The following is a 115,343-nucleotide window of genomic DNA, read 5'->3' as shown; positions in this document are numbered from 1 at the left end:
GCATTAAAGCTGTAATAACAAGCTCAGGGGAACATATACTAACAGGTAAAGTTGTTTTAACTACGGGAACTTTCCTGCAAGGTGTAATTCATATAGGAGAGCAGGTAACTCCTTCAGGGAGAATGGGAGATAAGCCTGCAGTAGAACTTGCAAATACGTTGAAGAAATATAATTTTAAATTAGGTAGATTGCGCACCGGAACTCCGCCAAGGCTTGATCGTGGCACTATAAACTGGTCAATATTGCAAGAACAAGTGGGTGATAATCCACCTGTGCCGTTTTCTTATCTCACAGAAAAAATTAACCAACCTCAGGTATCATGCTTTATTACCCATACTAATGAAAACACGCATAAAATAATTAGAGAGAATCTGCACAGGTCAGCTTCTTCGTATTTGGATGATATTATAGCACCAAGATACTGCCCATCCATTGAAACTAAGGTTAAAAAATTCGCAGAAAAAAGTAGTCATCAAATATTTTTAGAACCAGAGGGCTTGAATGATGATACTGTATACCCAAACGGAATTTCAAATTCATTGCCTGTTGAAGTGCAGCGTGAAATGATAAAGAGTATTAAAGGACTTGAAAATGCAGAAATATTGAGGTCTGGATATGCAGTTGAGTATGACTATATTGATCCACGAGAACTAAGCCATACTCTTGAAACTAAGAAAATTAAAGGCCTATATTTTGCTGGCCAAATTAATGGCACTACTGGATATGAAGAAGCAGCAGGGCAAGGAATTATTGCCGGAATTAATGCAGCACTCTCTGCATCTGAAAAAAAAGAAAGCTTTGTTCTTCATCGCACAGACTCATATATCGGCGTAATGATAGATGATCTAGTCACCAAAGGGGTGATCGAACCTTATAGATTATTTACCTCGCGTGCAGAATATAGGCTAGCTATCAGGTCAGACAATGCAGATAGGAGATTAACACAAAAAGGTTATGATATTTCCCTTGTGTCGCATGAGAGATACTCTGTTTTACAGAATAAACTTAAATCTATTAAGCAACTTGAAGAAAAACTAGAGAGTTTGACGATTACTCCTGAGCAGCTTAGGTCTTATGGTATCAAAATATCTTATGATGGGATAAGAAAAACGGCACTAGATCTACTTAGCTATCCAAACATCGACTGGAATAAATTACAAGAAATATGGCCGGAGTTAAGCAGCATCACGCGCTGGGATGGCACCGCAATGGGTAGCATAACTAAGAATGAAATATGCGAAGCGGTTGAAATTGAAGCAAAATACAAACCTTATCTAATAAGACAAGAAGCGGATATGAAGTTTTTACGAGAGGAAATTAACACTCAAATTCCAATTGATTTTAACTATTCACAAGTTAAAGGCCTGTCAAGTGAAGTAATAGAAAAGTTGCAGACGATAAAACCAGCGACGATTGGCATTGCAAAGCAAATACAAGGCATCACTCCTGCAGCGATAGTGAGCATATTAGTGTATTTGAGAAACAGGAAAACGAAAGTGGCTGCTAATTTTGTATGAGGTGTTCTATGTCAAAAATCGAAGAATTTCGTTCTTTTATGCACGAGATAAACGTTGATGCATTTATGTTGCATACTAAAGATGAATATTTAAATGAGTATTCAGAGGAGCTAACAAAGCTGTGTGGCTTTACAGGAACAAATGGGCTACTTATCGTTACAAAAGACAACAAGTGCCCATTTTTTACGGATGGACGCTATATTACACAAGCTCGCAATCAGCTTGATCGGGGCAATTTTCAAGTATATAATATACAAGAAGAGGATCCACGCGAATGGATAAAAGCAAACTTAACATCGACTGCCTCACTAGGTTATTATTTGCAATATTTTACCATCGAAGATATAAGAAAGTATGAGAATATCTGTAAATTAATACCCTGTTTAGCTGGAAAAAAAAGTGACTATCGAAAACAAGCAGTGGTTTTACATTCTATTAAATATGCTGGTAAAAGTAGTAAGGACAAATGTGAAAAAATAGCTAGAAGCGTAGATAAAGGAGCTGAAGCAGTGCTTTTAACTGATCCAAATTCAATTTCATGGTTATTAAATTTAAGAAACGAAAATGCTAAATATACTCCATGTATATTGGGTCGTGCTATATTGTATAAAAGCGGTAATGTTGATTTGTTTATTCAAGATAAAGAACATTCAACTATAGAAGCAAATTTAGGCAATCATGTAAATATTTTTGATATTAGTGAGCTAGAAAATTCGCTGCACAAGCTAAATTCAATAGTTATAGATCCAAATACAACTCCAATGAGTATCATGGCTGTAATAAAAGATAAACAGGTAGCTGAGAGAGAAGATCCTTGTCTAATTTATAAAGCAGCAAAAAACCAAACTGAAATAGCTGGGGCTATAAATGCGCATATCAGAGATGGAGTGGCAGTTACAAATTTTCTATATTGGCTTGAAAATAATGTTGGTACAGAACTTGAAGCTGAAGAAAAGATTTTAGAATACAGAAAAGAGCAGAATTTGTTTAAGCAACTAAGTTTTCCAATAATTTCAGCATTTAATGAGAATGGAGCAATAATTCACTATCGTGCAAGCAGTAAGACGAATAAGGTAATTCAGAAAGATGGACTGTATTTGATTGATTCTGGTGGTCAGTACCTTGACGGCACAACTGATGTGACAAGAACTGTAGTAGTTGGTAATCCGACCAATGAGCAAATAACCCACTATACAATAGTACTCAAGGCTCACATTGCTATAGCAAGTGTCGTCTTTCCCCCCGGCACTACTGGTGGAGAATTGGATATATTGGCACGTACGCATTTATGGAAATTTGGAATGGACTATATGCATGGTACAGGGCATGGAGTAGGAAGTTACCTATCAGTACACGAAGGACCACAAGCAATATCAAAAAGTAATAAAGTGAAACTCACGCCAGGGATGATACTTTCCAACGAACCTGGCTATTACATTCCGGGAGAGTATGGAATAAGGATTGAAAATCTGATGTATGTCAACAGACAAGAAAACGGCTTCTTAAACTTTAAACAACTGACCTCTATTCCATATGATAGAAGACTAATAAATGTGCAAATGTTTACTAAGGATGAAATTGAATGGATAAATGGCTACCATCAATTTGTCTATAAAAACTTAGAAAATAGCGTAAAAGATAAGGAATGGTTAAAGAAGGTATGTGACCCTTTATAAGCAAAGGAGCATTTTTTATTATTTAAAAAGTATTAATGCAATTGTGACAGGTATTTTGTATTGTTTTTAATTTTAAAATAATATATAATAAAGAACACGTATTTTTAGGTAGGTTATAATTATGATAGACAAAGGGCAAGAAGATGAATTTATGAAGCAGTATATGGATACTTGCAAAGAGCAAATAGAAAAATTAGCCAAGGATCCTGAATTGCTTAATCAGACTTTAAAACCATTTATGCAAATGTCTCAGCAGCTTATGGCTGGCGGTATGTTAGAAGGGGCTATGCCTGGCATGATACCTGATTTGGGCAGTATGGATGTTAACAAGATGATTGCTCAGATGAAGGAAATGATTGACTGCATAAGAGGTAACTATAAGGAACTAATGAAAGAGCACAGCTCGCAGATTCAAGAGCTTGATGAATCCAGTAAAAAGCTAAGAGGCTTAGTTAAAAAATTGATAGAAAAGATCGAAAGTAAGTAAATAACATCTGGATTTCTGTCATTCTATATACAACTTTCTAGTTGGACGGTAAGTCGAGGTCAATTATTGATGCCATGCAAGTAGTGTAGCTACTTGCATAGCATTTATACCAGTTTTCGTAAATAAATAAGGTACGTTGCTTAAGGCTGCAGTTATAGTGAGGTATTTTTTCTAGTTTGTTTTCTTATTTCTGAGGTTTATAGCTAAGGTTTTCCCTACGTCATACCGCGATTCATTCGCGGTATCTCAGCCGCTAACGAGTAGCGGAATGACGGTTTTTCAAATCGTCGATGAACCTAAGTTACTTTATCTGTAGTATCGGGAACGTAATTGCACATAGGTTTTACAAATTTGAAAATTAGTGTTAAATAAAAATATAAACGCAAAAGGAAAAGAAATGATTGAACTTAAAGGCCCAGAAATTTGTGCAGGCGGAAATAAGAAAAATTTGATTATTTTTTTACATGGTTGGGGCTCAAGTGGCGATAATTTCATTCACCTTGCTAAAGTTATGAGCAAGTTTTTACTGGGTTCATATTTTGCAGTACCCAATGCTCCGTTTGAAAGAGAAATAGGTGATGGTTATCAGTGGTTCAGCTTGGAAGATCGTAGTGAGGAAGCGCTATATAATGGAGTAAAAAATGCTACATCAATTGTAAATCATTTCATTGATACAAAATTAAAGGAGCTTAATTTAAAAGATACGCAACTTTCTTTAGTTGGATTTTCTCAAGGAGCAATGCTTGCAATACATACAGCTCTCACCCGCTCTCAATCCTGTGCATCAGTTGTTGCATACTCTGGTAGATTTCTTTCACCTTCAAAAACTGCACCAGAGATCAAGTCAAAACCTAACATATGTGTTATCCATGGTGATGCTGACGACGTGGTACCTTTTTCGTCCCTCGACTTAGCGGTTAAAGCTCTGAAAGAAAATGGAGTAAATGTTGAAGGACACCCAATTCATGCATTAGGGCATATTATTAATGAAGAGGGAATAAAATTAGGAGTAGAATTTATCAAGAAGAATTTTAAAAATTAATTTTCATGCACTTGTTTTGCTTTGGTTATGGATATGTAGCTAAATTTTTATCGAAAAAATTACTGAACTTAGGTTGGAAAGTCAGTGGCACATCAAGAAGTAAAAATATACAAGATGTAATCCTCTTTAATTATGAGAAAGTTAGTCAAGATCTGCTTAAAAGCGCAACGCACGTTTTAATTTCTATTCCTCCAGATGGCGATGATGTTGTGGAGAGATACGGTGATTGCCTGCAAAATGTAAAATGGCTTGGTTATTTGTCTGCAACTAGCGTCTATGGTGATCACTCTGGTAATTGGGTGGATGAGGAATCTGAAACAAGACCTATAGAAATCAGAGGAGAAAAGCGCCTTAAATCTGAAAAGAAGTGGCTAAATAGCAAACTGCCTGTACATATTTTTCGTTTAGCTGGAATATACGGCCCTAGTAGGAACGTGTTAATTGACTTGCAGCTTGGCAAAGCAAGAAATGTGAAAAAAGAAGGGCATTTTTTTTCTCGTATTCACGTTGAAGATATATCAAATATTTTATTTTCTTCCATGCAAAACATAAAACCTGGTGAAATATACAATTGTGCAGACGATTTACCCACTACACAATCTGAAGTGGTAATATATGCGACCAAACTTCTCAATGTTAGCCCTCCAGAACCAATTGAGTTACCAGATTATGCACAGAGTTTTTATTTAGGATCAAAGAGAGTAAGTAATGTTAAAATTAAAAAAGATCTTAATGTCTCTCTAATTTATCCTAACTACAAGGTGGGATTAGAGAGTTTGCACGTAAACAAAACTGAAATCACATCAGAATGATAGATAGGCTTATTGTCACTGCCATTAAGTTAAGGAAAGAATGGTTAAAAACTGAACTAAAAAGTCAGAAATAATTAAGGATTTATGACAAATGCTGAAACAGAATAGAGTAAACTTTAAAGCAGATAAACTCTGAAGTGTAAATTACTTAAGAAATAGTGACCTTACCCAGAAAAAGTGGAGAGAAAGAAAGGAGTTTTTTTGGGTAAAATAAAATTTTGGAGGATTAGAAATGGTAAGAGAATATACAGCAGAATTCAAATTGGAAGCTGTTAAACTGGCAAATGAACAAAGAAAGGTAGGTCAACCAGTTGCAAAAGTAGCAAGAGATCTAGGAATAAGGGATAGTGTATTAGGAAAATGGATAAAGAAACACAACGAAAAAAAGTCGGCAGCAGATGCATTTCCAGGTAGAGGTAACATGGCTCCTTACGACAAAGAGAGGTTTGATTTACAAAGCAAGAGTAACAAGGGAAAGAGACATTTAAAAAAAAGCCCTGGCCAGTCAAAAAGAGTAAAATATTTTTTTATATAGTAACTGCTATAAAGTACAGGAATTATGTAGGATTTTCTGCTAGTGGCTACTATAAGTGGACCACAAGAAAAATAAGCAGTAGAGAATCAGCAAATAAAGAGCTACTCGCAGCTATTCAAAAAATATATCAAGTTTCTAAATGTAGATATGGAGCTCCTAAAATTCATGCTGAATTGAAGGCTTTGGGTAAAAGTTGCAATTTGAAAACGGTGCAAAGTATTATGCAGAAAAATGACATCAGGGCTATACTGAGAAGAAAGTTTAAAATTAAAAAACAACAAACAGATAATAGAGCTGTAGCTCCCAATATACTAGATCAAAACTTTATTGTTGATCAACCAAATAAAGTATGGGATTACTTACATCAAAACCAAGGAGGGACTCCGCCAACAATATTGCAATAAACCTGAAACTTGAGAAGACTATTTCCCGAAAGCTTCTACAAAAAGAACGGAGAGTTGAATTTATTTATAGAGCTAATGATCAAATAACCATATGTCTCGATGGATAATATATGGTAGAGCTCATGGGCAACAAGAAATTAATAGTTCGTATTAGTTGTAGTTATGAAGTAAATCGATTAGCAGAGTTGTATCTATTAGATGCATATGAAAAATTAGTGTTAAGTAAACCAATAAAAGCGAGCAAAAAGGAAGAAAACTCTGAATATAAGAAAGTAGATTTGAGGACGGTAAAATGGTAACAGTTAGTTTATATGCAAGAGTTTCTTCAGGGAAGCAAGCACAAGAAGATACAATAGCAAGCCAAATTGCTACTATAGAGAATCAAATTAGTATGGATGGACATAAATTATTAAATGAATATAAATTTATTGATAATGGTTATAGTGGTTCTAACATAATCCGTCCTGGTTTGGAAAAATTACGTGATAAAATAGCAGAAGGTAACATTGATAAGGTTTATATTCATTCTCCTGATCGTTTATCTCGTAAGTATGCATATCAGATGATATTACTTGAAGAGTTTAAGAAATTAGGAGTGGAAGTCATTTTTTTAAATCATCAAATTAGCGATAATCCAGAATCTCAATTACTATTACAAATGCAAGGTATGATAGCAGAATACGAACGTGCAAAAATCATGGAACGAAGTCGTCGAGGAAAGATTTATGCAGCAAATAAGGGTTGTATAAGTGTAATGAGTGCTGCTCCTTATGGCTATCGTTATATAAACAAAAATACAGAAACAGGACAGGCCTTATTTGAGATTTATGAAGAAGAAGCTGAAGTTGTTCGTAAAGTATTTTCTTGGGTAGGAAGAGAAAGAGCCAGTATAGGAGAAGTATGTCGTAGGCTAAGTGCTATGTCCATTATGACGAGAACTGGAAAAGAGTATTGGGATAGGGCTGTAGTTTTGAGTATGTTAAAAAACTCTGCTTATAAAGGACAAGCAGCTTTTGGTAAAACAAGGTTTGGTGTCAAACTAAAACATATAAGACCGAAAAAAAACTCCTGCGAGCATCCAAAAGATAATTATTCTACTTATCCTGTTCCAAAAGAGGATTGGATTTATATTAAAGTACCTAGTATAGTAAGCGAAGATTTATTTGAAATCGTTCAAGAACAATTAGCTGAGAATAGAAAAATAGCAAGAACAAGACAAAGAGGAGCAAGACATTTATTGCAAGGTTTAGTAGTATGTAAGCTTTGCAATTATGCATATTATGGTACTAGCACTGCAAGGAATAAGGAGGGGGAAAAAACTAATAATCAGGTATATTATCGTTGTGTTGGCACGGATTCATACCGTTTTGGCGGTAATAAAATGTGTAACAACAAATTAATTCGTACAGATACATTAGACATGGCTGTGTGGGAAGAGGTAAAACATCTATTAAAAAATCCAAATAGAATATTAGAGGAGTATAAACGTAGACTTTCAGAACTTAAAAAATCACCACTAGATCAAAAAAGTGCTTTGCTTGAAATACAAGAAGATAAGTTAAAACGAGGTATTGCAAGGTTAATTGATAGTTATGCTCAAGAATATATTGATCAAGAAGAATTTGAGCCAAGAATTAAAGCAATGAAACAAAACTTAAAAATGGTTGAAGAACAAAAGAAAAAGATATTTGATCAGAAAAAACTCACACAAGAGTTAACTCTAGTAGTAACAAATTTAGAGGGGTTTTCCTCTAGTATTAACTCAAGTCTTAATAATGCAGACTGGCTAACTAAACGTGATATTATTAGAACGTTAGTTAAGCGAATTGAGATTAATTTTGAGGATGTAAACATTGTGTTTAGAGTAAAAGAGCTTCCAGACTCTTTTCATATGGAGAAAAATCAATGCTTGCAATGTTGTTGTAGGGGTAGGGATGGCTATATTTGGCAGCAATAATTCTCACGTATGGTAGTTAATGAGTAGTGCAATAAATAAACAATTGGTTATGAACTCTTTATTAATGGCCATTAATAGGCGTAAACCTGTTAAAAATCTACTGCTGCACAGTGACCAAGGTTCACAATATACTGCGCAAGGGTATCAATATCTCTTAGCTGTAAAGAATATAGATGAGTAATAAAGGCTGTTGTTACGACAATTCTGTTGCAGAAAGCTTCTTTAGCTCATTGAAAAGAGAAATACTTATTGATACTTCACAACACTCTGCTCAACACACTAGAACTGCAATATTTGAATACATAGAAATTTTTTATAACAAACAACGTCACTATTAACTATTGCATTCCAGAACAATTTGATGCATCATTCTTTTTGTAAAAAACATTCCACACTTTCTCTCCACTTTTTCTGGGTAAGGTCAAATTTCTTCTACTAGGTTTTGATATTACATATGTGTACATCCCCATCATGAATGCTATTTTCGGTAAAATCTCTTACAACGCTCAAAAGCAGAAAAACAAAAACTTGATTTTCTCAGCTAAATAGTGGACCATCAAAAGCACGCATAAATATCTACAATGAAAGAAAAAACTTTCACAATCATCGATGGCTATGGTTTTCTTTTCAGAGCTTACTATGTACTACCTCACTTAATTACCACAACAGGAATGCCAATAGGTGGTGTATATGGCTTTCTGAATATGGTTCTTAAGTACATTGCCCATTCGGACTACTTAATTATAGCACTTGATGCAGGGAAAAAGAATTTTAGGCACAATTTATATTCTGAATACAAAGCAAACAGAGTAACGCCTCCTGAGGATCTCACTTCACAGTTTGCAATATTGAGAGAAGCGGTAGAAGCTTTTAACCTCAGCTATGAAGAAATTGAAGGTTATGAAGCAGATGACATAATCGCAACACTAGCTGCAAAATACGCCAACCACCAAGACTTTAAAGTGGTAGTCGTTTCATCAGATAAAGATTTGTTTCAACTCTTGAACCACAATATTTTAATATTCGACCCCATTAAAAATATATACATAGATGAAAAACGAGTAGTAGAAAAATTTGGTGTAAACTCACACAAGCTTCTTGATTTATTTTCTCTAACTGGTGATGCATCTGATAACATTCCAGGCGTTCCAGGAATAGGCCCAAAAACTGCCACTAAATTATTAGATGAATTTGATTCATTGAATAATATTATAGAGAACATTGATAACATCGAGCAAACGAGGATTCGTAATATTCTTACCGAACATAAGGAAAAAGCACTAATTTCAAGAGAACTTTTATCACTATGCGAAAAAGTAGACCTTCAACATGATATTGCAAAATATGAAGTCCATTCTCCAAACATGGAGAAATTGTTATCCTTTTTAAAGAAGTATGAATTCAATTCCTTGATAGGGAAAGTGGAAAAGCTTTTTTCCTATAGTGGGTCTAGCACAGAAGAAAAAATAGAGTATAGTAGTGAAGAGTTAGAGAAATTTTTAGAGCACTGTAGATATGAAGGCAAAATTGCAATTCATTACCACCTTGAAAACAATGTATTAAGTCTATCTTATAGCGAAAGTAATATTTTTTATATAGAGCAAGACAGCATACAAGATGCACTCATTATAATTAACTCAACTTTACTCTCAAATGGGGCGCTTAAAATAATACATAACATTAAAGAAATCAGGAAAATCTTCCCTACAGTAGAGAAGATGCTAGATTCAGTTGATGATTTGATGATAATGTCGTATAGCTTGGATACAGGAAAGCATGATCACAGTATTCCAAACATAGTTGCGCATAATTTGAGTGAAAATGCAGAAATTTTCTCGGCAAAAACTTTAATAGCAATTCATGAAAAGCTAAAGCAAAGGTTATTTCAGGAAAAATTGCTCACAATTTACGAGCGCTTCGATAAGCCACTTATGAAAGTAATATTTGATATGGAGAAAAATGGGATATTACTGAACATACAAAAATTACAGGAGCTGTCCGATAAATTTCAGCAGGTAATTGCCGTGCTTGAAGATGAGATATATAATTTGGCAGGAGAAAGATTTAATATTGCTTCGCCAAAACAATTAAGTGATGTTTTATTCAACAAAATGGGGCTTAATAAAAAGAAAAAGTCAAAAAAATCTGGATCGTATAGCACCAATTATGAAGTTCTAGAGGCACTCGAAGAAGAAGGGGTAGAAATCGCAAGTAAAATTCTAAATTGGCGACATTTAAGTAAATTAAAAGGCACCTACACTGATGCGCTAATAAAGCAAGTTGATTCCATTGATGGTAGAATACACACAAGCTTTTCAACGACTGCAACTGCAACTGGAAGGCTGAGCTCCAGCAATCCTAATTTACAGAATATTCCTATCAGAAGCGAAGAGGGAAATCTCATCAGACAAGCATTTATTGCGCCAAAAGGGCATAAGATAATTTCTGCTGACTATTCACAAATAGAGTTAAGACTCCTGGCACACGTTGCAAACGTTGCAGCATTTAAAGAAGCTTTTGCAAACGGACAAGATATTCATGAGATCACCGCTAGGCAAGTTTTTGGAGTGCAAGAAATAGATGAGCAATTAAGACGCAAAGCAAAATCCATCAATTTTGGAATTATATATGGCATTAGCCCATTTGGTCTTGCAAAGCGGCTTGGAATTACCATTGCGGAAGCTGCTGAATACATTAATTACTATTTTTCCTGTTACCCAGAAATAAAGGCCTATATGGAAAAAGCAGTGTCTATCGCAAGACTGCATGGTTATGTAGAAACTTTGTTTGGCAGGAGATGCTTTGTAAGAGACATAAACAATACAATTCCTTATATAAGACAATTTGCAGAAAGGGCAGCAATAAACGCACCACTGCAAGGCACCGCCGCTGATATAATAAAACGTGCGACGATTCAGCTTTTTGACCAATTAAAAGTAGGTAAAATAATCCTCCAGGTTCACGATGAACTACTGGTTGAAGTAGAAGACGAAAAGGTACAAGAAACAGCAAAACTTATGAAAGATATAATGGAAAATGCAATAGAAATTTCTGTACCACTTGAAGTAGAAATAAAAGTTGGCGACAACTGGGGTCTAAATTCCCTTAATTATGACTTAAACATCGTGAATTCTAGGAGTATAAATCATTTGAACTAATACGAAAAATATGTTAGAATAGAACATAGCAAATGCAAATAGGTCAGCCATGATAGGCACACAAGTAAAAAGTTCAAAACCTCCAAAGTTACCTACTCAGGTAATCTATGATGCCTTTATACAATTGCTAAAAAACAAAGTACAACCTAAAGAATTAAAGGAAGATGACGAGGCAGTACTCGCTTTCATGCTAAGTCAGAATCAAACTATATTCAATAATGTCAAGCTAGAAGATGTAGAACCACTCAGTGAAGAGAATTTTTCTCAGTTTTTACTTTCTGTGTTTAAAGAAATTAGGGAGCAAGGCTTAGCTAGAGAAGAGAAATTAAATGATGATAAAATACGACAAATAATAACCAAGTGTGTAGCTGATATACGGGGTACAGAAGCTAAAGATTCATCCATAAAGTTCGTATTGGAAATGCCGCTGCTGCTAATTGGAGGGATCAAAATAGACCCGAAAAATATTTCTGGCTCCTTTATGGATGGGGTGAAAGAAAAAATACCATTCTTAGGTAAAGACAAAAAAGAGGAAGATGAACCACCACTTAGTGATGAAGAGATGGTAAAAGCGTTCTTACGTAAATCTTTATTTCCTATTACTCTTTTTGCTTTTTCAGCATTAATATTTGGCACTGGCCCAATTGCATTAGCAATTAGTGGTGGTCTCCTTGTATGGACTGAAGTAAGTACAATCAAAAGTCTTTTTTCAAATAACAAAAAAGGTACTTTGTATGACCCTAGCTCACAAGATAAAGATGATACAGAAAAGAGAGCAAAATTGAATAAAAAAATTTGCGATGGTATCAATAAAATTTTAGGAACCCCAGTCGAGAAGGCTAAAGGGAGTGAGCAACCCATTTCTGTTTCTGAACAAATTTCCCAAGGAAAAGAAAAGAGTGAACAACAACCTGTTCCTGAGCAAATTTCCCAGGAAAACAACAGGGAAAACGAAGAAAGCAAACAGCAAGATCAACCTTGGACAAGAAAGGAAAACGAACGAAAGGAAGAAAACACAAGCAACAAACAAGCAGGGATTACCTAGGTTTGCCAAAAGTGAGTTGTGTAAGAGGTCTACTATTATTCTATAGCACATACAACAGGAGTATGGTCAGACGGATTTTCTAGCTTACGCAATCTATCATCTATGTAGCATGTTTCCAATTTATCTACAGCTTGTGGTGATAACAGCATATAATCTATGCGCATTCCTTGATTATTTCTGAGTGAATTGCCTTGATAATGCCACCAAGTGAATTGTTGCAAATTTGGGTGAGATATTCTAAACGCATCTTTAAACCCAAGATTCAAGATTGCTCTTAACTTCTCACGTTCTTTTATATGAAAGCACACTTGGCCATTCAATAAGTTTGAATCAAAGACATCAATTTCATCCGGTGCAACATTATAATCGCCAGCTATAATAGTTAACTCTTCATTCTTTAACAAAGTGCTCATCCTTTCATATAGATTATCAAAAAACTTGAGTTTATATTCAAATGCTTGAGAGTCCGGGCTTTGACCGTTTGGAACGTATACACTTCCCACCCTTACCTTCTGATTATTGTGCTTTATTATGCACTCTATATAACGCGCTTCTTGATAACCTTCTACGATATCAATTTTAAACTTTTCCAGTATTGGATATTTAGATAAAACACAAACGCCATTTCTTGCAACTTGTCCATAGATAGCATATTCATATCCTAACTTTTCTATCTCTGCATAAGGAAATTGCTCTTCTGTACATTTTATCTCTTGCAACAAAACTATATCTATCTGACTATCAACTATAAAACTACAAAGTTGGTTAACTCTTTTACGTATGGAGTTTACATTCCAAGTTGCAATCTTTAGCATCAGCAATCCTTATTAATTATATCAATTAAACTCTCTCCAGTAGGCAACCTCGATGTTATAATTTTTTTCCATTTGATTAACTTTAAACTATCAGCAATGTTCTTACTCATGGTATATGCAACTGCATTATTCATCACATGAGATAGCCCACTTTTTAGAACTAATGAACAAAATATCCTTGCTGTCTGTGAGGAAAAAAAAGCAACACTATCAATTTTACCATCCAACAGTAAATTTTTACACCTATTAGTTAGATTCCTTTTTATAATTGTTTTATAGAGTACAACTTCTCTTACGTTGAAATCTTCTTCAGATAATCTCTTTTTTAGGTCACATGATACTTCTTGTCCCCTTATATATAAGAACTTTATTGCGTTTGAATAATGAGCTTTTATGAATGATATCAGATCATCAACGTTGCTGTCTGCTGAGATTATATCAGAAAATCCCAAATTTTTTGCAGCCTGCATGGTTGAATTACCAACTGTAATAATCGGAAAGTCATCCACTTTGCATATTTGACTAAAAGCCTTTACACTGTTTTTACTTGTGGATATTACAACGTCAAATTCGTGCGCAGATATATCAGGATTTAAGTACTTTATTGTGAATACTGGTTCTATAAAAACTTTGTATCCATACTTTCTCAATATATTTCTTGTATTGAACGAGTCCAATAAAGGCCTCGTTAATAAAATAGACTTCATTCTGATTTATTTCACTACCAGTAAAATAATATCCTTTATACACAAATTACTAAATAAAAACTTTTATTTTGATAGCTTGAGCAATTATTCAAGTAATTGATGTGGAAGTAGGAGTACTAAGCGCTCCTACCCCAATAAGCCCACAATTTCTGCTTACACTTTTTTGACGCTAATTACATCGAACTCTTTTGAATGGCTTCCTTCAGTGGAATTATATAGCTAATATTCCTGTATAAGTTAATACTTAAGCTGCTTTTGCAGTTAGGGAGTGGTCATCAGTAGGTTTTTTTGCCTGTGGTTCGCTAATCCTAGTCCGAACGATATTAGTTGCCATAAAGGCACAGCCTAGAATAAAAAAGGCAGTGGAAACAAAAGGAATGATAGGAGATTCAAAGGGCAATATAGGTGTAATTCCTCCTATTAAAAACAAAACGTTAGATGTAATATCAAGACAGATCTTCGTTAGTTTTTCTTGTCCAGGAGTGTTTTCTACACCAAGCTGCTTATTAAGATCACGCTGCCTAAAATGATCAGCTAATGACCATATGTTTAAGGTAGATGAAAGTACACTTAATATAGTGCAGGCAATACTAAAATACAGACTTAAGACAGGAATATTCAAGACCAATGCCGCTGTGTATCCAATGAAAGAGATAGTAGATAGTGTAGTAACTAAGCGTTTCGAGTAAGTTCGTACCTTCTTTCTGCAGGCTAACTTATTTTTTTCACTATACATAGCATGAATATTACCTAATATATTATATTATAACATTAATTAATTCAATAAGCAATATGGAAGCTAAGAGTGCCCGAGAGAAGACTTGAACTTCCACAACTTAAAAAGTTACTAGCACCTGAAGCTAGCGCGTCTACCAATTCCGCCACCCGGGCTTTTTATAGTTTACTATGTTAAAGTTAAATAATATACTTAAACAATTTTTAGTTCAAAGGTAATGCCAAATCTAGATCAAATATTTTTTGCTCAAAACAATGTTAATATTAATAACGTATATAAAATAGTCAATAACGCTTTGAGCAATAGCGATGGTGGTGAGCTGTTTCTAGAATTTTGCCAGTCGGAGTCCCTGGTTTTTGAGGATAACATATTAAAACACATGGACTTGAATACTAGAAGGGGATTTGGTTTAAGGTCTTTTTGTGAAGATAGTACATCTTTCGTTTGTTCTTCTGAGATCAGCGAAAAAGAAATTAGTAATGCTGCTTCTATGGTAAAAAGCTCAGTGTCTTTAAACAAGACAAATTCAATAAATTTAAACGAAGAGACAAAAAGCCTATATTCGAGGATTAACCCTATAAATGAAATGGATCTGAATTCAAAGATTAAGCTACTCAATGAGGTTAATGAGTATGTAAGGTCCAAAAATAACTGCGTGAAGCAAGTAAAAATAACTCTAAGTGGAGAATGGCAAGTTGTACAAATAATAAAGGGTGATCACAGATTAAGCGATATCAGGCCTCTGGTACGTTTTAATGTGCTAGTCATTGTAGAAAAAGATGGCCGTACCGAAAGAGGTTCTGCAGGGCATGGTGGAAGGGACTCTTATAGTAAGTTTATTTCTGAGAAAAAGTGGAAAGAAGTTGCAAACCAAGCGTTAGAACAAGCACTGGTAAATCTTGAAGCAATTCCAACTCCAGCCGGAGAAATGACAGTCGTTTTAGGTCCAGGCTGGCCAGGAATATTGTTACACGAAGCCGTGGGTCATGGACTTGAGGGCGACTTCAATCGCAAAAAAGTCTCAGCATTTTCAAATTCTGTGGGTAAACAAGTAGCAGCTAGTGACATCACAGTAGTTGATGACGGAACTCTGCCCAATTTGCGCGGCTCTATCAGCGTAGACGATGAAGGCACTCCACCCAGTTATAATATATTGATAGAGGATGGGATCCTAAAAGGATACATGCAGGATCATATGAACGCTAAACTCATGGGTGTAAGCCCAACTGGTAATGGTAGAAGAGAAAGTTATAAAGAAGTTATTATGCCGCGCATGACAAACACCTATATGTTGCCCGGAAAGTATACACCGAAGGAAATAATATCTAGCGTAAAGAAAGGTCTATATGCAGTAAATTTCGGTGGTGGGCAGGTTGATATAACGTCAGGAAAATTTGTTTTTTCATCTTCGGAAGCTTACCTAATAGAAAATGGCAAAATTACACAGCCAGTAAAAGGAGCAACACTAATTGGTGACGGTCCAACAATGTTGAAAAAAGTATCTATGGTTGGTAATGACTTAAAGTTAGATCCTGGTGTTGGCACATGCTCGAAAGATGGACAAAATGTGCCCGTTGGAGTTGGTCAGCCGACACTCAAAGTCGACGCAATAACTGTTGGTGGAACTGAGATATAGATAAGGGCTAAAACGGATTCCAGCGCACGGCGCACAGCTGTACAAACATTATGATTTGGAAGCAATTGCCACCAATAGGGTGTCATCCCAGTGTCTGGGCACTGCCTTTGTGTTTGAGGCAAAACTGGCTATAACATTTAACACACTGCTTTCGCAAATAAATGTTCGTACAGTTATATGTCAGCTACTTGGATGACACTTTTGTACTTGATGCAAGATTATATCTTGAAAAAATTAAGTTTTAATGCTATAAAATAATTGTAAATTTTGTCTCCGTGGTAGCTTTATGAATGTTGAAAGTAAAAAAATACACGATGCTAAAATAAAATTACCAATATTTCTTGATTATCAATCTACTACTAAAGTAGATCCCCGTGTTTTAGAGGTGATGATACCTTACTTTGGTGAGTTCAGCAATGCACACTCTCGCAGCCATTCATTTGGTTGGACTGCTGAAGAAGCAGTGGAAAAAGCAAGGAAACACATCGCTGATCTGGTGAACGCAGATAGCAAAGAAATTATCTTTACCTCAGGTGCAACTGAGTCAAATAATACAGCAATCAAGGGCGTTGCTCACTTTTATAAAAATAAAGGAAATCATATAATCACTGTCTGCACGGAGCATAAGTGTGTTCTGGATTCTTGTCGGCATCTGGAAAATGAAGGCTTTAAAGTTACATATTTGCCTGTTAAGCAAAACGGAATTATAGATTTATCAAAGCTTGAGGAAGCAATTACTGATCAAACAATCCTGGTTTCAGTGATGATGGTAAATAATGAAATCGGAGTAATTCAGCCTGTCAAAGAAATTGGTGTAATATGTAGAAAGCATAATATATTTTTCCACACAGATGCAGCTCAAAGCTTTGGAAAAGTTCCAATTGATGTTAATGAGATGTGCATTGATCTTATGAGTCTCTCTAGCCACAAAATTTATGGACCTATGGGAATAGGCGCATTATATGTACGTAGAAAGAATCCTCGTGTTAGGCTGATACCACTAATTAGTGGTGGTGGACAGGAAAGAGGCATGCGTTCTGGAACAGTTCCAACACCTCTTGCAGTTGGTTTTGGTGAAGCGGCACGTATTCCTAGAGAAGAAATGAAAAAAGAAACAACTAGAGTGGAAGAATTAAGGGATATTTTGTATAACAAGATAAAAGAAGCGTTTCCTGATATCGTTTTAAATGGTGATTATGAAAATAGAATTCCTGGCAACCTAAACTTGAGCTTTCCCTATGTTGAGGGTGAGTCTCTCATCATGGCAATCAAGGATTTAGCAGTAAGTTCTGGTTCTGCGTGCACGTCTGCGTCTCTTGAGCCTTCCTATGTAGTACGGTCGCTAAATAATGGCCATGACCTTGAGCATTCATCAATTAGATTTGGCCTAGGCCGATTTACAACTAGAGAAGAAGTTTTGTATGCAGCAGATCTTGTTGCTAAAAATGTTGGCCGACTGAGAGAAATGAGCCCACTTTGGGAGATGGTACAAGAAGGAGTAGATTTGAACACCGTGAAATGGGACTCTCATTAAATGTATCCGTTCCAACTGCAAATGCACTTTGAAATTACTCTGTACCGTTCACACTTAATTCTTCAATCTCACTAATAGAAAGGCCAGTAAACTTGACAATAGTGTTGACATCAACATTATTAGCCAGCATTGCTTTTGCGACTTCAATTTTCCCTTCAATTTTCCCTTCAATTTTCCCTTCCTCTTTACCGATTTTGATGCCTCTTTCTTCGCCAATTTGGATGCCTTTTTCAGTAGCAAGATCAAGTCTGTATTCAAGAATGGCTTCTTCTTTCCGTAGATCCATTATTCTTTCTTCGTAAGCTACTAAATCTTTTTCATTCCAGCTAAACCTGTCTAATTCATCGTAGGCTAACTTTATTATTGGTGCTTTTTCCGCTATTTTCCTTAAGTCTTCTTCCGTAGTTTCATCTGCATATTTGAAGAAAAATAACCAACGATCCACTATACTTTCTAGCTGTTCTTCCTTATTCTTAGGAAATTTAGGTAGTTCAATAAATACAAATTGAAAATCTTTTAAGTCATGCTCATTGGTTTTCTCATCTCTTATAGTGTGGCTGGATATATAATCAAGCTTATCAGGAAATAAATTACAATTAGAGATAGCAATAAAGAAAACCTTCTTTAAATCAATGTACTTACCAGATTTATCAGCTTGCCTTGAGTAAGCCTTAGCAGCATATAGTTGAGCTCGTTTTTCGAAGCCTTTATCGCGAGTGAGCTGCATTTCAATCACATACCTGGCCCCACTGGAATCCCTGCAAAGAACATCAACTATACTTTGCTTATCAGAGGCAATTTCAGGATCCATTATAGTACTGAGGAATTCCACTTCTTGTATAGTATTTATCTCGGTAAATCCTAAAATATCATTCAAAAAATGTATGAGAATATTCTTATTTTTTTCCGTTCCAAAGATTTTTTTGAAGGTCAAATCCAGCTTAGGGTCGAGAAACTTAGATAAAGCCATAGCCAAAGTGCTTAAAAATATTAATAATTATACACTATTATTAACAATTATTCAACCATATTTTTGAAGATAGCTATGCCGCCGCGAACCGTCATACCGCCGCGGTATCTCTAGATCCCGCTAACAAGCAGCGGGATGACGAATTACTTAACCGTCATACCACCGCGAACCGTCATACCGCGATTCATTCGCGGTATCTCGGCATAGATTCCGCTAACTAGTAGCGGAATGACGATTGTGTATCGTGCTTTGCTAAAAAAAAAATCACAGAATGCAGTCTGGTTACATTACTCTAGCTATACGCAACAACTTTACTTTCAACAATTTTGTGAGCAATAATACGACTTTCACAATCAATATTTATTATATCAGATAGTGAATTAATATCGGTATAACTACCAAAACTTTCCATTGTTGATTCCACTACCTCTACTATTTCCAAAAAGCCGATTCGTGACTTCAAAAATTCATTAACAGCTATTTCATTTGCAGCATTGAGCACAATACTATTTGCTTGTGGAGTAGAAGAGTTTAACACTTCCATGCTAAGCTTTAGCACAGGGAAATGCTTATGGTCTGGCTCTTGAAAGGTCAATTTTCCTTGCTTTGTTAGGTCTAGTTTATAATTCAAAGCTGATCTTTCCGGCCAAGATAGAGCATATGAAATAGGAATTGCCATGTCAGTTTCTGCAAGCACAGCAAAGTTGAACCCATCCTTATAAGTTACAATTCCATGTACTATTGACTCAGGATGCACTACTGCTTCAATTTTATCCGGGCTGATATTAAACAAGTTATGTGCTTCTATTATCTCTAGTGCCTTATTCATCATTGTTGCGCTATCAACCGAGATTTTCTTTCCCATATTCCAAGTGGGGTGACTAAGCGCCTGATCTACCATGATATTTCTTAATTGCTCAAGGCTATAATTTAAGAATGGTCCACCAGAAGCAGTAAGTATGATCTTTTCTACGCATTTGTCGTCATTTTGCAAAATTTGAAAAATTGCATTGTGCTCAGAGTCAATAGGGATTATTTGTACATTTTTTTCTTTAGCTTTTTTGAGTAATAACTTTCCACCGCAAACAATGCTTTCTTTGTTTGCCAATGCAATGACTTTGGTACCGCTTTCTATAACTTCCATAACTGGCCCAAGGCCTGCAATGCCAACTATTGCAACAACTGAGAGATCAACAGGTATAGCAGCAATATTTGTAGCACCAATTGCTATTTTTACATCTGTACCAAGTAAACTTTCTTTCAAATCTTTGTAAAACCTTTCATCGGAGATAGCAACATATTTTGCATTTAGCAGTTTTGCTTGGTGTGCCAGTAGAGCAAAGTTCGAATGGGCACTTAGTGCTTCCACTTGGTATTCTTCTCTTCTCTTTGAGAGCAAATCTACAGTCTTTTGTCCAATGCTTCCTGTTGATCCTAAAACTGAAACCTTTTTCACTAAGACAAACTCATAACAATAGCAACTTTTCTTGCGAACCCAACTATTCAATAGTTTTTAAGCGTTTAACCAAGTTCATGCCCGTGGTCATCGCCAACAGATGGTGAAGGACCAGGTGAAAAAGATTGACCATGGTGATCACCTGCATCATGCATGTCTTGCAAACCATCAGCATTATGAGCTATTTCGTTATTGGCATGAGGGTAATCATCTGAGTGATGTCCATCATCACCATGAGCCATATCCATTCCTTCTGATGGCATATCTTCCCCACCTCCACCTGAAAAATATTCTGCAAGGCCTTCAAGAAGTTTTATGCCAAACATATTACCTGACTTTCCAAACAATGTTACTAGACTACTGCCACTCACCAAGCCTTCAAATACGTTACTATAAGCAGCAATTGCTCCTTCATGAAAGTTGAACAACCATTTCATTCCATCCACGACTGTTGAAACAGAGTCACTATGACCAAGACCAAAACCACTTTTCTCACCAGCGGCTTCTTGGTGTTGTTGCTGCGCTTGCCATTCTGCAATGTTTGGACCTTGAGCTTCACTCATAAATTTTTACTCTCAACCTTAAGCTATTATTTTATCACAAATATTGCAAAATATCAATAGAGCTTTTGAATATAGCTAATACAAGTAATTTCTGCCATCCTATATATAGCTAAATTGACTTACGACAATTTGAAAAACGACAAATTCGTCATTCCGCTACTAGTTAGCGGAATCTATGCCGAGATACCGCGAATGAATCGCGGTATGACGTGTTAGCTATAGGATCCAGTTTGAAAAAAATCTGAATTCCAATGTCCACTACCTTTTACAAAGTTAAAACTTAAAAATATGACTGTTAGCAATAGTGTATATATCTTTAGCTATATATAACGAATGAATTTTTTTATATATTCGTTATTAGTATTTTGTATTTCCTGAACAGTTCCATGGGAAATGATCTCCCCTTCATATAATACTGCTATTTTATCAGCTATTTTAAATGCGCTATGAATATCATGTGTAATCGTGATAATTGTAGGGTTAAGATCTCTAGATAATTTTATTATTATCTCGTTTACTATATCTGACATAATTGGGTCCAATCCTGAAGTTGGTTCATCCAAAATAATGATTTCTGGATTGTGTGCAATCGCCCTTGCAAGTGCCACTCTTTTTTTCATTCCACCTGATAGCTCTATTGGAAACATATCTGCTATGCTTTCCTCTAGTCCAACATCATTTAACTTCTCGATTGCTAGCTGTTTTGCCTCTTTTTTGCTGATATTAAAGCGCTTTTTATAATTAAAAGATATATTTTCCCACACTGTAACGTAGTCAAATAAAGCGGAATTTTGAAATAAAACCCCAAATTTATTTTTGCTTTTACTATTTATTTTAACAGACCCTGAGTCTGGAGCAAGCAAGCCGATAATTGTTTTTGTTAATACAGATTTGCCGCTTCCTGAGCCACCAAGTATGACTAATGATTCCCCTTTTAATATATCAAAATTTAGATCTTTTAGTACTGTCCTGTCATCAAAAGATAAGCTTAAGTTCGATATTGATATTATGGGGTTACGCATGTATCAAAGTAATCATGTAGTTTGCTAAAATGATCAGTATGGACGATAAAACAACAGTTGATGTTGTAGCAACACCTACTCCTCGTGCACCTTCTTTGCAATGGTAACCGTAATAGCAGCTTGAGACAGAAATTATGGCGCCAAATACAGTTGCTTTTATTAGCCCAGTTATAAAATCATACGTATTAAAGAACTGAGCTGTGTGTTTAATGTATATATTTAAATTGTGGTTAAATTCGAAGACTGCAGTGATACATCCTCCAAATATTCCTATTAAATCTGCACATACTGTAAGTATGGGAAATACTATGATTGACGCTAAAATCCTTGGTGCAATTAAATATTTAAAAGGGTTGATGTTCAAGGTTGTAAGTGCATCTATTTGCTCGGTGATGCGCATTGTACCAATTTCTGCTGCAACTGATGATCCAACCTTTCCTACCATTATTAAGCTGATCAAAACTGGTCCTAACTCTTTAATGATAGTGATCGTAACAAGTTTGGGTATTATCTGTTCTTGGTTAATTAATGGGTCACTCAAGCTACTTTGTAAAACTATTGCCGCTCCTATAAAAACTCCAGTGAGCCCAACAATTGGCAGAGAGAAAAAGCCTATCTCTATAATTTGTCTTGCTATGTTGCTAAAATAATATGGTGGCACAAGGCAGTGGTATAGAGATTGAATAAAAAATATGAATGCACTACCAAGCCTTAACAAAAAATTGATAAAGTACCTACCAATTATTCTAACACTATTTATATCAAAAAAGCTCACTTTGTATTCATTTTAGCTAGAGTTACTGATTTTATTAAAATTTTTATTAACTTTATCACAAAGTATAGCTGAGATATGTTTTAAGTTCAATATACTTGATGTTTTAATTTAAAGCTTAACCCAAGAAAGGTTTCCCTACGTCATACCGCAATTCATTCGCGGTATAGATTCCGCTAACGAGTAGCGGAATGACGGTTTTTCAAATTGTAGAGCCACTTTAGCTATAGAACTCAATTACATAAGCAAACCTTACTTATTTTACTATCCCTGTTTACTTCCTGTAAAAAACATGTTACTAATGTATTGTATTTTGTAGTAGAATGGAGGAAATTTTGGCAGTTCCAAAAAGAAAAAAGTCAAAGTCAAGGCGTAATATGCATCGTTCTCATCATGCTATTGAGCCTAAGAATATTGTGGTGTGTTCAACAACTGGGGAATTCATGTTGCCTCATAACGTAGCAGTTGATGGCAGTTACAAAGGAAAACGGGTTTTCATCAAGCAACAGGCGGAGTGACTATTATGATATGTTACCTACGGTCAATAATAATATAGTTATTGCACTTGACGCTATGGGGGGCGATTTTGCGCCTCTTTCCGTAATTCAGGGTGCTGGTTTTTTTTTAGACAACCTTGTTGACCCAGGCATTAAAGTTTTTTTTCATATTTATGGAGATAAGGAAGAAGTATCTCCTTTGCTTTTGAAATATAAAAAAGTAAGTAACAATTCTGAGTTTACTCATTGTTCTGACAATGTTCTTGCAAATGATAAGCCATCTTTTGCGCTGAGACATCGTAAAGACTCAAGTATGAAAGCTGCAATTGTTGCAGTGAAAGAAGGTAAAGCTTTCGGAGTGGTATCTTCAGGCAACACCGGAGCATTGATGGCAATTTCCAGATTTATTTTAGGAACATTACCAAACATTTATCGTCCTGCTATTGCCTCTATCTGTCCAACTAAGACAAAAAGCTTCGCTTTGCTTGACCTTGGTGCAAATGTTGATTGTAATGCCGACTCATTATTTCAATTTGCGTTAATGGGTAGTATATTTGCAAAAATAGCATTAAAAATTGACAATCCTGAAGTTGCTTTGCTAAATATCGGCACAGAAGAAGTTAAAGGTAATGACTCAGTGCGCGGCGCTTTTGAGTTGCTTAAAAACGCTCCAAGCATTAATTTCAAAGGGTATATAGAGGCAAGTGAATTTTTAGAGGGTAATATAGATGTGATTGTTGCTGATGGTTTTGTTGGCAATGTAATGCTCAAAACGGCTGAGGCAACCGCTAGTACCTTTATCAATCTAATAAAGCAGGAAGTATTCAATTCGTGGATAGCGAAAATGCTTGTTGGTATATTGTTAAAATCCAAACTAAATAAAGCTTTAACGCGTTTTAATCCCAAAATTAGAAGTGGAGCTATGTTTTTAGGGCTGAATGGTATCATCATTAAAAGTCATGGAAATTCTGATGCTATTTCTTTTGCCCATGCCATAAAATTTGCAGTAAATGCAATTAGTGAAAATTTAAATCAAAAGATAATTAACGGGGTAAGTCATATTGAATAAAAGTTTCATATTAAGCACTGGATCTTACCTACCAAGAAAAATGTTGAGTAACAACGAAATTGCATCGATAGTTGAGACGAGCGATGAATGGATAAGGCAGAGAACAGGAATAGTTCAAAGGCATATAGCAGATGAAGGAGAACTAACGTCAGATCTAGCTGTAAATGCAGCAAAAAGTGCTATAGAAAAAGCTAAAATTTCAGTAGATGAAATTGACTTGATTATAGTTGCTACAACAACTCCTGATAAAACTTTTCCTAGCTGTGCAACGATTGTACAAAGTAAGTTAAAATGTAAAAACGCATTTGCTTTTGATGTACAAGCAGCATGCTCTGGTTTTATATATGCAGTTACAGTTGCTGATTCGCTCATAAAATCTAACAATAGAATTAAATATGCATTGGTTATAGGTGCTGAAATAATGTCTAGGATTGTTGATTGGGAAGATAGGTCAACTTGTGTACTCTTTGGTGATGGTGCTGGTGCAGTGGTGATGAAATCAGAAATGGGTAGAAGCGGCATCATATCAACAAACTTATACTCTGACGGCAATGTGGACATACTATGTACGAACGGAGGGGTATCCTCTACTGGTGATTCTGGAAAAATATGCATGAATGGAAGAGAAGTGTTTAAACATGCAGTGGATAAGTTAACAGCCTCAGTAGAGGAAACTCTGAAATGCAATAATTTGAAAATCACTGATATTGACTGGTTAATTCCCCATCAAGCAAACATTCGTATTATTGAAGCAGTAGTAAAGAAATTAGATTTTCCTATAGAGAAAGTGATTAATACCGTTGATAAGCATGCAAACACCTCAGCGGCATCAATTCCACTGGCCTTAGACTATGCAATACAAGAATCAAAAATAAAATCAGGAAATCTGGTACTGCTGATTTCAATAGGTGCAGGCCTGACCTGGGGTTCCGTGTTGCTGCACTATTAGACTTCCTGCATTACCTCCTGTCACCCAAGTACCCTCTCTTGTCATTCCAGTACCTCTTTCTCCTGTCATCCCAGTAGCCCCTTCGGTGTCATTCCAGTCTGGAATCCAGTTCTTATTGTACATTCACCTGGTGTAAAGTTAAGTTTCCTGGATCCCAGTGTCAGCTACTCGGATGACAAAAAAAGGAGCACTGGAATGACAGCAGTCCTACGTCATACCGCGATTCATTCGCGGTATCTCTAGATCCCGCTAACAAGCAGCGGGATGACGGTTGTCGTTTAGCCACAAATATTTAAGAAATTTACCAAATGAAAAAAAAGGCAAAAGAAGCCCTGGGGTTATTATCCGCTTTAAAATATTGGCGTTTTTTATGTTTTAAACGCTTGACAAGCGAGATTAAGCTGCTTTTAATTGCAACTAACTTACGCTGCAAACGTTTAAGAAATTTACTAAGCAGAAAAAAAGACAAAGAATCCCCGAGTTAGCTAGTCTTTTACTATCTCTGTCGAGTATTGGCATTTTTTGATGTCTTGTAACGCTTTGTAAGCGCGTTCAGCTTATTTAGATAAAAATCTAGATGTAGATGAAGTTTTGTAAAGACATACAGTATCTATATACTGCAAAAAATTGAACATAAGACGCCGATACATTAAGTAATCCTTACCTTTTAATCTGCAGATTGGCGAAAGCAAATACAATAGCTTCAGTTTCATGATAAGGGAGCTGGCGAGGTTTGTCAAGGAAGTTTTTCTTTCCCGTGAATTCCCTTTGAAGTTGAATATTGAAAATTGACTGGAGAGTTGTGGATTACTTTGTATATGTCATAACAAGCCATGGCGCTCTCGGCAAAACCACTTAATATTAACTTTAGTTTGCCTGAATAAGTAGCTATATCTCCGATTGCATATATTCTATCCCTACTGGTTTTAAGTGTAGCTGGGTCGACAACTATGCGGCTATGTTCTAACTGTATACCCCAATTGTTTATTGGACCAAGATTCATTGACAATCCAAAAAATGGCAGCAAAAAATCAGCGGATATTTCTTTTTCTTCCTTAGAGGCAATGTTTTTTACTATCACTGCGCTCAACTGCCCATTACTTCCTGCTAGTTCGTGTAATTGATATGGCACTACCAGTTCTATTTTTCCATCATTTTCAAGTGATTCTAATTTATTTCTAGTTTCAGGAGTGCAGCGAAATTCCTTTCTTCTATGTATCACATAAATTTTCTTTGCAACTTTAGAAAGTTCTACGGTCCAATCAGCCGCAGAATCACCCCCCCCTGCAATGACTATAGTTTTGTCCTGAAAATCAGAAATTTTATTTACACTGTAAAATACAGATTGATTTTCATATTCTAATATAGCACTTAAGGGTGGACGGTTAGGTTCAAACATTCCGTTACCTGCAGCAATGATAACGGCTTTGCATTTTACCTCTGTACCTATGTTCGTTATGATAGTAAAGTTTTCACCTTCGTTATTTGAAATCTTTTCTACTTTTTGATTTAAATGGTAAATAGGCTTAAATGGCGAAGCTTGCTCCATTAGCTGCTCAATTAATTTTTGGGCAGTAATTACAGGATAACCAGGTATATCATATATTGGCTTTTCTGGGTAAAGAGCTGTGCATTGTCCTCCTGCTTGATCCAAAACATCTATTACATGACATCTCATATCAAGCATTCCCGCTTGAAAAGCAGTGAATATTCCAACAGGTCCTGCACCTATTATTACTATATCGGTTTTCATATTCAGATGGTGATCTATTTATAGATATTAGCTTTCTTTGCTAACAAGGTCAATTTACAAAGGGATGTATTTTTAAAAGATGTGGCTAGATTAGACAAGATTTCCAGCGTTATGAACCACATAGTCCAAATAAGCTCTAAAAATCAGCTAGCATAGCGAGATGCTGTGCGGACGGAATGGGATTCGAACCCATGGTACGCTCATCACGTACGTCAGTTTTCAAGACTGGTGCCTTAAACCGCTCGGCCATCCGTCCATTTCTTTTCTATCACAACATTTGATTTTAAGCAATCTATAAAAGCTTTACTTGCCCACGCAAAAGTTGCTAAACACACTACTCAATATTTCCTCAACATTAATAATTCCAATCACCGCACCAAGTTCAAATGCAGCAAGCCTCAAATCTTCAGATATCAACTCAATTGGATTATCGATATTAAAACGTTGTAAATGTTCCAGTGCTTTCTTCATGTGATTCCTATGTCTTTGCCGAGTGATTACAGGAGTGTCTCTATCATGCCCAAATTTTTCCTCTGCCTTCTCTTTTATGAGAGAGATCAATTTGTTTGTACCTATTCCCTTTAAAATAGAAATAGGTAGAAAATCTATGCCATTAATTTTTATATTGTGATTATTGATAACATCGTCAGCTTTGCTCAATACATAAATAGTATCGCTATTTACAACGTTGCAATTGATATTATGACGCTGTTCAAAAGGAAATAGTTCTATTCTTAAATCAGCTTCAAAAGACCTCTTTTTCGCTCGACTTATACCTTCTGATTCTATTGGATCTGAACTCTCACGAATTCCAGCAGTATCAGAGAGAATGATTGGGTATCCGCCAATGTCAATATGAGCTTCAAGTATATCTCTTGTTGTGCCTGCATATTCAGAAACAATAGCAATATCACGCTTGGCTAAGAAATTAAACAGAGTTGATTTACCGACATTTGGTTCACCAGTTATTACAATATGTAAACCCTCACGCAACCTTTCGCCCCGTCTATTATCATTTAAATGCTCTTGTATCAATCGCACGAGAGATTGCACTTCATTATTAATTTTTTCCAACTCACTTTTTTCTGCCCAAATGTCCTCTGGAAAGTCTATATATGCTTCGATTTTGGATTGTATCGTTATCAATCTTTGCCTCCAATTGCTGTATAGTCTCTCCAATTCTCCTGATATCTGCTTAATCGCTTGTTTAGCTTGCATTTTCGTCTCAGCGTCAATTAAGTCTGCAATTCCTTCTATTTGAGTTAAGTCAAATTTACCATTTAGAAAAGCCCTAAGTGAGAATTCTCCAGGCCTGGCCATAACGAAAATTTTTGATAATTCCTCCAAGATGATTTTTATGACTGCCTTACTTCCATGCACTTGTAACTCTATAACATTCTCGCCAGTGAAACTGTTTGGAGCAGGGAAATAGATGATTATTCCATTATCTATCAATTGATTGAAATCATCATATAGATCAACTAAAGTAGCAAATCTTGGTTTAATTTCTTTCTTAATATGAAAATGATTTAAAGCTTTAAGCGCATAGTTGCCTGAAATTCTAATTACTGCAACTCCTGACTTACCAAATACGGTCGATAAAGCGAAAATAGTTTCATTTGTGTTTGTCATTATTTATATAAACTACTTAGCAATATTACACTTAAGAAACCAAAATACCTAAAAAGTCACCCAGGTGAAAATATTTATTTTGAAAACTGATAATATGATTTATAATGACTGACACAAGTTTTAAATATTTTATGCTCAAGAAATTAGCTTGGTACTGGTCTTTTGTAGAGTTAATTAAAGGGTTTGTTATTACATTAAAATATATGTTTAAGCCAAAGGTTACTTTGAGGTATCCTATGGAGAAGGGCCCTTTAAGTCCAAGGTTTCGTGGTGAGCATGCGTTGCGTAGGTATCCAAACGGTGAAGAACGATGCATAGCTTGTAAATTATGCGAAGTTATCTGCCCTGCTCAAGCAATAGTTATTGAAGCAGAGGAAAGAGAAGACGGTAGTCGCCGCACTACGCGCTATGATATTGATATGACAAAATGCATATACTGTGGACTTTGCCAAGAGGCATGTCCAGTTGATGCAATTGTGGAGGGTCCTAACTTTGAATTTGCTACTGAAACGAGAGAGGAGCTAATGTACAATAAAGAAAAGTTATTGCGTAATGGTGAAATTTGGGAAGACGCAATTGCACTCAGGTTAAAAAAGAATAGACCTTATTATTAATGTTCAGAGCTTATAACCCTGTTATCCATTATGATTTAGGGGCAGTGCCCACTAGGGGTGGTGTCATCCAAGTAGCTGATACACAACTGTACGAACATTTGTTTGCGAGGGCAGTATGTTAAATGTTATGGCCTGCTTTGCCTCAAACACAAAGGTGTCATCCCAGTGCTTGACACTGGGGTCCAGGTATAAAAATATTTGCAAATTGTGCAATGGACAACAGATTTTAGGAGCATACGTTAAACTAATTTCCATTATAAAAATAAGATGGATCCCAGTGTCACGCACTGGGATGACAAAGAGAGGGTTAGACAAAAGGGTCGATAAATGATTAGGATTACTTTTTCAGCCGAACAAAAAGTAAAAGAATACAGTGGTAAAGTTACTGGCTTTGATATATTACAACCGGATGTTTTGAAAGAAGCAATTGCCTTTAAGGTAAATGGTGAGTTGCATGATCTCTCACGTGAAATTGAAGCTGATGCAGAGATAGAGGTGATACAACTGAGTGACGAAGTGGGTTTAGATATAATAAGGCATGATGCTGCTCATATAATGGCGCAGGCAGTGAAAGAGCTATTTCCTAATACTCAGATTACTATCGGCCCAACAATTCAGGACGGTTTTTACTATGATTTTGCTACAGATCGTACCTTCACTACGGACGATCTTACCGCAATAGAAAAGAAAATGAAAGAGATTGTAAAAAGTAACCACAGATTTGTTCGAGAAGTTTGGACTCGCAAGCAGTCAGTTGATTTCTTTAGTGGTATAGGCGAAAAATATAAGGTTGATATTATCTCATCGATACCAGAGGGTGAAAACCTAACTGTTTATAGGCAAGGTGATTTTGTTGACCTATGCCGTGGTCCACACTCACCATCAACCGGTAGAGTTAAAGCGTTTAAACTTATGAAAGTAGCGGGTGCATACTGGCGAGGTGATGCAAAGGGCCCAATGTTGCAGCGAATATATGGCACAGCATGGAGAAATAAGGATGAATTAAACGCTTATCTTGAGTGTCTCAAAGAAGCAGAGAAACGTGATCACCGCAAAATTGCCAAGGATATGGATTTATTTCACATCCAAGAGGAAGCTGTCGGGCAGGTTTTTTGGCATGAACAAGGATATATTTTATATAATGTTCTTGAGTCTTACATCAGAAAGAAGCTAATAAATAATGGCTATTTTGAGGTAAAAACTCCTATTTTAGTAAGCAAAGAGCTGTGGGAAAAATCTGGACATTGGGATAAGTTTCGTGAAAATATGTTTATTGTTGATGAATCTGAAAGCAAAAAGCTAGCAATAAAACCCATGAATTGCCCCTGTCATGTGCAGATTTTTAATTCTCACACCAGAAGCTATCGTGATTTACCGATACGTATGGCAGAATTTGGTACGTGTCATAGGAATGAAAGCTCAGGCTCATTGCACGGACTGATGCGAGTGCGTGGTTTTACGCAAGACGATGCACACATTTTTTGTATGGAAGAACAAGTGAATTCTGAAACTATAAAGTTTTGTGACCTTTTAAAAGAAGTATATTCAGAGCTTGGATTTAATGAAATTTCTGTGAAATTTTCAGACCGTCCAGATATTAGAGCAGGTAATGATGAAGTGTGGGATAGAGCTGAAAAAGCGCTGCTTGAAGCCGTTAAAGAAGCGGGCTTGAGTTATGAACTGAGCCCTGGTGAAGGTGCATTTTATGGTCCAAAGCTAGAGTTTGTTTTGAAAGATGCAATAGGCAGAAGCTGGCAATGTGGAACATTGCAAGTTGATTTCATTTTACCAGAACGTCTGGGAGCTTTTTATATAGGGGCAGATGGGCACAAGCATCACCCTGTCATGTTACATAGGGCAATTCTTGGGACTTTTGAGCGTTTTATCGGAATTTTGATAGAAAATTATGCAGGAAAATTTCCAGTTTGGCTTGCTCCAACGCAACTTGCTATTCTGACCATTACAAATGAAGCTGACGGTTACGCCACAGAAATTAGCAATATTTTAAAAGAACAAGGTGTGAGAGTCAAGACTGATTTGACCAATGAAAAAATTAGTTATAAGATACGTTTGCATAGTTCAAACAAGGTTCCTATATTGTGGATTGTAGGCAAAAATGAAGTTACAAGTAAAACTGTGTCAGTGAGAAATTTAGGATCGGAAAGACAGGAGTCTTTTTCTTTGGAGAAGGCTATTGAATTGTTGTTAAAAAGTATTAATTTGAATTAAGGGAGTTAAAGTTTGCAAGTTAAAAAGAACAATAAAAACAGAATTAATGGATTCATCACAGCTAAGGAGGTACGCTTAGTTGATCACAGTGGTGAAATGATCGGAATCGTGCTAATAGAACGAGCTTTGGAGCTTGCACAGGGTGTTGGTTTAGACTTGGTAGAAATTGCACCTGATTCAACCCCTCCAGTATGTAAAATTCTGGATTATAGCAAGCAAAAGTATGATATAAAAAAGAAAGCAAGTGAAGCAAAAAAGAAACAAAAAACATTAACTATAAAAGAAATTAAACTGGGTCCCAATATTGGTGATCACGATTACGGAACAAAATTGCGTCAAGCAAGAGACTTACTTGCCCACGGACATAAAATTAAAGTCACAATGAGATTTAGAGGGAGAGAGCTTATAAACACTGAAGTTGGACTGGAAAAATTAGAACGGCTAATTCGAGACACTGAAGATATCGCAAAGGTAGAATTGGCACCTAAAAGAGAAGGGAATCAATATTTTTTAGCTCTGGTTGCTAAGTAGCAAAACGGCTTAAGAAGTATAAGTAAAGTTAAATTATCGCTCTCTCTTTGATAACATGGCGAAAATGTCTTATTAATCCTTGAATCGGCCAAGCTGCAGCATCGCCAAGTGCGCAAATTGTATGTCCTTCTATTTGAGTTGTAAGGTCAAGCAGCTTATCTATTTCATCAGGCTTAATATCTCCTGCCACCATCCTCTTCATAATCCTCCACATCCATCCAGTACCTTCACGGCATGGTGTGCATTGTCCACAGGACTCATGCATATAAAAGTGTGATAACCTCTCTATTGCAGCTATTATATCAGTTGATTTATTCATCACTATTACAGCAGCAGTACCAAGCCCTGATTGTGCAGTTCTTAATGAATCAAAATCCATTTCAATAGTATCACATATAGATTTTGGAATTAATGGCACTGAAGACCCACCAGGTATTACAGCAAGTAAATTATCCCAACCTCCTCGCACTCCACCTGCGTATTTTTCAATTAATTCACGTAATGGAATTCCGAGCTCTTCTTCAACATTACACGGGTTGTTTACGTGCCCTGAAATACAAAAGACCTTGGTACCAGTATTATTTGGTTTACCAAGAGATGCAAACCATTCTCCTCCGCGATTCAGAATATCTGGAACCATGGCTATAGTTTCAACGTTGTTTATTGTGGTTGGGCAGCCAAAAAGTCCAACACCTGCGGGAAATGGAGGCTTCATGCGAGGAAAGCCCTTTTTTCCTTCAATTGATTCGAGTTGAGCTGTTTCTTCCCCACATATGTAAGCTCCTGCGCCCCTATGGATAAACACATCAAGATCATAACCTGATTTGCAGGCATTTTTTCCAATTAAACCTTCTTTATAGGCTTCCTCAAGTGCTTTTTTTAGAACTAAATATTCATTATAAAATTCACCCCTGATATAAATATATGCAACTGATGCGCTGATCGCTTTGCCGGCCAGGAGAATTCCCTCAAGTAACTTATGTGGCTCATATCGCAATATATCTCTATCTTTACATGTACCAGGTTCTGACTCATCTGCATTGACTACTAAATATGCTTTTGGGAGATTTTTGGGCATAAAGCTCCACTTAAGGCCGGTGGAAAATCCTGCACCCCCTCGACCTCTCAAACCAGATTTCTTTACTTCATCAATGATCTTTTCTGATCCTAAATCCAGTAATTCCTTTGTTTTTTGCCAGCTACCACGTTTTTTTGCACCCTCAAGTAGTGGAGTTCCTTTACCATTTAGGTTGGTGAATATTTTGTCTTGTTCTTTTAGCATGTTTTTCAAAATTTGTGAGTGATCCCGACGCGATTCGAACGCGTGACCCACTGATTAAAAGTCAGTTGCTCTACCGGCTGAGCTACGGGATCATTTCATTTTTCAGCTATACTAAACATCAATACAGTTTTTATCCGTTTTAATCAAACTAAAATTTTCATGTGTGGTTAAATAAATTATATAATATACTGTGTTAGTGATAATTTAGTTAAAAAATTTTTAAAGGAAAACTTCTTGTTAATTTTCAGTTCACAGATTTATTTGGATGGTGTGACGTATAACGCTAAGGAGACAAAAAAATAGAGAAGTGTGTACACCCTGCAGAATTTGTACACTATTTAGCAATAGCCTAATAGATAAATATTTCTTGCATTTCAGCCTGAGTGATTTATGCTTTAAGCAAGAATTACCTGGGGGTATAGCTCAGCTGGTAGAGCATCTGTTTTGCACGCAGAAGGTCAGCGGTTCGATCCCGCTTGCCTCCACCAGTCTATACAGCTCTAGCCGCCACAAAACCTGTCAAAGCAGCTTATTTTAATCTATGAGGATTTTATACTATTTCCCTGAAAATCTCTATTTCTTTTCGTAACTTTTCTCTACACAAGTAATGTTGGTTATTACAATTGTAATATATACTAACTTAACAATAAATTAATCAATAAATGTTAGAATACTAACAATTAATTTATTGGTAACGCCTATGAGTGGAAAAAAGCATGTTTTTAAGATGATACCTGGAAAAGAGGTGTTTAGAAAAACCCCGACTACAAGGATAAAGTGGCCTGAAGGTAATGATCCTACAATGCCTATTAAAAAAGTTGAGCTTGTATCGCTGGATGATAAAAACGATGTAGTACTAGGCTTATTGCCTATAAAACTTTGCAGCAGTTCTTGCCTAGACAGTTACATATGTCTGGAGGAAGAAAATGAAGGAAATCTGGTAGCCAAAGATTATAAAAGTGATTCTAACTTAGATTATGTAAAAAGTAACCATACATTTGTATATTACGGTAATGAGTTGGCTAAGTTATCATATACAAGAGAGCTTGTGCAGCCTTTCAAAACTATGTGTAGCAGTTCTATTAAATCAAAAAAATTGGAATACAAATATGTAACATGGGAAGATTCAGATACTGGCAACAATAAATATTATTTTTCAGACGAGGCAGGAAATATAATCGATTCACCTGACAATGAGGTATTACAAGACATTATGTTATACTACGGTGAGAGACATATAAGAGATGTGCTACTGTTGCTATCAAGCACGTTTACCAAAGTTTTTATTCAGGGCCTAACAGACGACCAACTAAAAACTCTTACCAATACTCTTAGTAACGAGCAACTGCAAAAAATAATTCCTGAACTGAGCTCAAGCCAACTACAGACCTTAGCAAAGAACTTAACAGATAACCAACTCCAAGCTTTAGTAGATCATCTAACCAACCACCAATTACAAACTCTTGCTCAGGAACTAAATCCAGAAAAATTACAAATAATTGTTCCTATTTTAAATGATGCTCAGCTTGAAGCTCTAGTTAGAGACTTAAATCCAGAGCAAGTAAAAGAAATTTTACCTCACTTAAAAGTGGATCAGTTCAAAGCACTTATTAAAACTTTAAATGACGAGCAATTTACAGTGCTTGCAAAAGACTTGGCTGAGCACCACTTGACAATACTTTCTAAAGAATTAGAAGGTGACCAGTTGAAAGCTTTAGTAAATAGTCTGCAAGAAGAACAACTGAAAGACTTAGTTAATAAGCTTGATCCTGAGAAACTCGAAGCAATTGCTCAGGATTTAACTGATTCTAATAAGATTCAGATTATCATTAAGTCTTTAGTTGACAACCCAGACAAACTTCAAGCTTTTGCTCGCAATATGTCTAATGAGCAGTTTAAAGAACTTTTGGATAACGTAGGTGCAGAAGAGCTTAAAGACATCATTCACAAACTGCCTTATGAGAAAGTGACAGCTGTGATTGGTGATCTCGGCAGTAAGGATCAGTCTAAAGCTATTATTGATGCATTAAAAGGGGAACTTGAAAAGCAGAGTAAACAGAACGAGAAAATGATTGAGATACTCGACAAGCTTAAAGGAACAGGTGATGAGGACATAAATATAGATGAAGAGGGATGGCAAGCCCCATATTTTCAAGGTATTGATACTGAATTGACGATGATGGGAGAGTATATTCAGAGTGAGTATGGAATTTAGGAAATTTTGGAAGATTACCTATATGTAGTTTAGCTAACTTTGAAATTTTAATTTTTTATAGGAGTTAATATGAGTGATTACAGTGAACAGAAGAATGTAAGCAATTTCAAAATAATGGACAAAATAGAAGTTAAACATAGACCTTCATCTTTTGAGAAACAGAAAGAAAATAATGCACAAGTTAGTTATGTTCACAAGATTTTCGATAAATTAGTCAAAGACCTAAATGATGGGTTTGTTCCTAATTTGGACGATGTGCTGCACTCTAATAAAGAGTCTCTTGGCGCATTAAACGTTAATCTAGAAACAGAGAAAGGTAAACTTGGCAACCTAATTGAAGAGGTTGGTAACAATAATAAAGATTTAATAAAAAAGCTTAATGATTTGCAAGAAGAGATAAAACAACTAAAATCAGAAAAATCTGGTGGTGAGGACATAGACATAGATCAAGATGAATGGACAGCACCAACCCATCCTGATATATTGTAGTAGTTAAGAGAGTAACAGCTTGCTAGCAGGCTGTTACTCTCTCTACATATCGTTTCAATATAGCTGAGTTGATTTTAAAAGTATAATTTTTTATAGGAGTTAGCATGAATAATAGTAAACAAGAAAGCAAAAACGAACTTAAAGTAATAAGCAAAATAGAAGTTAACACCAAACCTAAAGGTTATGATGAAACAGTTGCGCGAAATCCAGCGCAGCTTGGTTATGTCCACAAAGCTTTAGATAAATTAATCGCAGAGCTGAACACGAAATTCGTTCCTGAATTGGATGATGTATTGCATAACAATAGCAACTCTATCAGTCAATTAAATGACATGCTAACAGAAGAAAGGAGTAAGCTTGACGAGCAGAGTAAACAGAACAAGGAAATGATTGAGATGCTCAAGCAAATCAAGGACGATATGCCAGGCATTGCAGAAGCTCCAGATTTTACAATAGTAGATATTAATAATGACTCACTGTTATTTGTATAGTAATGATTTATAAAGATAAGTAGTTTTTTTATAGGAGGTAACTATTATGAATAAAAATATAAAATTATATTCTAGTGAAGAAGTTGAATCAAATAATGCATTGCAACTTCAGAAACCGGCGTTTGATAAACCAAGCTTCGAAAAGCCAGTAATAAAGAAGATTGTCAGTGGTAAAACAAAGGAAGAATTTGATATAACTAAAGATATGACACAAGAAGAGATTGATAAGATGCCACAAATTACATTGACCATAAAGCACCTTAAAAATTTTTATGATGGCTTGATAAACAGCATTAATAAGTATGACGAAAATATGGATAGTGCAATTCAAAGTGGTATAATAACACAATTATCATCAACCATAGATAGTATAGACAGCAAGACAAGTAGTATAGATAGTGAACTTGCAGATCTTAGGAATTCGATTCCAGATATTGGAGAAGCTCCTCCATTACTCCATATTACTGGTGAAGAGAACGGATTGCTTTAATAAAAAAGGTAATAGCCTGATATCAGGCTATTACCTTCTCCATATGCTATTTTAATATAGCTGAGTTAGGAAATCTATTTTAAAACTTTCGGCATATAGTTCTCATCATGTTTTGCAAACACTGTATCTGCAAGAAAAGTACTATTATCAAACATTTTACCTTGTACAACAACACCACTTTTTTCTGAAAACATTGGAGGAAGTATTCCCTGGTATTTCACTACAACGCTTTTGTTAAAATCTGTCATTTGAAAAACTACTTCGCTTTCGCTTCGTATCACGCTATTTTCAACAACCATTCCACCAACACGGATTGGCTTTTGATTATTTGGTAAAACTATTGCCTCACTTACTGTATAGAAAAATGAGATATTTTCTTTGAGCGTTGTTAAAATAAAAAAAACTGCACAACTTAAAAAGCAGAAAATTCCTGAAGTTATAAGTAATCGCTTATGTTTCTTCTTCATTATTATCTTTCAGGCTTTCTAGAATTTTTTTACTTTTAATATAGCAAGAAATGGTAAGGATCAGTTCTCCGGTAATCAATGTAAGACTAATAAGGTAAGCAAAAATCACATACGTGTTCATAATATATCGTTAATAAATAACTCACCTGCATCAAAATAAATTAAGCTTCCATCCTTTTGCTGCAACACCAATTTACCACTTTTATCTATATCAGCAAAAATTCCTTCATACAATTTGTCAGCTAACTTTACACTGATTTGCTCATTCATTTTGAATGCTTTTTTTAACCACATTTCTCTTATAGCATAAAACCCATCAAATAGCCATTGCTTTCTTAGTTTATTAAAATTTATTATTAATTCCTTTAACAAATCCATGTTAGACACAGACTCACCATAATTGCTAATGCACGTTGTTCCTGGAAGTGGTGCATGATTGACATTAATTCCAATTCCTACAATAAGCCAATTCGAATTGGATCTTTTTTCAAGCAATATTCCACTGATTTTTTTACTATCAACTAGGACATCATTTGGCCATTTATATTGAATGTTACTATCATCCATAAATGACAGTAAAGTATTCCCTACAACAAGAGCAGTCACAAAAGTCAATTCTGTTAATTTGCTGATGTCTTTAACTTGACTCGTTAAGCCTACTGTTATCCCAGTACCATCCGATGTCATCCCAGTGCTTGACACTGGGATCCATGCTTCTTGATTCCTAGATTCCAGCGTCACGCACTGGAATGACACCGAAAGCTGGCTTTCATTCAGATAATCGTTAAAGAGGTTTATCACCAAACTCGCATAGAAATTACCTTCTGGAGAAACCCAACTTTTTCCGGTGCGCCCCCTGCCTTCTGTTTGTTTATCGGCAATAATAACAGTTTCATTTGATATTCCTCTGTTAATTAAGTCCAGTGCTTTTCCATTAGTGCTTAAAACTTCTTTGTAATGATGAATATGAAAACCCTCAGGGATCACCTTGTCAGCCCTTTAGTTCAATGAGTGAGTAAAACGTACAAGAAAAGAACGAGGTTAATCAGTGAAGCCACCGAAGTGATAATGAATAGACCCTTAGAATAAGTAACCTTATTACCACTAGCTTTATCGAAATACATAGCTTTTATAATATTTAGATAATAGTAACACGATATAACACTTGCCATTACAAGGATCAAAGACAGGGTGATAAAGCCAGAATTTATTAAACTTTTGAATATAAAAAATTTAGCGATAAAACCCGCAAGTGGAGGTATTCCCGACATCGAGAGTAACAGCACAGAAAGATGAAATGCTACAATTGGGCGTTTCTTCCCTATACCAGACAAGTTTGCAATATCACAATCGTCATCGTCAATTTGTACGAGATATGAGAATAGCCCTATGCTTGTGATGATATATATCACCAGATACATTAAGGCACTATCTGTTCCTGCTTGTGTAAAAATAGAAAGTGAAGCAAATATAAAACCAATGTGACCAATTGAACTGTAAGCAAGCAGCCTTTTTAAGTTTTGCTGACGCAAAGCCCCAAAAGCTGAGATAAGCACAGACAATGCTGAAACGTATAAGAAAATAGGCTGAACATAACTTTTTACATTTACTAACTCTTCATTCATCAATCGAATTAAAAATGTTACAAGTGCAGCTTTTGGGGCCGTAGAAAAAAACGCAGTTACTATGGTAGGTGCACCTTGATAGACATCTGGAGCCCACATATGAAAAGGAGCAATAGCAAGCTTGAAACACAAACCAATAAGGATAAAAACTAACCCAAAAACTATTCCATAAGTTATCTGATGGCTTTGCAAGAATGAACCGAGCTCAGAGAAATTGACTTGTCCTGTATATCCATAAAGCAGCGACATTCCATATAGCATAATGCAGGAAGATAGTGCACTAAGTGTAAAATATTTCACTCCTGCTTCACATGAATAAGCTGAATCTTTATTAAAGCTCGCAAGAACATACAAAGATATACTCATCAACTCAAAAGCTAAATAAAAAGAAATCAGACTATTTGCTGAAACCAAAGTTATCATGCCAAATAGCGCAAAAAGAATCAGTATTGAAAATTCATATTTATAGTCATATTTTGATAAATTCAGCATCAAAAGTATTAAAATTCCTGTGCTGAGAATTAACCCTTGGGCTGACCTGATGTATAAATTGAGTTTTAACAACGAATTAAAGAGAAAAATTTCATTGTTTTCTGCCGAAATAATTAAAATAATCAAAGTTACCACTGTGCAGCCAAGTGCTAATAAGTTGATAGTTCGGCGGTTAAATATAATTCCAAGCAGTAGCAACACTAACGAGGAGATAATAGAGAACGTTTCCGGCAATATCTGTATATAATTCATAGCGCATTATATTTGACTAACAAATTTGCCATACATGGCTTCAAATAATTCAGTGCAAGGGTTGGGTAGAATCCAAGCAAAATAACAAACACTGCAAGCAGAATTAAGACAGAAAATTCTATGCTATCCAAGCGGTTATTTAATAATTTAGAATAGCTAACCCCCCATATTATTTGCTTACATAAATTCAGCATATAAACTGCGCTTAAAATAGTGCCAAGTGCGATAAATCCTGTAAAAAACCCTATGCTCTTAAACATTCCAACCATAGCCAAAAACTCACCTATGAATCCAGATGTTCCAGGTAGCCCTATTGAAGCCATTGAAAATAAAATGAACATAAAACCAAATTTTGGCATTGTGTTTACTATGCCAAAATATTTTGCAATCTCCAAAGTTCCAGTTCGAGTATATAGCATTCCAACACACAAAAATAAAGCAGCAGAAATAAGGCCATGACTAATCATTTGAAATATGCTACCCAGTACTCCTTCCTCACAAAATGAAAAGAGGCCAGCAGTAACGATCCCCATATGTGCTATTGAAGAATAAGCTATTAACTTCTTTATATCATCTTGAGCAAACGCAACTAGCGAAGCATATATCACCGCAATAATGCTCAGCACAACAACGAAATTTGAAAAATATAAACTTGCCTGAGGAAGCATTGGAATAGAAAACCTTAAAAATCCATATCCTCCCATTTTAATAAGCAAGCCAGCTAAAATCACAGATCCAGAAGTTGGTGATTGTACATGCGCATCAGGAAGCCAAGTGTGAAATGGAAACATCGGTACTTTTATTGCAAAAGAAATAAAAAATGCAATCCACAGCAATGACTGCACTTCAAGATCAAGGCTTGGCACTAATGTAGCTAATTTTTGTATATTAAATGTTCCAAAAATGTTATAGATGTAAACCAATCCAAGTAGAAATAATAATGAGCCAGTTAATGTATAAAGAAACAACTTAAACGTTGCATATACCCTGTGTTTTCCTCCCCAGATGCCAATAATAAAGAACATTGGTATTAAAACAGCTTCAAAAAACACATAAAAGCTTATAGCATTCAGTGAAACGAAAAAACCGACTACAAAACTCTCAAGCAGTAGAAACAATGCCATATAGGCTTTTAGGGTCGTATAACTCATTTTGCAGTTGTAGAGTATACAAATTACAAACAAGAAAGTTGTAAGCAGAAGGAAAAGCAACGATATACCATCTATCCCTATTCCAACATTTCTAATTGGGTAGCTGACAAACTGAAAGTCCGCATTGTTATAATCAAATTCTATACAAGATACAATGCTAAGCAAAAATGGAAGTACAGCAAAAAATAGAGCAAGGAATCTTAAGTGTATAGATTGATGATTAATCCTGATTAAGGATAAAATCAACGCTCCTATCAGTGGAAGCAAGAATATACTAAGTAACAACACCTTCTATTTAATTCCAATAATATATAAAGCACCGATTATTAGAGTAACAAACATAATAAATGCATAATCAAATATATAACCAGTTTGTAACTTTATAGAACTTTTTGAACATTCATTAACCAACCTTACAACACCATTTGGTCCAAATGAATCAATAGCCTTAACATCAAACTTCCATAGAAGCCTAGATATAAACCTTATCGGTGCAATTATAACAAACTCATACACCTCATCAAAGTACCATTTATTCTGCAAAAACTTAAGTAAAAATTTACTCTTAATTTGCCTAATTACTTGATATTGGTAAATTAGGTACGCAAGTGCTATTCCACTTAGGCTTGCTAAGGTTGGCAGTAGTTTTATAAAGAAATTATGAACTCCATGCTCATCAATCATCACTAAACTTGATTTCCAAAACGCATTACTAGTTATGTTCAAAATATTTGCTCCCCATATTCCAGAAAATACTGATCCAAAAGCGAGTGTCAGTAATGGTATAAGCATAATCTTTGGTGCCTCATGTATATTAATTTTACTTTGTTTTTGGCTGTGGAACACAAGAAGCAATAACCTCCAAGAGTAAAACGCTGTGAAGAATGCAACAACTAAGCTTATTACAAAAGCAAAGCTATCCGTGCTATAAGCATGTTCAATTATCAAATCCTTTGAATAAAAACCTGCAAATGGGAATATCCCAGAAAGCGCAAGAGATCCAATCCACATGAGAGCGTAAGTGCAAGGGATTTTCTTCCAGCAATTTCCCATTTTCTGAATGTTTTGCTCATGATGCATTGCATGAATCACATTGCCAGCACCAAGAAATAGTAGAGCTTTAAAAAAAGCGTGTGTCATTAAATGAAAAATAGCAACATTGTAAGCAGAAAGCCCACATGCCATGAACATATAACCAAGTTGACTGCAGGTTGAATAAGCAATTATTTTCTTTATATCGTTCTGAGTAATTGCAACGGTGGCTGCAAAAAAAGCAGTGAGTGCTCCAACGATAACTATTAATTCTCGTGCCACATTTGATAACTCAAACAATGGAGAACACTTTGCTACTAAAAATATACCTGCTGTTACCATCGTTGCTGCGTGAATAAGTGCAGAAACAGGAGTTGGCCCTTCCATTGCATCTGGCAACCAAACATGTAAACCAAGCTGTGCAGATTTACCCATACAGCCAATAAAAAGTAATATGCATATTATATGAGTTACTTTGAATTCACAGCAGAATGCCCTAATGTTCTGCGTGCCAAGAAGATCAGTTGTGTCAAAAACTTCAGTAAAATTCAAAGAGTGAAATGTATAATAAATAAGAAAGATTCCAATCAATAGTGCAAAGTCTCCTACCCTATTCACAACAAATGCTTTAATTGCTGCATTATTTGCAGAATATTTTTGGAACCAAAATCCTATGAGTAAATAAGAACATAGGCCAACCCCTTCCCAGCCAAAAAAAAGCTGCACGAAATTATCGCTTACAACCAGCACAATCATGCAAAACGTAAATAGCGATAGGTAAGAAAAAAACCTCGACTTCCCCTTATCATGCTCCATATAACCGATAGAGTAGAGATGTACTACCAGTGAAACGGTGGTAATAACAATAAGCATTAAGGATGAGAGAGCATCCACACTAATTGCCCAATTTACTTTTAAGATGCTCAATGAAAACAAAGGAAATAAACTCAAGTGATAATTTTCAGAGAAGGTGAGAAAAACATACCAAGATAAAACTGCAGATATTCCAATCCCTGCCGTTGTAACTAACTGACTTTTTCTAAAGAGTGCTGCAAATAGCGAACCAAAAAGTGGCAAAAATACTATTAATTTCAGTATATCCATCATACTTTCATTCTTTCATTAAATTTGCTTGTTCAACATCTATATTGCCACGGCTTCTATAATATACAACCAATATTGCAAGCCCAACTCCTGACTCTGCTGCCGCAACAGTCAACACAAACATCACAAAAATTTGCCCAACTATATCATTCATAAAGGCAGAAAAAGCAACTAAGTTGATATTAATTGCCAGCAATAATATTTCTATTGATAACAATATATTGATTATGCTCTTACGGTTGATGAAAATACCGCACACTCCAATAGTGAACAAAACAGCAGCAACTATCAAAAAGTGATTTAATCCTATTTCCATTCTACTCCTTTTCCAAATTTAGCCTTAATCAATTTTACAGATGAAGATTGTGTCAATTGCTTTAATACATTCTGTTTTTTAACTCCTTTTTTCTTGTCCTGCAAAGTAAGAGCAATTGCACCGACAATTGCAACAAGCAGCAGAATACCAGAAAGATGAAAAGCGTACATGTAGTCGGTATACAGCAAATTACCAATAGCTTTCACATTATTGGTATTATAGTTTATAACATTGCTTATATTCGGTGCTGAGCTGCGGATTACAAAGCTGATGACTAGAAAAAACACAACACACAACATAGCACCAAGAGTGCAATGCTTTGCAAAACCCTGGCGCAACCTTATGTAGTCAATATCGAGCATCATAACTACAAAGAGGAACAACACCGCAACCGCACCGATGTATACTATCAGCACCATCATAGCAATGAATTCAGCTCCAAGGAGAATAAAAAGCACTGCAGAGTTAACGAAGGTGAAAATTAAAAATAATACTGCATGCACAGGATTTCTTACACTAATTACGCATACAGCAGATAAAATGCTAAGAATTGCAAAAAAATAAAAGAAAAAAGGCATTGATACTTTAACTGCAACAATAGTTACTAATTTAAAGTGACTATCGTTGTAAAGTCAATATTATATTAAACGTTTGAAAACATTGTACTACAAAGCTCCAGCTCCATTTTAAATTATTATACAGAGCGCTTTCTAAGTGCTTAATCAATACACTAAATCCTTAATTTATCAATATATAATATGTGTATGTTAGTAATTAATGGCGGCTCAAAATGTACAACATATTTGGTTATTTTAAAAGCAACAATAGTTCTAACGCACAAAGTAGCAGACTAGATGGAGAAAGTTATCAATACACCACAAGAGACTATATGACAATTTACTTTAATAACACACTAGCAAGTTTCAGTAGATCATTGAGAGAATTTAAAGAAAAAGCGTATGGATTTATGTATGATATCGGAACTTGGTTGAAAGAAACATATGAAAATCTCACTGAACGACCTGCAACGCATAATCGCTATACCCCAAAAGAAAAACCCCTTGTTGAAGTTGAAGAAATAGAAATGAAGGAACTAAACCGTACATATAAGCCATTCCAAACTCCACTTATCCACCCAACAAGCAGAAGTTCTGGTGCCAATACCTCAAATCAAGTTGTTGTTACTCGACATACACCTGAAACTACTAAAACAAAATAGATGTAAAACCTACGTTTAAATATGTAGTACTTGAGTGAAGCATTCTTTAACTGTTCTATTCAATAAAACCTTTACAATATTTCAATCATAGGTTTAACTTTACGAAGTTATAATCTATAGGGCTACGATGAACGATTATCTCTCACTGCTAAATCCAGAACAACAATCAGCTGTAACTAACATAGATGGACCAGTTTTGATACTGGCAGGAGCCGGGACGGGAAAAACAAGAACGATTACTTCAAGAATAGCACACATAATTAGAAACGGTCACGCTTATTCTGATGAGATATTAGCAGTTACATTTACAAATAAAGCAGCAAATGAGATGGTATCAAGGGTACTTGAGCTAACGGGCACAAACATACCATGGCTTGGCACTTTCCATGCAATTGCAGCAAAAATCTTGCGCCTGCACGCAGAAATTGTGGGCTTAAACCCCAATTTTACAATCATTGGTGTGGATGAACAATTACAGGTAATAAAAAATATTATCAATGAAATAAATCCTGATTACCTATCAGAAAAATGTAAGACCATTATGAATATTATTCAGCAATGGAAAGAGAAGTGCTTATTGCCATCTGAAGTGGAAGATATTCAATCATTTAGGCCAGTATATGTAACTGCACTCAAAGTCTATCACCAGTATCAGGAAAGGTTGAAATTCCTTAATTCTGTCGATTTTGGTGACTTATTGCTATATAACATACAGCTCTTTAATCAAAAGACCGAAGTTCTGTCCTACTACCAAAACAAGTTTAAATATGTTATGGTAGATGAATATCAAGATACAAATGCGATACAATATCTTTGGCTAAAATACCTTGCAAAAGAGCACTCAAATATTTGCTGTGTAGGAGATGATGACCAGTCGATATATAGTTGGCGTGGTGCAGAAGTTGAAAATATTTTGAAGTTTTCTGATGATTTTAAAAATGCAAAAACCGTTAAACTAGAGTGTAACTACAGGTCAACATCCCACATACTTGCAACTGCGTCATATGTTATCAATCACAATAAGACTCGCTTAGAAAAAAAATTGTGGACAACAAACATTGAAGGGGAAAAGGTAAATCTAATAAAATTATGGGATGGGAAAGCTGAAGCAAGGTTCATAAGCGAACAGATATTAAAGCTCAATAAATACAGATTTAGTGACATTGCAGTGCTGGTAAGGGCCACTTTTCAAACTAGAGTTCTGGAAGAGTATTTTATAAAATATTCAATTCCCTACAAGATTATAAGTGGCGTAAAATTCTACGAACGTCAGGAAGTCAGGGATATAATTGCATATTTAAGACTTGTTACAAACAATAACGATGACTTAGCTTTCGAAAGGATAGTAAATCGGCCAAAAAGAAGCATAGGAGCTACAACTCTAAAGAAAATATACACGACTGCTCAGGATAACAAAATTTCTTTTTTTGAGGCAGCAAAAATATTAGTTAATAGTAATCAGGTAACCGAAAGAATTAAACTCTCACTCAACGATTTTTTAAATAAAATTAAAGCTTGGGAAGAAATAGTAAGCGTAAAACCACTGCATGAATTCGTTAAAATCGTAGCAAACCAATCAGGATATATTGAAATGCTTGAAAATGAGGAGGTAACAGGCTTAGCACGAATAGAAAATGTTAAAGAGCTCATCTCATCTTTAAAAAATTTCGATAATGCCACAACTTTCTTGGAGCATATAAGTCTGGTGATGGAAGTGGATAATATGAATAACGATGACACCGTATATGTTATGACTCTTCATGCAGCCAAAGGACTTGAATTCCCGTGCGTGTTTCTACCTGGTTGGGAAGAGGGATTATTTCCTCATCAAAGATCTTTTGATGACAAAAGTGGTAAAGCTTTAGAAGAAGAAAGGAGACTCGCATATGTTGGCATAACCAGAGCCAAAGAAAGGTTAATCATTTCATGTGCAGATAGGAGGGAAATTAACAACCAGTGGCAACCGATGCGCACTTCTCGGTTCATTAAAGAATTGCCAAGAGAAAATGTTGAGGTAATTAAAAGCAACATTGCCTACTGTTGAAGCTATAATTGCAGATAAACATATCTTACAAATCTGAATTACTTTAACTATATGTTTCTCCTGGCAAAAATTCTGTAACCGTTCACACTTAATTCTTCAATCTCATACCAATTTCTATTACATAACAAACAAATAGACAATAGAAGTGAGAAGGTTATACTAAGGCAGTATAATGATGGAGTTTTGGAATGGCATTGGTATCAGGTTGCAATTTTAGCTTACATTGTGCCAATCTTTCTTCAATTGCTGCTCGCATAAATTCTGCCTGTCTTTTAGTTCTGCAGTGCACTATCGCATCATCCACATATCTTTCAAATGGTACTGTTGGGTGATTTTGTTTCATCCATATATCAAATGCATGGTGCATAAATATGTTTGAAATGATTGGGCTTATTGAACCTCCTTGCGGAACTCCTTTTTTCCCTAACTACCTTACTGCCATCTGCTTGCTGAATAGGGGATTTCATCCACCTTTCAACATACAGTATGACCCATTTGCAGTCTGTGTGCTTCTTGATAGCCTGCAGTGCTAAATTGTGGTCCAGATTGTCGAAAAATCCTGTAACATCAACAGCTTTCTTGGTAATCGTATCCTGTCTCCAATAAACAGCGGTTTTGCTATGTATCCTTGATCAGCAAAAAACTTACGTAAAGTTGGAGCCTTGTATTTAGCTTGAGTGAAAAGATTTAGAGCACCATCACGATCTTGAACACTTGCACTATGAACATCAGCCGCAATAATTAAGCCCACTGTATCTACAACAATATGACGTTTTCTACCCTTTATTTTTTTTCAGCATCATATCCTCTGGATCCCCTTTTTGAGTGGTTTTTACTGATTGACTGTCAATTATTCCTACTGAAGGTGTTTCATTTTTACCAAACATTTTTCTTACCTCTTTTACTAGCATATTATGTATTTTTTCCAATTTGCCATTACTACGTCACCTGAGAAAATAGTCATACACCGTCTTCCATGGAGGAAAATCTTTCGGCAGCATTCTCCATTGACAACCACCTCTCATTATATACCTTATTGCATTAATAATTGTTCTGATATTGTGCTTTCTTGGCCTCCCTATCTTTCCTTGTGCAACATGTGGCTCCAAAATTTCCCATTCCTTATCACTTATATCACTTGGATACAATTTTCCCTCCTATTTTTTACTTACACTATCATATTTTTTTCCTCATTCCTTTTCAAGACATACTCTTAGACAACTGGACGTCAAGCCTATCCTAGTGCTGCATATCAAGCTCATACTCAGTATGTAAATCTTTGACTAAAGCTACAGCGCATTCTTTTTGAACAATTATACTGATTTTGATTTCAGATGTTGTGATAGCAAGTATTTCTATCTTTTTTTCGCTTAAAACCTTGAGTGTGCGGTGCATCACTTCAGTGTTAGACATAACACCAATACCAATTATTGAAATTTTAGCTACATTATCGTTTATAGCATAATTTTCATTCTTATTCAGTAACTTTTCCATTAAATCAATATCAAATTTAGAGATAACAAAACTTGACCCATGTATCATATCAATTTTAACGTTTGCTCCTGCTATGTCTCTTAAAGTGCGCAAGTTATTTGCAAGGTTAGTGAAAGTTACAAGAGCTTCATTAGTGCTATAAGCTATTCCAGTAATTAAGTATCTCTCTAGTACCTCCCTTTTGTGTAGCACTGTGGTGCCTTCTACTTCCTTAAAAGTGGATAGCACTTGCACTTTAATGTCATGTTTCATTGCAAGTTGTACTGAACGATTATGCAATATTTTAGCACCAGATGACGACATTTCCAACATTTCATCGTAAGAGATAAATTTGAGCTTGCGTGCCTTTGGAACAATTCTCGGGTCTGCTGTATATATTCCATCAATATCAGTAAAAATTTTGCAAGTTCTAACACCAAAGGCTACCGCGAAGGCAACTGCTGATATATCAGAGCCTCCTCTTCCAAAAGTAGTGATTCTATCATCATTTATACCCTGAAAACCAGCGATGATCGCAGCAGTATAACCCTCAGCAAAAGATCTTTTCACACGGTCAATCTTTATTGTTTTTATTTTAGACTCAGAATAAAAATCATCAGTTACAATTGGTAACTGCCAAGCAAGCCACGATTTAGCATTAACTCCAATCGATTGGAGAGTGATAGCTAAGAGACCGCAAGAGATTTGTTCTCCTGCTGAAAGCATAACGTCATACTCTGATAACTCTTGTCTGTAACTTAAATTTGAGATTTGCCTAGCCTGAAAAACCATTTGGTCAGTAAATCCTGCAACAGCAGATACAACAACGATTACATTACAACCTTTCTCAATATCGTTTTTTATCAAATTTGCAACTCGGTTTAAATCAGTTAGCGAAGTCCCACCAAATTTTTTTATGATTATTTTGTCCATAGTTACAATATAACTCTCTTCTGAAGAAAAATATAGTTTTTGTAGAGATAGCAGCTTGCAAGCCATTCAGAAAAGGGAGGACAAAACTATAAAAAACCATAGGCGCCAGATGGTTTTTAGCTAAAGTCAAGTGTCTGGAATTTTAGGCATAGAATCCCCCATATGAACAAGATTCAGAAAAAATGCAACGCACATTGGGCAGAGATTAAGTATGCGTGTGCACCCACATACACTGAAGAAGATACGCCACATTTTTAACTGAAATTTAAATGAAAAGTCTGCAGACGGAGACAAATTTTGAGCTCGAGAAACATCTCTAATTGTCATTATAATGAGGTTTCAAGTATGCGGAAGTAATTTTTTTAGCTAAAGTCAAAATTTTCTACCATGACATGAGCCCACCACTAAGCAGCAGGAGACCTTGCATGACCTCCAAAAAATGCTTTTACTCTTTCAAGATAAGTAGGTGGTTCTGCAGGGATTTCTATATTATACATTGAATAATACACTGCTTCCTTTATACTATCATCTGTAACTAATTCCCTTAATTTTTGCTTTATGGCACCTCTTTGAATACTTTTTCCATACTCTTCGTAAAATTTTATGTAAAGCTCTTTAAAGACAAATTCTCTTATTTCTATTATTGATTGGTTAATGTTGCTCTTCACCTCATCGCTTATATTATTTTTATCCGCATAATCTTCGGAGTAAAAATCTTCAAACTTGTCTACCAAAATTTTTAATTTTTTATAATTGCAATATTCTTTTAAAAATCTTTCAGTAAATTTAGGTGTTAATACGTTCACTGCTCCATTTATTTGAACCAAGAAATTATTTTTCGCTTCAAGACAACTAAGCGAATAAATAATACGATCGAACATTCCCAGAGTACATAAACCAAGTCCATCCTTTAAATTCATTAGTAATAGTGAATTCACATCTGATTTTTGATTCTTAGCAGCAGTTGAAACTAAGTTTGCAGCTTGTGTGAGAGTTAGTCCAGTTTTTGATTCTTGCCAAGCTGCTTCATTGGAACCATTAAAGTTAAGATAAAGTTTTAATTGCTCTTTTTGCTCAGTTGTAAGCTCATCTGAATTATTTATGTAGTCTTCAAACTCTTTATTGAGTACATTTGGTTGAGTTCCAAATTTCTGTTTTAGTTCTTCAGCGCAGTTTATGACACTTTCCTCAAAACTTCTAGTATGAACACTTTGACTACCAGTGCCCACATCACTTACATTAAACAAAAAGCTTAGCTGCTTTACATTCAAACCCAAAGGTGAAAAGAGTTTTACTGATGGATGTTTTATTAACTCAAGAAGTGCTACTGGAATTAGCAGTGCATAATTTAACAATAATAAACCAAAATTAAATATAAGAAACCCACGTAGAGCTGATACCTTTGATGCAATATACAAAAATGGAAGCTGTAGGTAATATATCAAGTGTATACTGAAGAATAAGATTTTGTCCTTTAATTTTATTGTTGGATCTTTATAAACCTCAAACAACATGCTATTGCTATCAATATTGTTGTTTTTAAAGGAGGTATAGTTGTTTATGATCTTCTCTTGCAAGGGAAGAAGCATTTTATTCAGGCAAATAAACGCAGCAATAACAATAAAACCTGTAGCCAAAAATGCTAGTGCAGGGCTAGAAGTGCTTGTAGATAAATAGGCATAAAGACCATCAACAATTAAGTTTTTGTATAATCTTTCAAAGGGACGAACTAGAATCGGGTCAAGGATATAGTTAACAAGAAGATTTAAATAATACACGAGAAACAAAAGTGCAATCAAAAATGCAATAATACTACAAACAACCAAAAATGCTTTTAATCTCGGATTCATAACCCCCTCTTAATAATCTGTTAATATAATCTATTTTAGGAATAAATTGAAAAAAAAGCAAGTTTTTATGTTAAAAGATCAATTGAAATTTCTGAGTTTAGGGTATATTGTTAATCTATTTAGATAAGAATTATTGTGTCAAATAAAATAGGTTTTTGGGCTATTTTTGCCTTAGTGATTAGCAGCCAAATTGGCTCTGGAATTTTTATGCTTCCAATCAGCCTTGCTCCATATGGCATGTATAGCCTTATAAGCTGGATAATATCAGGGCTTGGTGCTATATCTCTTGCTTTAGTTTTTGCCTCACTCTGCGCAAAATTTCCGGAAACGGGTGGCCCTCACGTCTATGTAAAGCATGCTTTTGGCCCTGCTGCAGCTTTTTTTGTTGGTTGGACGTATTGGGTGATCTCATGGGTTAGCACAACAGCCGTAATAGTTGTGGGTGTTGGTTATCTTACACCATTTTTCCATGAAGATATTCAAAACGTACATCTGTTTTTAGAGATGTTATTACTTACAATTATTACACTAATAAATTTTAGAGGAGTAGCTACTGCTGGACGTGTTGAGTTTTTATTGACGGTGATAAAAATTTCTGTATTGCTTGTAATACCTATAGCAGCATTGTTTTTTTTTGATAGAAATAACTTCATCATAAGTGAAGAAATATCAAATCTTACAACATCGCAGATTCTTGCCCGTTCTACACTTATTACTCTATGGGGTTTTATTGGAGTTGAATTGGCAACAGCACCTGCAGGGTCAGTTGATAATCCAGCTAGAACAATACCAAGAGCTGTGGTACTTGGAACAATCTCTGTTGCTGTTGTGTATTTTATCAACAATCTTGCAATTATGGGATTAATAAATGGCAATGATTTAGCAAGTTCAAGAGCACCATATGTTGACGCAATAAAAATTATGGCCTCTGGCAATTGGCACTTGATTATTTCTATAACTGCGTTCATTTTTTGTGTTGGTACTTTAAACGCTTGGGTACTAGCTAGTGGACAAGTGGCCCTTGGCCTTGCAAAAGATAAACTGATGCCACAGTTTTTTGCTCAAAGAAACAAGCACGGTTCTCCTTTCTGGGGCATAACAACTAGCTCAGTTGGAACTGCAACTTTACTAATCCTCACTTCAAGCAACAATTTTGCTAAGCAGATCACATCAATTATCGACTTTTCTGTAGTTTCATTTTTATTTGTTTACCTTGCATGCAGTCTTGCTTTTCTCAAAGTTATTGTGCAAGAAAAGAGTTGTTACAAATTTTTAATTGGCAGTATAGCAACAACCTTTTCCTGCTGGGTAATATTTGAAACTTCTGTGAATACCTTGCTGATCGCAAGCTTATTCACTGCAAGTGGCGTACCTCTTTATTTATTTTGGTATCGCAGAGTTTCTGTATAGCAAATGTTATGTATCTGTTCAGCAGAGTGGCAAAATAAGGTAGACGAGAAAAGACAACTATAGGAAGAAATGGGTGTCATGCCAGTGCGTGACACTGGCATGGCTTTGTTGCATCGCTACTTATGAAAGGCTAACTATAATTAGGATTATAAGCAACTTATTGAAAATCTTGTTTTTTTTGCAATCAATCTGATCAAATTTAAGAATAGTAACTTGTTATTTATATTAATAAATTTAATTCTATTGAAAATAGCTAAAGCATTGAAATTCTTGAATTTTAGCCGGATTAGTGAGTGGTAGTGAAATTTCTTTTACTCAAATTTAGGTATTCACTGACCGTTCTTGTTATACATACCAGAATAATAAGCTACTGATATTCTCCACCTTTTTTATCTTTAATCCATCATAGCTAGCGATGCAACAAAGCCCACTGGCATCCAGTTCTTTCGCGCAGTTCCATCAAAAACGTTGTAAAGGATTAATCGCTTTCGTGTTTACCAACTTAGTGCCCAATCTGGATCCCAGATACTGTCTCTGCTGTCAAACAAATTATCCAACAAAATTACAATTAAATGGTTGATTATTTTTAAGAATACCAAAAAAGACATGCATTAATTTTCGCATTAACGCAAGAACTATGACTTTTGGACATTTGCCTTTACTTGCTAGACGCTGACAAAACTTTTGAAAATGATTATTATGGTTTTTGACTACTATAGCTGGCATATAAAGAGCTTTTCGAATACGCTCAGATCCTATTTTGCATATGCAACTTCTCTTACTTACTGACGATCCCGATTGATAATGTCCTGGATTTAGACCAGCAAAAGCTGTAAATTGTTTAGCATTGTCAAAGTTATCAACTGATGGCATTTCTGTGACAACAGCAACAGCAGTAAGATATCCTATACCTTTTATAGTCTTAAGGTTTTCCACCATATTTTTTAGATGTGGATAGTTATTTATATGCTCATTAATTTCTTTTTCGAGAACAATAATTTGCTCCTCTATTGCCAAAATTACTTTAGATATAGCTTCTTTGCAACTGGAATGCATATTTTTGTTTTCCAAGCGATTTGTCTGTTGCACCTTATCATCTTTTAGCGATTGCATGCAACGGTAAAGCTCCCTCAAATGCCTCATTTCAGGTGCAATGGGCTTCCAAAGAGCAGGTTTGTTGGCGATACAAAATCTAGCTATCATAGCTGCATCTGATTTATCTGTCTTATTTCTGAGCAGCTCACTTTTGCCAAAAGCTTTGATTTGGGCTGGGTTTACTATACTGACATTATGTCCTAAATCGTGCATAAAAGTAGCCAAATCTTCTCCATACCAACTAGTTGCTTCAAGACATAAATGAGTAAGATTTGCTCCATGGCCATTGCACCAAACTACAAGTTTTGCAAAACCATCTTGATTATTTTGAAAGACTTTGTGTCGTTTTTTACTGTCCACTAACAAACAAACATCAAATTTCTTTTTTGAAATATCCACACCCAAAATAGCATTTACTTGCATAAAATTGCCTCCAAGACTATAAATAAACTGAGAGTTTAGACTAACCTTGTAATACGGGATATAATTCCAAAAGATACTGTTCAGTCTTTAACTCTATGGGAGGGAAAAAATCTGGCTTAATGGCATTAGTGTCGCATCAGCTTTACCCTCCCTGTGAGGTATTTTAGCTCTAATGCCTCACATCATAAAGATACAAGTGTCACGCACTGGGATGACGAGAAAGGAGCACTGGAATTTTTGTTTCAATATTTGTACATGAGCCATGCATCTGAACAGATACAATGTTATAACTAGAGATAATTTTTAAATGATTGATATTTATGAACTACGACTTTTCTTGTTGTCCACTTGTTCAACATTACCCTTCTCAAGTTTACTATCTACTTCTTTTGTGTGTTCATCATCTATACTAGTTTCATCTTTTATCTTACTAGGGTAATCTTCCTGCGATTTTTTATATGCTTCCATGTTGTCATATATAGGGTTACTGATGATTTCTATTTTTTCAGGTGTGAAAATCCTTGCTAAAAATCTCCTTATTATTGGTATTGACCTTAAGAGATCTCTTAGCTTTGAAGATTCTTGTCTTTTGTTTAGAGACTGTTGGTCTATTTTAGAGGTTTTTACACCATACTTTTTATCATCAAAATTTATTGTAGGCTTTCTTTTATTCGAAAGAACACTTTGGGCCTTTGATCCATTGGTTCCTTCAGGCCCTTGAGGTGTAGACATTGCAGGTTTAACCTTAGTTTCATCGTATTCCTTACTCATCTTTCATTTCATTATGTAATATTACTAATATTGCATAATAATAGCTAAATTACAATTAATTGCAAGGTAAAAATATTAAAACAATTGTAAATTTTGTCAGTAAAAATATAATAGAACTTTAAAATTAGAGGTTCATCTATATGAGATACAAAATTGCTGTTATTGGAGCAACCGGAAGAGTAGGGCGTGAGGTATTAAGCACGCTTGCTGAATTTCAAGATGAGGCGATAGATTGCGTTATTGCACTTGCGTCGAAAAAATCAGAAGGGAAGAAGGTGAGCTTTGGTGACAAAGAGTTAACAGTTTTATGCCTTGAGGATTATGACTTCGTTGGAACTAATGTAGCCATTTTCTGTGCTGGATCTCATGTTTCTGAAGAGTATGTACCAATTGCAACACAGGCTGGATGCATCGTGATAGATAACAGTTCCCATTTTAGAATGAAAGAGGGTGTGCCACTCATTATTCCAGAGATTAATAAAGAAAAAATTATGGAATATAAAAACCACAACATAATATCCAATCCAAACTGTACTACAATACAGATGCTGCTAGTACTACATCTATTACACCAAAAAGCAAAAATAAAGAGAATCGTTGCTTCAACTTATCAATCAACTTCTGGTGCAGGCAAAGCAGCAATGGATGAGCTCTATGACCAGACAAAAAAAATCTTTATGAACGAAGCTAAAAAACCCAAGATATTCTCTAAGCAAATAGCATTCAATTGCATTCCCCATGTAGGAGAATTCATGGAAAATGGTTCTACAGAAGAGGAATGGAAAATGCAAGAGGAGACAAAAAAAATTTTAGAGGAAGATATAAAAGTTACTGCAACTTGTGTAAGGGTACCCGTCTTTATCGGTCACGCTATGGCAGTAAATGTGGAATTTGATCAACATATCACTGAAGAACAAGCTCGTGAAGTGCTAAGTGAAGCCGAAGATAGTGGAGTTTTAGTGTACAACAGGCGTGAAGATAGTGAATACATAACTCAAATTGATGTTGTACAGGAGAATGCTGTATATGTATCGCGTATTAGAAGAGACAATACTGTTGAGCACGGATTAAATATGTGGATAGTGGCTGACAACCTGCGCAAAGGCGCAGCATTAAATATAGTGCAGATTCTTGAGATTTTGATAAGAGAGCATTTGTCAATCAAGTGCATATAGAGCGCACGTACGTTGTAATTCGAAGGAAATTTGTATATCACATGGCAGCGCGTGACGCTGGAATGGCTTTGTTGCATCGCTACTTATGAAAGGCTAACTATAATTAGGATTATAAGCAACTTATTGAAAATCTTGTTTTTTTTGCAATCAATCTGATCAAATTTAAGAATAGTATAGCCTTTCTTATAATAGTCCGAATGCGATAAGATATGTGTTTATGGCTATAGCAGGCCAGTAGCATATTACGGTCTGTTCGGATTATTGTAAAAAGAGCTATAACTTGTTATTTATATTAATAAATTTAATTCTATTGAAAATAGCTAAAGCATTGAAATTCTTGAATTTTAGCCGGATTAGTGAGTGGTAGTGAAATTTCTTTTACTCAAATTTAGGTATTCACTGACCGTTCTTGTTATAAATACCAGAATAATAAGCTACTGATATTCTCCACCTTTTTTATCTTTAATCCATCATAGCTAGCGATGCAACAAAGCCGGCTGGATTCCAGTGTCAAGCACTGGAATGACACCATTTGCTGTGCAGTTTACCTTCAAAAATGAATGTTCGTACAGCTATGGAATAAATCGCGGTATGACGGTTCGCAGCGGTATAGTAACTCGTCACCCCGCTACTTGTTAGCGGCTGAGATACCGCGGCGGTATGACGTAGAAGCTATACTTTTATACTCACCAACTCAGTATCCAATCTGGATCCAAGTAGTCAAGCTATTCGGATGACACCCTCATAAAGTGAAATGAGATCCCGCTAACACGTAGCGGGATGACGGGAAAAGAGGTACTGGGAGACATCCTTCCTGGTAGACCCAAATCACAATGTTCGTACAGTTGCGCGTCACGCGCTGCCGAACACTGTATGGTTATACAAGAAAAATTAAGGCTTAAAAGGAAACTTAAGCAGCTAATAGGACCTAAGCCTTCTTAATAAAACATAAAAAGCTCCTTTACCACCATGTTTTTTCGTAGCTTGCTGGTAGTATAGAACCATATACTGGATTTTAGTATCATTTAACCACTTATTTAAGTTATTCTTTATAGTGTCTGTTTTATTTGTTGCACTGCCGTATCCCGTAATTACCAATAAACATCTATTTCCTGCTCGATAATTTTTGATAATAAAATCTATCAATTTACAGTAAGCATCCTCTATATTATAGCCATGCAAATCGAGCTTATCGCTTATAAAATATTTACCCCTATCAATCTTTGATTTTGTGTTGTAGTCAAGACAAAATGATGAGTTACCATTATTGGTATTAAGAAAATTCCCTTGTAAGTCGGAGGTACCTTTATCAACCATAGACTTTATATTTACTTTATGATCAACTTTCAAAGTAACTTTTCTACATTCTATTGGCTTAACATTTTTTTGCCAATCCAACTCATCGTCCGACATAAACGCATTAATCGAATTGTATAATTTTACAACAATATCTAAACATAGTAAAATGTTGCTTATTCTATAAAAACCCGATTTTCAATAATACGATGAAATCGTCAAAAACTAATGAGAATTTTTGGCTGTATGGAAAGCACACCTGCATGTCAGCACTGAAGAATAAAAATAGGCGGTGTATAGAACTGTTAGCAACAGAAAATTTCTATAGAGAGTACAAAAAAGAAATTAGGCAATGTGTAGACAGTAAGGGCATTAAAGTTCGATTAGTAGAAAGCAAAATACTTAATGACGTTTTACCCAAAGGTGCTAACCATCAGGGAATTGCTTTAAATGTTGCCCCTATTCTTTATAACTTAAGCATTGAAGAAATAGCTGAAAGCTCGAACGATAGCTCTACTATAGTCATTTTAGATCAAGTCACTGACACGCACAATATTGGGTCAATTTTAAGAACTTCAGCTTGTTTTAATGTCAATGCATTGGTTTTACCACATAACCATTCACCGAGCGAAAATGCATCTATTGCAAAAGCAGCAAGCGGAGCATTAGATATTGTCCCGCTAATATACGTTACAAATATAGTAAAAACTATGCAGTATTTAAAAAAGGTCGGTTACTGGTGTTATGGGTTTGATTGCAATACTAAAGAAAATATAGATGAAATAAAGAGTTTTGAGAAAAAAAGAGTAATTATTTTTGGTTCTGAAGAGAAAGGGGTACGAAGACTAGTTAAAGAAAACTGTGATTATCTTTTAAAAATACCAATGTCAAATGCAATTAACAGTTTAAATGTTTCAAATGCAGCGGCAATAGGCCTATATTCTATTTATATTAAAACAAATGCCAGCGCATAGCTGTTTATAATAAAAACACTTGATAAAAATGTGGTTTTATATTATAATGTGTTAAGTAATGGATAAAAGGAGTTATATTATGTCTTATATGAGAAATGAACAGGATATTCGCTCTCAAGGCGCTTACTACAGTGCTGGGCTTAGAAGTTACCTAACTAAAGTATATAACTACATGGCTTTAGCTTTGGGTGTTACAGGGCTTGTCGCGTTCCTAACGGTGTTTTCAGGTCTTTTTCAGGTAATTCATTCTAATCCTGTTCTGTCGCTTGTGATAATATTCTCTCCAGCTGCATTGGTGATCTATATGCGGTATAGAATTCAACACCTAAGTGCTCAGTCTGCCGTTGCTATATTTTTCTCGTTCTCAGTGTTAATGGGGCTTTCCTTATCTTATATTTTTATAGTTTATACTGCAGAAAATATAGCAAGAGCGTTTTTCATTACATCAATTATGTTTGGCTCTATGGCTTTATATGGTAATACCACAAAAAGAGATCTTACAAGTATGGGCTCTTTCTTGATTATGGGAGTCTTGGGGATAATTATAGCATCCATAGTAAATTTATTCCTTGGAAGTAGTCCTCTCTACTTTGCAATATCGTTCATATCAGTAATAGTCTTTACCTTAATGACTGCGTATGATGCTCAAAGAATCAAGGACGTTTATTATAAATATAACGACGGATCAGAAGTCGCTACTACTAAATTGGCAATACTGGGTGCAACTGATCTTTATTTTAACTTTATTAACATATTTCTCAATCTACTCAGGTTACTTAACTTGTTCAATAATAGGGACTAGATGTTTTCCTTTTTAAGGAAAGGTAGTAAGAATTCTATAGTTTTCTTTTTAATATCTTTAGTTGTATCGATGATATGTCTTACATATGCATCGGTGCCTCTATATAGCATTTTTTGTAAAGCTACTGGGTATGGTGGCACAATAAGAAAAGTAACTAACACAACAACAAATATAACTAACCAAAAGATCAGGGTCCATTTCAATGCTGATATAATGTCCGATCTACCTTGGGAGTTTAAATCAGAAACTAACTACGTTGACGTAAACATAGGAGAACAAAGTTTAGCGTTTTATTACGCAAAAAATCTATCTGATCAGCCTTCATTTGGAATGGCGGTGTATAATGTTACGCCTTTTAAAGCAGGTAAGTATTTCAATAAAGTTGCATGCTTTTGTTTTGAAGAACAAATGTTGCTACCAAAACAAAAAGCAGCTATGCCCGTATCTTTCTATATAGATCCTGAGATAATGCTTGATAGTAATACAAAAGATTTGGGCGAAATAACACTATCATACACGTTCTTTAAGCTTAAGTAACAGAATGTTTGCAAACCGTGTCATTTCAGTAATCAATAGGGTGTCATCCAAGTAGCTGACACTGGAATGACAGGAGGTAACGCAAGAAGTCTATTGATTGTGAAAACAATAACTTTGCAAAATATTAATTGTTAGATAACATAATCAAAGTTTTTATCTTAATATTCATCATGGTTAGAGCTATACAAATTAAAAAAACTGGGGGACCAGAAGTATTAGAATTTGTAGATAAGAGCATAGGTGAGCCAAAAGGCGAGGAAGTTTTAGTACGTCACACAACTATCGGCTTAAATCGTTATGATTTAGAGCACAGAAAAGGTATGCGCAAAATTAAAGATCTACCATCAGTGCTTGGGGTAGAAGCAGTGGGAGTTATTGAAAAGCTTGGTAAAAAAATCAGTGATGGGTTGAAGGTCGGAGATAGAGTTGGATATTGCACAGCTCCTCCAGGGGCATATTGTGAAAAGCGCATTATACACCAGAAATATCTGATAAAAATTCCAGATAACATATCTGATGAAGTTGCTGCTGCAGTGCTGTTTAAAGGTATGACAGCTCACTATTTAGTTAATCAATCTTATAAAGTTAGGCCTGGTGCTTTTGTGCTAGTTCATGGGGCTAATGGTGGCTTAGGACAAATAATATGCCAATGGGCAAAGGATAAAAAAGGTGTAGTGATAGGTTCTGTAAGCTCTGATGAAAAAATGAAGATAGCTTTACAAAGTGGCTGCACATACGCAATAAACTACAATGATAAAGACTTCGTTTCTAAAATTATGGAGATTACGCAAAACAGAGGAGTAGGTGCAGTGTATGACCCCATAGGTTACGCTACAAGTAAGCTCTCTTTTGAATCTTTAGGCAGGTTCGGCATATACGTTTCCTATGGGCAGATATCAGGTAACGCTCCTATTAGTTTTTCTTTACTTAGTTCACGTTCGTTATTTGCAACTGGAACCTTAATATATCATTATAAGCATGATAGATTCACATTAGTGCTTACCACAATGGAAATCTTCGAGATGATAAGAAAAAAACTTTTAACTGTACGGATCAATAAAAAATATAAATTTGATGAAATAATTCAAGCACATCGTGATATGGAAAATAGAAAAGCGAGTGGGTTAAATATTATCAAAATCTCTTAAATAAATTAGTAATTTAAACTAACCATTCATTAAGTCATATCAACTAGAACTTCACATATTTATAGCTCTTTTTACAATAATCCGAACAGACCGTAATATGCTACTGGCCTGCTATAGCCATAAACACATATCTTATCGCATTCGGACTATTATAAGAAAGGCTATAATTCTTCTTTTGGGGGAATTAAAAGCATATAGCTAAACTGACTTAGATTTACCGACAACCGTCATCCCGCTACGTGTTAGCGGAATCTATACCGCGAATAGACTTCTTGCATAACCCAAATTAAGTAGAAAAAGGTATCATCCGAGTAACTGACACTGGTTCCTTTATGACGGTAGTAGCCCTCCTTCTCCTGTCATTCCAGTGCTCTCTTCTTGTCATCCCAGTGCCCAGACACTGGGATGGCTTTGTTGCATCACACTTTATGAGATGGTGATTTATGGTAAATTCATGTAACTATCTCAAATTTAGCCATACCAATATCAGTGAATTTATTAAGCAAATAGCATTTGATTAGCAGTTCTTTTTCTCGATTTATCTCAGATTTATTCCTAAAACTAAATCCGAATATTTGCTTTAATCTTGAGAAAAACCCTTCAATATAAGATCTTTTCCCATAATTTACTTCTTTTTTCCATTCTTTCATGCCATCTTCACCGTATAATTTTATTAACCTAATAGCAGTATTCCTGTTAGACATATAATCTATTTCTGGATGTTCTGCCGCATTGTTTATTGGTGGAATTTTTGTCTTTATATCATATTCGTTACACAACTTATAAAACTTGTGCCTATCACATGCTCTATCTGCATATAGTGCTTTTATGGCATGCTGAAAATCAACTTCTTTTAGCAAATCACAAGCTCCATATAGTAATTGCTAATACAAGACTTAAAACCCCAGTTATGGATTAACCAACACAGTAAGGCTTAGAAATAGAAGGCTTTTTTGACTGCATGGAATATGAAATTAATGTAGAAAAAATATGTACCAGAAAATTTATTGGCGATCTGTGCCGTGTATGTTCAAGCTCAAATTTATTTTTTAAACAACCAAAGACTGTCTCAATAATCGACCTTTTTCTCAATAAAGCCTTCTCTTTTAGTGAGATTAGTGCGTTTTTCATGCCTTTTTTCACTTTAGTGACAAGCTTTAAACCTCTATCGAAGAGTTCCTCAAAGAGCTCCTTCTTGATATAGCCTTTATCTCCGAACAAAAGTCCTGTCAGTCTTTTAGTTATAGTTGGCACAGGTATCAACGTTACCTTTGGTTAGAGTAAGTGATTGAATTTCTCCAATTTCGTTAATCACCAAGTGCAATTTAAAGCCAAAAAACCAACCATACGTGCTCTTACCAATTTCTGCTAAACCATCAAAAACTTTGTTCCTAGAGATCCTTTTCTTGTGGCAAATGGCAATCGTAGAAGTGTCAATGTAGGAAGTACCTGTCATTTTCGCTTGTTCGCAGAACCATTGAAGAAGTAATGCTAAATACCGTAAAACTCTCGGCTTTAAGGCAATAAATCTGTGATATGAAGGCATCTTTGAAAATTCTGATCTATAGAGTAACTTAAGGTAACAAAGATAAAAAGCCTTGAAGTTTTTACATGGCGATTGGTGGTATAACAGGATTATGGTTAGCATTTCTGAGTGCGCTATTTCTGGTACTCTGGTTGGTTTTTTGCCATTTGATAAGAACTTATTTGCAAAATTTTCATCTACTACACGACAAAAATCCTCGACGCAGCAGTAAAGTTCTGTAATATCTTTCTTCATGGGTAACCTCTTAAATTATTGTTAAAATACTTGAGTTTACCCTATTTCCCTCTTTATTAATTCTACTTTTATCTGTTTTCTAATCCATAACTGGGGTTTAAAGAAGCAATTAATTTGCATACTTAAAAATCTTCACAACGGTAACTGAAATTGGCTAATGAATATGTGCGTCCACACAGACTTAAAGCACATATTCATTAGCTTAAGCAGAAATTGCTGTGGTAGCTGTTTGATATAAAATTCTATTTCTATGACAAACGGGTTTTTATTGCCCATATAATTTGCAAAATTACACAAATAAAAAAATTTTTAAAAAACATAGTTGATACCAACTAATTTTTTCAACAGCTTCATCGAAAGTATTAACTGAAAGATTCGTTAATAGCATCCATTCTAGCGGTTTTTTTTAAGGGAAGGGGAGTTTTCTCAACAACATAAACTGCATAAAGTGGTAATTTAGGTAGTTCTTCCGTCTTATGCCTAATATTATTCTTAGATGGATTCATCATAAACTTTCCAAATCTAACTTCCAAACGTGCTGTTCTTTTTGGCTTATTATCTTTTACAGGAACTTCAACTTCTACCGTACCTGCACAATGAGAGGATTTAATAAATGCCCATAACTTCTGCTCACCTTTTTCAGGATATCGAGATTTTCTATTTACTGCTCTATCTCTGCATGCTCTAACTAGCACTGCCGAATTAAGATTATGTGCAAGCTCAAAAAAGTCATATATATCTGCTTCTCTATCGCATACAGTTATAGTCTCAGTTTGAGTTGGATCAATAATATTATTTGTTTTTCTTAAAGTTTCCAACCACTTTACGCTTTCTTTATCTTCAATGCGATCGCTCTTTTTTTTAAGGTTCTCAGTTTCTTCAGGTCTTGAATAAACTTTTTGATCTAGTATCCCTAGTACCAAACCTTCTATACTAACGGCAAGAGCTGTATGCATGATAATACCTTTTGCAGTATCATAACTGGACAAATTTGCTAATCCGCTTGTTTTTTTATGGTTATTATATACAATGTAACTGGTATCTTGAATGACAAGAACCCTCTTGTGAGCTTTTGTTCTCTCAACCGTCTTATTAATATGTGTAGCTAAAATATCACTTTCTTTTACATTCTCATTTTGAAAAAAACGGTATGCTGCTTTTGCTTCTGACCAACTTTCACATGCTTGATTAATCTAACTTTCAGGTAATTTTGTCAAACATATCAGCAATCTTTACTAATCGCTCAGTTAACCTTTTATCTCCAAATTCATTTTTAGCCCATTCACTACTTTTACTTGCCATTTTACACCCTCAATATTTGCAAACTTTAATATTGTAATACTTTATTTATAAGTACATTTATATTTGTGGGTAATAGTAAGATAAATAATAGTGCAAATTTTTCTATGATATGCGGTAGTGGTGTATATGTAAGATCAATTGCTCGTGATCTTGGAATTGCATTAAATTGTTTTGGACACATTACAAAATTAAGAAGAACTATGGTAGGTGACTTTAGAGAAAATGAATCAGTGACAATTGAGCAACTTACTAAAAAAAACACAACAACTTACTCTCCGATGTCATCCCAGTGCTTGACACTGGGATGGCTTTGTTGCATCGCTACTTATGAAAGGCTAACTATAGTTAGGATTATAAGCAACCTATTGAAAATCTTGTTTTTTTGCAATCAATCTGATCAAATTTAAGAATAGTAATTTGTTATTTATATTAATAAATTTAATTCTATTGAAAATAGCTAAAGCATTGAAATTCTTGAATTTTAGCCGGATTGGTAAATGGTAGTGAAATTTCTTTTACTCAAATTTAGGTATTCATTGACCGTTCTTGTTATAAATACCAGAATAATAAGCTACTGATATTCCCTATCTTTTTTATCTTTAATCCATCATAGCTAGCGATGCAACAAAGCCCACTGGGATCCAGATATACAAATACTTACAAATCATGTAATGGACAAAAGATTCTAGGAGCATATGTCAAAAACAATGTTCGTGATGAAATAGGCTGGATCCCAGTGGGCTTTGTTGCATAGCAACTGAAAAAATCTGGTGGCTACTGACAAAATTCATTATAAAATAGCCATTTAACCTTGAAAGAAAAAATATGCCACAAAAAATGAGGGTCAGTAACCATAGCGAATATAACAAATTTCTAGAAAAAAGAGGAAATATTTTTCATTATATCAACGAAGCCATAGAAAAGTGGTACGAGAATGGTCCAAAAATACCAGGTGGCAACAATATTTATAGCGATAAAGTTGTAATTTTGGTGCACATAATAACTTGTTTATTTAGAATAGGCCTGAGGCAAACAGTTGGGTTTATAGCAGGATACCTTGAGCAAATTGGGAAAAATTTGCAAGTTATCAGCTATTCACAATCATCAAGAAGGTTTAAGAAACTCAATATTAAGATCAATGATTGCAGAAAATAATATGGAAGATATCGAAATTGCTATAGACAGTACAGGAATTAGTATATACAACAACACTCCTGGTCATAGCAAAGAAAATAGCGAAGATAGAAAGTATCGCAGCTATGAACAGACAAGAAAATTGCATGTAATGTTGAATACAAACAGCAAAAAAGCCATAGCTGTAAAATACAGTAACGGCTGATCACTATGGAGCTTGTGATTTGCTAAAAGAAGTCGATTTTCAGTATGTCATAAAAGTACTATATGCAGATAGGGCATATGACAGAGAAAAGCTCTATAAGCTGTGTAATCAATATGGTATAAAAACGAAAATTCCTCCGAAAAACAACGCAGCAGAGCATCCAAAGTTAGACTATATGGCTGAGAGAAATTCTGCAGTCAAGCTCATAAAGTCATATGATGAAGATGGTATAAAGAAGTGGAAAAAAGAGATGAGTTATGGAAAAAGATCTTATATAGAAAGTTTTTTCTCGCGACTGAAACAAACATTCGGGTTTAGTTTTAGGAATAAATCTGAGACAAATAGAGAGAAGGAACTACTTGTTATAGCTCTTTTTACAATAATCCGAACAGACCGTAATATGCTACTGGCCTGCTATAGCCATAAACACATATCTTATCGCATTCGGACTATTATAAGAAAGGCTATAAATGCTATTTGCTCAATAAGTTCACTGATATTGGTATGGCTAAATTTGAGATAGCTTCATAAATTTATTGTGCGTTATAGCTCTTTTTACAATAATCCGAACAGACCGTAATATGCTACTGGCCTGCTATAGCCATAAACACATATCTTATCGCATTCGGACTATTATAAGAAAGGCTATACCTACTATCCGAAGAGCGATGCAACAAAGCCATCCCAGTGTCAAGCACTGGGATGACACCCTCCTTGGCAAACAATGTTCGTACAGCTATGTGCGTGACGCTGGCGCTGGAATCTAGAAAAAAATAGATCCAAGTAGTCAAGCTACTTGGATGATACTGACTGCTAATTTTTTATGCAAGAGGTCCAATCATTCACCGTTCTTGCAAGTGATAGCACTCTCACTTCTTTTGCACCGGAGTTTAAAATTTCCTGAGAGCAAGATCTTACAGTTGCTCCGGTTGTTACCACATCATCAACTAATATCACGATTTTATTTTCGATAATTTTCTTGTTGCTTGTTTTAAAAGCCTTCTTTAAATTTTTTTCACGCTGTTTAAGTGAAAGACCAGCTTGAGGCGCAGTATGGCGAAGGCGTTTTATTGCAAATGGCGTATAGGATAAATTGGACAACTTACTCAATTCTTTTGCAAGCAGTGCTGCTTGATTATATTTACGTTTAAACAAGCGCATTTTATGTAACGGTATAGGAATTATGATCTCTGCGTTCTGAAATGTATCCTGATTAGCTTGGTGTATCCACTTTGCATAGATTTTTACGTAATTCAAATTATCAAAAAATTTGAAATTTATAATCATGTTTCTACTATGTTGATCATAAGCAAAAACTGATCTTAATACTTTAAACGGTGGAGGATTGATGATGCACTTACCACACGTATAAATATTGTCTGAGATTACTACGCCACAAACATTGCAGTAATGCTTAGTTAGAAAATTGATTTTTTTGTTGCATTCACTACACAGATTAAGATTTTTATCAATGATACATTCGCAACTTACGCATACGCTTGGAAATATGAGATTTGTAGCTTTTTTTAGTAAGAGAAGGTTCACAACTCATTAAATATATTATAAAATAATTTATATAGTATAGCTAAAGTAACTTAAGCTTACACTCTTTCACTTTTTATTCCATTTCAATATAGTTCATGCTGCTGAAAAGCAGAACTTATAACTCAGTTTGTGGTATACCATTGACTGAAGTAGTCTTTGAATTATCCTTAGATAAAAATTGATGTTTTTCTGGCTTCTGTACTTTACTCAACTTACTTTGCACTTTGTCACAAGCCCACACAAGTGGCGTTATGATTGACGCGGCAGCCCAAATGATAGCAGCGCAAGCATAACTTACAATCTTGTTAAATACTCTAGCTACTGCATTAGCACAATCTTGCCCCATTTCTAAAAATATGTTTGAATAATTAACGAATGATTTTGTATCCGTTTTAAAACAATAGTCCCCTGTTATTTTTGACAATCACTTGACTGGAAAGTATGACAAACATGCCACTATCAAAAATAAAGGTTGCAATATTATGTTGGCTGCTAAAACAGCACCCAGTGTACACAATGAATACACTCCCTCTGCTCTGTGGCCCACGTATTCACATTTATCATTATCTTGATAATACTTGTTATAATTGTCTTTACTCTCAACTCCACAAATTACATCTTTCACAGGTCCTAGCACATTATCAACGTAACGTACAGATTTATAGAAACTATTTTCTGGAACTAGTGTGTTATCTTCTGCTTTCTTAGCAGGTACAACTCCATATTCAACGTACCTTCTAAAGTATCGATATACTGACATTCTTATCTCCAAATCATAAATATGCAACCTAGCCTAATATAATTAAGAAATAGTTTATAATAAATACGTTTTAAGATACCTGCCTGTAACACTTTCTGGAATTTTTACCACTTCTTCTGGAGTTCCAGTAGCAATCACTTCTCCGCCTTTTATTCCGCCCTCTGGTCCGATGTCTATTATATAATCTGCAGTTTTTATAACGTGCAAATTGTGCTCGATAACTATAACAGTGTTTCCCAGATCGACTAATCTATGGAGTATTTTTAGTAAGTTATTTATATCTTCAAAGTGTAATCCAGTTGTTGGCTCATCAAGAATATACAATGTTCTTCCGGTAAATCGTTTTGATAGCTCCTTGGACAGCTTTATTCGTTGTGCTTCACCCCCAGACAACGTTGTTGACGACTGTCCGAGTTTTATATAGCCAAGCCCCACTTCCTGCAAAGAAATCAACTTTTCTTTTACCATTGGAAGGTTTTCAAAAAAATCACAAGCTTGATCTATCGTCATATCAAGGACATCAGAGATTGATTTTTCTTTATAAGTAACTTCCAATGTTTCCCGATTATACCTTCGCCCTTTACATTGCTCACACTTCACATAAACGTCCGGTAGAAAATGCATCTCTATCTTTAAGTGCCCATCACCTTTACAAGCCTCACACCTTCCCCCTCTGGTATTAAATGAAAACCGGCCTATATTATATCCCCTTGCTTTTGACTCCGAAAGACCTGCAAACCAATTTCTTATATGAGTGAACATACCAACATATGTTGCTGGATTTGACGCAGGAGTTCTACCAATTGGCGACTGATCAACTTCTATAACTTTATCTATATATTCAAGGCCTTCTATTCTATCACACTGACCATACCTTGCAGACGAATGATGTATCTTATGTGCTGAATATTTATATAACGTTTCTATGACTAAACTTGATTTTCCCCCTCCTGATATTCCAGTAACACAAATAAGATTCCCTATAGGAAATTTAACGTTCACATTTTTTAAGTTATTTTCACATGCATTTATTACTTTTATGAACTGAGTTGCTTGCTTTCTTCTCCTTGGAATTAAAATTTTTTTCTCTCCACTCAAATATTGCCCTGTTATGCTCCCCGAATTTCTTTGCACCTGGTCTGGTGTTCCTTCTGCAACAACTTTTCCACCATTTACGCCAGCTCCAGGACCAATATCAATCGCATAATCAGCAGCCATTATTGTATCTTCATCATGCTCAACAACAATTACAGTGTTACCCATGTCTCTTAAGTTTTTTAGTGTGGCAATTAACCGATCATTATCACATTGATGAAGGCCAATCGAGGGTTCATCAAGAACATATAAAACCCCCGTTAATCCTGAGCCAATTTGCGAAGCAAGTCTGATCCTCTGACTCTCGCCGCCAGAGAGAGTGCTAGATTCTCGATCAAGCGTTAGGTAATTCAACCCTACATTCTTTAAAAATGTTAGCCTCTTGATTATTTCACTTAGTATTTTATTTGAGATTTGCTTCTGTTGTTCTGTGAGCTTGTCTGGCAAATTTTCAAACCACTTAAGGGATTCATCGATACTAAGCCCTGATATTTCACCTATATGTTTGCTATCAATTTTTACTGTAAGCGCTTCTTTTCTCAATCTATAGCCAGTGCATTCTCTGCAGTGAGTAACAGAGCAATATCGCTCAACAAGCGTTTCATCATAATCCATCTGGTTTTCTAAGATACTGACCAAACCTTGAAATTTACCGAAGCCAAAGAGTATCATATCTTTTACTTCTTGATCTATGTTCTTCCACGGAACATCAAGGCTAAATTTACAATTTTCAGCCAGTGATAGAATTGCACTTTTTAAAAATCCATAACCTGTGTGCACTTGACGGAACATTGATCCCACTGGCTTTAAAGCGCCTTCAGATATTGAAAGAGTTTCATCTGGCACTATCAGCTTCACATCAATAGCCAGCTTTTTACCAAGCCCATTACACGAACCACATGCACCGTAAGGGCTGTTAAAAGAAAATAATCTTGGTTCTATTTCCTCAAGAGTGAAACCAGACTCGGGGCATGCAAAATTCTCTGAAAAAGTCAGAATTTGACCATTTTTATACTCGGAATTATGGTTGTCAGGTAGGTTTACTATTTCTACATACATTAGACCATTACCAAGTTTTAGTGCGGATTCTATACTACTTGGCAGTCGATTTCCTATATCGCCCAATATTGATATTCTATCTGCAACCACAAAAATGTCGTGTTTCTTGTTCTTATCGAGTTTAGGCAAGTCATCTACATTGTACACTTCACCATCTATTTTGAACCTTACGTAACCTTGTCTTTTAATTTCCAATATCTCTTTAAGATGTTCTCCCTTTCTACCACGCACAACAGGGGCAAGTATATATATCTTAGTTTCTAAAGGTAACGCAATTATAGTATCTACAATTTGAGACACCGTTTGTTTTGTTATTGGTAATCCAGTTGCAGGTGAATAAGGAACTCCTATTCGTGCATATACTAAGCGCAAGTAATCGTAAATTTCGGTAACAGTTCCAACTGTTGACCTTGGATTTTTTGAGATCGATTTCTGGTTGATAGATATTGCAGGAGAGAGACCTGTAATCGACTCAACATCTGGTTTATCCTGAATGTTGAGAAATTGACGCGCGTAAGCTGACAGGCTTTCAACGTACCGGCGTTGGCCTTCTGCATAAATCGTATCAAATGCAAGGCTAGACTTGCCAGAACCACTTAGCCCAGTTATAACAACTAGCTTATTTTTCGGTATATTGACGTCTACACCTTGCAGATTATGTTCCCTTGCGCCCTTAACTCTGATAAAATCGTCCATATTATACCATATAGCGTATTAACCATTATAGCCTCAAAATACGTGAATTTATAGTGATATATTGATTTTCTATTGATTTTTTCAACTGTTACGGAAAATTAAGCAGCGTTTGATAAATCGTCATTCCGCTACTTGTTAGCGGCTGAGATACCGCGACGGTATGACGGTTAAGTAGGCCAGTGCCCCTATGATGTCATCCCAGTGTCAAGCACATAGCTGTACGAACGTTGTAGTTTAGGAGCAATTCCCACCAGTGGGCCAGTGCCCAGACACTGGTTCTATGCAACTTAATTAAAAACGTTTGTTTTAGCGTAAGACAACTACCTTTAGCTCATCAGCTCAGTTATAAGCAAAATTTCTGGATTCCAGACTGGAATGACACCATTTGCTGTGCAATTTACCTTCAAAAATGAATGTTCGTACAGCTATGTGTCAAGCACTGGGATGACACCATTCTTTTTTCTGGATTCCAGTGTCTGGGCACTGGAATGACACCCCCCTGATAGGCTCAAATCATAGTGTTTGTACAGTTGTGGGTTTAGGCTACCTATAAATTCTAAACTGTTGTTACGTATTAGGACCACCAAATACACCCCCAGGACCCAAAGTCAGTTTAGCTATATCAGAAAACAGGTTATGTGGAAATCTTAAAATACTTCTTGTTCGCCAAGCAAAATAAATACATTCCTACAAACAAGCAGATGCTCAATACTGACACATAATAAAACTTAAAAATTAAATCTCTAATGTATATTGATAAGCATTTACCTGCAGAAAATTTGTATAGTAATCCAACACATACAACGGCACTATCAACCACTGATGCTATAATTAAAGTAATGAAATTTGCCATATGAAAATTCAACTTGGACTTCAATTTTTCAAAAATAATTATGCTTGAGAGAAGAGATACTAAAATTGCAGTATATGAAATCAATATCATCAAATTAAAACTTTGCCATTTAAAAACACAACATAGCGCTGTACACACTATTAAGTTGTACGTAGCTTTGCTTCTGCCATAAAATTCAACCATTGAATTTACAACTAAAGCAGCTCCCACAAATAAGGCAGCACATATCATCAATTTATTTGAAGTGTTGAGTAAAGAAAGACTGATAAACAGGAGTATCGATAAAATAGACATAATTACCTACCCAAATTAATAACATACATTCATTCTAAATAAACATTACATATAGTAAAAGAGTTATTTAGCATAATAAGAAAAATATTTTATATTAGCATGCCACATCTTTCAGATCTACTTTTAAAACATCCTTTATGTTTAGCACCTTTTTCTCTGTTACTTTGCCAATACATGAATAAACTGCACCTTCAAACAATTCTTCAAACCTCTTCTGATTTTGTGGTGCAATAGTAACCAAAATTCTACTTTGCGATTCAGAAAACATTATTATCTTGTTTATTATGTCTGTATTTTGTATTTTTCCTATTGGCACTAGTGAAAGATCGATTTCAGCACCAAGGTCTCCTGCAATTAGCGATTTTGCCAGAGCAATAACTAATCCGCCTAAGTTTGGTGCAATTGCAGAGGCAATTATGCCATCTTTTATTGCCTGGTTGTAACGCTCATACAACTTCCTAGCGCTCTTTGCATCAACTTTTGGTACGTTGTTATTACCTATTCCACTATATAACTGATATTCAGATCTACCAAGTTCATCAAGTGTTTCTCCAAGCACATATATCAAGTCCCCTGGCATTTTTACATCAAGCGATACCGCATTTTCAATATTTTCTATAATTCCAATTGCTGAGATGAGTAATGAAGGTGGTGCAGAGATTATCACTTTCTCGCCATTTTCATCATATCCCTTGAAGTCATTGAACATACTGTCTTTTCCGGATATGAATGGTGTTTTAAATGCAGTTGCGAAGTCGTAACAAGCCTCTGCAGCTTTCTTTAGTTGCCACAACCTTTCTGGATTATAAGCATCACACCAGCAAAAATTGTCGAGCAACGCTAGATGATTTATATTTCCTCCTGCGGCTACATAGTTGCGTATCGCGGTGTCAATTGCACATGCTGCCATGTGGTAGGTGTCAATTTCTCCATAACTTGAGCCAAATCCTTGCGATTTTACAACACCTTTATTTGAAGAAAGAACAGGCCTTGAGACAATAGCTTCGCTGCACATTCTTCCCTTGCCTTGCAGTGGTTTTAACACTGACGATCCTTGAACCTCATGATCATATTGCACCACTATGAACTCTTTACTGCAAATGTTTGGTCTGCTTAACATTTCTTTTAATTCAATTTCTAAAGAAGGCGAACTTGTTGTCATTCCAGCGCGTGGCGCTGGAAGCCCCTTAGACCACGGCTTTGTCTGTAAATGCATTTTAGGATTACCATCATGCAGAAATTCAGTTCCGATATCCATTATTACTGTCCCTTTAGGACATTTAACAACGGCTTTACCACTCTCATTAAACTCTCCAATCACACAAACCTCCACATCATGTTTTTTCATGATTTGCTTAAACATAGGGAGATTTTCTTCTGGCACTGCTAAGGTCATTCTCTCTTGTGATTCTGATATCCATATTTCCCACGGAGCCATACCATCGTTTTTAAGGAGAACCTTGCTCAAATCAACTTCAAATCCGTCTTTTCCCATTTCACCAATAGACGACGACAGCCCACCTGCTCCATTGTCCGTTATTGCATTATAAAGACCAAGATCTCTTGCTTTTATGACGGCATTGGATAGTTTTTTTTGTGTTATAGGGTCACCAATTTGCACAATCGTTGAAGGGCTGTTTCCCGACAAAGCCTCTGAAGAAAACGTTGCACCGTGAATTCCGTCTCTTCCAACTCTTCCGCCAATAATTACGATTTTATCGCTGTTTTTAGGCCCTTTGATGTGTGAAGGTGCGTTATTTATGTTGCGCGGAATAATTCCGACACTGCCAACAAAAACTAACGGCTTGCCACAAAATCTATCGTCAAAATATACCGATCCAAGTTGCGTTGGAATACCAGAGCAATTACCAGCAACATTAACACCGTGGATCACTTCTTTCATTATATATTTTGGCGGTAAGATCTCATCAGTGCGCTCTTTGTCCCTATAAAACTTGCCTTTTGCTTCTTTGGCAAAGCAAAAGTAATAGGTATTCATTATAGGCTCCGCGCCTTTCCCGAAACCAACTATATCACGATTTACTCCAAGTACTCCGGTCATTGCTCCACCAAATGGATCAAGAGCTGAAGGGCTATTGTGGGTTTCAACTTTATCTACGATTAAGTAATCGTCATTAAAAATTATTCCTCCGGCATTGTCGGAGAAAACTGACACGCATATGTCAGAATTTATCTCACGCGTTGCACGCTTAATATAATGTGCGTATAGGCCATCTTTTATTTCATCAATGGGAGAGCAAAAGATATTGTGCTTACAATGTTCAGACCAAGTTTGTGCTAGGGACTCAAGTTCAATATCATATGGATTTCTATTAAGTTTTTTAAAGTAATCCTTTATAGCTTTCATTGCTGCCAGAGAGATCCCTAAAGTGCCATTACCATCGATTCCATCTCTGCTGATTTTCTCAAGTTCTTGGTTACTTACGTTTAAGTTAACAGATTTGGCTTTGCCATTAATGGTGTCATTTGAGTAGCTGATACTGGAATCTACATCTTTTTTCTGGATCCCAGTGTCTGGACACTGGGATGACAAGTAAGAGAGCGCTGAAGAGTTTGCTTTGTATTTACCATAATATTTCCAGCTATAGTTCTTACAGATAAGTGTGCAATACTCAGTGATAGGATTAAATTCTTGTTTTATATCATCTTCAGTTGCTTGACTTAGAATCAATTTTGAACTTCTTGCTTTGATATAAACATTTTCATCAATGTAGTTCTTGTTTATTAAATATTCTCTAACAATTTGTTTCACTGTGTTGCCTACATTGTCGGTCATGCCAGGTAAAAAGCTTATCTCCAAGCCCCACTTTGCTTGTGGTTCTATGAAGTTATATTGAACTTCTTCAAGGTTTTCATTGTAGGAATAATAACGGCAGTCTTGTATGACTTTATTATAAAATAGCCCACAAATTTCTTCATATAATTTTGGTGGTAATTCTTTGTGTATATAAATCGAGTAAACGTTGACTAACCATCTGCAGCCAACTTGCTCACATTTATTTAAAACTTCTATTCTGATGTTTGTCATGTAATGTTATAAAAGATTTTAATATATAATAGCATACAAGCACGTTTATATTTTGAATAATTTCTATACAATAAAAGTATTGTATTAATTGTTACTGTTAGTGGGAAGAGTTTTTACCGTTAATGTGGATGAATCCCTTTTCGATGTGCTGGTCCAGCATATATTTTCTGAATATGAAAGAGAAAAAATCCCTGAAGTAAAGATCATACTTCCTTGCAAGAGGGATGTGATAGCGCTGCTGAGTGCATTCAAGAATTATAACGCTAAAAAATGCATAATTTTGCCAAAGATAGTTTCGCTAGAGAACATCGATGAGGAGGATTTAATATTAAATCTTGATAGAGTCAAAGTTATCAAGCCAACAAAAAGGACGCTGCTACTCATTCAATTCATATTGGAGTGGAATAGAAAAAATAATGATAATTTTCCAATTGATTTAGCTTATAGCCTGCCATCATTGCTTGATAAAATTCAGTATACCCAAATGGCAGAGTTCGATGAACATTCAAAAAAAATAGAAAGTTTCATAAATTTACTTATTGAAACATGGAATAAAATTTTAAAAGATTTAGGAGTAGTAGATATATTAGAACATAAGAGTGATTACATAAACAGTATGATAACCTCTTTACAAAAAGACCAATATATAATCTTTGTTGGAATTGGAAAGGATAAGTCGTTAATTAAGGCTATATATGATCTGCCATTTGGAAAAATAATTCTGCCTAACCTGAATTTGAAAATTAAAGAGAAAGACTGGAAATTGCTTGATAAAAAACACTATCAATATTGTCTGAAAGATCTGCTAGGTTATTTAAGTATAGGCAGAGAGGATGTAAGTTTTCTGCCAGAAGCTTGTTCTCCAGTGCCCAGACACTGGGATCCAGAAAACTTAACTTTAAATGAGCGCACCAGGTGGCTGTATAATGAAAACTGGATCCCAGTGTCAAGCACTGGGATGACAGAAGAAAGGGCTGGGATAACAGGAAGTCCTGAGGAATATCTAGATTACGTCTTTGATACAACTGCCGATCTAAGCAAAGTTAGTAGTGGACATGTTGGCAATATTGAAGTCATCACTTGTGATTCCAGAGAGGAAGAAGCACAAGTGACATCATTAATTATAGAAAATGAAGGTTATGAAAACATTTCTTTGGTCGTCTTTGATAAATTACTTGCAGCTCGTATAGCATGTTTATCAAGGCAACACAGTGCCATACCGGAAAATTACCCTTATATAACGCTTCTGCTTTATAGTATCGAAGTTTTGACCTCAAATTGGAGCAGTGTGTCATTACTTTCGCTCCTTAAACATAGGCTAGTGACTTTTGGTTACACTCAAGAAGAGTACACTCGGATTTTATCTGAATTTGAAATAGAGATATTACGCAACTTTAGTACAAATGGCCTGAGCGATATTATAAATGCTATCAATGCCCATAAAAAGCTAAAATACAAAGAAGATATATTACTTATTATCAGTAAGTTAGAGGTTATATTTAATCCTTTACTTCGTTCTATAAATTGCTCTATTTTTGATGTGGTAGCAACTCATTTGCAGTGTATTAATATATTATCTGGTATAAATTTTTCAGAGCTAAATAGTGAAATAGGTAATTTTACCTGTAATTTCTCAAATGCATGTGAGGGTGTAGGAATTAAATGCTCCTTAGAGTTATATAGCCAAATTCTGACCTTATTTTTAGAGAAAGAGTTTTTCTCTGTAGCAAGTGACTTGAATAAATTCAGCTTATATCACAACAAAGTTGTAATACTTGCTGGATTTAATGAAGCGCCAAGCTTTCAAAATCCGCTTTTGAATGCATTTACGAGAGAAAAATTTAATCTTCCTTCCGTGCAAGAAGAGCAGGGGTATTTTTTTTATACTTTACACAATTTGTTTTGTGCAAGTAAGGTTTATATTACAAGATCGCTAAGCCATAGAAAACCAATTCTATTGCAGCGTTTGGAAATTCTACTCAAGGAGGGGAAGCAGCCGTATCGTGATTGGCTAAGGATATTAAATACGCCTGAATGTACTGTTCCATGTACTCAGCCTATGCCAAAACCTCAAACCGAAGTTAGAAAAGAAAAAATGCAGGTGATGTCTTGCAGTGCAATAGAAAAGCTAATTCGTAATCCTTATTCATTTTACGTTGAATATATACTGGGCCTTAAACAATTAAGAGACTTGAATTTTAAGCCATCGATATTGGAATTTGGCACTATGGTACACAACATTCTTGCAAGATATTTACGCAACAAAAAATCTCCAATGAGCATTGCACGAGAAGCATTCTCGACTAGTCAGTTTAATTTTTCAAATATGTGGTGGGTAAGACTACAAAAGATAATTCAATCTTTTGTCGAATTTGATGAAACTCGAAGCAATTATGTTGAGTTGGAAAAGAACTTTTCCTGTCCGATATTTCATATTCCAGCGCGTGACACTGGTTCTTGTGATCAGTATGAAACTGCTTGGATGACAAATAAGCCACAAGAAATTTCACTGATAGCAAGATGTGATAGAGTTGAGTATCTACCAAGTGGGCAAGTGGCAATTATAGACTATAAGCTTGGTACACCACCTTCCAATGAAGAAGTAATGTCGGGATTTTTTCCGCAATTAATTTTACAAGCCTTAGCGGTAGAACATATAACAAAAAGAGAAGTCTCAGAACTTGCTTATTGGAAACTTGATTATGATAAAATAAAAGTTATTTCTATACAAAATTATAGATACAAAATGCAAGAATTAAAAAATGATCTGCCTGGTTTTTTATCTAACTATTTAAGTAATTCCACACCCTTTATTGCCTCTCCATATTTTGATAAATTCCTGAGATTTAACAGCTATAAACAGCTAGAAAGGGTAGGAGAGTGGTTGTAAATGGTGTCATCCGAGTACCTGACACTGGTTTCCATCCAAAAGGGTGTCATCCCAGTGCCCAGACACTGGGATGGCTTTGTTGCATCACACTTTATGACCCCAGTTATGGATTAACCAACACAGTAAGGCTTAGAAATAGAAGGCTTTTTTGACTGCATGGAATATGAAATTAATGTAGAAAAAATATGTACCAGAAAATTTATTGGCGATCTGTGCCGTGTATGTTCAAGCTCAAATTTATTTTTTAAACAACCAAAGACTGTCTCAATAATCGACCTTTTTCTCAATAAAGCCTTCTCTTTTAGTGAGATTAGTGCGTTTTTCATGCCTTTTTTCACTTTAGTGACAAGCTTTAAACCTCTATCGAAGAGTTCCTCAAAGAGCTCCTTCTTGATATAGCCTTTATCTCCGAACAAAAGTCCTGTCAGTCTTTTAGTTATAGTTGGCACAGGTATCAACGTTACCTTTGGTTAGAGTAAGTGATTGAATTTCTCCAATTTCGTTAATCACCAAGTGCAATTTAAAGCCAAAAAACCAACCATACGTGCTCTTACCAATTTCTGCTAAACCATCAAAAACTTTGTTCCTAGAGATCCTTTTCTTGTGGCAAATGGCAATCGTAGAAGTGTCAATGTAGGAAGTACCTGTCATTTTCGCTTGTTCGCAGAACCATTGAAGAAGTAATGCTAAATACCGTAAAACTCTCGGCTTTAAGGCAATAAATCTGTGATATGAAGGCATCTTTGAAAATTCTGATCTATAGAGTAACTTAAGGTAACAAAGATAAAAAGCCTTGAAGTTTTTACATGGCGATTGGTGGTATAACAGGATTATGGTTAGCATTTCTGAGTGCGCTATTTCTGGTACTCTGGTTGGTTTTTTGCCATTTGATAAGAACTTATTTGCAAAATTTTCATCTACTACACGACAAAAATCCTCGACGCAGCAGTAAAGTTCTGTAATATCTTTCTTCATGGGTAACCTCTTAAATTATTGTTAAAATACTTGAGTTTACCCTATTTCCCTCTTTATTAATTCTACTTTTATCTGTTTTCTAATCCATAACTGGGGTTTTATGAGATGGTGATTTATGGTAAATTCATGTAACTATCTCAAATTTAGCCATACCAATATCAGTGAATTTATTAAGCAAATAGCATTTGATTAGCAGTTCTTTTTCTCGATTTATCTCAGATTTATTCCTAAAACTAAATCCGAATATTTGCTTTAATCTTGAGAAAAACCCTTCAATATAAGATCTTTTCCCATAATTTACTTCTTTTTTCCATTCTTTCATGCCATCTTCACCGTATAATTTTATTAACCTAATAGCAGTATTCCTGTTAGACATATAATCTATTTCTGGATGTTCTGCCGCATTGTTTATTGGTGGAATTTTTGTCTTTATATCATATTCGTTACACAACTTATAAAACTTGTGCCTATCACATGCTCTATCTGCATATAGTGCTTTTATGGCATGCTGAAAATCAACTTCTTTTAGCAAATCACAAGCTCCATAGTGATCAGAGTAGACACCGTTACTGTATTTTACAGCTATGGCTTTTTTGTTGTTTATATTCAACATTACGTGCAATTTTCTCGTTTGCTCATAGCCACGATATTTTCTGTCAGTGCTATTTTCCTTACTGTGTGTTGTTGTATATACTAATTCCTGTACTGTCTATAGCAATTTCGATATCTTCCATATTATAGCTCTTTCCATAAAAGTCCGGATGTGATAGGATAAGGGTAGATGATGATAAGGAGGTTGAATGCCAGCAGCATATAGTTATGATTTAAGAAAAAAAGCAATGGAAGCGCTAGACGAAGGAGAAAGCAGAGAAACAGTGGCAGCAAGATTTAAGATTGGACGAACTACTTTATGGGAGTGGCAGCAAAGAAGAAAAGAAACAGGAGACTTTCAATCAAAAAAACTTGGAAATGGGGGTTACAATCACAAAATCACCGACTGGGATACCTTTGCCAAATTTGCCAGAGAACACGGAGGAAAGACTCTATCGGAAATGGCTAAACTTTGGAACAACGTTAGTATCCAAACGATCTATCGAGCCCTTAAAAAAATTGGATTTACGCGCAAAAAAAGACATATGGATACAAGGAAAGAAACGAAGAAAAACGTGCTGAATTTTTGAAAATTATAGCGACAAAAGAACCTAAAAACTTAGTGTATATAGATGAGTCTGGCATTGATAACACCGAAGACTACCCCCTACGGATATTGCCAGAAAGGACAGCGGTTTTATGCCTTAAAATCTGGAAAGAAAACTCAACGAATCAGTATGGTTGCAGCCTTAAGTGGAAGAAAGATAGTTGTTCCGTTAACCTTTGAAGGCCACTGTAATATGGATGTTTTTAATGGATGGTTTGAGCAATTTTTGACACCGATCTTGGAACCTGGACAGACTGACCTTACCCAGAAAAAGTGGAGAGAAAGAAAGGAGTTTTTTCGGGTAAAATAAAATTTTGGAGGATTAGAAATGGTAAGAGAATATACGGCAGAATTCAAATTGGAAGCTGTTAAGCTGGCAAATGAACAAAGAAAGGTAGGTCAACCAGTTGCAAAAGTAGCAAGAGATCTAGGAATAAGGGATAGTGTATTAGGAAAATGGATGAAGAAATATAACGAAAAAAAGTCAGCGGCAAATGCATTTCCAGATGTAGCACCTTATGACAAAGAGAGATTTGATTTACAGAAAGAGTTAGCAAAAGTAACAAGAGAAAGAGACATTTTAAAAAAAGCCCTGGCCAGTCAAAAAGAGTAAAATATTTTTTTATAAAAGAGCATAGTAACTGCTATAAAGTACAGGAATTATGTAGGATTTTCTGCTAGTGGCTACTATAAACCCCAGTTATGGATTAGAAAACAGATAAAAGTAGAATTAATAAAGAGGGAAATAGGGTAAACTCAAGTATTTTAACAATAATTTAAGAGGTTACCCATGAAGAAAGATATTACAGAACTTTACTGCTGCGTCGAGGATTTTTGTCGTGTAGTAGATGAAAATTTTGCAAATAAGTTCTTATCAAATGGCAAAAAACCAACCAGAGTACCAGAAATAGCGCACTCAGAAATGCTAACCATAATCCTGTTATACCACCAATCGCCATGTAAAAACTTCAAGGCTTTTTATCTTTGTTACCTTAAGTTACTCTATAGATCAGAATTTTCAAAGATGCCTTCATATCACAGATTTATTGCCTTAAAGCCGAGAGTTTTACGGTATTTAGCATTACTTCTTCAATGGTTCTGCGAACAAGCGAAAATGACAGGTACTTCCTACATTGACACTTCTACGATTGCCATTTGCCACAAGAAAAGGATCTCTAGGAACAAAGTTTTTGATGGTTTAGCAGAAATTGGTAAGAGCACGTATGGTTGGTTTTTTGGCTTTAAATTGCACTTGGTGATTAACGAAATTGGAGAAATTCAATCACTTACTCTAACCAAAGGTAACGTTGATACCTGTGCCAACTATAACTAAAAGACTGACAGGACTTTTGTTCGGAGATAAAGGCTATATCAAGAAGGAGCTCTTTGAGGAACTCTTCGATAGAGGTTTAAAGCTTGTCACTAAAGTGAAAAAAGGCATGAAAAACGCACTAATCTCACTAAAAGAGAAGGCTTTATTGAGAAAAAGGTCGATTATTGAGACAGTCTTTGGTTGTTTAAAAAATAAATTTGAGCTTGAACATACACGGCACAGATCGCCAATAAATTTTCTGGTACATATTTTTTCTACATTAATTTCATATTCCATGCAGTCAAAAAAGCCTTCTATTTCTAAGCCTTACTGTGTTGGTTAATCCATAACTGGGGTTTTAAGTGGACTACAAGGAAAATAAGCAGTAGAGAATCAGCAAATAAAGAGTTATTAGCAGATATTCAAAAAATATATCAAGCTTCTAAATGTAGATATGGAGCTCCTAAAATTCATGCTGAATTAAAGGCTTTGGGTAAAAGTTGCAACTTAAAAACAGTGCAAAGTATTATGCAGAAAAATGGTATTCAGGCTATATTGAGAAGAAAATTTAAAATTAAGAAACAACAAACGGACAGTAGCTCCTAATATATTAGACCAAAACTTTATTGTCGATCAACCAAATAAAGTATGGGATTACTTATATAAAAACCAAAGAAGGATGGCTATATTTGGCAACAATAATCGATCTATATTCACGCATGGTAGTTAATGAGCAGTTCAATAAATAAACAATTGGTTATGGACTCTTTATTAATGGCCGTTAACAAGCGTAAACCTGCCAAAAATCTACTATTACATAGTGATCAAGGTTCACAATATACTTCGCAAGGTTATCAATATCTCTTATCCATAAAAAACATAGATGAGTCATAAAGGTTGTTGTTACGACAATTCTGTTGTGGAAAGCTTCTTTAGCTCATTGAAAAGAGAAATACTTATTGATACTTCACAACACTCTGCTCAACAAACTAGAACTGCAATATTTGAATACATAGAAATTTTTTATAACAAACAACGTCACTATTAACTATTGCATTCCTGAGCATTTTGATTCATCATTCTCTTTGTGAAAAACATTCCAAACTTTCTCTCCACTTTTTCTGGGTAAGGTCAGTCAGCTACTTGGATGACAGGGGAGGGAGGTGCTACCCTGACAATCGTCATCCCGCTACGTGTTAGCGGGATCTAGAGATACCGCGAATGAATCGCGGTATGAAGTAGGGCTGCACTAGCTATATCATGCATTTTATTAACCGACACTATAAACAATATCCTTACAATTATGAGATTGAACCACAACTTGCTCAAGCGTTAAGCTGCTGCGTTTAGCGTCTTTGCTGTGATTTTCCCCAAGAACATTTGTTCTTTCTCGTTTTATTTCCTCAATGAATTTCCCATTAACATCTTTAGGATCAATCTCTTCTTCAGAATATATAAGGTTAGTGCAATTTGTTTTTCTATAATAATGCACGCCAAGACATATAATTGATAATGCAAGTATACCAGAACCTATAAGTAATGATAATCCTATGTTATTAGTCAAAGGGTTTTGGTAAAATTTTTGTACACCATTAACACCATGTGTTGCAAGTAGCCCTAGAGGAAACGCTATATTTGCAGCAACTACACCAGTAAATAATGCAGTAAATATTGGTCTGTCGTTAATTACTGATTTTATTTTATTAGTTCTAGTAATTACTTTTTCGTCAATGTTAGTGAAGCCTTGTTTAGCTTCCCAAGCATTAAGTACAAAATTTGAATGAGTGCCATTGCTATATTCCAGTCTTACAGATTTTATAGCTTTATCTTTTGGCTGGTGCTCCAACACCTCAGCTAAAATTTTATCCGCATCTTTTTTTTGAATGGAATGTTCTTCAGTATCTATAAATTGCCTTGTTGCAAAAAATATTGGACCAATTGCAAGCAATGCAGCAAGTGCGATAACTGGTATAGTGATATATTTTGGGCTGTTTGTAAAAAATGCAATAAATTTTGCTTTATCTTGTAAATATAATAAAGCTGCAGATATACTGAGTATAATAGCACTTGCAGTAAAAATTATAAAGCCCTTCTGCTGCATGGAATACTTTGCTCTTGGCAAGAATCTGTTTGTTTTTTTATTTGTTGTGCTACCTATATCAGAATTTAGTGACAAAGACTCTTCAGAGTCATCTTTGCTTTTATACGATGGTAAAGTATTTGAAGACGCACCTAAATCATCTTTTGAGTTTTGACCACCTATTTCACTGTCTAAACTCTTTTTCGAAGATTTTGTATTTGGGTTTATAACTGCATAAATATGTTCTTCTGATCCATTACCAGATAATCCTTCTAAACCTAAACTTGCTGTTTGTGATACCCAATCATGAGTCTCACCTTTTGTTTCTTCTAGGGAAGGAGTTAGTACTTCAGTACTAAGACCAAACAAATTTTTGTCTTCTTTGTCTTGTAAACCTGGAGCTTTTGGCAAAATCGGTGGTGCTCCATCACCATCTTTTTGTCGATTTACAGATGCATAAGTAGGATCCACTTCCTCATCATCTGATTCTTCATGTGACATTCCCTGCACACGTGGTACTACATTCAGTACACTTGAGATAGCATTTCCTGCTTCTTTAGGCGATGGTGGATCTTTTAGTGTTATCTTGCTATTGTCACCTGTTTGTTCGTAAGAAGTTAATTTTACTGTTGATTTTTCGACTGACCCATGCATATTCACTCCAAAGTTAATTACTATGCTGCATTGATTACGCTATAGTTATTAAGATATAGTAAATACCAATTTACGGATAATTATTAGTATAGAAATTGTCTATCAAAGATTCTTTCATTCAGAGGGTAATCTTTGTCAAAAAGCAAAGTTATTGTGTTTTCGTGGTCTTTTTGTATTTTTATCTGTGATATATTATGAAACTCCTTGTAATCTGATACTACAAGTGCTGGACGGTTTTTTGTGTCGTTAATGTCAATTTGTACGATCGTATCATTTGAAATTAGCGCTCCATTCCAATGCCTTGGGTAATAGCTATTGATAGAGGTTAATGCAAGTAAATTTGAATTTAGCGGCAAGATTGGGCCACCGGCAGAGAAGTTGTATGCAGTGCTGCCTGTGGGAGTAGATAATATTACTCCATCCCCTCTAAATTTTTCTACTTTTAGCTTATCATTAATAGTAATATTCATTTCTACTATTTGGTTTGCTTTTCTAAAAACATATACTTCGTTTACTGCTATGTAATGATATCTCTTGCCACTTGTGTCTGTTGCTTCTATTTTTAGCAAAGTTAACTGAGTTGAAGTTGCATGCTCTATATGATCAATTAAATCTTCACTGCAGCTAAAGCATTTATTCATCAAAAACCCAACATTGCCAGTGTTTATCCCATACACATGCATGTTTTTATTTTCTATGACGTAATTGTGCAAAGTGCGTAGCATAAAGCCATCACCGCCAACAACTATCAATAGATCGATTTCGGACTTATTTTCTTCTGTTATATTGATAAAATTAAGTTTCTTTAATAGTTTAGATACTTCCTGCGATTTTGGTGATGGAGAAGCAACATAGCCTATATTTTTGTATTTATGCATGCTTCAGTAAACTCTCTAAAACTTAAAGAGGAGGAGAATTAGAAAATGCTTCCATATTTATCGTTAAACTTAGCTAATTTGCTAGTTTTACTTGCTAACCCGCTTGTCAAACTTCCAGTCCATGCAGGGTGAGTAAGAGGATCTCTATCAAGTTTTACCCTATCTCCCTCCTTTCCATAAGTGGAACGAGTTTCAAACTCTTGACCGTCTGTCATAACTATAATAATTTTATGATAATTCATTGTTGTTTATAAACTTTTAGTCAGTTAACATTCTAGTGAACTTAATTCACTAAGTCAATCATTATTCTAAAATATTGACAAAAAATAAATAAAATCTTATACTTAATAAGGAATAAGTAATAATTATCATGATTTTCGCTTTCCCTGGTCAGGGCTCTCAGTTTGTAGGAATGGGAAAGAGCTTATATAGTGAGTTTTCCGTTGCAAGACAAGTATTTAATGAAGTAGATAGCATATTGGATAGAAAGCTGTCTCATTTAATCTTCAACGGTCCTATTGAAGAATTAACCATTACAGAAAACGCTCAGCCAGCTATAATGGCAGTATCAATTGCAATGCTACGTTTTATGGAGCATGTGTTTGGCAAATCTCTTTTCACTGATCACAATGTTAAATATGTTTGTGGGCATTCAGTTGGCGAATATACAGCGCTGTGTGCTGCAGGAGCGTTAACGCTTGAGTCTGCAATCAAGCTGCTGAAAGTTCGCAGCGAAGCAATGCATGAAGCTTCACTGAAATGTAAAGGCGGAATGGTTGCGTTGCTTGGAGCAGAGATAAATGAAGTGGAAGATATATTGAAATCAGTTCAAATTGACGGAATTTGTGAAATTGCAAACGATAACGGTGGCGGACAAGTGGTTATAAGTGGCACTAGAGAAGCTCTTGAAATGTTACCCGATTTATTCAAAAACTCGAGTGTGAGGAAACTAATTAAATTACAGGTTAGTGGGCCTTTTCATTCATCTCTTATGAAACCTGCTGATGAAAAAGTTTTGGAGTTTTTGAAGGGTATTAAAATAACCCGTCCTATAGTTCCTTTGATATCAAATGTTACAGCTAAAGAGGAGAGTGATCCCAAAGTTATAAAAACTTTACTCGCCAAGCAAGTTGTAAGCAGAGTGAAATGGAGAGAAATGGTTTTGTATATGTCAAGCCGTGGCATTAACAAATTTGTTGAAATTGGCCCTAATAAAGTTTTATCTAATTTGGTCAAAAGAATTGACCAATCTATCAGTACAAAAAATATAGATAGTATTGGTGATATTGACAGTTTCTTTAATGAATCATTAGTACTAACAGCGAAAAATTTAAAAGTTGGATTAAGTTAAAACACATCTATTTGATGTCATTCCGGTGCATAACGCTGCCTAGCTGGAATGACAGAGGGTAATGCAAGAAATCAACGAACTGCCTGTCATTTCGTTTGGTTTTTTAATTCCAAGTAGCTGTAAAATAGTAGGGGCAATGTCAGATAACCTTCCGTCTCTTAGTTTTAGATTATTGCAAGACACAATAAATGGCACTTTATTTAGAGTGTGTGCTGTATGAGGTGTATTATTTTCTTCATCGAACATACATTCCACATTACCATGGTCTGCAGTGACAATTAACGCGGTGTTGCTTGACTTTTTAACAGCACTCAGCACTTTTGCAAGACAATCATCTACAGCTAGCACAGCTTTCTCGGCTGCTTTTATATTACCTGTATGTCCTACCATATCAGGATTAGCGTAATTTACAACTATCAGTGCGAATTCTTGGGAGTGAATTTTTTCTACAAGCTTTTCTGTGAGCTCGAAGGCTGACATTTCGGGCTGCAAATCGTAAGTTTGAACTTTTGGTGAGGGAATGAGTATTCTTTCTTCACCAGAGAAAGGTTCTTCTTTTCCACAATTGAAAAAGAAAGTCACATGAGCGTATTTCTCGGTTTCGGCGATACGTAATTGTCGTAATTTATTGTCTTCTATTGTTTGTCCTAGAGTATCAGCGAAAGAAGTAGGAGGAAAAATATAAGGAATTTTGAGATCTTCTTTATACTTCATCATACTTAAAATTGAAGAGAATTTTGCTACCTTAGCGTAATCTGTTTTGCCAAGCAAAATACTTGCTAATTGTATCATTCGATCAGCACGAAAGTTAGCCAACAGCACTCCATCTTCTGGTTTTATACCTTGATAATCACCTATTACTGCGGGCCTGATAAACTCATCAGTTATGTTATTTTGATAGTTATTCTCAATCAACGATACTGCATTATCATGACAAGGTGCCTTTGCAAATGCGATAGCCTCATAAGCTTCGATTGTTCTCTTCCACCTGTTGTCACGGTCCATAGCATAGTAACGCCCAGAAACAGTAGCAATTCTTGTGTCATTTCCCTTTATACTCTTTGTAAATTCTTGAATGCATTTTTTTCCTGAATTTGGCAATGTGTCTCTGCCATCTAAAAATGCATGTATCACCACTTTTATTCCATGCTGTGATATTTTATTTGCTAAAGTTGAAATATGCTTTTGATGCGAATGAACACCGCCATCTGACACTAATCCCATTATATGGCATACTCCGTTCTTACTTTTTAGATTACTAATAAAACTTTGTAGATTTGCATTGTTTTCTATTGTTCCAATTTCTTGATTAATGCGCTGAAGGCTTTGCATTACTACTCTACCACTGCCAATATTCATGTGGCCAACTTCTGAATTACCTATTTGACCACCAGGTAACCCCACATCAGCTCCACAGGCGGATAAACTGCATTTTGGATAATTAGAGCTAATATATTGCCAACAGGGTGGATTTGCGTTGCTAATAGCATTGTATTTACTGCTTTCTACTCCATTTCCCCAGCCATCTAGTATACATAAAACGACTGATTTAATGTTCATACAAAATCAATACTAGAATTTCACAGAGAAGAGCTCCCCGAGCCGGATTCGAACCAGCGACCAATTGGTTAACAGCCAACTGCTCTACCACTGAGCTACCGAGGAATAAACTGGTTTCAATTTATCATATTGAGCGCTGATTGTAAATGGTTTTTGTATACAATTATGATCAAAACAATGTTAAATGCGCGAAAAAGTGTACATTGACATGAGATACAAGCCTAATGAAAAAAGCTACGAATGCCGGTGAAAAACATAGCAATTTTATTTTCATTTGCAGCTTTTATCACATCTTGATCTTTCAGCGAGCCGCCGGGCTGAATTATAGCTGTAATTCCATGTTTTGCACTTTCTACTATGCTATCTGGGAATGGAAAAAATGCATCTGAAGCAAGCACTGCACCTTTACATTTTTCACCTGCTTTTTTCACTGCAATGTTCACACTATCTATTCTGCTTGTTTGCCCTGCGCCGATGCCAATAGCACAACCATCTTTTGCTATAACTATTGCGTTGGATTTCACATGCTTACATATTTTCCAGGCAAAAATAAGATCTTTTTTTTCTTTGTCTGTTGCAGTGCATTCTGTTACTTGTTCTGCTTTTATTGTGTGGTCATTATTTTCTTGCACCAAAAACCCACCAATAACATTTTTAGTTTGGTATTTCACATTTTGTTGAAAAGATTTATGAATAATCACTCTTAATTTTTTCTTTCTTTGCAAAATTTTTAGTGCCTCATTGTTTACTGATGGTGCTATCACAACTTCCAAAAATATCTCGTTTAATTTTTCTGCTAGCTTTAAATCTATCTCCCGATTTAAGGCAACTATGCCACCAAAACTGCTTACTTCATCACATGATAGAGCCTTTTCATATGCCTCCAAAGCATTATTACTAACAGCAGCGCCACATGGGTTATTGTGCTTTATTATCACTGCTGCAGGCTCTTCGAATTCAGAAGTTATGTTAAGTGCGGACTCTATATCTACTATATTATTATAACTCAACTCTTTTCCATGTATTTTTTCCAGCGGATATTTGGTGAATTGATTGCTATAAAATGCAGCTTTTTGATGAGGGTTTTCACCATACCTTAATTCTTGTGCTTTATGCCCATATAGTGCGAAAAACTCTGGCAACTCATTATTTTTACTCTGGGATAAAAACCAACTGTGAATATTAGAATCGTAGTGTGCAGTGAGAGCAAATGCTTTGGTTGCTAAATATTTTCTATATTCCAATGTTGTTTCATTGTTATTTTTTATCATCTCAGCTTTTAGTGCTTCGTAGTCTTGAATGCTAGAAATAACTGAAGTAAAACGAAAGTTTTTTGCTGCAGCTCTAATTAACGCCACTCCGCCGATATCAATTTGTTCTATAATTTGCTCTTCATTTGAGCCGCTACTTACTGTCTCCCAAAATGGGTATAGGTTAGTTATAAGCAGGTCTATTGGCTCAATACCTAGATCTTGCACTTCCTTTTTATGCTTTTCTCGATCATAAAGTATTCCTCCATGAATTTTAGGGTGTAAAGTTTTCACTCTACCACCCAGTATCTCTGGAAATTGTGTGTAATCTGAGACCTCTTGTGTTTTTATTCCTGCACTAGATAGCACTTTATAAGTATTGCCCGTTGAAAGAATTTCTATTTGTTGCTGCGTTAAAAACGATGCAAGATCAATTATATTCGTTTTATCGTATACTGATATTAAAGCTCTTTTTATTTTCATTTTTATATGGAAAGTTTTTTAAGATTATATCTAAGAAAAGGAAATTTAGCTATTACATTTCTACACTAATTTAAAGCAGTCTATTCTATAAATTTTTTTACCATGCTTGATTTCAAGCCACGAATAAAATCTTCAATACTGCAAGGATTTCTCCCTTCCATTTGTACAACTTTAGGAATTAAAGTGCCACCTTTTAAACTTATGTGCATATTATCGTTAACAATCTTACCTTGTTCTGAAGCGAGAGCTTCAAAGTCAGCATCAAGTATCCTGATACGTTTATTTTCTATCTTAATGAATGCTTTTGGGTAAAACGCTTTAACCTTTCTATAAGCAACTTCACAGGCATCACTTGCATAAATTTTATAGTCTTCCACTTTGTCAGCGTAACATGCATTGTTATCGTTCTGTTTTAAGGGAAGCTGTTTTTCAATTTCGTTTAGCACTTTCAGCAGTAAATCACTGCCTAGCTTAGATAATTTATCATGCAATGTCTTGTAATTATCGTTCTTTTCGATAAGAAATTTTTCCTGTTTTAAAATAGGGCCGGAATCTAATCCTTCATCCAATTGCATAATGCTAACCCCGGTTTCTTGATCTCCTGCTAAAATTGTGTGCTGTATCGGGGCTGCACCACGCCACCTTGGTAGTAATGAAGGATGAATATTAATACAACCATATTTTGGAATATTCAAAATTTCTCTTGGAAGTATCAACCCATACGCGGCTACAACTGCAACGTCTGGTTTGAAATTTCTAAATTTTTCTTGCTCTGCCGAAAACTTTAGAGAGATAGGAGTACATACCTCTATGTTACTTTCTTCAGCGATAACATGTACTGGAGATTTCGTTGGCTTCTGTCCACGCCCCGAAGGTTTTGGAGCCTTGGTGTATACTGCCACCACTTCGCTCTTTGATTTCAGTAACAAGCTCAGAGAATTAACAGCAAATCCTGGTGATCCCATGAAAATAATTCTCATGGTGTCTTTGCTTTAAGAATTCTCTGCTAATTTACCACTTACAGCTTCTACTAATTTGGCAAAATCATCCTTATAATTAACGGCCATCTCAGCAAGAATCTTTCTATTTAAATCAATGCCGGCAAGTGTAAGACCATGCATAAACCTACCATAAGTAAGCCCATGCTCTCTTACTGCTGCATTAATACGTATTATCCATAAACCACGAAAATCACGTTTACGATTTCTTCTGTCTCTATAAGCATATTGCAGTGCTTTTTCAACTCTTTGTAATGCAATTCTATAACAACTTTTTGCGCGCCCTCTATAACCCTTTGCCAGTTTCAATATTTTTTTATGACGAGCGTGAGTAGTGACTCCACGTTTTACCCGAGCCATTTTATTTTACCTCCATTTTGTTAAATACCGTAAGGCATATGAAGCTTAACTATACGCGAGTCAGATTTACCAAGAATCGTTGTACCGCGCTGATTACGAATATTAGATTTACTTCTCTTTACCATGCCATGCCTTTTGCCTGACTGAGTAGAAATAACTTTACCCTTAGCTGTAAGGTGAAAGCGCTTTTTCACAGAAGATTTGGTTTTTAATTTTATTTTCTTCATATTCCAAATAAATTTACAAGCACTACTATTGAGTTCTTTAATAGTAATTAAGCATTAGTATAAATAATTTTATTAAAGAATCAAATTAAAATTGTATATTAAAGGAGTTTAAAAGTAATTACGCCCAATATGTGTGTTATACCTTCTTTATTCCCAAGTGGCAACAATACTTGCCTCATTTTAACACTTTCACTTTCTTCCTCTTCATTGATCGGGCATTTACTCTCTATTACAGTATCAAGTTTATCAATAACTGCATCTATTTTATATAGTCGCAAAAATGGTGCATCAATTGCATACTTATTATCAATGCGCGTCTTTTTCTCAAAACCATAGAATTCAACAGCCTTTTCTCCTGCATTTTCACAAATATAACCTTGATCCTTGACTTCAATGACAAAACAATGCTGCCATGATTCCATTATTTCTGCAGTGTCTATTTCATGCCTTTCTGGCCAATCTCTGTCTGATCCTTTTATGTCATTCCAGTGTTGAGTCACCACATTTGCTATTCTTTTTTCTTTGCCTACATAAATTTCCATTCCAATTTCCACATATAAAACACAGATATGAGGTAAATTTATCGTGAATATATTGATTTTTTCTTACCACAAGGTGCATGTCACTAGAAGTTCTGAGATCTAGAGAGTGGTATTGATTTTATTTCCATTACAACTTATTATTTATAGATAACCTCAATAAAAACGATGAAGCTAAACGAAATCAGAGAAAGATTTATAAAATTTTTTGTAAATAATGACCACGAGCAGGTTTCTTCTTCTCCTTTGATTCCAGAACATGACCCAACGCTCATGTTCACAAATGCTGGTATGGTGCAGTTTAAAAATATTTTTACTGGTGCTCAAAAAACTGAAATGAAACGTGCTGTCTCAAGTCAAAAGTGCCTAAGAGCAGGCGGTAAACACAATGATCTGGAAAATGTTGGCTATACAACTCGGCATCACACATTTTTTGAAATGCTCGGAAATTTTAGCTTCGGTGATTACTTTAAGGAAACTGCGATAGAATTTGCGTGGGAATTTATCACTAAAGAGTTATCTCTTGATAAAAACAGACTATCCATAACCGTCTACCATACTGATGATGAGGCGTACGAGATTTGGCGTAAGATAAGTGGCTTTTCAAGTGATAAAATCATAAGAATTACAACGGATGATAACTTTTGGAGTATGGGAAGCACTGGTCCGTGCGGTCCATGTTCTGAAATTTTTTATGACCATGGGAGTCCTAATTTACAAGAGGGCGATAGAATTGTTGAAATCTGGAATCTGGTGTTCATGGAATTTAACAAAGATGAAGAAGGTAATTTACACAAATTGCCAAAAAAATGCATCGATACTGGAATGGGTCTTGAAAGAATAGCGGCTGTTATGCAAAACGTCCATGATAACTATGATATTGATTTATTTTCTGCTTTGATAAATAAATCTCAAGAGTATTGTGGAAGAACAGAAAATAAAGTAGCGCATAAGATCGTAGCAGATCATCTTCGCGCGGCTGCATTTCTCATCGCAGAAGGAGTGCTCCCTGGAAATGAGGGCAGGAATTACGTATTACGCAGATTAATTAGGAGAGCCGCGCGTTATATCCACCTGCTTGGATATAATGATTCCCTACTCCATCGCGTTTTTCCGGCGCTGATAGATAGCACGAGTTCGGCTTATATGGGAGCTGAATTGATCAGAGCTAAAAGCTTAATAGAAACGACGTTAAAATCAGAGGAAGAGAACTTCAAAGACACTTTGATGAAGGGTATCAATCTCCTGGAGAAATTCACTGCAGATTTAAAACCAGGCGATACTTTGCCTGGAGAATCAGCGTTTAAGCTATATGACACCTACGGATTTCCTTTGGATATTACACTTGATATTTTAAAAGAGAAAAAAATAAATTTTGACCAGAAGGGTTTTGATGATGCAATGGGAGAGCAAAAAGAGAGAGCACGCGCTAAATGGTCTGGATCTGGTGAAAAATCTGTTGAGCAAGTATGGTTTGATTTGATCAATAAATTTGGCAAAACAAAATTTGTTGGTTATGAGTTCAATGAAGTAAGTGATGCGAAAATACTAGCTATAGTTTCCTCTAAAAATGAAGTAATTGATTCTGCAAAGGAGGGAGAAAAGATAACCATTATACTTGATAAAACACCTTTTTATGGCGAGTCAGGTGGACAAGTGGGAGATACTGGCAGTCTGATCAAATCTGATAGAAGTATTATTATAGTCGAGAATACCAATAAGGTTAATGACCTATATTTGCACAGATGCATAGTTAAGTTCGGTTCAATTTGTAAAGGTAACACAGTTGCAGCAAGCATTGACAAGGAAAGAAGGCAAACCTTAAGAAGAAATCATTCAGCTACACATCTTCTGCACTTTACACTCAGAAAAATTCTAGGTGATCATGTCACTCAAAAAGGTTCCCTAGTTGCACCGGATAAGTTACGATTTGACTTTAGTCATAACACTCAAGTTACTCAGGATCAGCTATTCTTAGTAGAAGATATGGTAAACTCTCTAATCAGAGAAAACCTTTCCGCATCTACAAAAATTCAGAGCATGAATCAGGCAATAGACGAAGGAGCTATGGCGTTATTCGGCGAAAAATATAGCGATCAAGTAAGAGTAGTGAAGATTGGAGATTCAAGGGAACTGTGTGGTGGCACGCACGTTGAACATACTGGAGAAATCGGTTTATTTAAGATAGTAACAGAGAGTTCTGTTGCTTTTGGAGTGAGGAGAATTGAAGCTTTAACTGGTCAGGAAGCAATCAATTATGTACGTGATAATGAAATTAACTTAAAAAAAGTTGCAGAATTCGTAAAAGCGCCAGTGAGTGAAATAACAAGCAGATTAAGTATTTTAAGTCAAGAACACAAAAAATCCGAAACCAAAATAAAAAACCTATATAAAAAGCTTGTGAGTGCAGAGAATATAAAAAGCACCGAAATAAATGGAATAAATTTTATAAGCCACACTTTCACTGATATTCCAGCAAATGTAATAAGAGAGTTTGTTTTGCAGCAACAAAAACCAAAAACGGTAATAGCTTTTACGGCAACAGAAAAAGATAAAACAGTCTTGATTATTAAAGTAAGTAAAGACTTAAAGATTAGCGCAAAAGAACTAATATCCATAGCAGTTAAAAAGAACTGTGGTGGGAATGCTGAACTTGCACAAACAGGCTGTGATAGCAATAAAATAGATGATGCCATTACAGCCATTTATAGCAAAATAACAGCTTCTAAGCACTCTACGTTATACCACCACGAACCGTCATACCGCCGCGGCGCTAACAAGCAGCGGGATGACGAATTATAGCTCTTTTTACAATAATCCGAACAGACCGTAATATGCTACTGGCCTGCTATAGCCATAAACACATATCTTATCGCATTCGGACTATTATAAGAAAGGCTATACTATGCCGCCGCGAACCGTCATACCGTTGCAAACCGTCATACCGCGATTCATTCGCGGTATCTCTTAGCATAGATCCCGCTAACAGGTAGCGGGATGACGGTTGTCAGGCTAGCTGTCATCCAAGTAGTCGAGCTACTTGGATCCAGGAAAAAGAATGGTGTCATGAAAGTAGCTGACACTGATTCCTTTATGATGGTGTCATCCCAGTGCCCAGACACTGGGATCCAGGAAACTTAATTGCAAGTAATGCATTGGATTTGGTGAGTATGGGTTTTGCGTTATAGAATGAAGCACTTTTGATGAATTTATAAAGAAAGCTGGATCCCAGTGTCAAGCACTGGGATGACAAGGTATAAACCTTATCGTCATGCCGCCGCGAACCGTCATACCGCGATTCATTCGCGGTATCTCAGCCGCTAACAAGAGATCCCGCTAACAAGTAGCGGGATGACAGTTGTCGTTCAGCCACAAACATTAAGAAATTTACCAAATGAAAAAAAAGGCAAAAGAAGCCCCGTGGTTATTATCCGCTTTAAAATATTGGCGTTTTTTATGTTTTAAACGCTTGACAAGCAAGATTAAGCTGCTTTTAATTGCGACTAACTTACGCTGCAAATGTTTAAGAAGTTTACTAAGCAGAAAAAAAGACAAAGAATCCCCGAGTTAGCTAGTCTTTTACTATCTCTGTCGAGTATTGGCATTTTTTGATGTCTTGTAACGCTTTATAAGCGCGTTCAGCTTATTTAGATAAAAATCTAGATGTAGATGAAGTTTTGTAAAGACATACAGTATCTATATACTGCAAAAAATTGAACATAAGACGCCGATACATTAAGTAATCCTTACCTTTTAATCTGCAGATTGGCGAAAGCAAATACAATAGCTTCAGTTTCATGATAAGGGGGCTAGCGGAGTTTGTCAAGGAATTCTTATTAAAACTAAAGAGCTCAAATGAAAGGAGGTAAACTCTAAAGTATACATTTACTAGCGCTTTCTATGAGAGAAATCGTATTACCTATTCCGTAAAGCTTTATGAAAGATCCCATTCTTGGACCGGTTTTTTGGCCAAGTAACGTTTCATATAATAGCTGAAACCAGTCACGTAAGTTGGTGTAATCATATTTTTTTCCAATAGAAAATACCTGAGATTGAATTTCTTCAGCAGTAGCAGTTGTAGATAGAGAATGTAAAGTGTCCTTCAAATCTAGTAACGCTGCTTTTTCTTTTTCATTTGGAGTGTTATATGATTTTGTTGGCTTGATAAAATCGTGATAATACTTTACTGCAAAGTCTGAAAGTCTATCAAGCATTTTATTATTTTCTGGTGTAACGTTTGGTGCATAAGAGGATATAAAACCCCATAGGATCTCTTTGTTTTCAGCATTACAAGCTGCTGCTAGGTTTAAAAGTAGTGAGAAATTTATGCCTGAAGTTTCTATACTGGGAACATTGCCCTGGTGAATGTGCCAAGCAGGATTATTTATATCCTTTTCTTTGTTCTCATGATAACGCTTTACAAATTCTAAATATTCATCAGTTGATTTTGGTATCACATCAAAATATAAACGTTTAGCTTTTTTAGGACTCTGAAAAATGTACAATGCTAAGCTCTCTGTTAGTGCGTAAGTTAGCCACTCTTCAATTGAAATGCCATTTCCTTTTGATTTTGATATTTTCTTTCCTTCTTTATCAAGGAAAAGCTCGTAGCAAAACAGAAGTGGTGGCTTTTCTCCAAGTATTTCACATATTTGACTTGAAAGCACAGCAGATGGAGTTAAATCTTTTCCGTGAGCTTCGTAATTTACTCCAAATGCGGCCCACCTCATTCCCCAATCAGGTTTCCATTGCAGTTTACATTTTCCTTTTGTCACTGGAACTTCTATTTTTTCCCCGTTTGGGTCTTCATATGTGATTGTTCCTTTCTCTGTATTTGTTTCAATTACTGGAACTTGTAAAACTTGAGAAGTTTTTGGGCATATTGGCAAGAATGGACTATAAGTCTGCTGTCTTTCTTCCCGAAATGATGGAAGCATTACGTCCATCACTTTATCATAATTTTTCAGTAAGAGTAAAAGTTTTTCATCGTAAACGCCAGATTTATAACACTCTGTTGCACTCCTGAACTCGTATTCAAATTCAAACATATCAAGAAATTTACACAACAATGAATTCATATGATGACCATAACTCTGATGAGTGCCAAATGGATCAGGTATCATAGTCAATGGTTTATTTAAGTGCTCTCTTAGCATCTCTTGATTTGGCACATTATCTGGTATTTTTCGCAAACCATCCATATCATCTGAAACTGCAATGATTTTGGTTTTTATACCAGGAGCTATTTTTTTTAATGCATTTACAATAACTGTAGTGCGGAAAACCTCTCCAAAGGTTCCTATGTGGGGTAAACCAGAGGGTCCATAACCAGTTTCAAATATTATTTCTTTTTTATTAGGAAACTCTTGCAATATTTTTTCTGCTTCTTGAAATGGCCAACTTGTCATTATCGGGATTAAATAATGTATCTTAACTTAAAGTGCTACTAGTTTCAATGGATTTTTAATATAATGATATAGTATTAGTTATTATTAGAAGGTTAAAGATATGTCCACAGGTAGTATACAAACAGATCAATTATTTAAAGGTCTTACAAGACCTGCAATGCTCTTTGGTGTGAGTTATATGTTTGCAATATTAAACGTCCTGATTTGCATGCTAATTTTCATTAATTCAAATGATTTAAGAGTGATTCTCTTAATGTTACCAGGTATACATGGACTTGGTTATATAGCTTCTGCAAAAGAACCGTTGTTTATTGAATTATTTATGGTAAAATTAGGGAAGTGCTCGAAATGTTTAAATCGTTTTTATCATGGAGCCAATTCTTATGATATTGCTTAACGTTGTGTGATGCTGAGGTTTAGGGCTGTTCAATCAAAGAATAAATCTACTCTGAACAGGGAAGTTCACGCTGCTGAATTTATTCCTTATTCTTGCTATTGGAATAGCACAACCTTGATGACAAAAGAAAATTGGTTGGTTAAGGTTATAAAATTAAGTGGTTTTGCATTTGAAACTGCCGATGACGAGGATTTAGTCATACAGAACAACATCAGGAATCAGATGCTAAGAAGCATTTCATCTCCGGCATTTAGTTTGTATTTTCATACTATCAGACGTAAGAAAAATATTTTTTCTGATGAATTTGCAAGTCAAGGTTTGCCGAATTTTTTCGCTAATCACGTAAATCTAAAATGGAGAGAAAAACACGCAACAAGGCAATCATTTATTAATGACCTATACATTACGATTATCCGTAGAGCGGACACAAAAGGAGTAGAATTTTTGTCACATCTACTAAAAAAATTCGGACATGTAACTTCAAAACATGCTTGGGAAAGTGATATACGTGCCACGTATGAAGATTTAGAGGAAACGACAAATCGTGTAGTGACAAGCCTTAGAAATTATTCGCCTAAAATTCTTGGAGTAAAAGAAACTCCAGATGGTTTGTTCTGCGAAATAATGGAGTTTCTATCTAGAATCGTAAATTGTGGCTTCGTTACAAATACGCTTTTTCCGCTAAGAACTGAAATATCAAGATACTTACCAGTACATAGGTTATTCTTTGGCCGTAAGATGATACAGGTTGTGACTCATAATGAGAGTAAATATGCTGGAATAATTAGTATCAAAGAATATGGAAATCATACTTCTGCAGGAATGCTTGATTCGTTTTTACAACTTCCTTACGAGTTTATAATTACGCAATCTTTTCAATTTATAAACAGGCAAATGGCGATTGGAAAAATGCAGATACAGCAAAATCGAATGATACAGTCTGCAGATAAAGCTATTTCTCAAATAGCAGAAATTTCTCAAGCGCTTGATGACGCAATGAGTGGTAAGATTGCGTTTGGTCAACATCACCTGACTATTTTATGTATAGAAAAAAGTCCTAAATCATTGGATAACGCTCTGTCGTTGGTAGAATCAGAGCTTTCTAATTGCGGTGTTTACCCTATACGTGAGAGAGTTAACCTTGAACCAGCATTTTGGGCGCAAATTCCTGGTAATTTCGATTATATAGTGAGAAAAGCTACAATAAGTAGTCTTAATTTGGCTGGATTTGCATCTCAACATAATTATCCTACTGGTAATAAATTCAATAACCACTGGGGAGATGCCGTTACAGTTTTTGACACGACATCTGGTACTCCATTTTTTTTCAACTTTCATATAAGGGATGTTGGACACACTATGATAATTGGCCCAACTGGTGCTGGTAAAACTGTTTTAATGAATTTCCTGTGTGCCCAAGCGATGAAGTTTTCTCCAAGGATATTCTTTTTTGATAAAGATCGCGGTGCAGAGATTTTCTTAAGAGCACTTAGTGGTATCTATACTGTAATAGAACCAAGAACTAAAACAAATTTTAATCCTTTACAACTTGATGATACCTCTGATAATAGAACATTTTTAATGGAGTGGATAAAGTCTTTAATTTCGGTATATAATGATAAATTTACTTCAGAAGATATTGCACGAATTAATGATGCAATTGAAGGAAATTTTAAATTAAGAAAAGAAGACAGATTCTTGAGAAACCTCGTACCGTTTTTAGGGCTTGCAGGTCCTGATACTCTAGCTGGGGCAATATCTATGTGGCATGATAATGGTTCTCATGCTGCAATATTTGACAATAAAGAAGATTTGCTAGATTTTTCACGAGCAAGAGTATTTGGTTTTGAGATGGCTAGCTTGCTCAAAGATCCTGTTGCTCTTGGACCGGTCTTGATTTATTTATTTCATAGGATTAGTATATCTCTTGATGGCACTCCATCTATTATCGTTCTTGATGAGGCATGGGCGTTAATAGATAATCCAGTTTTTGCACCCAAGATAAAAGACTGGTTGAAGGTACTGAGAAAACTAAATGCTTTTGTGATTTTTGCTACTCAGAGTGTTGAGGATGCAAGTAAAAGTACTATTAGCGATACGCTTGTACAACAAACAGCGACACAGATTTTTTTACCAAATCTGAAAGCTACTAGTGTCTATCGGGATGTTTTTATGTTAACTGAACGTGAATATATATTAATTAAGCACACAGATCCGAGTACTAGATTCTTTTTGGTGAAACAAGGAGTCAATGCTGTAGTAGCTAGAATAGACTTAAAAGGCCTGGATGATATAATCAACGTATTATCCGGACGTGCAGAAAGTGTTCTATTGTTACACGATATATTAAATGAAGTTGGGGACAACCCAAAAGTATGGTTGCCTATATTTTATCAGAAGGTAAAAAATGTTTAAGACTAAGCTGTCATTGCTATTAATTGCGATATTTTTACTAAATATAGACTTTTTACTCTCATATCCAGTGCTTGCAGATGGAGTAAGTGGTACTGACAAGACAGAATTTGTTAGCAGATTTAATTCCACTGGCAGTTTTAGTCGTGCCTCTAATCCTGATTGTGGAGCGTTTAAAACAGCTGCAGCACTTGCTGGAATAGCGATTGCTGTTGGCGCAATATTTACTGGCATTGTTTTGATCGTTTCTTCTGCTGGTTTGTTTACCGCTCTTGTTATTGTTGGAATGATAGCTGCAATTGTTGGAGTCTGGAAAGCGATAGGAGGGCTTGTTGTTTGTGAACATAGTTTTGTTAAACACCCAGTTGCACGTGATCATGATGGAAAATACAAAAATTTTAAATTAGAAGACACAGGTTATAGTGGCTGCACCAATGAAAATTACCAAACAGAAGAGGAATATTTTTCTTGTTTGCAAAATAAAGCTCGGGAAGACGTGAACAAAAAAGATTATGACGGGAAAAGAGCAGAAAAAGAAGCCTTAAATTCTAACGTTCAGGAGAGTACAGAGAGTTATTACTGGCCAAAAAATGGTGTGCAATACAGTGAATATATAGAAGTATGTCATCGAAACCCTTTAACTTTTGGTAATCTTTTTAATAAGGTAGACTTTAATTCCAGAGGAAAACCTGGATACATAGACTTTGATGTCAGGGAGAAAGACACTGGATACGTAGATGGGTCATGGTCCTCGAAGGTTGATGGTGGTCTGGAATGTAGAGTTCTCAAAGCAGGACAGAGCGAACCCATACATGGAGCTACATTCAAAGCAGTGAGAAAAACGGGCAGATTATGTGTGGAGTTAGCCAGTGTTAGCATGCTTGGTATCGAAATGACTCCTTGGCCGCAAGGGGTTGATATGGGGTGCACGGAATTGCCACCTGACCCACTTGCTCCTATGTGTGAAAAATCTGTGATGATATTCAAAAATAAAGATGGCACAGGGAAAGAAGAAGTTTCTATTGGTAGTGATAATGACTATAAAACTAATATAAGAAATAGGGAAAAAGAAGGAAAAATTTTTGTAGGTTACGACAATAAAGGCTGTTTTAGCTCGTATGTCTCTGAAGCTTGTTACAATCAGGCAGGGAGTAAATCATTAGCTCCTATTCCCGTAACTTCTATGATAGTGCAATGCATTAAGGAATCGTTAGATAATTTAGTTGCAGGTAAAGGTGCACCAAATGGTGAGAGTTTTATATCTGTAGCACAGAAAAGGCTGAAAAACACTGTAACTGCTGTTTTAGTTTTAGCTTTAATACTGTTCTCTATAAAAGCCATGTCTGGTGGAGTTCAGAGGCCTCAAGAAATGTATATGTTGATCATAAAATTCGCTTTAGTGATTTACTTCACAACAGGCAGTACCATGTCTCATTATTATGGAGAATTAACTCGTCTCTCAAATGGTTTGTCAGAGATAGTGCTAAAAGCATCATCTGAAAGTAAAGGCATATGTAATTATAAAGCAGGTACAGATTATGAATATACTCGTGCAGGAAAGAGGGTATCTTACAGTTATCTTGCACCTTGGGATAGGCTTGATTGTAGAATTTTATTTTATTTAGGTGCCCCTTTAGATGGAATTGGTGGCAAAATTGGTACTGGAGGTGTTGCAACGTTAGCAGTCTTGCTTGGTGCTGCTCCTGTCTTATTAGTTGCAGGTTCGGTAATCGGTATTATTTTTGCTGGTGGACAAATTTTAGTAGCTCTTGTCTGTATATTTATGGCCGTTCTGATGATGATGGTTATTTTGTGGCTGTGCTATGTATTTATTTTATCTCTAGTTGCTTTAAGTGTAATCATCATTTTATCACCTTTGTTCATTCCTATGGTTTTATTCCAACACACCAAAGGATATTTTGAAGGCTGGGTGAAAGAGTTGATTACCTATAGCTTATACCCGGTTATCCTTTTTGCGTTTTTGTCCTTTATGTTCATAGCATGTGATAAAATCTATTTTAAAAATTTAAATTTTGAACTGGACGAGTCATATAAAAATGAACAACCGGACAAGTCATATGAAAAGAAACAAGCAGAAATCTCATATAGTAAGAAAAAACAGTGGTTTAAATTGAAAGATGGGGAATGTGATAAAAATGAAACTACTCTTGCATGTATGATGCAAAATTATAGCTTTAAAAAGAGCAGCATACTTGGTCTATTCGACTTTACATACATGGAGTTTGGCAGCTCTCTCATCGGAGAATTATTAAAATTGTGTTTAGTATTATTCCTCTTTTACCACTTTTTAAACATTCTTCCTGGCATGGCTGCTGAACTTGCTGGTAACCATAGAGCAGCACTTGGCTCAGGTCAGACACCTGGACAAATGGTGGGCAAAGCTTTATCTGCTGCCAAAGCTGCTGCTGGGGGTGTTGCTGGAGTTGCTGGTGCTGCTGCTAAGAAGTTGAGTGGTGGAGACAAGAGTAAATCTCGAGGTTCTGGTTCTAGTAGCTCCGAGAGTGTTAACAAAAGCACTGAATGAGTTGGATTTATGCTAAAATTTTTGCTGATAATACCGTTTTTTTTTCTGTCAGGCTGCGGGGAACATCACTGTATTAAGCCAGAAAATTTATCAGGTTTGCGTGAAAAACTAGATATAGTGTCAACAGAGCAGAAATGGGTTGATTCTGGTGTTAATATCTCAGATAGAATGAGAGTAACAGAGATTGATATAGTGCCTAGTAAGGTTAATTTTTGTCCTAAGCAGTATGCAGATTTTGCAATTGGGCCTGGGAGAAATGACGTTGCATTACCATTTGCACTTAAAAAAGGCGATACGATAAGCTTTAGTGTGATTGGAAGTAAAGTGTGTAAAGATAAAGAGAGTGAGACAAAAATCAGGTATTTGAAAATCGACGAAAAGTGTAGCGAGCAAGAAACGGAACATTTTGCACATGTTTTAAATCAAGAGAAATGCCAAGGTGGCAAGGATGGGATATGTCCTAATAAATATATAATAGGCGATGCGCAATGGTTGAGTGGAAGAGAGTACTGGTTTTCCAAGTTAGATCAAGATGAAAGAAAAAAGGAAATTGAAAATATTATTAACTCTATAAAACAAGGAGAGAATATAGATTGCAGCAAGCTTTCAGAGAGCAGTGCAAGTAAGATAGATACGCACATTTTAAATTCACTCTGTAGACGTATATGTAAATTTTCTTCTGGTCGTAGAGGCGAGGATTGCGTGTATATTGAATATAATAATATAGAAATTGAGCTATTCAATGCTTTAAATTCTAGTGGTGAATCTGTTGTTGCTGAAATTATTAGTAACGTATTAAAGGGAAAACAGGTAAAAACTGACATTACATTTCTAAAAGTTGGTATGGATAATGAAACTCTTGAACACATTCCAGGTGGTGGTTTATGTACTAGTTGTGATCATAAGATGGAGAATGACCATCAAATACCAAGTTTAACTTTTAGTCTATGTAGCAGAAATGACAAGAGCTGCTACAATACAAATGACAAAGGCGGGTTCAACATAAGAGTAACGAAGAACCATAGTCTGGAAAATAGCTTGTATATAAGTGTTTCCGATAAATTCCCTGAGCATAAGCCTGGTGAAAATCAAGCGGATATATCTGTATATATCAGCAAAGTTCATGACATGGAAAACTTGAAAGGAAAATTAAAAGACAAAACAGGCACCATATATTATGGAATAAGAGACCATGGCTGCGATTACAAAAATGAAGGTCAGTTTAGTATTAACCTAACAACTAAAGAGCCACCTACAAAAACTTTTAGTGCAATATATAATTTCTTTGATGAAAAAGTGAAAACTGCATTTTTCGGCTCTAATTATAAAGACCCTAACGCAATTCACTCTGATACTAGTCCTGTAAAGTCTCTTTACGAAAGTTTTATAAAATCAAGCAGAACAAATACCATTAGATCTACTATAATATCACTATTAGTACTATATATAATCTTATATACTCTTTATTACTTTTTTGGATTAACTCATATTTCTATATATGAGTTTTTAATTATATGCGTAAAGATAGGAATCATCGCTCAGCTATTGCAGGATAATAGCTGGGACTTTTTTTATAACAACGCATTCTCTATATTTATTAACACTCCAAAACAACTAATAGAAATAGCAAATTTTAGAGGCACTACTTCAAATGTTTTTGAGTTTCTTGATTTGCCGCTCAATAGGTTCTTGTCATCGCATTCAGTATTGTTAATAGTATCTCTTATATTTTCTGGCCCTTTGGGCATTGTATCTTTTTGCTTGGTGATTTGGGGTTTAATCACAGTGAGCTTATCTATTTTTAATGCCTTATTTTCTTTTATTACATCTATAGCAATAGTTGCGTTATTACTTTCTTTAGCACCTATTTTTATTATTTGTCTTTTATTTGCGTATACTAGGCAGATGTTTCAAAACTGGGTTAAAAATTTAGCAAGATTTGCAATTCATCCAGTGGTCCTTTTAATTTTTATATCACTGATAAGTCAGGTTATGGATTATATTGTGTATTCAGTATTTGATTTTGAGGTCTGCTCTACATGTATACTTAATATTAACCTAAAGATTTTTAACCCTTGTATTTTTTATGGTTATGCTTCCAAATATACACCTAATATTACCGCTATGATGGCTTTTGTTATTTTGGGACACGCTATGAAAGCTTTAGTTGAAGCTTCTTCGGCAATATCTGACTCGTTGTTTGGTGCTTATGTAGCAAGCGAACCTGGAAGACAGTATCAACAAAGCTTAATGGGAACAGTAGGGTTAGATGAACAAAGTGTTCAAAGAAGAGAAAGAGGAGATGCCTCTCAACAGTCAGGTACGTCAAGACCTCAAATACCACAAGGGACTCAAAGGTCAACGCCTCAGATACCACAACCAGGAAGACAGCAATGATAAGTAAAAGATCACTATTATTGATACTGTGTCTTGCAATCACTGGTTGTAATATGGATTGTGTCGAGCCTGGGTTGCAGAGCAAAAACACCAGCGTTAATGTGGATGTTCCAGTTCGTAAAGCCGATAAAATTCATTGGGTTGATTCTGGTCAGGTAATTAGTCAGGGTGAGAAAATCAAATTCACCCTCGATGGATCAGTAAATTTTTGCCCTTTTAAAGAAGACAAAAATCCAAGGAAAGTACTTGTGCCAGCTAGCTTTTGTGCTGATGGCTCAGAACCAAATTATAGTAAGGCTGCGGATATTAATAGTGTACCTAACAATTATGGTGTTAATGAAAGTAAAAACGAACTATGTGGTGGCAAAGGATTTGGCAGCAATAGACGTTATGTGGACACTGGAATTAAAGTAAATCCTGGTGACAAGTTAAGCTTCAGCTTAGTTCCCAGAAAAATAACAATTGATTACGACAATCCAGAAGGGAAAGGCATCAATTTTGATGACAATTGTTATAAAGCTGTAGAAAATGATCGTAAGGAAACTGTATATAAGAAAGCTACAGTGAGTGAAGTACATCAGGGGGGAGAGTTTTTTTGTGATGGTAAAGATGGTACAAAAAATAAAATACAATTTTTACCTCTTGATAAAACAAAAGCAAAGGAAAGCAAAGTGCTAGTTGGCAATGGGTATACCCCATATGATAATAAGGTGCATTTTAATAAAGGTTATATTCAAGACAACGAACCATGGGTATATGGTTCACTACTTGATTTACGCCGCGCTAAAATAGGATTGAACGAGTTATGTGATGGAAAAAACTGTAGTCTTGATGAGAGAAAAAAGTACTCCTCCTATGAGCTTAACTGCTACCATCAAAATATATGCTATACTGAGAAGGGTATATGGAACTATGGTTTAGGTCAAGCAGGAGAACGGAACTGTGTCTCCTCTATAAGGTATAAGAAGTACGATAAAGGAAATAAATGTGATATGTATTCTTATCTAGAAAAAATGGAAGGGAATGTTAAAGCAGGTAGTTTTACTGAAGATGATAAATCTTGGGCTGAGGCTCTTGTTGCAAAAATTGGTGATCCTGATGATAAAAATACCGCTAAAGGTATTCAATGTCTTCCAAATAAAGAGGGTGCAAAAGGGGATAATATGTGTTCGCAAATTGGCGATAACAATAAATTCGAGGATTTTTCTCTGGAATTGAACAATGATTATCCAGTAAATGACGAGGTAACGCCCGGTAGCAGTGTGATGCTTGCCATTGCAGATTATGGTCACTATGGAGCTAATAGAGGTGGGTACCATGTTAAAGTGACTAGATCGTGTGAATATATCAATGGCAAAAAACTGTATGTGTATTTGGGTGATAACCCGCCAGGGGATCCATCTGCTCCAAAGACTAATGATTTCAAAAAAGTAGAGAACTTAGATAAAACAAAGGATAAGGTATATTATATAATAGATGGAGGTCTTTTAACAGATGAATGCAAAGACAAAAAACCTATAACAGATGAATGCAAACCTAAGAAGATATATTTCGGCATCAATGTAAGCAACGTAGAGAAAGATGACATTACGGACAAAAATGGCAAATATTACGAAAACAATAAGTATAGTGTAACTTTATTTGTCAAAAGAAAAATTAATGATTTTATTTCATCGAATATAAACAAGATATTTGATTTTATGAAAAAAGAAGTAATTGGTGACAGCGTTAAAGATTCATACAAAGGATATATAAAAGGTCTTCTTCAGGGAGTAAGAGCTTTGCTTACTCTATACGTTATATTTACTGTCATTGGCTATATGCTTGGAACAATACAGCTAAGTAAATTTGATTTCATTGTAAGGATGTTCAAGATAGCATTTATAGCTTTTGCCTTTAGCGATAGAAGATGGGAACTCTTTGGTACAACTTTATCCAGACTTTTTGTAGATGGTAGCATTTATTTAGTTGATAGTTTTTCTGGCTATGTAGGAGAAGGGGAGAGAAAATTTGCATTCTTAGACTTGACAGCAGGAGTATTATTCACAGCAGAAACTTGGTTAAAGTTTTTATCATTGATGCTCTCTGGTCCTTTTGGCTTTATTGCATTTTGGGTAATATTCTGCGCTACTTATGCGTTTTTAAAATGCATTATTAGCGCTACGTTTAAATATGTAATATCTACTGTTCTAGTGGCGTTTTTACTGTCATTAACACCTTTATTTATCGTATTTATTCTATTTCAAAAGACTAAACCCTTGTTTGATAATTGGATAAAAACGTTGGCTCATGTTTCATTAGAACCAGTCATTTTATTTTCATTTTTATCTCTTTTAAATCAGTTGATGTATTCAGTTTTATATAACCTCACAAATTTTTCTGCATGCTATCAATGTTTAATTAGCGTAAATTTCTTATCGTATGATCTGTGCTTGATGAAATCAATACTGCCTCTTGGATACAGTCCTGGCACTAGCGTTGATGTTGCACTCAGTACCGGAGAAAGGGCTGGTGGACACTTTGCAGCATTACCTATAGACCTAATCCAGGCGTTTATATACCTCATTATTGCCGGTGCAATGGAAGCTTTTGTTTCTATATCGGAAACTATGGTACAAACACTATTTAGCTCTGGTTATGGAGTTACTGGAGGTGTTGGTACAGTTGCTAAGAGCGCATCGCAAGCTATGCTGTCAACCGTTGGCCTTGATGATAAGACCCAAAGTATGATACAGAGTATCAAGCAGAAAATGAGTAAAGATCGGGGAAAAATTGAGGCTAAATTACCTAACACACCAAAGCAACCAGACAAAAAAGAAGATTCTAAAGGAAGTTCTGATAAAACAACGAGTGATAGACCTAAAACATTAAAACAATCAGATCAGCAAAAAAATTCTGATGAAACAATAAGAAGTGATCCTAGTGCTAAAGCTAAAAACAAGGAAGAAAATGGAGAGGAGTAAGATATGAATGATGTTATGGAGTAACTAATTAAAAAGATATTTTAAGTAAAGTTTTAGAAATTTATTCTGTATTTGGAAAAAGTTTAGATATGCAATCACGTTTAGGCAAATGTTGGTTTAGGGTATTACTTCTTGCAGCTTATGTGCTGATCACAGGTTGTAGTAAGAACGATATGCCTTTTCCAAGGTGCATATCTGCTGACTATTTTGGTCCTGAACCTATTGCAGTAAGCGCTCATTTTTCAAGCGATCATGATGCTTTTATTCCAGAAGGTGAAGATGAAAGCGTTATTGATCCTGACACTGGTGAAATTAATTCTGGTTTTCACCATAACCAAGTGGTGAAGTGGAAAGATACTGGATTAGAAACCAATGGAGATAGCTTAATAGTGCGAGTAAATGGTGCATGGACATCTTGGAGTAATAATAACAAGAAGGAATCTAAAAAAGGCAGTTATACCTTACAAAGCTTGGAGCAGTTAAAATATGCAACTAAATTTGAAGGTAAACAAAGTGATAATAGTTTACCTAATTTTCACTTAGTTTGTAATGATTATAAACCTAGCATACAAAAATTTTCAAGTAAGTCTGATACAAGTTGCACTGTAAATTGCAAGTGCATTAATGAAGATGATAGCGCAAATACAGTATCACGTGGTGCTCCATGTTGGTTTACCAATGGTCATGGTGCTTATCTTTTGTTTCAAACGGGGAAAGATGATCCTAACGAAAATCTAAAGTTAATGCGCGATCCTCAATATCCTACTGTACATCTAGGTTACAACTCCGTGGCAGAAAATGGGAGCGGTCTTTTTACTTTAGACAGAGATAGCACTAAATTAAAAGACAGAAATTGTAACCCGGTGAAATTAAAAAAGGGATGGAAAATATATGTAAAAATATTAGATAGATATTACTTAGATAATGTAGGTGGCTACTCTTTTGAGTTCTTAAGTGGAGTGCAGCAGCCAAGTAGTTTTGGGTTTTTTGATTACATTTATCACTATCTAAAATGTGTATTATTGATTAACAAAAATTGTGAAAAGCATTTTAACAGTAACGATCCTGCAGCTGCACAAGCTATGTTCGAAAATATAGCTGAAAAAAGTACGAGCTTTCACAATTTTGTTCTTTCCTTGCTTGTTCTATTTGTAATGATTTCATCGCTTCTTTATCTTTTTGGCATGATACAAGAAACTAAGCACGATATGCTCATCAGAATGATGAAAATCACTCTAGTAATAGTGCTTATATCTCCTGGAAGTTTTAGATTTTTCTATGATCATTTTCTTGTTTTATTCGTTAAAGGTCTTGAACAATTGATAAGTATAATTACTAACTTTGCTCCCAACATGAACACCGGAAGTATTGCTCAAGGAGATGAAGCTAAGTTGTTTAGCTTCATGGAGGACATGTTCAATAAGTTTTTTGCTTATTCTGTTTGGAAAAAGTTTGCAGCGTTTTTGCATTACCAAATGTGGGCAAGCCTTCTTATGATACCGGCAATTTTCATAGGGATTGTGCTATACTTCTTGCTGTGCTTATATGCTTACATAATATTTCTCTCTGGTTTTATGGGTATAGCTTTTCTTATAGCCATTATGCCACTGTTTCTAATTTCTATTTTATTTTCACCGCTGAAAAGTCTATTTGAAGGTTGGATAAAATTCTGCATCAGCTTTTGTTTACAGTCGATTATGATATTTGCTCTCTTGTCATTACTGGCTTCCATTATAATGAATACCTTTTATAGGCAGTTAGGTTTTACTGTATGCTACAATAAATGGTTTGAGGTAAGGTTATGTGCTCCAAAATGGGTGTTTGGTGGTTTTTGTATCGTTGATAAGCAGTACTTTGGTTGGACCCCAGGGCAAATTTTCGTACCTTACACTCTTGGAGAAGCTTCTCCGCTGAACGTAGATAAGAACATAGAAGGTATAGAAAAGATAAGCAGAGAAGGTGGTACAATAAAATTTACTGGCGGTGCTGGGTATATCCCTCTTCCACCGGATTACATTGAAAAAGGGTTTCGTTATATAGATTATCCTTTCTTTAACCCAATTCCTGGTACTAAAGAGAATCCAGCAGACCATTATATTGCAGAAAGTGATATGGTAGTAGATAATAGCTGTAGTGTAAAAGATTTAGTGCGTTTAACAAATAGTTTATCCCATGCATCAGAAAAAGCTGATATCTTATTATTGATTAATAATATAAGTAAAAAGACAGAAATCTATTGTAAGCAGCCAGGAAATGAAAGCAGGTGTACTAATTACAAGGAAATCATAGAAAAAGTAATTCTACAGCCAAGTTTAAAAAGTGAAATAAAGTCTTTAGTGCAAGATATAATTAGACAAGATGGGAGCTGCCAATCACCTTATTTTTATAAGGTAAATAGAAACTATCAAGAAAATAGTGATTACCAAAGGGTGCAAGACATACAGAGAGGTTATTTAATCAATGCAGGGGAAATCTTTGTGTTATTCTTGCTTTCATTTTTAATGTTCTCCTTACGCACGTTCGTACAACAAATGGGCTCAAGTATCGCTGGTGGTGGATTCAGCGTTTACAATATATCTAGTATGTATTCTAAGCATTCTCCAAGCGCTACTGCACATGGCGACCCAGATGCGTCTTTTGTAAGTCAAATCTTATATTTTGGCAAATCAGCAGTGCAAGATAAAATTGGTGGAGGGTTAGAGTCTTTAGGCAGTTGGGCTACTCATTTACCGGATAGATTAGCTGGAGGTGCAGCTAATCTGCTGGGGAGAGTACCAAGAGTTGGAGGAGTGCTGAAATACGCTATTGATGTGCCACGTAAATTTGTAGGTGCTACTATTGAAGCAACGAAGTTTGCAACATCACCTAAAAATGACGTCGATAAGCTTGAGGAAAAAATTTACAAGGCATTTGGAGTTGATAAAGAAGATATTGCACATAGAAGGATTGGTAAATATTTAGATTATTATAAAGGATATGTAGGATCACATTTGGGCTACACAATAGAAGATGCTATGAAATTTACTTGGAAGCATGGCCTTGATTCTATAGGAAAGCATAGCTATGATCATAACCTACTCTATAGAGCAAAAGAATATAGGAGAGAGTTTTTAGAGAAGCTTCATGATTACACTATCGGCCGTAAGAGAGAACCAGAAAAAGACAATCCTGATCAATCAAATAAGGTAGAACGAGAGTTAGGCACGGAACTAGTAAGAGATAACCATGATCAGCCACTAGAAGAAGGCGACCCTCTTCGACTACGAGGGGGAGGTCAGCCAGATAAGGTAGTACGAGAACTAAGCACAGAACAAGAAGACAAGCCTAATCAACTACAGCATGATCAGCCAACAGAAGAAGATAAGCCTGATCAATCAAATGAAGTGACACGAAATTTAGGCACGGAACCAAAAGGCCCAGATGAAATTGATGATTTTGGATCTGCTTTTGAAGGTATGGAAAAACGTGCTGAAAGAGAAGGCAGAAGAAGTCAAAATAAAGTTTACAACCTCTCACCACTTTTTGAAATGAACACTCCAGAAGCTGTAGAAAAACGTGCTGAAAGAGCTAGAAGAAAAGAAGAAAGAGATCGAAAAGACGAAGTTTATAATCTTAAGCCTTTATTTAAAGAACCAAAAAATCCAGAAGAGTACGTTAAGGCACTTTTTGAAATGAATACCCAGGAAGCTATAAAAAAACGTGCTGAAAGAGAGGAAAAAAGAAATCGAGAAGACAGTAAAAGGAAATTACCGGAACCAATGAGGAAACCAGATGCAAAAGGAGATGAGAAGAGGATTGAAGATGAAGACTAATAAAAATTTCAAAGGCCTTGATTATTATAAATTGCAGCAAGACAAAGATGGCAACATAAAGTTAAATGACTACGACGACATTTTAAATGCGCGTAGGGCAAGGGTAGACTTGTTGCGGGATAACACATCACTTGACAAGGATGTCGATTTTGCTAAATTGAATAAAGCTTTGAGTGAGAAATTTGTAGATAATCATGGTTTATTGTCTGAATTTGATAAGGAAGACAAAGAGATTGCACAAGAAAGGCTTAAGATGTCTAATATTTTAGACAATCTTGATAATCTTGCAAACATTAAAAGTGAAGAGCTATTAGAGGTTAGTTTATTGCTATCAGACCTTAGCTTCATAGAGAGAAATGTTGTACTAAATACCGATCAGAATTCTGATCTTACAGAGTTTAAAAGTCTATTTATCGAAAAAAAGGCATCTGGTAAAGAGTATAGTGAAGAAGAATGTAGAGGCTTTCTTGATAATATAGATAAAATCAATACTATAATTAAGTTAGAATTAGAAAGTAGAATTGAAGGGATCAATCACGATGAAGGAAATAGTTATGGTGATTTACAAGATGAGATTGGTCAAGCAATAAATGCAACAGGCAAATCAGAAAAAGATAACTGATGAGTCTTGTGTTTGTGTTTTTCTTACAAGCGACTCGATAGCTTCTCTCTATTAAACTGCTAAAGCCATATTGACATTAATCATATAGTATAAATAATTAATTATTTTGGAGCTTATTTAGTATGCTACGCATCATTGCAGGCAAATATCGCGGAAGAAAAATAACTACAGGTAAGCATTTAGCTGCACGACCAACTATGAGTATTGTTCGAGAAGCAATATTTAGTATACTTTCCTCAAGAAAACCTATTTATAACTTGAATGTACTTGATTTGTTCTGCGGAAGTGGCTCTTTTTCATTTGAAGCGCTTTCTCGCGGCGCTAAACATGCATTCATGGTGGATTCAGATTATTACAATTTGCAACTGCCTAAAAAAACAGCAGAAGATTTTGGAATTACGGACAATGTTACGCTAATTTGCTGCAGTGCTAACTGCTTACCAAAACCTATTTCAAAATGCGACATAGTTTTTATAGACCCACCTTACAATAGCAATCTAGTTGAATCAACGTTGAATGGACTAGCTAACTCAGGCTGGTTAAGTGATGATGCATTGATAATTCTAGAGATTAGGAAAAACGAAGGTTTTGAGTGCAATAAAGACTTTAGTATAATCTTGGAACGTATTTACGGTATAGCAAGAATAATTTTTCTTTCTCTATCAACTTAAACTTGCATATACTTTTCATTGATGAGTTCCAGTTCTATTTTCGTCAAGTTTCCGGAGAAATTACTTATTCTGTACTGCCCTAGATCAAAATTTTTATTAAATTCAGAGTCTATTAAATATTCATGTGCTTCTTCAATAAATTTATTTTCTTTTTCTTCGTAACTGGTGTATTTTGTTGTACCATTATTATCCTCACGATAAACTAAATGTTCTTTATGATCAGCATGAATATTTTTATTTTCACAAACCTTTTCAGGATCGTGCTCAAGTACTTTTCTACCAACAATCAATAGCTTATAAGAAATTTCCTATGATTCCTTTTAAGCGAGTTTTGAATTTTTGAAATGTCATGACATTGTTGATACGGTTATCAAGAAACGATAAAGTATCCGCAAAATCTTCTGAATAATCATTGATAAAAAAAAGTATCGTACTTAAGTACACTCCAGCTAATATTGCTCTTTTTGTATAGTAGTTAAAATCTGTTGATTGGTCATGAATGCCATACCAAATCGCACTAATAGTTCTGTATAAAAGTTTACTAGAAAAATATGTATTTTTTGGTGATACAGAAAATAATAAAACATTTTTTAAAAGTTCTCTATAATTCGGTAGCTTAGCGTAGTTTGAAAGGCGTATTTGAATGGCTAACTTTACTCGCTCTCGCACTTTCATATCTTCTAAATTAGAATTTCTTAATTCAGCTTCCATTGAGCTATTTAAGTCCTCTGCTATGTGCTCCAAAGCGCTATATATTCCATTCTGAAATTTGCAAAAGCTATTAGCTAGATTAAGGTCAGTGCACACCTTTAATAGGGTTTCATCGCTTATCCCTTCAAATGGAATAACCCTAATTAGCTTATCTATTATTAACTTTTGTTCCACGCAACATCATACTAAACAGCATGTGTGATTGTACCTGAGATTTTCAAACATTCTACAAAATGCTTCACCACGTTCCTCGAAATTTTTCCATTGATCAAAAGAAGCACACGCGGGAGAAAGTAATATTGTTACTTCTTCTGCGCTATTTAAGGCCTCTTCAAAAGCCAATCTGAATGCATCTTCTAGATTGCAACATTTAACATAATCTACTTTATTCTCCATAACATTTGCAAAAGCTTCGGTTGATTCTCCAATAAGAAAAGCTTTTCTAACCCTTGTAAAATGCTTGCTTAATGATTCTATTCCACCTTTTTTGCTTCTTCCACCAGCGATCCAATTTATGTTTTCATAAGATAAGATCGCCTTTTCGCTCGATTTTGCATTAGTTGCTTTGCTATCGTTCACGAAAAACACATTTCTTATTTTGCCAAGCAGTTCATTCCTATGCCTCAGTCCTGAAAAGGACTTGATTCCATTGATAATAGTGTTGCTATCTACTCCAAGTACCTTACATACGGCATATGTGGCTGCTATGTTTTCTGCGTTGGATATTAGGTTTATTTTCACGTTGCTTACTGATAAGCTATGATTCTCTAGTTTTAACGAGATCTTCTGGATCCCAGTGCCCCTTTTGTCATCCAAGTAGCTGACACTGGGATCCAGATAATTTCGATCTATACCAGTAATCTGTTCACTATAATCAAGCAAATTGTTACCTGCCAATGATATTAGATCTCTTGCACCACCCTCTGTCATCTGAGTAGTTGGCAATGGTTTTTCTTTTCTGGATTCCAGCTTCACGCGCTGGAATGACATCGGGGAATATGTTACTGAGATTGGAATTTTGTCTCCAGTGAATTTGTTGAATATATCAGCAGTAATCTCATTGTCACATCCTATTACGGCAACCTCACTACCGTTTATCAGTTTTAATTTAGTTGCTATGTAGTTCTCCATACTTCCATGCCTATCTATGTGATCTGGTGTAATATTGAGCAGTGCTGAAATGTCCACGTTAATTTCATTCATCAACTCCAATTGAAAAGAGGAGAGTTCGATTACATAAATTTCTGCATCTCTTTCTAGATCCAAAACAGGAACGCCTAAATTTCCACCAATAGCTACTTTTTTCCCTGCAGATTTTAATATGTGCCCTATTAGTGATGTAGTGGTTGATTTACCATTTGTTCCTGTGACGCCTATTACCTTCTGGTTCGTAGTTTTAGCTTCAAGAAATAGCTCAATGTCTGATTTTATTTTGCAATCAAATCTCCTTGCAAGTTTTACTATCCAATGTGGCTCTGTTGGCACTCCAGGGCTTAAAACCAATGCACTGATCTCATGCCAATTGTATTCCTTGGGATGAATAAAATTACATTTTTTATACATCATTTTTGCATTTGCTATTTGCTCTTCATGATCATCCCATGCATATATTCTTGCACCACTCTTTGTTAGAGCGTTAATGGCGGATAAACCAGTTTTACCAAGACCAAAAACCGCGACGTTTTGATTTTTGTATTTGTTTAGTTGCACTGCTAGATAACTTATGCGAACCATTTTATAAAGATATCGTACAAATTACAACAGACTTCTTTCGTAGGTTACAACTGTCATTCAATAGAAACAAAAAACTTCCTTGACAAACTCCGCCAGCCCCCTTATCATGAAACTGAAGCTATTTATTTATCTTCGCAATCTGTGCAGGTTAATGACAAAAAACTTAGGGTATTTGGCGTCTCATGTTTAATTTTTCGCACTACGTGCATCGCATGTCTTTAAAAATTTCTGGGTTTTTACCTATATAAGCCGAAACGCGCTTACAAAGCGTTTAAGACAGCAAAAAACGTCAAATTAACAAGGGAGAATTTGAATGCTAGCTACTACGGGGTTTCTTTGCCTTTTTTCCTGCTTAGTAAATTTCTTAAACACTTGCGGTGTAGGTTAGTTGCAAGTTAAAAGCAGCTAAATCGCTCTTAATCAAGCGTTTTAGAATAAAAAAACGCCGATATTTTAGTACATGGTAAATA

At 35.4% G+C, this 115,343-nt stretch carries 106 protein-coding genes, 5 tRNA genes and 7 pseudogenes (1 of these 118 running past the window's edge); 62 read left to right on the top strand and 56 right to left on the bottom strand.

Translation table 11 applies throughout. The features are described 5' to 3' along the window. The 14 genes and pseudogenes from mnmG to AAGD79_RS06775 form a co-directional block, all read left to right on the top strand. Window positions 1-1,517: the 3' portion of a tRNA uridine-5-carboxymethylaminomethyl(34) synthesis enzyme MnmG gene (gene mnmG, locus AAGD79_RS06835; protein ID WP_265043355.1), read on the top strand. 406 nt of this gene lie to the left of the window's left edge; the window shows 1,517 of its 1,923 coding nt (coding positions 407-1,923); its start codon lies off the left edge, out of view; its stop codon occupies window positions 1,515-1,517. An 8-nt stretch (window positions 1,518-1,525) separates the two neighbouring features. Then, window positions 1,526-3,193: an aminopeptidase P family protein gene (locus AAGD79_RS06830; protein WP_341811364.1), complete on the top strand. Its 1,668-nt coding sequence runs from the start codon at window positions 1,526-1,528 to the stop codon at window positions 3,191-3,193. Window positions 3,194-3,314: 121 nt separating this feature from the next. After that, on the top strand, window positions 3,315-3,680 hold the full coding sequence (locus AAGD79_RS06825) for a hypothetical protein (RefSeq protein ID WP_341811363.1): 366 nt from the start codon (window positions 3,315-3,317) through the stop codon (window positions 3,678-3,680). A gap of 397 nt (window positions 3,681-4,077) precedes the next feature. Beyond that, window positions 4,078-4,722: an alpha/beta hydrolase gene (locus AAGD79_RS06820; protein WP_015589325.1), complete on the top strand. Its 645-nt coding sequence runs from the start codon at window positions 4,078-4,080 to the stop codon at window positions 4,720-4,722. 5 nt (window positions 4,723-4,727) lie between these two features. Beyond that, window positions 4,728-5,534 carry an SDR family oxidoreductase gene (locus AAGD79_RS06815; RefSeq protein ID WP_213863192.1) on the top strand — a complete coding sequence of 269 codons (807 nt, stop codon included), beginning with the start codon at window positions 4,728-4,730 and terminating at the stop codon, window positions 5,532-5,534. A gap of 232 nt (window positions 5,535-5,766) precedes the next feature. Next, window positions 5,767-6,069: a transposase gene (locus AAGD79_RS06810; RefSeq protein WP_213863658.1), complete on the top strand. Its 303-nt coding sequence runs from the start codon at window positions 5,767-5,769 to the stop codon at window positions 6,067-6,069. Beyond that, window positions 6,054-6,272 (top strand): annotated as a pseudogene (locus AAGD79_RS06805) (IS3 family transposase); the annotation flags it as partial. The gene AAGD79_RS06810 and the pseudogene AAGD79_RS06805, both read left to right, overlap by 16 nt. Window positions 6,273-6,290: 18 nt before the next feature. Further along, window positions 6,291-6,473 carry a hypothetical protein gene (locus AAGD79_RS06800; RefSeq protein ID WP_341811145.1) on the top strand — a complete coding sequence of 61 codons (183 nt, stop codon included), beginning with the start codon at window positions 6,291-6,293 and terminating at the stop codon, window positions 6,471-6,473. Between the two features lie 122 nt (window positions 6,474-6,595). Continuing rightward, on the top strand, window positions 6,596-6,772 hold the full coding sequence (locus AAGD79_RS06795) for a hypothetical protein (RefSeq protein WP_182319925.1): 177 nt from the start codon (window positions 6,596-6,598) through the stop codon (window positions 6,770-6,772). Beyond that, window positions 6,766-8,430 (top strand): recombinase family protein, encoded by a 1,665-nt coding sequence (locus AAGD79_RS06790; protein WP_341811362.1) that lies wholly within the window; start codon window positions 6,766-6,768, stop codon window positions 8,428-8,430. Before AAGD79_RS06795 ends, AAGD79_RS06790 begins: the two co-directional genes overlap by 7 nt. Window positions 8,431-8,449: 19 nt before the next feature. Continuing rightward, on the top strand, window positions 8,450-8,611 hold the full coding sequence (locus AAGD79_RS07050) for a DDE-type integrase/transposase/recombinase (protein ID WP_010082071.1): 162 nt from the start codon (window positions 8,450-8,452) through the stop codon (window positions 8,609-8,611). After that, on the top strand, window positions 8,604-8,768 hold the full coding sequence (locus AAGD79_RS06785; RefSeq protein WP_084741697.1) for an IS3 family transposase: 165 nt from the start codon (window positions 8,604-8,606) through the stop codon (window positions 8,766-8,768). The genes AAGD79_RS07050 and AAGD79_RS06785 overlap by 8 nt, the downstream gene beginning before the upstream one ends. Before the next feature lie 243 nt (window positions 8,769-9,011). Further along, a complete protein-coding gene (gene polA / locus AAGD79_RS06780; RefSeq protein WP_341811361.1) occupies window positions 9,012-11,588 on the top strand; it encodes a DNA polymerase I in 2,577 nt (858 codons plus the stop codon). A 49-nt stretch (window positions 11,589-11,637) separates the two neighbouring features. After that, window positions 11,638-12,633 (top strand): hypothetical protein, encoded by a 996-nt coding sequence (locus AAGD79_RS06775; protein ID WP_341811360.1) that lies wholly within the window; start codon window positions 11,638-11,640, stop codon window positions 12,631-12,633. A 35-nt stretch (window positions 12,634-12,668) separates the two neighbouring features. Here AAGD79_RS06775 and AAGD79_RS06770 read toward each other — a convergent pair whose 3' ends face one another. The 4 genes from AAGD79_RS06770 to AAGD79_RS06755 form a co-directional block, all read right to left on the bottom strand. Further along, a complete protein-coding gene (locus AAGD79_RS06770; protein ID WP_174516011.1) occupies window positions 12,669-13,448 on the bottom strand; it encodes an exodeoxyribonuclease III in 780 nt (259 codons plus the stop codon). Beyond that, window positions 13,448-14,155 carry a uroporphyrinogen-III synthase gene (locus AAGD79_RS06765; protein WP_341811359.1) on the bottom strand — a complete coding sequence of 236 codons (708 nt, stop codon included), beginning with the start codon at window positions 14,153-14,155 and terminating at the stop codon, window positions 13,448-13,450. The genes AAGD79_RS06770 and AAGD79_RS06765 overlap by 1 nt, the downstream gene beginning before the upstream one ends. Window positions 14,156-14,399: 244 nt before the next feature. Further along, the gene (locus AAGD79_RS06760; RefSeq protein ID WP_155969024.1) at window positions 14,400-14,891 is read right to left on the bottom strand and encodes a hypothetical protein; all 492 of its coding nucleotides are present in this window, start codon (window positions 14,889-14,891) and stop codon (window positions 14,400-14,402) included. Between the two features lie 70 nt (window positions 14,892-14,961). Continuing rightward, a tRNA-Leu gene (locus AAGD79_RS06755) sits at window positions 14,962-15,046 on the bottom strand. 62 nt (window positions 15,047-15,108) lie between these two features. Between AAGD79_RS06755 and tldD the strand changes: the two genes are divergently transcribed. The 3 genes from tldD (at window position 15,109) to AAGD79_RS06740 (ending at window position 18,061) form a co-directional block, all read left to right on the top strand. Further along, the gene (gene tldD / locus AAGD79_RS06750; protein ID WP_341811358.1) at window positions 15,109-16,527 is read left to right on the top strand and encodes a metalloprotease TldD; all 1,419 of its coding nucleotides are present in this window, start codon (window positions 15,109-15,111) and stop codon (window positions 16,525-16,527) included. A gap of 55 nt (window positions 16,528-16,582) precedes the next feature. Further along, window positions 16,583-16,723, top strand: a complete 141-nt coding sequence (locus AAGD79_RS06745; RefSeq protein ID WP_341811357.1) for a hypothetical protein — start codon at window positions 16,583-16,585, stop codon at window positions 16,721-16,723. 90 nt (window positions 16,724-16,813) lie between these two features. Further along, entirely contained in the window at window positions 16,814-18,061 is a 1,248-nt protein-coding gene (locus AAGD79_RS06740; RefSeq protein ID WP_265043341.1) for an IscS subfamily cysteine desulfurase, read from the top strand. Window positions 18,062-18,095: 34 nt separating this feature from the next. On the opposite strand, the gene AAGD79_RS06735 is transcribed toward AAGD79_RS06740, so the two are convergent. The 5 genes from AAGD79_RS06735 to AAGD79_RS06715 all read right to left on the bottom strand — a co-directional run bounded on the left by AAGD79_RS06735 (window position 18,096) and on the right by AAGD79_RS06715 (window position 22,847). Beyond that, entirely contained in the window at window positions 18,096-19,031 is a 936-nt protein-coding gene (locus AAGD79_RS06735) for an Rpn family recombination-promoting nuclease/putative transposase (RefSeq protein ID WP_213863185.1), read from the bottom strand. Window positions 19,032-19,323: 292 nt separating this feature from the next. Next, entirely contained in the window at window positions 19,324-20,487 is a 1,164-nt protein-coding gene (dxr, locus tag AAGD79_RS06730) for a 1-deoxy-D-xylulose-5-phosphate reductoisomerase (protein ID WP_341811356.1), read from the bottom strand. A 65-nt stretch (window positions 20,488-20,552) separates the two neighbouring features. Then, complete coding sequence (locus tag AAGD79_RS06725; protein WP_265043335.1) at window positions 20,553-21,050, bottom strand: hypothetical protein; 498 nt, start codon at window positions 21,048-21,050, stop codon at window positions 20,553-20,555. 320 nt (window positions 21,051-21,370) lie between these two features. Further along, window positions 21,371-22,072: an ABC transporter ATP-binding protein gene (locus tag AAGD79_RS06720; protein ID WP_265043331.1), complete on the bottom strand. Its 702-nt coding sequence runs from the start codon at window positions 22,070-22,072 to the stop codon at window positions 21,371-21,373. Beyond that, a complete protein-coding gene (locus AAGD79_RS06715) occupies window positions 22,065-22,847 on the bottom strand; it encodes an MlaE family ABC transporter permease (RefSeq protein WP_015589313.1) in 783 nt (260 codons plus the stop codon). The genes AAGD79_RS06720 and AAGD79_RS06715 overlap by 8 nt, the downstream gene beginning before the upstream one ends. A gap of 332 nt (window positions 22,848-23,179) precedes the next feature. Between AAGD79_RS06715 and rpmF the strand changes: the two genes are divergently transcribed. From rpmF to AAGD79_RS06700, 3 genes are read left to right on the top strand one after another with little or no spacing between them, the layout of a single operon-like run. Next, on the top strand, window positions 23,180-23,362 hold the full coding sequence (gene rpmF / locus AAGD79_RS06710) for a 50S ribosomal protein L32 (protein WP_041573607.1): 183 nt from the start codon (window positions 23,180-23,182) through the stop codon (window positions 23,360-23,362). Window positions 23,363-23,372: 10 nt separating this feature from the next. Then, complete coding sequence (gene plsX, locus AAGD79_RS06705) at window positions 23,373-24,410, top strand: phosphate acyltransferase PlsX (RefSeq protein WP_341811648.1); 1,038 nt, start codon at window positions 23,373-23,375, stop codon at window positions 24,408-24,410. Then, a complete protein-coding gene (locus AAGD79_RS06700; RefSeq protein ID WP_141456654.1) occupies window positions 24,403-25,359 on the top strand; it encodes a beta-ketoacyl-ACP synthase III in 957 nt (318 codons plus the stop codon). Before plsX ends, AAGD79_RS06700 begins: the two co-directional genes overlap by 8 nt. Here the strand turns inward: AAGD79_RS06700 and AAGD79_RS06695 are convergent. The 4 genes from AAGD79_RS06695 to mnmE form a co-directional block, all read right to left on the bottom strand. Beyond that, window positions 25,312-25,482 carry a hypothetical protein gene (locus AAGD79_RS06695; RefSeq protein WP_341811355.1) on the bottom strand — a complete coding sequence of 57 codons (171 nt, stop codon included), beginning with the start codon at window positions 25,480-25,482 and terminating at the stop codon, window positions 25,312-25,314. The two genes, AAGD79_RS06700 and AAGD79_RS06695, sit on opposite strands and share 48 nt — an antisense overlap. 613 nt (window positions 25,483-26,095) lie before the next feature. Next, on the bottom strand, window positions 26,096-27,112 hold the full coding sequence (locus AAGD79_RS06690) for an NAD(P)/FAD-dependent oxidoreductase (protein ID WP_341811354.1): 1,017 nt from the start codon (window positions 27,110-27,112) through the stop codon (window positions 26,096-26,098). A gap of 168 nt (window positions 27,113-27,280) precedes the next feature. Further along, window positions 27,281-27,368, bottom strand: a tRNA-Ser gene (locus AAGD79_RS06685). Between the two features lie 47 nt (window positions 27,369-27,415). Next, a complete protein-coding gene (gene mnmE, locus AAGD79_RS06680) occupies window positions 27,416-28,744 on the bottom strand; it encodes a tRNA uridine-5-carboxymethylaminomethyl(34) synthesis GTPase MnmE (protein ID WP_341811353.1) in 1,329 nt (442 codons plus the stop codon). A gap of 131 nt (window positions 28,745-28,875) precedes the next feature. Between mnmE and nuoI the strand changes: the two genes are divergently transcribed. From nuoI to infC, 4 genes are all read left to right on the top strand, one after another. Further along, the gene (nuoI, locus tag AAGD79_RS06675; protein WP_174515692.1) at window positions 28,876-29,358 is read left to right on the top strand and encodes an NADH-quinone oxidoreductase subunit NuoI; all 483 of its coding nucleotides are present in this window, start codon (window positions 28,876-28,878) and stop codon (window positions 29,356-29,358) included. 115 nt (window positions 29,359-29,473) lie between these two features. Beyond that, window positions 29,474-29,689 (top strand): hypothetical protein, encoded by a 216-nt coding sequence (locus AAGD79_RS06670; RefSeq protein WP_144054593.1) that lies wholly within the window; start codon window positions 29,474-29,476, stop codon window positions 29,687-29,689. After that, window positions 29,686-31,587: a threonine--tRNA ligase gene (gene thrS / locus AAGD79_RS06665; protein ID WP_265043322.1), complete on the top strand. Its 1,902-nt coding sequence runs from the start codon at window positions 29,686-29,688 to the stop codon at window positions 31,585-31,587. The genes AAGD79_RS06670 and thrS overlap by 4 nt, the downstream gene beginning before the upstream one ends. Before the next feature lie 12 nt (window positions 31,588-31,599). After that, window positions 31,600-32,118, top strand: a complete 519-nt coding sequence (infC, locus tag AAGD79_RS06660; RefSeq protein ID WP_151807803.1) for a translation initiation factor IF-3 — start codon at window positions 31,600-31,602, stop codon at window positions 32,116-32,118. Between the two features lie 28 nt (window positions 32,119-32,146). On the opposite strand, the gene nuoF is transcribed toward infC, so the two are convergent. After that, window positions 32,147-33,400, bottom strand: coding sequence for an NADH-quinone oxidoreductase subunit NuoF (gene nuoF / locus AAGD79_RS06655; RefSeq protein WP_010962959.1), 1,254 nt, complete (start codon window positions 33,398-33,400; stop codon window positions 32,147-32,149). A gap of 19 nt (window positions 33,401-33,419) precedes the next feature. Beyond that, window positions 33,420-33,492 (bottom strand) — tRNA-Lys (locus AAGD79_RS06650). 320 nt (window positions 33,493-33,812) lie between these two features. Here AAGD79_RS06650 and AAGD79_RS06645 point away from each other — a divergent pair. From AAGD79_RS06645 to AAGD79_RS06625, 5 genes are all read left to right on the top strand, one after another. Further along, window positions 33,813-33,888: transfer RNA gene (locus tag AAGD79_RS06645), tRNA-Ala, on the top strand. A 212-nt stretch (window positions 33,889-34,100) separates the two neighbouring features. After that, entirely contained in the window at window positions 34,101-35,615 is a 1,515-nt protein-coding gene (locus AAGD79_RS06640) for a magnesium transporter MgtE N-terminal domain-containing protein (protein WP_341811352.1), read from the top strand. Window positions 35,616-35,684: 69 nt separating this feature from the next. Further along, complete coding sequence (locus tag AAGD79_RS06635; protein WP_341811351.1) at window positions 35,685-36,104, top strand: hypothetical protein; 420 nt, start codon at window positions 35,685-35,687, stop codon at window positions 36,102-36,104. Between the two features lie 104 nt (window positions 36,105-36,208). Beyond that, window positions 36,209-36,595: a hypothetical protein gene (locus AAGD79_RS06630; RefSeq protein WP_341811350.1), complete on the top strand. Its 387-nt coding sequence runs from the start codon at window positions 36,209-36,211 to the stop codon at window positions 36,593-36,595. Window positions 36,596-36,641: 46 nt separating this feature from the next. After that, the gene (locus AAGD79_RS06625) at window positions 36,642-37,085 is read left to right on the top strand and encodes a hypothetical protein (protein ID WP_077188372.1); all 444 of its coding nucleotides are present in this window, start codon (window positions 36,642-36,644) and stop codon (window positions 37,083-37,085) included. A 74-nt stretch (window positions 37,086-37,159) separates the two neighbouring features. Here the strand turns inward: AAGD79_RS06625 and ccmE are convergent, their stop codons facing one another. From ccmE to AAGD79_RS06590, 7 genes are all read right to left on the bottom strand, one after another. Further along, a complete protein-coding gene (gene ccmE / locus AAGD79_RS06620) occupies window positions 37,160-37,552 on the bottom strand; it encodes a cytochrome c maturation protein CcmE (protein WP_264702474.1) in 393 nt (130 codons plus the stop codon). A 117-nt stretch (window positions 37,553-37,669) separates the two neighbouring features. Next, the gene (locus tag AAGD79_RS06615) at window positions 37,670-38,539 is read right to left on the bottom strand and encodes a biotin--[acetyl-CoA-carboxylase] ligase (RefSeq protein WP_341811349.1); all 870 of its coding nucleotides are present in this window, start codon (window positions 38,537-38,539) and stop codon (window positions 37,670-37,672) included. Window positions 38,540-38,556: 17 nt separating this feature from the next. Next, window positions 38,557-39,921, bottom strand: a complete 1,365-nt coding sequence (locus AAGD79_RS06610) for an NADH-quinone oxidoreductase subunit N (protein ID WP_341811348.1) — start codon at window positions 39,919-39,921, stop codon at window positions 38,557-38,559. Further along, the gene (locus AAGD79_RS06605; RefSeq protein WP_341811347.1) at window positions 39,918-41,360 is read right to left on the bottom strand and encodes an NADH-quinone oxidoreductase subunit M; all 1,443 of its coding nucleotides are present in this window, start codon (window positions 41,358-41,360) and stop codon (window positions 39,918-39,920) included. The genes AAGD79_RS06610 and AAGD79_RS06605 overlap by 4 nt, the downstream gene beginning before the upstream one ends. 3 nt (window positions 41,361-41,363) lie before the next feature. Next, window positions 41,364-43,211, bottom strand: a complete 1,848-nt coding sequence (gene nuoL, locus AAGD79_RS06600) for an NADH-quinone oxidoreductase subunit L (protein WP_341811346.1) — start codon at window positions 43,209-43,211, stop codon at window positions 41,364-41,366. A 4-nt stretch (window positions 43,212-43,215) separates the two neighbouring features. Continuing rightward, window positions 43,216-43,524: an NADH-quinone oxidoreductase subunit NuoK gene (gene nuoK / locus AAGD79_RS06595; RefSeq protein ID WP_006012916.1), complete on the bottom strand. Its 309-nt coding sequence runs from the start codon at window positions 43,522-43,524 to the stop codon at window positions 43,216-43,218. Continuing rightward, entirely contained in the window at window positions 43,515-44,102 is a 588-nt protein-coding gene (locus AAGD79_RS06590) for an NADH-quinone oxidoreductase subunit J (RefSeq protein ID WP_065094386.1), read from the bottom strand. Before AAGD79_RS06590 ends, nuoK begins: the two co-directional genes overlap by 10 nt. Before the next feature lie 212 nt (window positions 44,103-44,314). On the opposite strand from AAGD79_RS06590, the gene AAGD79_RS06585 reads away from it, so the two are divergent. Further along, complete coding sequence (locus tag AAGD79_RS06585) at window positions 44,315-44,743, top strand: hypothetical protein (protein WP_010082321.1); 429 nt, start codon at window positions 44,315-44,317, stop codon at window positions 44,741-44,743. Between the two features lie 127 nt (window positions 44,744-44,870). After that, window positions 44,871-46,787, top strand: coding sequence for an ATP-dependent helicase (locus tag AAGD79_RS06580; protein ID WP_341811345.1), 1,917 nt, complete (start codon window positions 44,871-44,873; stop codon window positions 46,785-46,787). Window positions 46,788-46,941: 154 nt separating this feature from the next. Here the strand turns inward: AAGD79_RS06580 and AAGD79_RS06575 are convergent, their stop codons facing one another. The 5 genes from AAGD79_RS06575 to AAGD79_RS06560 form a co-directional block, all read right to left on the bottom strand. Beyond that, complete coding sequence (locus AAGD79_RS06575; RefSeq protein ID WP_065094389.1) at window positions 46,942-47,154, bottom strand: hypothetical protein; 213 nt, start codon at window positions 47,152-47,154, stop codon at window positions 46,942-46,944. A 162-nt stretch (window positions 47,155-47,316) separates the two neighbouring features. After that, window positions 47,317-47,538, bottom strand: coding sequence for a hypothetical protein (locus AAGD79_RS07045; RefSeq protein ID WP_022626388.1), 222 nt, complete (start codon window positions 47,536-47,538; stop codon window positions 47,317-47,319). A 193-nt stretch (window positions 47,539-47,731) separates the two neighbouring features. Further along, window positions 47,732-47,935, bottom strand: a complete 204-nt coding sequence (locus AAGD79_RS06570) for an IS5 family transposase (protein ID WP_007549940.1) — start codon at window positions 47,933-47,935, stop codon at window positions 47,732-47,734. A 91-nt stretch (window positions 47,936-48,026) separates the two neighbouring features. Then, complete coding sequence (locus AAGD79_RS06565) at window positions 48,027-49,193, bottom strand: aspartate kinase (protein ID WP_265043274.1); 1,167 nt, start codon at window positions 49,191-49,193, stop codon at window positions 48,027-48,029. A gap of 404 nt (window positions 49,194-49,597) precedes the next feature. Further along, window positions 49,598-51,043, bottom strand: coding sequence for a hypothetical protein (locus AAGD79_RS06560; RefSeq protein ID WP_341811344.1), 1,446 nt, complete (start codon window positions 51,041-51,043; stop codon window positions 49,598-49,600). A gap of 135 nt (window positions 51,044-51,178) precedes the next feature. On the opposite strand from AAGD79_RS06560, the gene AAGD79_RS06555 reads away from it, so the two are divergent. Further along, the gene (locus AAGD79_RS06555) at window positions 51,179-52,453 is read left to right on the top strand and encodes an APC family permease (RefSeq protein ID WP_341811343.1); all 1,275 of its coding nucleotides are present in this window, start codon (window positions 51,179-51,181) and stop codon (window positions 52,451-52,453) included. 549 nt (window positions 52,454-53,002) lie between these two features. Here the strand turns inward: AAGD79_RS06555 and AAGD79_RS06550 are convergent. Next, window positions 53,003-53,971: an IS110 family transposase gene (locus AAGD79_RS06550; RefSeq protein ID WP_341811342.1), complete on the bottom strand. Its 969-nt coding sequence runs from the start codon at window positions 53,969-53,971 to the stop codon at window positions 53,003-53,005. Window positions 53,972-54,289: 318 nt separating this feature from the next. Beyond that, window positions 54,290-54,742 (bottom strand): hypothetical protein, encoded by a 453-nt coding sequence (locus AAGD79_RS06545; protein WP_015589289.1) that lies wholly within the window; start codon window positions 54,740-54,742, stop codon window positions 54,290-54,292. 140 nt (window positions 54,743-54,882) lie between these two features. Here AAGD79_RS06545 and AAGD79_RS06540 point away from each other — a divergent pair, with 140 nt between their 5' ends. Continuing rightward, the gene (locus tag AAGD79_RS06540; protein WP_010962945.1) at window positions 54,883-55,917 is read left to right on the top strand and encodes an aspartate-semialdehyde dehydrogenase; all 1,035 of its coding nucleotides are present in this window, start codon (window positions 54,883-54,885) and stop codon (window positions 55,915-55,917) included. A gap of 109 nt (window positions 55,918-56,026) precedes the next feature. Here the strand turns inward: AAGD79_RS06540 and AAGD79_RS06535 are convergent, their stop codons facing one another. Both AAGD79_RS06535 and AAGD79_RS06530 read right to left on the bottom strand, forming a co-directional pair. Further along, on the bottom strand, window positions 56,027-56,158 hold the full coding sequence (locus AAGD79_RS06535; RefSeq protein ID WP_341811341.1) for a hypothetical protein: 132 nt from the start codon (window positions 56,156-56,158) through the stop codon (window positions 56,027-56,029). 677 nt (window positions 56,159-56,835) lie between these two features. After that, window positions 56,836-57,330 carry a Smr/MutS family protein gene (locus AAGD79_RS06530; protein WP_341811340.1) on the bottom strand — a complete coding sequence of 165 codons (495 nt, stop codon included), beginning with the start codon at window positions 57,328-57,330 and terminating at the stop codon, window positions 56,836-56,838. 92 nt (window positions 57,331-57,422) lie between these two features. Here AAGD79_RS06530 and rlmB point away from each other — a divergent pair, with 92 nt between their 5' ends. From rlmB to AAGD79_RS06510, 4 genes are all read left to right on the top strand, one after another. Next, window positions 57,423-58,187: a 23S rRNA (guanosine(2251)-2'-O)-methyltransferase RlmB gene (gene rlmB, locus AAGD79_RS06525; protein ID WP_341811339.1), complete on the top strand. Its 765-nt coding sequence runs from the start codon at window positions 57,423-57,425 to the stop codon at window positions 58,185-58,187. 79 nt (window positions 58,188-58,266) lie between these two features. Then, window positions 58,267-58,989 carry a Bax inhibitor-1/YccA family protein gene (locus AAGD79_RS06520; protein WP_341811338.1) on the top strand — a complete coding sequence of 241 codons (723 nt, stop codon included), beginning with the start codon at window positions 58,267-58,269 and terminating at the stop codon, window positions 58,987-58,989. After that, window positions 58,990-59,526, top strand: a complete 537-nt coding sequence (locus AAGD79_RS06515) for a cytochrome c oxidase assembly protein (RefSeq protein ID WP_265043286.1) — start codon at window positions 58,990-58,992, stop codon at window positions 59,524-59,526. 170 nt (window positions 59,527-59,696) lie between these two features. Next, window positions 59,697-60,674 (top strand): quinone oxidoreductase family protein, encoded by a 978-nt coding sequence (locus tag AAGD79_RS06510; RefSeq protein ID WP_265044106.1) that lies wholly within the window; start codon window positions 59,697-59,699, stop codon window positions 60,672-60,674. A gap of 452 nt (window positions 60,675-61,126) precedes the next feature. Here AAGD79_RS06510 and AAGD79_RS06505 read toward each other — a convergent pair whose 3' ends face one another. The 3 genes and pseudogenes from AAGD79_RS06505 to AAGD79_RS06495 form a co-directional block, all read right to left on the bottom strand. Beyond that, window positions 61,127-61,534, bottom strand: a complete 408-nt coding sequence (locus AAGD79_RS06505; RefSeq protein ID WP_341811337.1) for a transposase — start codon at window positions 61,532-61,534, stop codon at window positions 61,127-61,129. A 55-nt stretch (window positions 61,535-61,589) separates the two neighbouring features. Further along, a pseudogene (locus tag AAGD79_RS06500) lies at window positions 61,590-62,454 on the bottom strand (IS982 family transposase). Window positions 62,455-62,773: 319 nt separating this feature from the next. Next, a pseudogene (locus AAGD79_RS06495) lies at window positions 62,774-63,756 on the bottom strand (IS4 family transposase); the annotation flags it as partial. Window positions 63,757-63,836: 80 nt separating this feature from the next. Between AAGD79_RS06495 and AAGD79_RS06490 the strand changes: the two are divergent. The 6 genes and pseudogenes from AAGD79_RS06490 to AAGD79_RS06465 all read left to right on the top strand — a co-directional run. After that, window positions 63,837-64,058, top strand: a pseudogene (locus AAGD79_RS06490) (tRNA pseudouridine(55) synthase TruB); the annotation flags it as partial. Window positions 64,059-64,375: 317 nt separating this feature from the next. Then, the gene (locus tag AAGD79_RS06485) at window positions 64,376-64,510 is read left to right on the top strand and encodes a hypothetical protein (protein WP_341811335.1); all 135 of its coding nucleotides are present in this window, start codon (window positions 64,376-64,378) and stop codon (window positions 64,508-64,510) included. 71 nt (window positions 64,511-64,581) lie between these two features. Continuing rightward, window positions 64,582-64,911, top strand: coding sequence for a transposase (locus tag AAGD79_RS06480; protein WP_007548762.1), 330 nt, complete (start codon window positions 64,582-64,584; stop codon window positions 64,909-64,911). Further along, on the top strand, window positions 64,895-65,095 hold the full coding sequence (locus tag AAGD79_RS06475; protein ID WP_010082383.1) for a hypothetical protein: 201 nt from the start codon (window positions 64,895-64,897) through the stop codon (window positions 65,093-65,095). The genes AAGD79_RS06480 and AAGD79_RS06475 overlap by 17 nt, the downstream gene beginning before the upstream one ends. A 19-nt stretch (window positions 65,096-65,114) precedes the next feature. Next, on the top strand, window positions 65,115-65,618 hold the full coding sequence (locus AAGD79_RS06470) for a transposase (protein WP_265042982.1): 504 nt from the start codon (window positions 65,115-65,117) through the stop codon (window positions 65,616-65,618). Window positions 65,619-65,676: 58 nt separating this feature from the next. After that, window positions 65,677-65,862, top strand: coding sequence for a hypothetical protein (locus AAGD79_RS06465; protein ID WP_341811334.1), 186 nt, complete (start codon window positions 65,677-65,679; stop codon window positions 65,860-65,862). A 46-nt stretch (window positions 65,863-65,908) separates the two neighbouring features. On the opposite strand, the gene AAGD79_RS06460 is transcribed toward AAGD79_RS06465, so the two are convergent. The 6 genes from AAGD79_RS06460 to AAGD79_RS06435 form a co-directional block, all read right to left on the bottom strand. Further along, entirely contained in the window at window positions 65,909-66,640 is a 732-nt protein-coding gene (locus AAGD79_RS06460) for a ComF family protein (protein ID WP_341811333.1), read from the bottom strand. A 115-nt stretch (window positions 66,641-66,755) separates the two neighbouring features. Then, window positions 66,756-66,986: a hypothetical protein gene (locus AAGD79_RS06455; protein ID WP_341811332.1), complete on the bottom strand. Its 231-nt coding sequence runs from the start codon at window positions 66,984-66,986 to the stop codon at window positions 66,756-66,758. A 78-nt stretch (window positions 66,987-67,064) separates the two neighbouring features. Continuing rightward, a complete protein-coding gene (locus AAGD79_RS06450) occupies window positions 67,065-67,400 on the bottom strand; it encodes a hypothetical protein (protein ID WP_264373774.1) in 336 nt (111 codons plus the stop codon). A gap of 54 nt (window positions 67,401-67,454) precedes the next feature. After that, on the bottom strand, window positions 67,455-70,250 hold the full coding sequence (gene uvrA, locus AAGD79_RS06445) for an excinuclease ABC subunit UvrA (protein WP_264373775.1): 2,796 nt from the start codon (window positions 70,248-70,250) through the stop codon (window positions 67,455-67,457). Between the two features lie 634 nt (window positions 70,251-70,884). Next, complete coding sequence (locus AAGD79_RS06440) at window positions 70,885-71,397, bottom strand: hypothetical protein (protein WP_341811331.1); 513 nt, start codon at window positions 71,395-71,397, stop codon at window positions 70,885-70,887. Window positions 71,398-71,491: 94 nt separating this feature from the next. Further along, window positions 71,492-74,446, bottom strand: coding sequence for a phosphoribosylformylglycinamidine synthase subunit PurL (locus AAGD79_RS06435; RefSeq protein WP_341811330.1), 2,955 nt, complete (start codon window positions 74,444-74,446; stop codon window positions 71,492-71,494). Window positions 74,447-74,546: 100 nt separating this feature from the next. Here AAGD79_RS06435 and AAGD79_RS06430 point away from each other — a divergent pair, with 100 nt between their 5' ends. Continuing rightward, a complete protein-coding gene (locus AAGD79_RS06430) occupies window positions 74,547-77,336 on the top strand; it encodes a WPE palindromic element domain-containing protein (protein ID WP_341811647.1) in 2,790 nt (929 codons plus the stop codon). 110 nt (window positions 77,337-77,446) lie between these two features. Here AAGD79_RS06430 and AAGD79_RS06425 read toward each other — a convergent pair. Beyond that, window positions 77,447-78,311, bottom strand: a pseudogene (locus tag AAGD79_RS06425) (IS982 family transposase). 124 nt (window positions 78,312-78,435) lie between these two features. Then, window positions 78,436-78,924 (bottom strand): transposase, encoded by a 489-nt coding sequence (locus AAGD79_RS06420; RefSeq protein WP_341811108.1) that lies wholly within the window; start codon window positions 78,922-78,924, stop codon window positions 78,436-78,438. Between the two features lie 187 nt (window positions 78,925-79,111). Between AAGD79_RS06420 and AAGD79_RS06415 the strand changes: the two are divergent. The 6 genes and pseudogenes from AAGD79_RS06415 to AAGD79_RS06400 form a co-directional block, all read left to right on the top strand. Beyond that, window positions 79,112-79,765, top strand: a pseudogene (locus AAGD79_RS06415) (IS630 family transposase); the annotation flags it as partial. Between the two features lie 72 nt (window positions 79,766-79,837). Further along, window positions 79,838-80,122 carry a transposase gene (locus AAGD79_RS06410; RefSeq protein WP_041573518.1) on the top strand — a complete coding sequence of 95 codons (285 nt, stop codon included), beginning with the start codon at window positions 79,838-79,840 and terminating at the stop codon, window positions 80,120-80,122. Window positions 80,123-80,299: 177 nt separating this feature from the next. Next, a pseudogene (locus tag AAGD79_RS06405) lies at window positions 80,300-81,164 on the top strand (IS982 family transposase). Then, a complete protein-coding gene (locus AAGD79_RS07040) occupies window positions 81,152-81,427 on the top strand; it encodes an IS3 family transposase (RefSeq protein ID WP_410541948.1) in 276 nt (91 codons plus the stop codon). The pseudogene AAGD79_RS06405 and the gene AAGD79_RS07040 overlap by 13 nt, the downstream one beginning before the upstream one ends. Before the next feature lie 123 nt (window positions 81,428-81,550). After that, on the top strand, window positions 81,551-81,715 hold the full coding sequence (locus AAGD79_RS07035; protein ID WP_156768661.1) for a DDE-type integrase/transposase/recombinase: 165 nt from the start codon (window positions 81,551-81,553) through the stop codon (window positions 81,713-81,715). Continuing rightward, window positions 81,705-81,869 carry an IS3 family transposase gene (locus AAGD79_RS06400; protein WP_080717614.1) on the top strand — a complete coding sequence of 55 codons (165 nt, stop codon included), beginning with the start codon at window positions 81,705-81,707 and terminating at the stop codon, window positions 81,867-81,869. Before AAGD79_RS07035 ends, AAGD79_RS06400 begins: the two co-directional genes overlap by 11 nt. A gap of 222 nt (window positions 81,870-82,091) precedes the next feature. Here the strand turns inward: AAGD79_RS06400 and AAGD79_RS06395 are convergent, their stop codons facing one another. The 3 genes from AAGD79_RS06395 to rpmE form a co-directional block, all read right to left on the bottom strand. Beyond that, window positions 82,092-83,555, bottom strand: coding sequence for a hypothetical protein (locus AAGD79_RS06395; protein ID WP_341811329.1), 1,464 nt, complete (start codon window positions 83,553-83,555; stop codon window positions 82,092-82,094). Between the two features lie 83 nt (window positions 83,556-83,638). Continuing rightward, window positions 83,639-84,433, bottom strand: coding sequence for an NAD kinase (locus AAGD79_RS06390; RefSeq protein ID WP_341811328.1), 795 nt, complete (start codon window positions 84,431-84,433; stop codon window positions 83,639-83,641). Between the two features lie 38 nt (window positions 84,434-84,471). Then, complete coding sequence (rpmE, locus tag AAGD79_RS06385) at window positions 84,472-84,675, bottom strand: 50S ribosomal protein L31 (protein WP_007548602.1); 204 nt, start codon at window positions 84,673-84,675, stop codon at window positions 84,472-84,474. Window positions 84,676-84,803: 128 nt separating this feature from the next. On the opposite strand from rpmE, the gene fabD reads away from it, so the two are divergent. Further along, complete coding sequence (gene fabD, locus AAGD79_RS06380) at window positions 84,804-85,784, top strand: ACP S-malonyltransferase (protein ID WP_341811327.1); 981 nt, start codon at window positions 84,804-84,806, stop codon at window positions 85,782-85,784. Window positions 85,785-85,823: 39 nt separating this feature from the next. On the opposite strand, the gene gpmI is transcribed toward fabD, so the two are convergent. From gpmI to AAGD79_RS06345, 7 genes are all read right to left on the bottom strand, one after another. Next, a complete protein-coding gene (gene gpmI, locus AAGD79_RS06375) occupies window positions 85,824-87,344 on the bottom strand; it encodes a 2,3-bisphosphoglycerate-independent phosphoglycerate mutase (protein WP_264339077.1) in 1,521 nt (506 codons plus the stop codon). A 33-nt stretch (window positions 87,345-87,377) separates the two neighbouring features. Then, window positions 87,378-87,449 (bottom strand) — tRNA-Asn (locus AAGD79_RS06370). Between the two features lie 116 nt (window positions 87,450-87,565). After that, window positions 87,566-89,077 (bottom strand): bifunctional phosphoribosylaminoimidazolecarboxamide formyltransferase/IMP cyclohydrolase, encoded by a 1,512-nt coding sequence (gene purH, locus AAGD79_RS06365; RefSeq protein WP_265043263.1) that lies wholly within the window; start codon window positions 89,075-89,077, stop codon window positions 87,566-87,568. 80 nt (window positions 89,078-89,157) lie between these two features. Then, entirely contained in the window at window positions 89,158-90,057 is a 900-nt protein-coding gene (gene fmt / locus AAGD79_RS06360) for a methionyl-tRNA formyltransferase (RefSeq protein WP_264722956.1), read from the bottom strand. 12 nt (window positions 90,058-90,069) lie between these two features. Then, entirely contained in the window at window positions 90,070-90,435 is a 366-nt protein-coding gene (rplT, locus tag AAGD79_RS06355; protein WP_015589254.1) for a 50S ribosomal protein L20, read from the bottom strand. Between the two features lie 20 nt (window positions 90,436-90,455). Continuing rightward, window positions 90,456-90,662, bottom strand: coding sequence for a 50S ribosomal protein L35 (rpmI, locus tag AAGD79_RS06350; protein WP_007548610.1), 207 nt, complete (start codon window positions 90,660-90,662; stop codon window positions 90,456-90,458). 98 nt (window positions 90,663-90,760) lie between these two features. Then, complete coding sequence (locus AAGD79_RS06345) at window positions 90,761-91,204, bottom strand: PAS domain-containing protein (RefSeq protein WP_010962890.1); 444 nt, start codon at window positions 91,202-91,204, stop codon at window positions 90,761-90,763. 165 nt (window positions 91,205-91,369) lie between these two features. Between AAGD79_RS06345 and alaS the strand changes: the two genes are divergently transcribed. The 3 genes from alaS to AAGD79_RS06330 are packed head-to-tail and all read left to right on the top strand — an operon-like array spanning window position 91,370 to window position 94,342. After that, entirely contained in the window at window positions 91,370-94,003 is a 2,634-nt protein-coding gene (alaS, locus tag AAGD79_RS06340; RefSeq protein ID WP_341811326.1) for an alanine--tRNA ligase, read from the top strand. 32 nt (window positions 94,004-94,035) lie between these two features. Further along, a complete protein-coding gene (locus tag AAGD79_RS06335) occupies window positions 94,036-94,194 on the top strand; it encodes a hypothetical protein (protein ID WP_341811325.1) in 159 nt (52 codons plus the stop codon). A gap of 4 nt (window positions 94,195-94,198) precedes the next feature. Beyond that, a complete protein-coding gene (locus AAGD79_RS06330; protein WP_341811324.1) occupies window positions 94,199-94,342 on the top strand; it encodes a hypothetical protein in 144 nt (47 codons plus the stop codon). Window positions 94,343-95,073: 731 nt separating this feature from the next. On the opposite strand, the gene AAGD79_RS06325 is transcribed toward AAGD79_RS06330, so the two are convergent. Further along, window positions 95,074-96,609 carry a lysine--tRNA ligase gene (locus AAGD79_RS06325; RefSeq protein ID WP_341811323.1) on the bottom strand — a complete coding sequence of 512 codons (1,536 nt, stop codon included), beginning with the start codon at window positions 96,607-96,609 and terminating at the stop codon, window positions 95,074-95,076. Window positions 96,610-96,709: 100 nt separating this feature from the next. Here AAGD79_RS06325 and AAGD79_RS06320 point away from each other — a divergent pair, with 100 nt between their 5' ends. From AAGD79_RS06320 to rsmD, 8 genes are all read left to right on the top strand, one after another. Further along, window positions 96,710-97,006 carry a type IV secretion system protein VirB3 gene (locus AAGD79_RS06320; RefSeq protein ID WP_007548615.1) on the top strand — a complete coding sequence of 99 codons (297 nt, stop codon included), beginning with the start codon at window positions 96,710-96,712 and terminating at the stop codon, window positions 97,004-97,006. 9 nt (window positions 97,007-97,015) lie between these two features. After that, entirely contained in the window at window positions 97,016-99,421 is a 2,406-nt protein-coding gene (locus AAGD79_RS06315; protein WP_341811322.1) for a VirB4 family type IV secretion/conjugal transfer ATPase, read from the top strand. Further along, window positions 99,414-101,963, top strand: a complete 2,550-nt coding sequence (locus tag AAGD79_RS06310; protein ID WP_174515791.1) for a type IV secretion system protein — start codon at window positions 99,414-99,416, stop codon at window positions 101,961-101,963. The genes AAGD79_RS06315 and AAGD79_RS06310 overlap by 8 nt, the downstream gene beginning before the upstream one ends. Before the next feature lie 9 nt (window positions 101,964-101,972). Then, window positions 101,973-104,360 carry a type IV secretion system protein gene (locus AAGD79_RS06305; protein ID WP_341811321.1) on the top strand — a complete coding sequence of 796 codons (2,388 nt, stop codon included), beginning with the start codon at window positions 101,973-101,975 and terminating at the stop codon, window positions 104,358-104,360. Further along, a complete protein-coding gene (locus tag AAGD79_RS06300; RefSeq protein ID WP_341811320.1) occupies window positions 104,357-107,323 on the top strand; it encodes a type IV secretion system protein in 2,967 nt (988 codons plus the stop codon). The genes AAGD79_RS06305 and AAGD79_RS06300 overlap by 4 nt, the downstream gene beginning before the upstream one ends. A gap of 89 nt (window positions 107,324-107,412) precedes the next feature. Next, window positions 107,413-111,135 carry a type IV secretion system protein gene (locus AAGD79_RS06295; protein WP_341811319.1) on the top strand — a complete coding sequence of 1,241 codons (3,723 nt, stop codon included), beginning with the start codon at window positions 107,413-107,415 and terminating at the stop codon, window positions 111,133-111,135. Continuing rightward, complete coding sequence (locus AAGD79_RS06290; protein WP_341811318.1) at window positions 111,125-111,757, top strand: hypothetical protein; 633 nt, start codon at window positions 111,125-111,127, stop codon at window positions 111,755-111,757. Before AAGD79_RS06295 ends, AAGD79_RS06290 begins: the two co-directional genes overlap by 11 nt. A gap of 122 nt (window positions 111,758-111,879) precedes the next feature. Beyond that, entirely contained in the window at window positions 111,880-112,428 is a 549-nt protein-coding gene (gene rsmD, locus AAGD79_RS06285) for a 16S rRNA (guanine(966)-N(2))-methyltransferase RsmD (protein ID WP_010082416.1), read from the top strand. Here the strand turns inward: rsmD and AAGD79_RS06280 are convergent. From AAGD79_RS06280 to AAGD79_RS06270, 3 genes are read right to left on the bottom strand one after another with little or no spacing between them, the layout of a single operon-like run. Further along, window positions 112,425-112,718, bottom strand: coding sequence for a hypothetical protein (locus AAGD79_RS06280; protein ID WP_264702924.1), 294 nt, complete (start codon window positions 112,716-112,718; stop codon window positions 112,425-112,427). The two genes, rsmD and AAGD79_RS06280, sit on opposite strands and share 4 nt — an antisense overlap. Before the next feature lie 4 nt (window positions 112,719-112,722). Then, window positions 112,723-113,313 (bottom strand): COQ9 family protein, encoded by a 591-nt coding sequence (locus AAGD79_RS06275; protein WP_265043245.1) that lies wholly within the window; start codon window positions 113,311-113,313, stop codon window positions 112,723-112,725. Window positions 113,314-113,319: 6 nt separating this feature from the next. Next, window positions 113,320-114,873 carry a UDP-N-acetylmuramoyl-L-alanine--D-glutamate ligase gene (locus AAGD79_RS06270; RefSeq protein WP_341811317.1) on the bottom strand — a complete coding sequence of 518 codons (1,554 nt, stop codon included), beginning with the start codon at window positions 114,871-114,873 and terminating at the stop codon, window positions 113,320-113,322. Window positions 114,874-115,343 lie beyond the last annotated feature (470 nt).

Source organism: Wolbachia endosymbiont (group A) of Oxytorus armatus (genome assembly GCF_964027005.1).
GTDB lineage: Bacteria > Pseudomonadota > Alphaproteobacteria > Rickettsiales > Anaplasmataceae > Wolbachia > Wolbachia pipientis.
The sequence above is the reverse complement of the archived record's forward strand: the minus strand, read 5'-3'. Positions and strand labels throughout refer to the sequence as shown.

Bases quoted from the DNA above. Each gene is read 5' to 3' on its own strand.
- AAGD79_RS06825 (WP_341811363.1), top strand. From the start codon at position 3,315: ATGATAGACAAAGGGCAAGAAGATGAATTTATGAAGCAGTATATGGAT.
- gpmI (WP_264339077.1), bottom strand. From the start codon at position 87,344: ATGAACATTAAATCAGTCGTTTTATGTATACTAGATGGCTGGGGAAAT.
- AAGD79_RS06295 (WP_341811319.1), top strand. From the start codon at position 107,413: ATGCAATCACGTTTAGGCAAATGTTGGTTTAGGGTATTACTTCTTGCA.
- AAGD79_RS06410 (WP_041573518.1), top strand. From the start codon at position 79,838: ATGGTAAGAGAATATACGGCAGAATTCAAATTGGAAGCTGTTAAGCTG.
- AAGD79_RS06545 (WP_015589289.1), bottom strand. From the start codon at position 54,742: ATGAGTAAGGAATACGATGAAACTAAGGTTAAACCTGCAATGTCTACA.
- tldD (WP_341811358.1), top strand. From the start codon at position 15,109: ATGCCAAATCTAGATCAAATATTTTTTGCTCAAAACAATGTTAATATT.
- AAGD79_RS06550 (WP_341811342.1), bottom strand. From the start codon at position 53,971: ATGCAAGTAAATGCTATTTTGGGTGTGGATATTTCAAAAAAGAAATTT.
- AAGD79_RS06770 (WP_174516011.1), bottom strand. From the start codon at position 13,448: ATGCTAAAGATTGCAACTTGGAATGTAAACTCCATACGTAAAAGAGTT.
- AAGD79_RS06540 (WP_010962945.1), top strand. From the start codon at position 54,883: ATGAGATACAAAATTGCTGTTATTGGAGCAACCGGAAGAGTAGGGCGT.
- AAGD79_RS06270 (WP_341811317.1), bottom strand. From the start codon at position 114,873: ATGGTTCGCATAAGTTATCTAGCAGTGCAACTAAACAAATACAAAAAT.
- AAGD79_RS06610 (WP_341811348.1), bottom strand. From the start codon at position 39,921: ATGAATTATATACAGATATTGCCGGAAACGTTCTCTATTATCTCCTCG.
- purH (WP_265043263.1), bottom strand. From the start codon at position 89,077: ATGAAAATAAAAAGAGCTTTAATATCAGTATACGATAAAACGAATATA.
- AAGD79_RS06690 (WP_341811354.1), bottom strand. From the start codon at position 27,112: ATGAAAACCGATATAGTAATAATAGGTGCAGGACCTGTTGGAATATTC.
- AAGD79_RS06565 (WP_265043274.1), bottom strand. From the start codon at position 49,193: ATGGACAAAATAATCATAAAAAAATTTGGTGGGACTTCGCTAACTGAT.
- AAGD79_RS06720 (WP_265043331.1), bottom strand. From the start codon at position 22,072: ATGCGTAACCCCATAATATCAATATCGAACTTAAGCTTATCTTTTGAT.
- thrS (WP_265043322.1), top strand. From the start codon at position 29,686: ATGATTAGGATTACTTTTTCAGCCGAACAAAAAGTAAAAGAATACAGT.
- AAGD79_RS06440 (WP_341811331.1), bottom strand. From the start codon at position 71,397: ATGTCTATTTTATCGATACTCCTGTTTATCAGTCTTTCTTTACTCAAC.
- AAGD79_RS06820 (WP_015589325.1), top strand. From the start codon at position 4,078: ATGATTGAACTTAAAGGCCCAGAAATTTGTGCAGGCGGAAATAAGAAA.
- AAGD79_RS07050 (WP_010082071.1), top strand. From the start codon at position 8,450: ATGAGTAGTGCAATAAATAAACAATTGGTTATGAACTCTTTATTAATG.
- rsmD (WP_010082416.1), top strand. From the start codon at position 111,880: ATGCTACGCATCATTGCAGGCAAATATCGCGGAAGAAAAATAACTACA.
- AAGD79_RS06320 (WP_007548615.1), top strand. From the start codon at position 96,710: ATGTCCACAGGTAGTATACAAACAGATCAATTATTTAAAGGTCTTACA.
- AAGD79_RS06390 (WP_341811328.1), bottom strand. From the start codon at position 84,433: ATGCATAAATACAAAAATATAGGCTATGTTGCTTCTCCATCACCAAAA.
- AAGD79_RS06760 (WP_155969024.1), bottom strand. From the start codon at position 14,891: ATGTATAGTGAAAAAAATAAGTTAGCCTGCAGAAAGAAGGTACGAACT.
- AAGD79_RS06290 (WP_341811318.1), top strand. From the start codon at position 111,125: ATGAAGACTAATAAAAATTTCAAAGGCCTTGATTATTATAAATTGCAG.
- AAGD79_RS06800 (WP_341811145.1), top strand. From the start codon at position 6,291: ATGCAGAAAAATGACATCAGGGCTATACTGAGAAGAAAGTTTAAAATT.
- AAGD79_RS06455 (WP_341811332.1), bottom strand. From the start codon at position 66,986: ATGGGGCAAGATTGTGCTAATGCAGTAGCTAGAGTATTTAACAAGATT.
- nuoF (WP_010962959.1), bottom strand. From the start codon at position 33,400: ATGCTAAAAGAACAAGACAAAATATTCACCAACCTAAATGGTAAAGGA.
- AAGD79_RS06395 (WP_341811329.1), bottom strand. From the start codon at position 83,555: ATGCATGGGTCAGTCGAAAAATCAACAGTAAAATTAACTTCTTACGAA.
- AAGD79_RS06785 (WP_084741697.1), top strand. From the start codon at position 8,604: ATGAGTAATAAAGGCTGTTGTTACGACAATTCTGTTGCAGAAAGCTTC.
- AAGD79_RS06810 (WP_213863658.1), top strand. From the start codon at position 5,767: ATGGTAAGAGAATATACAGCAGAATTCAAATTGGAAGCTGTTAAACTG.
- AAGD79_RS06515 (WP_265043286.1), top strand. From the start codon at position 58,990: ATGTTTTCCTTTTTAAGGAAAGGTAGTAAGAATTCTATAGTTTTCTTT.
- AAGD79_RS06510 (WP_265044106.1), top strand. From the start codon at position 59,697: ATGGTTAGAGCTATACAAATTAAAAAAACTGGGGGACCAGAAGTATTA.
- rlmB (WP_341811339.1), top strand. From the start codon at position 57,423: ATGAAATCGTCAAAAACTAATGAGAATTTTTGGCTGTATGGAAAGCAC.
- plsX (WP_341811648.1), top strand. From the start codon at position 23,373: ATGTTACCTACGGTCAATAATAATATAGTTATTGCACTTGACGCTATG.
- AAGD79_RS06590 (WP_065094386.1), bottom strand. From the start codon at position 44,102: ATGCCTTTTTTCTTTTATTTTTTTGCAATTCTTAGCATTTTATCTGCT.
- fabD (WP_341811327.1), top strand. From the start codon at position 84,804: ATGATTTTCGCTTTCCCTGGTCAGGGCTCTCAGTTTGTAGGAATGGGA.
- AAGD79_RS06305 (WP_341811321.1), top strand. From the start codon at position 101,973: ATGCTAAAATTTTTGCTGATAATACCGTTTTTTTTTCTGTCAGGCTGC.
- AAGD79_RS06435 (WP_341811330.1), bottom strand. From the start codon at position 74,446: ATGACAAACATCAGAATAGAAGTTTTAAATAAATGTGAGCAAGTTGGC.
- AAGD79_RS06420 (WP_341811108.1), bottom strand. From the start codon at position 78,924: ATGTTGAATATAAACAACAAAAAAGCCATAGCTGTAAAATACAGTAAC.
- fmt (WP_264722956.1), bottom strand. From the start codon at position 90,057: ATGAGAATTATTTTCATGGGATCACCAGGATTTGCTGTTAATTCTCTG.
- nuoI (WP_174515692.1), top strand. From the start codon at position 28,876: ATGCTCAAGAAATTAGCTTGGTACTGGTCTTTTGTAGAGTTAATTAAA.
- AAGD79_RS06450 (WP_264373774.1), bottom strand. From the start codon at position 67,400: ATGTCAGTATATCGATACTTTAGAAGGTACGTTGAATATGGAGTTGTA.
- polA (WP_341811361.1), top strand. From the start codon at position 9,012: ATGAAAGAAAAAACTTTCACAATCATCGATGGCTATGGTTTTCTTTTC.
- AAGD79_RS06740 (WP_265043341.1), top strand. From the start codon at position 16,814: ATGAATGTTGAAAGTAAAAAAATACACGATGCTAAAATAAAATTACCA.
- AAGD79_RS06475 (WP_010082383.1), top strand. From the start codon at position 64,895: ATGATTGCAGAAAATAATATGGAAGATATCGAAATTGCTATAGACAGT.
- AAGD79_RS06485 (WP_341811335.1), top strand. From the start codon at position 64,376: ATGCAACAAAGCCCACTGGGATCCAGATATACAAATACTTACAAATCA.
- mnmE (WP_341811353.1), bottom strand. From the start codon at position 28,744: ATGACAAACACAAATGAAACTATTTTCGCTTTATCGACCGTATTTGGT.
- AAGD79_RS06790 (WP_341811362.1), top strand. From the start codon at position 6,766: ATGGTAACAGTTAGTTTATATGCAAGAGTTTCTTCAGGGAAGCAAGCA.
- AAGD79_RS06580 (WP_341811345.1), top strand. From the start codon at position 44,871: ATGAACGATTATCTCTCACTGCTAAATCCAGAACAACAATCAGCTGTA.
- AAGD79_RS06775 (WP_341811360.1), top strand. From the start codon at position 11,638: ATGATAGGCACACAAGTAAAAAGTTCAAAACCTCCAAAGTTACCTACT.
- AAGD79_RS06635 (WP_341811351.1), top strand. From the start codon at position 35,685: ATGAGTGATTACAGTGAACAGAAGAATGTAAGCAATTTCAAAATAATG.
- AAGD79_RS06345 (WP_010962890.1), bottom strand. From the start codon at position 91,204: ATGGAAATTTATGTAGGCAAAGAAAAAAGAATAGCAAATGTGGTGACT.
- AAGD79_RS06670 (WP_144054593.1), top strand. From the start codon at position 29,474: ATGTTAAATGTTATGGCCTGCTTTGCCTCAAACACAAAGGTGTCATCC.
- AAGD79_RS06300 (WP_341811320.1), top strand. From the start codon at position 104,357: ATGATAAGTAAAAGATCACTATTATTGATACTGTGTCTTGCAATCACT.
- uvrA (WP_264373775.1), bottom strand. From the start codon at position 70,250: ATGGACGATTTTATCAGAGTTAAGGGCGCAAGGGAACATAATCTGCAA.
- AAGD79_RS06325 (WP_341811323.1), bottom strand. From the start codon at position 96,609: ATGACAAGTTGGCCATTTCAAGAAGCAGAAAAAATATTGCAAGAGTTT.
- AAGD79_RS06585 (WP_010082321.1), top strand. From the start codon at position 44,315: ATGTACAACATATTTGGTTATTTTAAAAGCAACAATAGTTCTAACGCA.
- AAGD79_RS06535 (WP_341811341.1), bottom strand. From the start codon at position 56,158: ATGCTACTGGCCTGCTATAGCCATAAACACATATCTTATCGCATTCGG.
- AAGD79_RS06400 (WP_080717614.1), top strand. From the start codon at position 81,705: ATGAGTCATAAAGGTTGTTGTTACGACAATTCTGTTGTGGAAAGCTTC.
- AAGD79_RS06630 (WP_341811350.1), top strand. From the start codon at position 36,209: ATGAATAATAGTAAACAAGAAAGCAAAAACGAACTTAAAGTAATAAGC.
- AAGD79_RS06765 (WP_341811359.1), bottom strand. From the start codon at position 14,155: ATGAAGTCTATTTTATTAACGAGGCCTTTATTGGACTCGTTCAATACA.
- AAGD79_RS06520 (WP_341811338.1), top strand. From the start codon at position 58,267: ATGTCTTATATGAGAAATGAACAGGATATTCGCTCTCAAGGCGCTTAC.
- AAGD79_RS06695 (WP_341811355.1), bottom strand. From the start codon at position 25,482: ATGTACAATAAGAACTGGATTCCAGACTGGAATGACACCGAAGGGGCT.
- AAGD79_RS06330 (WP_341811324.1), top strand. From the start codon at position 94,199: ATGACGGTTGTCAGGCTAGCTGTCATCCAAGTAGTCGAGCTACTTGGA.
- rpmE (WP_007548602.1), bottom strand. From the start codon at position 84,675: ATGAATTATCATAAAATTATTATAGTTATGACAGACGGTCAAGAGTTT.
- rplT (WP_015589254.1), bottom strand. From the start codon at position 90,435: ATGGCTCGGGTAAAACGTGGAGTCACTACTCACGCTCGTCATAAAAAA.
- AAGD79_RS06830 (WP_341811364.1), top strand. From the start codon at position 1,526: ATGTCAAAAATCGAAGAATTTCGTTCTTTTATGCACGAGATAAACGTT.
- AAGD79_RS06815 (WP_213863192.1), top strand. From the start codon at position 4,728: ATGCACTTGTTTTGCTTTGGTTATGGATATGTAGCTAAATTTTTATCG.
- AAGD79_RS06530 (WP_341811340.1), bottom strand. From the start codon at position 57,330: ATGTCGGACGATGAGTTGGATTGGCAAAAAAATGTTAAGCCAATAGAA.
- ccmE (WP_264702474.1), bottom strand. From the start codon at position 37,552: ATGAAGAAGAAACATAAGCGATTACTTATAACTTCAGGAATTTTCTGC.
- AAGD79_RS06480 (WP_007548762.1), top strand. From the start codon at position 64,582: ATGCCACAAAAAATGAGGGTCAGTAACCATAGCGAATATAACAAATTT.
- alaS (WP_341811326.1), top strand. From the start codon at position 91,370: ATGAAGCTAAACGAAATCAGAGAAAGATTTATAAAATTTTTTGTAAAT.
- AAGD79_RS07035 (WP_156768661.1), top strand. From the start codon at position 81,551: ATGAGCAGTTCAATAAATAAACAATTGGTTATGGACTCTTTATTAATG.
- AAGD79_RS06560 (WP_341811344.1), bottom strand. From the start codon at position 51,043: ATGAATCCGAGATTAAAAGCATTTTTGGTTGTTTGTAGTATTATTGCA.
- AAGD79_RS06795 (WP_182319925.1), top strand. From the start codon at position 6,596: ATGGGCAACAAGAAATTAATAGTTCGTATTAGTTGTAGTTATGAAGTA.
- AAGD79_RS06725 (WP_265043335.1), bottom strand. From the start codon at position 21,050: ATGAGTGAAGCTCAAGGTCCAAACATTGCAGAATGGCAAGCGCAGCAA.
- AAGD79_RS06465 (WP_341811334.1), top strand. From the start codon at position 65,677: ATGCTACTGGCCTGCTATAGCCATAAACACATATCTTATCGCATTCGG.
- AAGD79_RS06735 (WP_213863185.1), bottom strand. From the start codon at position 19,031: ATGGCTTTATCTAAGTTTCTCGACCCTAAGCTGGATTTGACCTTCAAA.
- AAGD79_RS06625 (WP_077188372.1), top strand. From the start codon at position 36,642: ATGAATAAAAATATAAAATTATATTCTAGTGAAGAAGTTGAATCAAAT.
- AAGD79_RS06310 (WP_174515791.1), top strand. From the start codon at position 99,414: ATGTTTAAGACTAAGCTGTCATTGCTATTAATTGCGATATTTTTACTA.
- nuoL (WP_341811346.1), bottom strand. From the start codon at position 43,211: ATGATGGATATACTGAAATTAATAGTATTTTTGCCACTTTTTGGTTCG.
- AAGD79_RS06315 (WP_341811322.1), top strand. From the start codon at position 97,016: ATGCTGAGGTTTAGGGCTGTTCAATCAAAGAATAAATCTACTCTGAAC.
- AAGD79_RS06335 (WP_341811325.1), top strand. From the start codon at position 94,036: ATGCTACTGGCCTGCTATAGCCATAAACACATATCTTATCGCATTCGG.
- rpmI (WP_007548610.1), bottom strand. From the start codon at position 90,662: ATGAAGAAAATAAAATTAAAAACCAAATCTTCTGTGAAAAAGCGCTTT.
- AAGD79_RS06640 (WP_341811352.1), top strand. From the start codon at position 34,101: ATGAGTGGAAAAAAGCATGTTTTTAAGATGATACCTGGAAAAGAGGTG.
- AAGD79_RS06575 (WP_065094389.1), bottom strand. From the start codon at position 47,154: ATGCACCATGCATTTGATATATGGATGAAACAAAATCACCCAACAGTA.
- nuoK (WP_006012916.1), bottom strand. From the start codon at position 43,524: ATGGAAATAGGATTAAATCACTTTTTGATAGTTGCTGCTGTTTTGTTC.